General features: G+C 71.8%; 101 protein-coding genes and 2 pseudogenes. 60 read left to right on the top strand and 43 right to left on the bottom strand.

What is annotated here, in order from left to right:
- Positions 1 to 109 precede the first annotated feature (109 nt).
- The 4 genes from N542_RS0114535 (at position 110) to N542_RS0114520 (ending at position 5960) form a co-directional block, all read left to right on the top strand.
- The gene (locus tag N542_RS0114535) at positions 110 to 2809 is read left to right on the top strand and encodes a bifunctional acetate--CoA ligase family protein/GNAT family N-acetyltransferase (RefSeq protein WP_051551796.1); all 2700 of its coding nucleotides are present in this window, start codon (positions 110 to 112) and stop codon (positions 2807 to 2809) included.
- Positions 2810 to 2835: 26 nt separating this feature from the next.
- Positions 2836 to 3426, top strand: coding sequence for a DUF5998 family protein (locus N542_RS0114530; protein WP_028644550.1), 591 nt, complete (start codon positions 2836 to 2838; stop codon positions 3424 to 3426).
- Between the two features lie 11 nt (positions 3427 to 3437).
- Entirely contained in the window at positions 3438 to 4556 is a 1119-nt protein-coding gene (locus N542_RS0114525; protein WP_051551795.1) for an alkaline phosphatase family protein, read from the top strand.
- Between the two features lie 342 nt (positions 4557 to 4898).
- Positions 4899 to 5960, top strand: coding sequence for a transposase (locus N542_RS0114520; RefSeq protein WP_051551793.1), 1062 nt, complete (start codon positions 4899 to 4901; stop codon positions 5958 to 5960).
- Positions 5961 to 6583: 623 nt separating this feature from the next.
- Here N542_RS0114520 and N542_RS0114515 read toward each other — a convergent pair.
- The 4 genes from N542_RS0114515 to N542_RS0114500 form a co-directional block, all read right to left on the bottom strand.
- The gene (locus N542_RS0114515) at positions 6584 to 6943 is read right to left on the bottom strand and encodes a hypothetical protein (protein WP_155993070.1); all 360 of its coding nucleotides are present in this window, start codon (positions 6941 to 6943) and stop codon (positions 6584 to 6586) included.
- 116 nt (positions 6944 to 7059) lie between these two features.
- Positions 7060 to 8295, bottom strand: coding sequence for a lanthionine synthetase LanC family protein (locus tag N542_RS0114510; protein WP_028644546.1), 1236 nt, complete (start codon positions 8293 to 8295; stop codon positions 7060 to 7062).
- On the bottom strand, positions 8286 to 9287 hold the full coding sequence (locus N542_RS0114505) for a T3SS effector HopA1 family protein (RefSeq protein ID WP_028644545.1): 1002 nt from the start codon (positions 9285 to 9287) through the stop codon (positions 8286 to 8288). Before N542_RS0114505 ends, N542_RS0114510 begins: the two co-directional genes overlap by 10 nt.
- Positions 9284 to 10384: a phosphotransferase family protein gene (locus N542_RS0114500; RefSeq protein WP_028644544.1), complete on the bottom strand. Its 1101-nt coding sequence runs from the start codon at positions 10382 to 10384 to the stop codon at positions 9284 to 9286. The genes N542_RS0114505 and N542_RS0114500 overlap by 4 nt, the downstream gene beginning before the upstream one ends.
- A 160-nt stretch (positions 10385 to 10544) precedes the next feature.
- Between N542_RS0114500 and N542_RS0114495 the strand changes: the two genes are divergently transcribed.
- From N542_RS0114495 to N542_RS28435, 4 genes and pseudogenes are all read left to right on the top strand, one after another.
- Positions 10545 to 11315 carry a hypothetical protein gene (locus N542_RS0114495; RefSeq protein WP_028644543.1) on the top strand — a complete coding sequence of 257 codons (771 nt, stop codon included), beginning with the start codon at positions 10545 to 10547 and terminating at the stop codon, positions 11313 to 11315.
- 133 nt (positions 11316 to 11448) lie between these two features.
- On the top strand, positions 11449 to 12378 hold the full coding sequence (locus tag N542_RS0114490) for an alpha/beta fold hydrolase (RefSeq protein WP_197025962.1): 930 nt from the start codon (positions 11449 to 11451) through the stop codon (positions 12376 to 12378).
- 180 nt (positions 12379 to 12558) lie between these two features.
- Positions 12559 to 12825 carry a MafI family immunity protein gene (locus N542_RS0114485; protein WP_028644541.1) on the top strand — a complete coding sequence of 89 codons (267 nt, stop codon included), beginning with the start codon at positions 12559 to 12561 and terminating at the stop codon, positions 12823 to 12825.
- A 1677-nt stretch (positions 12826 to 14502) separates the two neighbouring features.
- Positions 14503 to 14643: pseudogene (locus tag N542_RS28435) on the top strand (GIY-YIG nuclease family protein); the annotation flags it as partial.
- A 51-nt stretch (positions 14644 to 14694) separates the two neighbouring features.
- Here N542_RS28435 and N542_RS28295 read toward each other — a convergent pair.
- Positions 14695 to 14928 carry a DUF3099 domain-containing protein gene (locus tag N542_RS28295; protein ID WP_155993113.1) on the bottom strand — a complete coding sequence of 78 codons (234 nt, stop codon included), beginning with the start codon at positions 14926 to 14928 and terminating at the stop codon, positions 14695 to 14697.
- Positions 14929 to 15208: 280 nt separating this feature from the next.
- Here N542_RS28295 and N542_RS0114475 point away from each other — a divergent pair, with 280 nt between their 5' ends.
- The gene (locus N542_RS0114475) at positions 15209 to 16033 is read left to right on the top strand and encodes a class II glutamine amidotransferase (RefSeq protein WP_028644540.1); all 825 of its coding nucleotides are present in this window, start codon (positions 15209 to 15211) and stop codon (positions 16031 to 16033) included.
- Between the two features lie 98 nt (positions 16034 to 16131).
- Here the strand turns inward: N542_RS0114475 and N542_RS0114470 are convergent, their stop codons facing one another.
- The 3 genes from N542_RS0114470 to N542_RS0114460 form a co-directional block, all read right to left on the bottom strand.
- A complete protein-coding gene (locus N542_RS0114470; RefSeq protein WP_231482669.1) occupies positions 16132 to 17346 on the bottom strand; it encodes a hypothetical protein in 1215 nt (404 codons plus the stop codon).
- A 39-nt stretch (positions 17347 to 17385) separates the two neighbouring features.
- Entirely contained in the window at positions 17386 to 18336 is a 951-nt protein-coding gene (locus tag N542_RS27905; RefSeq protein WP_028644538.1) for a variant leucine-rich repeat-containing protein, read from the bottom strand.
- A 130-nt stretch (positions 18337 to 18466) separates the two neighbouring features.
- Positions 18467 to 19120 carry a thymidine kinase gene (locus N542_RS0114460; protein ID WP_028644537.1) on the bottom strand — a complete coding sequence of 218 codons (654 nt, stop codon included), beginning with the start codon at positions 19118 to 19120 and terminating at the stop codon, positions 18467 to 18469.
- Between the two features lie 48 nt (positions 19121 to 19168).
- Here N542_RS0114460 and N542_RS0114455 point away from each other — a divergent pair, with 48 nt between their 5' ends.
- A complete protein-coding gene (locus N542_RS0114455) occupies positions 19169 to 19984 on the top strand; it encodes a sulfurtransferase (RefSeq protein WP_036507840.1) in 816 nt (271 codons plus the stop codon).
- Positions 19985 to 20006: 22 nt separating this feature from the next.
- On the opposite strand, the gene sepH is transcribed toward N542_RS0114455, so the two are convergent.
- Positions 20007 to 20954, bottom strand: coding sequence for a septation protein SepH (gene sepH / locus N542_RS26720; RefSeq protein ID WP_051551787.1), 948 nt, complete (start codon positions 20952 to 20954; stop codon positions 20007 to 20009).
- 187 nt (positions 20955 to 21141) lie between these two features.
- On the opposite strand from sepH, the gene N542_RS0114445 reads away from it, so the two are divergent.
- A complete protein-coding gene (locus tag N542_RS0114445; RefSeq protein ID WP_028644535.1) occupies positions 21142 to 21777 on the top strand; it encodes a trimeric intracellular cation channel family protein in 636 nt (211 codons plus the stop codon).
- On the opposite strand, the gene N542_RS0114440 is transcribed toward N542_RS0114445, so the two are convergent.
- Positions 21778 to 23082: a D-arabinono-1,4-lactone oxidase gene (locus N542_RS0114440; RefSeq protein WP_028644534.1), complete on the bottom strand. Its 1305-nt coding sequence runs from the start codon at positions 23080 to 23082 to the stop codon at positions 21778 to 21780. It abuts the gene before it with no gap.
- 20 nt (positions 23083 to 23102) lie between these two features.
- Positions 23103 to 24281, bottom strand: coding sequence for an MFS transporter (locus tag N542_RS24960; RefSeq protein WP_036507837.1), 1179 nt, complete (start codon positions 24279 to 24281; stop codon positions 23103 to 23105).
- A 69-nt stretch (positions 24282 to 24350) separates the two neighbouring features.
- Here N542_RS24960 and N542_RS0114430 point away from each other — a divergent pair, with 69 nt between their 5' ends.
- The 3 genes from N542_RS0114430 to N542_RS0114420 all read left to right on the top strand — a co-directional run bounded on the left by N542_RS0114430 (position 24351) and on the right by N542_RS0114420 (position 26710).
- On the top strand, positions 24351 to 25454 hold the full coding sequence (locus N542_RS0114430; protein ID WP_028644533.1) for a ferrochelatase: 1104 nt from the start codon (positions 24351 to 24353) through the stop codon (positions 25452 to 25454).
- A complete protein-coding gene (locus N542_RS0114425) occupies positions 25451 to 26251 on the top strand; it encodes an inositol monophosphatase family protein (protein WP_028644532.1) in 801 nt (266 codons plus the stop codon). Before N542_RS0114430 ends, N542_RS0114425 begins: the two co-directional genes overlap by 4 nt.
- Before the next feature lie 168 nt (positions 26252 to 26419).
- Positions 26420 to 26710: a DUF4193 domain-containing protein gene (locus N542_RS0114420; protein WP_028644531.1), complete on the top strand. Its 291-nt coding sequence runs from the start codon at positions 26420 to 26422 to the stop codon at positions 26708 to 26710.
- Between the two features lie 107 nt (positions 26711 to 26817).
- Here the strand turns inward: N542_RS0114420 and N542_RS0114415 are convergent, their stop codons facing one another.
- Positions 26818 to 27108, bottom strand: coding sequence for a DUF4235 domain-containing protein (locus N542_RS0114415; protein WP_028644530.1), 291 nt, complete (start codon positions 27106 to 27108; stop codon positions 26818 to 26820).
- Between the two features lie 28 nt (positions 27109 to 27136).
- Positions 27137 to 27604: a DUF3093 domain-containing protein gene (locus tag N542_RS0114410; protein ID WP_028644529.1), complete on the bottom strand. Its 468-nt coding sequence runs from the start codon at positions 27602 to 27604 to the stop codon at positions 27137 to 27139.
- Positions 27605 to 27666: 62 nt separating this feature from the next.
- On the opposite strand from N542_RS0114410, the gene dut reads away from it, so the two are divergent.
- The 4 genes from dut to N542_RS24955 are packed head-to-tail and all read left to right on the top strand — an operon-like array spanning position 27667 to position 29915.
- Entirely contained in the window at positions 27667 to 28128 is a 462-nt protein-coding gene (gene dut, locus N542_RS0114405; protein ID WP_051551832.1) for a dUTP diphosphatase, read from the top strand.
- A gap of 44 nt (positions 28129 to 28172) precedes the next feature.
- Positions 28173 to 28832, top strand: a complete 660-nt coding sequence (locus N542_RS0114400) for a DUF3710 domain-containing protein (RefSeq protein WP_028644527.1) — start codon at positions 28173 to 28175, stop codon at positions 28830 to 28832.
- Between the two features lie 4 nt (positions 28833 to 28836).
- Entirely contained in the window at positions 28837 to 29199 is a 363-nt protein-coding gene (locus N542_RS27565; protein WP_028644526.1) for an OB-fold nucleic acid binding domain-containing protein, read from the top strand.
- Positions 29196 to 29915, top strand: a complete 720-nt coding sequence (locus N542_RS24955) for a DUF3159 domain-containing protein (protein WP_036507831.1) — start codon at positions 29196 to 29198, stop codon at positions 29913 to 29915. Before N542_RS27565 ends, N542_RS24955 begins: the two co-directional genes overlap by 4 nt.
- Here N542_RS24955 and N542_RS0114385 read toward each other — a convergent pair.
- Together N542_RS0114385 and N542_RS0114380 are read right to left on the bottom strand one after the other, a co-directional pair.
- On the bottom strand, positions 29912 to 30583 hold the full coding sequence (locus N542_RS0114385) for a potassium channel family protein (RefSeq protein WP_028644525.1): 672 nt from the start codon (positions 30581 to 30583) through the stop codon (positions 29912 to 29914). The two genes, N542_RS24955 and N542_RS0114385, sit on opposite strands and share 4 nt — an antisense overlap.
- A gap of 7 nt (positions 30584 to 30590) precedes the next feature.
- Positions 30591 to 31253 carry a potassium channel family protein gene (locus N542_RS0114380; RefSeq protein WP_028644524.1) on the bottom strand — a complete coding sequence of 221 codons (663 nt, stop codon included), beginning with the start codon at positions 31251 to 31253 and terminating at the stop codon, positions 30591 to 30593.
- A gap of 93 nt (positions 31254 to 31346) precedes the next feature.
- Here N542_RS0114380 and N542_RS27900 point away from each other — a divergent pair, with 93 nt between their 5' ends.
- The 8 genes and pseudogenes from N542_RS27900 to N542_RS24935 all read left to right on the top strand — a co-directional run bounded on the left by N542_RS27900 (position 31347) and on the right by N542_RS24935 (position 41357).
- Positions 31347 to 33395: an APC family permease gene (locus tag N542_RS27900; RefSeq protein WP_231482667.1), complete on the top strand. Its 2049-nt coding sequence runs from the start codon at positions 31347 to 31349 to the stop codon at positions 33393 to 33395.
- Positions 33392 to 34534: a class I SAM-dependent RNA methyltransferase gene (locus N542_RS27895; protein ID WP_028644522.1), complete on the top strand. Its 1143-nt coding sequence runs from the start codon at positions 33392 to 33394 to the stop codon at positions 34532 to 34534. Before N542_RS27900 ends, N542_RS27895 begins: the two co-directional genes overlap by 4 nt.
- A gap of 100 nt (positions 34535 to 34634) precedes the next feature.
- Positions 34635 to 35470, top strand: a pseudogene (locus N542_RS24950) (SDR family oxidoreductase).
- Positions 35471 to 35646: 176 nt separating this feature from the next.
- Positions 35647 to 38466 (top strand): aconitate hydratase, encoded by a 2820-nt coding sequence (locus N542_RS0114360; protein ID WP_036507827.1) that lies wholly within the window; start codon positions 35647 to 35649, stop codon positions 38464 to 38466.
- 147 nt (positions 38467 to 38613) lie between these two features.
- The gene (locus N542_RS24940; RefSeq protein ID WP_028644520.1) at positions 38614 to 39918 is read left to right on the top strand and encodes a hypothetical protein; all 1305 of its coding nucleotides are present in this window, start codon (positions 38614 to 38616) and stop codon (positions 39916 to 39918) included.
- Entirely contained in the window at positions 39905 to 40387 is a 483-nt protein-coding gene (locus N542_RS0114350; protein WP_028644519.1) for a SigE family RNA polymerase sigma factor, read from the top strand. The genes N542_RS24940 and N542_RS0114350 overlap by 14 nt, the downstream gene beginning before the upstream one ends.
- A complete protein-coding gene (locus N542_RS0114345) occupies positions 40384 to 40683 on the top strand; it encodes an MTH1187 family thiamine-binding protein (protein ID WP_028644518.1) in 300 nt (99 codons plus the stop codon). The genes N542_RS0114350 and N542_RS0114345 overlap by 4 nt, the downstream gene beginning before the upstream one ends.
- Positions 40683 to 41357 carry a DUF3105 domain-containing protein gene (locus N542_RS24935; protein ID WP_051551785.1) on the top strand — a complete coding sequence of 225 codons (675 nt, stop codon included), beginning with the start codon at positions 40683 to 40685 and terminating at the stop codon, positions 41355 to 41357. Before N542_RS0114345 ends, N542_RS24935 begins: the two co-directional genes overlap by 1 nt.
- 3 nt (positions 41358 to 41360) lie before the next feature.
- Here the strand turns inward: N542_RS24935 and N542_RS0114335 are convergent, their stop codons facing one another.
- Positions 41361 to 42152: a GNAT family N-acetyltransferase gene (locus N542_RS0114335; protein WP_028644517.1), complete on the bottom strand. Its 792-nt coding sequence runs from the start codon at positions 42150 to 42152 to the stop codon at positions 41361 to 41363.
- Positions 42153 to 42188: 36 nt separating this feature from the next.
- Here N542_RS0114335 and N542_RS0114330 point away from each other — a divergent pair, with 36 nt between their 5' ends.
- From N542_RS0114330 to N542_RS0114305, 6 genes are all read left to right on the top strand, one after another.
- Entirely contained in the window at positions 42189 to 42596 is a 408-nt protein-coding gene (locus N542_RS0114330; protein ID WP_028644516.1) for a YjbQ family protein, read from the top strand.
- A gap of 221 nt (positions 42597 to 42817) precedes the next feature.
- Complete coding sequence (locus tag N542_RS0114325; protein WP_028644515.1) at positions 42818 to 45877, top strand: FtsX-like permease family protein; 3060 nt, start codon at positions 42818 to 42820, stop codon at positions 45875 to 45877.
- A gap of 11 nt (positions 45878 to 45888) precedes the next feature.
- Entirely contained in the window at positions 45889 to 46728 is an 840-nt protein-coding gene (locus N542_RS0114320) for an ABC transporter ATP-binding protein (protein ID WP_231482665.1), read from the top strand.
- Positions 46721 to 47377 (top strand): ATP-binding cassette domain-containing protein, encoded by a 657-nt coding sequence (locus tag N542_RS0114315; RefSeq protein WP_028644513.1) that lies wholly within the window; start codon positions 46721 to 46723, stop codon positions 47375 to 47377. Before N542_RS0114320 ends, N542_RS0114315 begins: the two co-directional genes overlap by 8 nt.
- A gap of 93 nt (positions 47378 to 47470) precedes the next feature.
- The gene (locus N542_RS0114310) at positions 47471 to 49606 is read left to right on the top strand and encodes an MMPL family transporter (protein WP_028644512.1); all 2136 of its coding nucleotides are present in this window, start codon (positions 47471 to 47473) and stop codon (positions 49604 to 49606) included.
- A gap of 1 nt (position 49607) precedes the next feature.
- Positions 49608 to 50321 (top strand): hemerythrin domain-containing protein, encoded by a 714-nt coding sequence (locus N542_RS0114305; RefSeq protein ID WP_028644511.1) that lies wholly within the window; start codon positions 49608 to 49610, stop codon positions 50319 to 50321.
- 450 nt (positions 50322 to 50771) lie between these two features.
- Here N542_RS0114305 and N542_RS0114300 read toward each other — a convergent pair whose 3' ends face one another.
- Genes N542_RS0114300 through N542_RS0114290 form a run of 3 tightly spaced genes read right to left on the bottom strand, consistent with a single transcriptional unit; the run spans position 50772 to position 55523 of the window.
- Positions 50772 to 51062 (bottom strand): DUF1330 domain-containing protein, encoded by a 291-nt coding sequence (locus N542_RS0114300; protein ID WP_028644510.1) that lies wholly within the window; start codon positions 51060 to 51062, stop codon positions 50772 to 50774.
- Positions 51063 to 51112: 50 nt separating this feature from the next.
- A complete protein-coding gene (locus N542_RS0114295) occupies positions 51113 to 54517 on the bottom strand; it encodes a BTAD domain-containing putative transcriptional regulator (RefSeq protein WP_028644509.1) in 3405 nt (1134 codons plus the stop codon).
- 19 nt (positions 54518 to 54536) lie between these two features.
- Entirely contained in the window at positions 54537 to 55523 is a 987-nt protein-coding gene (locus tag N542_RS0114290; RefSeq protein ID WP_036507817.1) for a glycosyl hydrolase family 18 protein, read from the bottom strand.
- Positions 55524 to 55553: 30 nt separating this feature from the next.
- Here N542_RS0114290 and N542_RS0114285 point away from each other — a divergent pair, with 30 nt between their 5' ends.
- Genes N542_RS0114285 through N542_RS0114265 form a run of 5 tightly spaced genes read left to right on the top strand, consistent with a single transcriptional unit; the run spans position 55554 to position 61595 of the window.
- A complete protein-coding gene (locus N542_RS0114285) occupies positions 55554 to 55985 on the top strand; it encodes an NUDIX domain-containing protein (RefSeq protein WP_028644507.1) in 432 nt (143 codons plus the stop codon).
- Entirely contained in the window at positions 55982 to 56911 is a 930-nt protein-coding gene (locus tag N542_RS0114280; RefSeq protein WP_028644506.1) for an SMP-30/gluconolactonase/LRE family protein, read from the top strand. Before N542_RS0114285 ends, N542_RS0114280 begins: the two co-directional genes overlap by 4 nt.
- A 19-nt stretch (positions 56912 to 56930) precedes the next feature.
- Positions 56931 to 58835: a 1-deoxy-D-xylulose-5-phosphate synthase gene (dxs, locus tag N542_RS0114275; RefSeq protein ID WP_028644505.1), complete on the top strand. Its 1905-nt coding sequence runs from the start codon at positions 56931 to 56933 to the stop codon at positions 58833 to 58835.
- A complete protein-coding gene (locus N542_RS0114270) occupies positions 58816 to 60102 on the top strand; it encodes a hypothetical protein (protein ID WP_028644504.1) in 1287 nt (428 codons plus the stop codon). Before dxs ends, N542_RS0114270 begins: the two co-directional genes overlap by 20 nt.
- On the top strand, positions 60099 to 61595 hold the full coding sequence (locus N542_RS0114265; RefSeq protein ID WP_028644503.1) for an amino acid permease: 1497 nt from the start codon (positions 60099 to 60101) through the stop codon (positions 61593 to 61595). The genes N542_RS0114270 and N542_RS0114265 overlap by 4 nt, the downstream gene beginning before the upstream one ends.
- Here N542_RS0114265 and N542_RS0114260 read toward each other — a convergent pair.
- Entirely contained in the window at positions 61592 to 62746 is a 1155-nt protein-coding gene (locus tag N542_RS0114260; protein WP_028644502.1) for a thrombospondin type 3 repeat-containing protein, read from the bottom strand. The genes N542_RS0114265 and N542_RS0114260 overlap by 4 nt on opposite strands.
- A 111-nt stretch (positions 62747 to 62857) precedes the next feature.
- On the bottom strand, positions 62858 to 63316 hold the full coding sequence (locus tag N542_RS0114255) for a hypothetical protein (RefSeq protein WP_028644501.1): 459 nt from the start codon (positions 63314 to 63316) through the stop codon (positions 62858 to 62860).
- Positions 63317 to 63418: 102 nt separating this feature from the next.
- Here N542_RS0114255 and N542_RS0114250 point away from each other — a divergent pair, with 102 nt between their 5' ends.
- Together N542_RS0114250 and N542_RS0114245 are read left to right on the top strand one after the other, a co-directional pair.
- Positions 63419 to 64111 (top strand): response regulator transcription factor, encoded by a 693-nt coding sequence (locus N542_RS0114250; protein ID WP_028644500.1) that lies wholly within the window; start codon positions 63419 to 63421, stop codon positions 64109 to 64111.
- Positions 64112 to 64115: 4 nt separating this feature from the next.
- Positions 64116 to 65438: a sensor histidine kinase gene (locus tag N542_RS0114245; protein WP_028644499.1), complete on the top strand. Its 1323-nt coding sequence runs from the start codon at positions 64116 to 64118 to the stop codon at positions 65436 to 65438.
- A gap of 6 nt (positions 65439 to 65444) precedes the next feature.
- Here the strand turns inward: N542_RS0114245 and N542_RS0114240 are convergent, their stop codons facing one another.
- Positions 65445 to 65846 (bottom strand): hypothetical protein, encoded by a 402-nt coding sequence (locus N542_RS0114240; RefSeq protein WP_028644498.1) that lies wholly within the window; start codon positions 65844 to 65846, stop codon positions 65445 to 65447.
- Between the two features lie 29 nt (positions 65847 to 65875).
- Positions 65876 to 66253 carry a hypothetical protein gene (locus tag N542_RS0114235; RefSeq protein ID WP_028644497.1) on the bottom strand — a complete coding sequence of 126 codons (378 nt, stop codon included), beginning with the start codon at positions 66251 to 66253 and terminating at the stop codon, positions 65876 to 65878.
- A gap of 207 nt (positions 66254 to 66460) precedes the next feature.
- Here N542_RS0114235 and N542_RS0114230 point away from each other — a divergent pair, with 207 nt between their 5' ends.
- Entirely contained in the window at positions 66461 to 67531 is a 1071-nt protein-coding gene (locus N542_RS0114230) for an alkene reductase (protein ID WP_028644496.1), read from the top strand.
- On the opposite strand, the gene N542_RS24930 is transcribed toward N542_RS0114230, so the two are convergent.
- On the bottom strand, positions 67510 to 68091 hold the full coding sequence (locus N542_RS24930) for a YdeI/OmpD-associated family protein (RefSeq protein ID WP_036507814.1): 582 nt from the start codon (positions 68089 to 68091) through the stop codon (positions 67510 to 67512). The two genes, N542_RS0114230 and N542_RS24930, sit on opposite strands and share 22 nt — an antisense overlap.
- Positions 68084 to 68782: a L,D-transpeptidase family protein gene (locus N542_RS0114220; RefSeq protein WP_028644495.1), complete on the bottom strand. Its 699-nt coding sequence runs from the start codon at positions 68780 to 68782 to the stop codon at positions 68084 to 68086. The genes N542_RS24930 and N542_RS0114220 overlap by 8 nt, the downstream gene beginning before the upstream one ends.
- Positions 68783 to 68884: 102 nt before the next feature.
- Between N542_RS0114220 and N542_RS0114215 the strand changes: the two genes are divergently transcribed.
- The gene (locus N542_RS0114215; RefSeq protein ID WP_028644494.1) at positions 68885 to 70195 is read left to right on the top strand and encodes an HNH endonuclease signature motif containing protein; all 1311 of its coding nucleotides are present in this window, start codon (positions 68885 to 68887) and stop codon (positions 70193 to 70195) included.
- A gap of 54 nt (positions 70196 to 70249) precedes the next feature.
- Here the strand turns inward: N542_RS0114215 and N542_RS0114210 are convergent, their stop codons facing one another.
- Positions 70250 to 70477, bottom strand: coding sequence for a hypothetical protein (locus N542_RS0114210; protein WP_028644493.1), 228 nt, complete (start codon positions 70475 to 70477; stop codon positions 70250 to 70252).
- Between the two features lie 12 nt (positions 70478 to 70489).
- Positions 70490 to 71008, bottom strand: a complete 519-nt coding sequence (locus N542_RS0114205) for a hypothetical protein (protein WP_197025959.1) — start codon at positions 71006 to 71008, stop codon at positions 70490 to 70492.
- 146 nt (positions 71009 to 71154) lie between these two features.
- Between N542_RS0114205 and N542_RS24925 the strand changes: the two genes are divergently transcribed.
- On the top strand, positions 71155 to 72612 hold the full coding sequence (locus N542_RS24925; protein WP_051551781.1) for a PAS domain-containing sensor histidine kinase: 1458 nt from the start codon (positions 71155 to 71157) through the stop codon (positions 72610 to 72612).
- Positions 72613 to 72965: 353 nt separating this feature from the next.
- Here N542_RS24925 and N542_RS0114195 read toward each other — a convergent pair whose 3' ends face one another.
- The gene (locus tag N542_RS0114195; RefSeq protein WP_036507810.1) at positions 72966 to 75035 is read right to left on the bottom strand and encodes a 3-hydroxyacyl-CoA dehydrogenase NAD-binding domain-containing protein; all 2070 of its coding nucleotides are present in this window, start codon (positions 75033 to 75035) and stop codon (positions 72966 to 72968) included.
- Positions 75035 to 76261 (bottom strand): thiolase family protein, encoded by a 1227-nt coding sequence (locus N542_RS0114190; RefSeq protein WP_028644490.1) that lies wholly within the window; start codon positions 76259 to 76261, stop codon positions 75035 to 75037. The genes N542_RS0114195 and N542_RS0114190 overlap by 1 nt, the downstream gene beginning before the upstream one ends.
- A 210-nt stretch (positions 76262 to 76471) precedes the next feature.
- Here N542_RS0114190 and N542_RS0114185 point away from each other — a divergent pair, with 210 nt between their 5' ends.
- From N542_RS0114185 to N542_RS0114165, 5 genes are read left to right on the top strand one after another with little or no spacing between them, the layout of a single operon-like run.
- Complete coding sequence (locus N542_RS0114185; protein ID WP_051551779.1) at positions 76472 to 77425, top strand: PAC2 family protein; 954 nt, start codon at positions 76472 to 76474, stop codon at positions 77423 to 77425.
- Positions 77418 to 78281, top strand: coding sequence for an acyl-CoA thioesterase (locus N542_RS0114180; protein WP_331279590.1), 864 nt, complete (start codon positions 77418 to 77420; stop codon positions 78279 to 78281). The genes N542_RS0114185 and N542_RS0114180 overlap by 8 nt, the downstream gene beginning before the upstream one ends.
- The gene (locus N542_RS0114175) at positions 78278 to 79156 is read left to right on the top strand and encodes an acyl-CoA thioesterase (RefSeq protein ID WP_028644487.1); all 879 of its coding nucleotides are present in this window, start codon (positions 78278 to 78280) and stop codon (positions 79154 to 79156) included. Before N542_RS0114180 ends, N542_RS0114175 begins: the two co-directional genes overlap by 4 nt.
- 2 nt (positions 79157 to 79158) lie before the next feature.
- Complete coding sequence (locus N542_RS0114170; protein ID WP_231482662.1) at positions 79159 to 80268, top strand: DNA glycosylase AlkZ-like family protein; 1110 nt, start codon at positions 79159 to 79161, stop codon at positions 80266 to 80268.
- Positions 80269 to 80310: 42 nt separating this feature from the next.
- Positions 80311 to 80967: a sigma-70 family RNA polymerase sigma factor gene (locus N542_RS0114165; RefSeq protein ID WP_028644485.1), complete on the top strand. Its 657-nt coding sequence runs from the start codon at positions 80311 to 80313 to the stop codon at positions 80965 to 80967.
- Between the two features lie 35 nt (positions 80968 to 81002).
- Here the strand turns inward: N542_RS0114165 and N542_RS0114160 are convergent, their stop codons facing one another.
- Positions 81003 to 81386, bottom strand: coding sequence for a winged helix-turn-helix transcriptional regulator (locus tag N542_RS0114160; protein WP_028644484.1), 384 nt, complete (start codon positions 81384 to 81386; stop codon positions 81003 to 81005).
- 42 nt (positions 81387 to 81428) lie between these two features.
- Between N542_RS0114160 and N542_RS24920 the strand changes: the two genes are divergently transcribed.
- From N542_RS24920 to N542_RS0114145, 3 genes are read left to right on the top strand one after another with little or no spacing between them, the layout of a single operon-like run.
- A complete protein-coding gene (locus tag N542_RS24920) occupies positions 81429 to 82763 on the top strand; it encodes an MFS transporter (protein ID WP_051551777.1) in 1335 nt (444 codons plus the stop codon).
- Between the two features lie 7 nt (positions 82764 to 82770).
- Positions 82771 to 83175 carry a nitroreductase family deazaflavin-dependent oxidoreductase gene (locus N542_RS0114150; RefSeq protein ID WP_028644483.1) on the top strand — a complete coding sequence of 135 codons (405 nt, stop codon included), beginning with the start codon at positions 82771 to 82773 and terminating at the stop codon, positions 83173 to 83175.
- 56 nt (positions 83176 to 83231) lie between these two features.
- Positions 83232 to 83621 (top strand): hypothetical protein, encoded by a 390-nt coding sequence (locus N542_RS0114145; RefSeq protein ID WP_028644482.1) that lies wholly within the window; start codon positions 83232 to 83234, stop codon positions 83619 to 83621.
- Here the strand turns inward: N542_RS0114145 and N542_RS0114140 are convergent.
- Entirely contained in the window at positions 83611 to 84465 is an 855-nt protein-coding gene (locus N542_RS0114140) for a MaoC family dehydratase (protein WP_231482660.1), read from the bottom strand. The two genes, N542_RS0114145 and N542_RS0114140, sit on opposite strands and share 11 nt — an antisense overlap.
- A 1-nt stretch (position 84466) precedes the next feature.
- Positions 84467 to 85825: a 3-oxoacyl-ACP reductase gene (locus tag N542_RS0114135; protein ID WP_028644480.1), complete on the bottom strand. Its 1359-nt coding sequence runs from the start codon at positions 85823 to 85825 to the stop codon at positions 84467 to 84469.
- 98 nt (positions 85826 to 85923) lie between these two features.
- On the opposite strand from N542_RS0114135, the gene N542_RS0114130 reads away from it, so the two are divergent.
- Positions 85924 to 87216, top strand: coding sequence for an acetyl-CoA C-acetyltransferase (locus N542_RS0114130; RefSeq protein WP_028644479.1), 1293 nt, complete (start codon positions 85924 to 85926; stop codon positions 87214 to 87216).
- Between the two features lies 1 nt (position 87217).
- Here the strand turns inward: N542_RS0114130 and N542_RS0114125 are convergent, their stop codons facing one another.
- The 3 genes from N542_RS0114125 to N542_RS0114115 form a co-directional block, all read right to left on the bottom strand.
- A complete protein-coding gene (locus tag N542_RS0114125) occupies positions 87218 to 87898 on the bottom strand; it encodes a TetR/AcrR family transcriptional regulator (RefSeq protein WP_036507802.1) in 681 nt (226 codons plus the stop codon).
- A gap of 47 nt (positions 87899 to 87945) precedes the next feature.
- Entirely contained in the window at positions 87946 to 89019 is a 1074-nt protein-coding gene (locus tag N542_RS0114120) for a hypothetical protein (protein WP_028644477.1), read from the bottom strand.
- Between the two features lie 299 nt (positions 89020 to 89318).
- The gene (locus N542_RS0114115; RefSeq protein WP_028644476.1) at positions 89319 to 90839 is read right to left on the bottom strand and encodes an ATP-dependent DNA ligase; all 1521 of its coding nucleotides are present in this window, start codon (positions 90837 to 90839) and stop codon (positions 89319 to 89321) included.
- Between the two features lie 42 nt (positions 90840 to 90881).
- On the opposite strand from N542_RS0114115, the gene N542_RS24915 reads away from it, so the two are divergent.
- On the top strand, positions 90882 to 91898 hold the full coding sequence (locus N542_RS24915; protein WP_051551776.1) for an App1 family protein: 1017 nt from the start codon (positions 90882 to 90884) through the stop codon (positions 91896 to 91898).
- Positions 91895 to 92881: a 5'-3' exonuclease gene (locus tag N542_RS0114105; protein WP_028644475.1), complete on the top strand. Its 987-nt coding sequence runs from the start codon at positions 91895 to 91897 to the stop codon at positions 92879 to 92881. Before N542_RS24915 ends, N542_RS0114105 begins: the two co-directional genes overlap by 4 nt.
- A 13-nt stretch (positions 92882 to 92894) precedes the next feature.
- Here the strand turns inward: N542_RS0114105 and N542_RS0114100 are convergent, their stop codons facing one another.
- Positions 92895 to 93680: an enoyl-CoA hydratase/isomerase family protein gene (locus tag N542_RS0114100; protein WP_028644474.1), complete on the bottom strand. Its 786-nt coding sequence runs from the start codon at positions 93678 to 93680 to the stop codon at positions 92895 to 92897.
- 54 nt (positions 93681 to 93734) lie between these two features.
- Between N542_RS0114100 and N542_RS0114095 the strand changes: the two genes are divergently transcribed.
- Entirely contained in the window at positions 93735 to 94664 is a 930-nt protein-coding gene (locus N542_RS0114095) for a DNA-3-methyladenine glycosylase family protein (RefSeq protein ID WP_028644473.1), read from the top strand.
- A gap of 41 nt (positions 94665 to 94705) precedes the next feature.
- On the opposite strand, the gene N542_RS0114090 is transcribed toward N542_RS0114095, so the two are convergent.
- The 5 genes from N542_RS0114090 to N542_RS24910 are packed head-to-tail and all read right to left on the bottom strand — an operon-like array spanning position 94706 to position 100031.
- The gene (locus N542_RS0114090) at positions 94706 to 95971 is read right to left on the bottom strand and encodes a phospholipase D-like domain-containing protein (protein ID WP_231482659.1); all 1266 of its coding nucleotides are present in this window, start codon (positions 95969 to 95971) and stop codon (positions 94706 to 94708) included.
- A gap of 27 nt (positions 95972 to 95998) precedes the next feature.
- Positions 95999 to 96595, bottom strand: coding sequence for a GTP-binding protein (locus N542_RS0114085; RefSeq protein ID WP_028644471.1), 597 nt, complete (start codon positions 96593 to 96595; stop codon positions 95999 to 96001).
- Positions 96576 to 96953, bottom strand: coding sequence for a DUF742 domain-containing protein (locus tag N542_RS0114080; RefSeq protein WP_028644470.1), 378 nt, complete (start codon positions 96951 to 96953; stop codon positions 96576 to 96578). Before N542_RS0114080 ends, N542_RS0114085 begins: the two co-directional genes overlap by 20 nt.
- A gap of 4 nt (positions 96954 to 96957) precedes the next feature.
- The gene (locus tag N542_RS0114075) at positions 96958 to 97365 is read right to left on the bottom strand and encodes a roadblock/LC7 domain-containing protein (RefSeq protein ID WP_028644469.1); all 408 of its coding nucleotides are present in this window, start codon (positions 97363 to 97365) and stop codon (positions 96958 to 96960) included.
- Positions 97366 to 97388: 23 nt separating this feature from the next.
- Positions 97389 to 100031, bottom strand: coding sequence for a HAMP domain-containing sensor histidine kinase (locus N542_RS24910; RefSeq protein ID WP_155993066.1), 2643 nt, complete (start codon positions 100029 to 100031; stop codon positions 97389 to 97391).
- Positions 100032 to 100187: 156 nt separating this feature from the next.
- Between N542_RS24910 and uvrB the strand changes: the two genes are divergently transcribed.
- The 6 genes from uvrB to N542_RS0114040 all read left to right on the top strand — a co-directional run bounded on the left by uvrB (position 100188) and on the right by N542_RS0114040 (position 106415).
- Entirely contained in the window at positions 100188 to 102314 is a 2127-nt protein-coding gene (uvrB, locus tag N542_RS0114065) for an excinuclease ABC subunit UvrB (protein ID WP_028644468.1), read from the top strand.
- Entirely contained in the window at positions 102311 to 102748 is a 438-nt protein-coding gene (locus N542_RS0114060; RefSeq protein ID WP_028644467.1) for a VOC family protein, read from the top strand. Before uvrB ends, N542_RS0114060 begins: the two co-directional genes overlap by 4 nt.
- A gap of 219 nt (positions 102749 to 102967) precedes the next feature.
- Entirely contained in the window at positions 102968 to 103597 is a 630-nt protein-coding gene (locus N542_RS24905) for a DivIVA domain-containing protein (RefSeq protein WP_155993064.1), read from the top strand.
- 45 nt (positions 103598 to 103642) lie between these two features.
- Positions 103643 to 104929, top strand: coding sequence for an MFS transporter (locus N542_RS0114050; protein WP_231482657.1), 1287 nt, complete (start codon positions 103643 to 103645; stop codon positions 104927 to 104929).
- 91 nt (positions 104930 to 105020) lie between these two features.
- Entirely contained in the window at positions 105021 to 105830 is an 810-nt protein-coding gene (locus tag N542_RS0114045) for a hypothetical protein (protein ID WP_028644465.1), read from the top strand.
- 30 nt (positions 105831 to 105860) lie between these two features.
- Positions 105861 to 106415 (top strand): hemerythrin domain-containing protein, encoded by a 555-nt coding sequence (locus N542_RS0114040; protein WP_028644464.1) that lies wholly within the window; start codon positions 105861 to 105863, stop codon positions 106413 to 106415.
- A gap of 31 nt (positions 106416 to 106446) precedes the next feature.
- Here N542_RS0114040 and N542_RS0114035 read toward each other — a convergent pair whose 3' ends face one another.
- Both N542_RS0114035 and N542_RS0114030 read right to left on the bottom strand, forming a co-directional pair.
- Positions 106447 to 107127 carry an ion channel gene (locus N542_RS0114035; protein WP_028644463.1) on the bottom strand — a complete coding sequence of 227 codons (681 nt, stop codon included), beginning with the start codon at positions 107125 to 107127 and terminating at the stop codon, positions 106447 to 106449.
- Positions 107124 to 107675: a DUF1707 SHOCT-like domain-containing protein gene (locus tag N542_RS0114030; protein ID WP_028644462.1), complete on the bottom strand. Its 552-nt coding sequence runs from the start codon at positions 107673 to 107675 to the stop codon at positions 107124 to 107126. The genes N542_RS0114035 and N542_RS0114030 overlap by 4 nt, the downstream gene beginning before the upstream one ends.
- Positions 107676 to 107798: the final 123 nt, after the last annotated feature.

The raw sequence follows: 107798 nt of genomic DNA, 5'->3' as shown, positions 1-107798 counted from the left end.
GGTGGTGGTTTCGAGGCCCAGGCCTGGCGGCCTTCGCACCTCAACCACCGGAGCCCCACCGGATGTGTCGGGGCGCGCCGTCCTCGCCCGGTCAGGCTAGATTCCTCTCGTGACCGAGGCCTTCGACATTGCCGCGCCGCCGGCCCACTGGGAGGCCGACGTCCTCCTGCGTGACGGGGGGACGGCCCACATCCGTCCGATCCGCAGCGAGGACCGCGAGGTCTTCGTCGAGTTCTACTCCCGGGTGTCGGACCAGTCGAAGTACTACCGGTTCTTCTCGCCGATGCCGAGGCTCTCCGAGCGCGACGTCGACCGCTTCACCAGCGTCGACCACGTCAACCGGGTAGCGCTGGTGCTCACCCTCCAGGGACGCATCATCGCGGTCGGGCGGTACGACGTGATCCGGCCGGGCGAGGCCGAGGTCGCCTTCCTGGTCGAGGACCAGCACCAGGGGCGTGGCATCGGGCAGCTGCTGCTCGAGCACCTCTCCCAGGCGGGGCGCGAGCGCGGGGTCGAGCGGTTCGTCGCCGAGGTGCTCCCCGACAACACCCGGATGATCCAGACCTTCCGCGACGCCGGCTACCGCGTCGCGAGCGAGTACGACGAGGGCGTGCTCCAGCTCGAGTTCTCGATCGACCCCACCGACACCGCCATCGGGCTGATGTCGGCGCGCGAGCACAAGGCCGAGTCGGCCTCGATCGACCGCTTCTTCAACCCGCGCTCGGTCGCGGTCATCGGCGCCAGCCGGCGCCAGGAGACCATCGGCCAGGCGCTGGTGCGCAACCTGATCACCGGCGACTTCGCCGGCCGGGTGTACGCCGTCAACCCCACCTCGCACGCCGTGTCCGGGCTCCCGACGTACACCTCGGTCACCGACATCCCCGACGAGGTCGACGTCGCGATCGTCGCCGTCCCGGCCGAGCACGTGCAGGACGTCGTCCTCGACTGCGCCGCCAAGGGCGTTCACGGCCTGATCGTGGTGTCGGCCGGCTTCGCCGAGACCGGCGAGGAGGGCCGGGTCCGCCAGCGCAAGCTCGTCGGGCTGTCGCGCTCGTACGGGCTCCGGCTGATCGGCCCGAACTGCCTCGGCATCATCAACACCGACGCGAAGGTGTCGCTCAACGCCTCGCTCTCGCCGTTGATGCCGCCCCGCGGCCGGGCCGGCTTCTTCTGCCAGTCCGGTGCGCTCGGCACCGCGATCCTGGAGAAGGTCTACAACCGCGGCCTCGGCCTGTCGACGTTCGTGAGCGCGGGCAACCGCGCCGACGTCTCCGGCAACGACCTGCTCCAGTACTGGGAGGAGGACGACGCCACCGAGGTCGTGCTCCTCTATCTGGAGTCCATCGGCAACCCGCGCAAGTTCTCCCGCATCGCCCGTCGGGTGTCGCTGCGCAAGCCGATCATCGCCGTCCGCTCCGGGCGCACCACCCAGGGCGTCCCGATGGGTCACGCCGTCCGCAAGATCGCCGCCCCGCCGGCCGCCGTGGACGCGATGTTCCGCCAGGCCGGAGTGATCCAGGTCGACACGCTGGAGGAGATGTTCGACGTCGCCCAGCTGCTCGCCCACCAGCCGCTGCCCCGGGGTCGCCGGGTGGCCATCGTCGGCAACTCCGACGCCCTCGGGCTGCTCGCCGCCGACGCGGCGGCGGCCGTCGGCCTGGTCGTCAACAAGTCGATCGCCCTGGGCGCGGAGGCCAGCGCCGAGGACTTCGAGGACGCGCTCGACGCGGCCATCGACGACCCCGAGATCGACTCGGTCGTCGCGGTCTACGTGCCGCCGATCAACGTCTCCGGCGAGGACGTCGCCAACGTGCTCGCCGCCGTCGGCGAGCAGTCCGACAAGCCGCTGGTCTCCTCGTTCCTGGGCGCCGAGGGCGTGCCCGAGCTGCTGCGGGTCCCCGACGTCGCCGGCTCGACGGCCGGCCGCGGGTCGGTGCCGTCGTACCCCGGCGTGGAGGCCGCCGTGCGCGCGCTCGCGCGGGTGGTCGAGTACGCCGTGTGGCTGCGCACCCCCGACGGCGAGCCGGTGGACCCCGCCGACGTCGATGCGGCGGCCGCCAAGCGGCTCGTGATGCGAATCCTCGGCGAGCACCCCGAGGGCACCGACCTCGACCTCGAGACGCTCACCGAGCTGCTGGCGACGTACGACGTCACGCTGTGGCCGACGCGGCAGGTCACCAGCCGCGACGAGGCGGTGGCCGCCGGCGCGGAGCTGGGCTGGGACGTGGTGCTCAAGGCGACGGCCGAGCACCTGCGCGAGCGGCCCGACCAGGCCCACGTGTGGCGCAACGTCGACGACGCCGAGGAGATGGCGCACGCCTGGGACACGCTCAGCGCGCTGATCGCCGACCCCGAGCTGGCCGGCTTCGTGGTGCAGAAGAACGCTCGCCCGGGCGTCCCGGTGGGCATCCGCACCATCGAGGACCCGCTCTTCGGCCCGGTCGTCTCCTTCGGCATCGCCGGACCGCTCACCGAGCTGCTGGCCGACCGCGCCTACCGGATCCCACCGCTCGGTGGCCGCGACGCCGCGTCGATGGTCCGCGAGATCAAGTCGGCGCCGATGCTCTTCGGCTACCGCGGCAGCGAGGCGGTCGACGTGGGGGAGGTGGAGCGGCTGATCCAGCGGGTCGCGCAGCTCCAGAACGACGTCCCGCAGATCAGTGCGCTCGAGCTCTCCCTGGTGCTGGCCGGCGCCGACGGCTCCACCGTGCTCACCGCGTCGGCGCGGGTGGATCCGGTCGTGGACCCGCGCTCGGACTGGTTCGTCCGGCGCCTGTCCCAGCCCGCCGGGGACACGCTGCCGTCGTGACCACGCCTGCGTGACAGACTGCACGCATGCGTAGCACCAGGACCACCGAGGGTCACGACCGCGGCCTCGAGCTCAGGGACGCGATCGACCGCACCGGCTACTACCCGGACGTCGTGGCCGAAGGTGTGGAGAGCGCGGTCGCCGGCGAGGAGATCGTGGCCTTCTTCGTGCACCACGAGCCCACCTTCGAGCGCGACGAGGTCCGGCGGCACCTGTCGGTGGCGGTGCTGACGCCGAGCCGGCTGATCCTGGCCCACACCGACGAGCACGAGGGTGACGACCTGCTGCCCGAGCCCTACACCTCCACCTCGACCGAGGCGGTCCGGCTCAGCTCGGTGCGCTCGGTCGTGGTCACCCGGATGGTCGCCAACCCGACCGCCGGTCCGCGGCCGCCCGCCGAGGCCGTGATGACCATCGGCTGGGGCGGCGTGAGCCGTCTCGACCTCGAGCCCGCCGGGTGCAACGACCCGCAGTGCGACGCCGACCACGGCTACACCGGGGTGCTGGCGTCCGACGACTTCTCCCTCCGGGTCTCCGCCGCGGCCGACGGCACCGACGCCGTCGGCGGCCTGCTCACCTTCGCCGAGGCGCTCTCCGCGCGCACGCACGCTCACTGATCGCCGCCGGCGTGCAGGACTTCCTCCGACCGGCGTACGGCGAGCGCTCGCTCGCCGACGTCGTCCCGGCGGTCGCGTCCGCGCTGGGTCTCCCGATCGGCGAGCCACCGACCGGCCTGACCCTGCCCGAGGCCCCGGCGTACGTCGTCTTCCTCGTCGACGGGCTCGGCGCCAACCTGCTGCAGCGCTACGCGCACGCCGCGCCGTACCTCGCCTCGCTGCTGGAGCTCCAGGCCCCGGCGACCGCGGGGGTCCCCTCGACCACGGCGACCAGCCTCACCTCCCTCGGCACCGGTCTCCCGCCGGGCGCGCACGGCCTGGTCGGCTTCACCTCCCGGGTGCCCGGCACCGACAGGCTGCTCAACGCGCTGATGTGGGACAAGACGGTCGACCCGCTGGAGTGGCAGCCCAACGACACCGCCTTCGCGCGGCTGCGCCGGCAGGGCGGCACCGTCACGGTCGTCAACAAGCGGGAGTTCCGCGGCAGCGGGCTGACGGTCGCGGCGCACCGCGGTGCCGACTACGTCGGTGCCGACCGGGTCGGCGAGCGGATCGCAGCCGCCCTCGCGGCCTCGATCGAGCGCGCATCGTTCACCTACCTGTACGACGGCGACCTCGACTGGACGGGCCACCGGTACGGCGTCGCCTCCAGTCCGTGGCTGCAGCAGCTAGCGATGGTCGACGCCGAGGCCGAGCAGCTGCGTGAGGCCCTGCCCCCGCACGTGCGGCTCCTGGTGGTCGCCGACCACGGCATGATCGACTCGCCGTCGCAGGCGCGGGTCGACGTCGACGAGCGCACCGAGCTGCGTGACGGCGTCGCCCTGCTGGGCGGCGAGGCGCGGTTCCGGCACCTCTACTGCCAGCGCGGTGCGGTCAATGACGTGCTCGCGGCCTGGTCCTCCGTGCTGGGCGAGCGGGCCACGGTGCTCGCGCGGCACGACGCCATCGCGCGCGGCTGGTTCGGCCCCGTCGTGCCCGGGGTGCTGCCCCGGCTCGGTGACGTCGTGGTCGCCTGCCACGGCGACACCGCGATCCTCTCCACGGCCGACTTCCCCTACGAGGCCACCCTGGTCGGCCTGCACGGTTCGCTCACGCCCGACGAGATGCTGATCCCGGTCCTGCTGGACTGAGGGCGTCGCCTGGCTCGGTCACCAGGATGAGTTGGCGCGTTGCAGTGCGGGTCGCCGCTCCGTGACGTCGTTCGCGGTGGAAGGACTGTGAGGATCGCCTTCGCAGCCTGATGGTGATGGGCTGTGGCTTGGCGGCTGCGGGTGTGACCCCCGGAATGACTGGCTTCGTGCCTTAGTGCGACCTGTCCGCTCGTGGCCGCCGGCCCCGGACCGGTTGGAGGAGCTGGCCTGATCAGGAGCTTGACCACCTGGCGTTAGCGGCGCCTGGCGTGTCTCATCACAGTCCTGCCGAGCCTCCGTCCCGGACCGGAACCACGTCCCGTCCGGCGAAGGAGAGAACGCATGAACAGTCTGACCGATCTACGCGAAGTGGTCGACGTCGTCATCGGCGTCGACACCCACGTCCATACCCACTCCGCTGCGGTGGTCGACACCGCGACCGGTGGCGTCCTCGGCGAGATCACCGTCGAGGCAACGGCCGAGGGTTACGCCGAGCTGGTGGAGTTCGCCAACAACCACGCGATGTTGCGGGCCTGGGCGATCGAGGGCACGGGGGGTCACGGCGCTGGCTTGAGCCGTCACCTGCTCGAGTTCTCTGAGATCGTCATCGAGCTGGACCGCCCGAAGCGGGCGGCACGACGCAACGGCGCGAAGTCGGACCCGCTCGATGCGATCCGAGCCGCGCGCGAAGCGATAGCTCGACCCCAGCTGGGGACTCCTCGCAGTGGGGGAGAACGCCAAGCCCTGTCAGTGCTGTTGGCTGCTCGCCGCTCTGCGATCAACGCATCCACGGAGGCTCAGCAGCAGGTCTTTAGCCTGGTGATCGCCGCACCGGAACCCATTCGTGCCCGGTTCCGTGGTCAGAAGCTCGCCGCGATGCTCAACACCGCGGCGAACCTGCGCGTGCACGCGTCGTGGGACGTGGAGACAGCCAGCACGGTGGTGGCACTGCGCTCGTTGGCTCGCCGCGCGCACGCGATGCTGAAAGAAGCGCGTGAGCATCAGAAGGCCATGGTGGTCATCATCCGCGGCTGGCGCCCGGATCTCCTCGAGGAGTTCGGGGTCGGTCCGATCGTGGCCGCGACGGTGTTGTGCGCGTGGTCCCACCCCGGCCGGATCCACTCCGAAGCCGCGTTCGCGATGCTCGCTGGCGTCGCACCGATCCCAGCGAACAGCGGCCAGGTCACCACCAGGTATCGACTCAATCGCTACGGCGATCGGCAACTCAACCGGGCACTGCACACGGTGGTCCAGATCCGGATCCAGTACCAACCAGACACCCGCGACTACGTCGCCCGCCGCACCGCCGAAGGAAAGACCAGCCGCGAGATCAAACGCTGTCTCACCCGCTACGTCGCCCGCGACCTCTACCGACTCCTCGAAAGCGGGGCCGCAGCTGCTTGACGAACCATAGGAGCGTCGCACGTTCTTGAGCGCCTTGAACGCGGCTGCTTGTTCCATTGACCCAGGACCGGGCCGTCGCGGATCGCTACTTCAGGAGCCTGGGGTGGACAGGGATCGTGACTCGTCGGCTCGGGTGGCCGCAATCTGGCGACCATCTCCAAGCCCGTCAGCGAGGCGGGAGAGTGCGTGGCCGTCAGTTTCGAGAGTTGGCCGACGCGGCGGCCTTCTCCGCTGGCTGATCGCGTCGAGACCAATCCCCATACTCGGCGGCCTACGGGGCGCCTGGCGCGAGATCGCGGAGGCTACCTGCGTGTCCGTGCGCGAGGGCTCGCGGGAACTGTGCCGCTTGCAGCCGACGTAAGGCCGCTGCCGGGCGTCGCACCTCATCGATGGACGACTGGCAGCAGACCAGCGATCAGACCTGGCAAGGCTCGTCGGTCCGACAACGACCCGGCGAGTTGGGCGAGGTGGGGTAGCAGTCAGTTGCGTTCGTGGGCTGACCTGCGACCGCATCCAAGACTCGTGCTGGCGTGAGGCCCGCCAAGCCGCGGAAGCTCCCAGGCGCGGTGAAGTCTCCGACCAAGAACTCGTGTTCGATGTTGCTCATCCCAGCTCCTCATCTGTCAGCAGGCATCGCACGTGCGGCAGTCAAAGACGGTCACCGTGGTCGGGTAGCGCTCCGAGCCTGTGGCGACTCCGGGTCGCTGGAAGGCCGTGAGGGCGCGGAAGCTCCCGGGGGCAGTGAAGTCACCGGCCAGGAACTCGTGATCGATGGTGCGCGAGCTTGTGTGCTGCACGGTGATCTGAGTGCCCTGCTTGACGTGCAGCACGGTGGAGGTCACGCCGAACGGCGAGACGGCGGCATCGACTCGGCTCCGATCGAGCACGGCGTCCTTCGGGACGTCGTAGAACGTGCTGAACGCCGTGTCAAGGAAGATCCGCACCGACGAGTCGTCGGGACCCGCACCCAGGATTCCAGCCACCAGGACGACCCCGTCGGCGTGATCCGCTGACGGTGCGACAGCATCAGGCGTCAGATCCAGGTCGTCATTGTCGCTCCGACCAACCATGACAGCTCCTCAGTTCGCTTTAATTGAGGCTAACGGACGAGATGCTGTGGGCGCACCCATAGTGCGCTGGGCACTTGGTCGTCGACCAACCGTGCGTAGGTGAACCCGACGCCCGCGAGTCCCACCATTAAGCCCGGCGCCGGCCGTCCAGTGGTCGGGCAGGGCCAACCCAGGGAGGCGGTGAACAGCTTTGCGTGGTCGGCGGCGATCCCGCGCGCCGCGAGCAGCGCGTCAGCCGGCCCGAGAACGTCGAACCCGGCACATTCGCTCAGGACATCGATGAGTCCACCGACTCCGTGACACAGTGACCAGTCGCCCCCGCCACGCGGGTCGCGAACGGCCCGTTCCTCGAGCCGCCTGAGCGTGGTCGAAGCGGCGATCCGAGCTTCGTCGAGTCGCGCGGCATCGTGGGTCGCGGCAGAGGCAGACAGCCGGGATAGGGCGATGCCTGGTGCTCCGTGGCACCAAGCAACCATGAACCGGCTCGGTGCCGAGGCCCGCCGCCGACGCCCGTGCCGACGCCGGTCGACCCAGTTCCCGCGCGACTCCTCGTGGTGTGCCTGCTCGAAATGACACGCTGCGTCGATCGCCGGGAGCAGGTGGTCCCCTCCCGTGGCTCGGAACAGTTCCGAGAGCGCCAAGATCCCGCTCGCGGCGCCGTGGGCCAAACCGGTCAGGTTCGGGTCTCGCGGGTTGACGCCAGCCCAGCTCATCCCCACGGAGGTGTCTGCGGCGTCGATCAGCCGAGCTGCGACATCACCGGCGACCGACAGCAGGTGCCGCTGGTTCAGTTCCTCGGCCAGCGCCACCAGCGCGAGGATATCGCCCGCAGCGCCGGTGATGAGGTCCGCACCGGGCCAGGTCGCGGACGGCTTGAAGCTCAGTGCCAGAGCGTGGGCATCCTCCAGGAGCTGATCATCGTCGATGGCCACCCCGACCCGGGCAGCGGCAAGCGCCACCCCAAGCGTGCCTTCGTAGAGCCCGGACGTCGATGGAGCCGGCTGGGTCGTCGTCAACGCTCGGCGTACTGCGCCTCGAGCGGCGTGCTTGGTCGGACGACTGCCCGTCAATCTGGCCGCCTGGGACAGGAAGAGCCCGACTCCGGAGTCTCCGGCATAGAGCCAGGGGTCGAGGGTGCTGACTCGATCACCCGGTCCGTCAGCGCCCAACCATGTGCACATGTCGCCGCCCCAGAGCGCCTCCCGGACCAGGTGGTCGGCAATGGCGCCGACAGCGTCGGTCAGGAGATCTTCGTCTAGCTCCATCGGCCTGCGATCCGCGCGAACACGTCGTGGGATGCTGCCGAGCAGTACGGCGCCTCGTACGAGATTCCCTCGTCCGCGAAGACGTCATCGAGGTGAGCCGCGCCGCGTCGGACCGCGGAGGGTGAGTCTCGAGCCCTCAGGATGGCTCTGGCGATGAGTCGGCTTCGGTGCTGGCCGAAGCTCCAGCCGCCACCGGGTTCCTGCGCGACGGCCAAGCCGTCGGTCAGGCTCAGCGTCATGGCAGGCGTCCCGGGCGCCAAGTATGTCGCGAGATCGCTGTGAATAGCCGTGAACACGTCGTGATGCACCGCCAAGTCTTCGAGCGACACGTAGGCGACCCCGCTATCGCAACGGTCGAAACGCGATCTGTCATCGACAACCTTCAGGCTGCCGCCGATGCCCGCCTCGTTGCACCTATCAGTGACGACGCGGATGAACGGCTCGGCACCGTCGGCCACGAGGTGCCAGTAAAGCCTGGCTGTCGTCGTTCCCGCTTCACGAGCGACGTCGAGGCTCGCCGTATGGAAGCCAGGCGACAGAGCAGGCATGTCCTTCGGGCGCCTGACGTAGGTAGCGCCCTCGTCGATACGCAGTTCGGACGACGGCAGGGCGAGCGTCAGGCCGTCTCGACGTGCCCTGACCCAGCCCCGCACGTTGGTGTCCAGAACCTGCCAACCGGGCTGCCACGAGCCCTTACCGCCGTTGGCCGCAGCGAGCCGTTCGCGGGGAAGTGGGTCAGGGGCTGGCTCGCCGCCGCCCGTCGCAGGCGGCAATGGAGAGACCTCGCCGCGCAGGTAGAAGTTCTCGTACAGACAATCGGCGAGCGCGGTCAAGGTGAGCTCACTGCGCTCCGCTGCGCTGAGGCCAGCGAGGAGTCGTGCGGGGTACCAATCGGCGCGCTCGCCACACCACCAGAAACCACCGTCCCGCGTCACCTCGATCGCGTCGAATGCCCGCTCGATGACCTGAGCGTGATTGGTCGCGTCACTCACGATGGCGCCACCGAACCGGCGCCGATACCGAGCAATTGCGAGAGCGCATCGTCAGGACGCGCGAGCATGTTGGCCCCGACCTGCAGCAGGAACAGGTGTACGGCGGTCAGCGGCGTGGACCCCGTTCCTTCGCTGGCTGCCTGGATCAGCCGGACGCCTGCGTACTGCACCGCGCCCCGCAGGAATTCTCGAGATTCGTCGGGCATCAACCGGCGCCGCGCGGCGTACGACTGCCAGAAGGCCTCCACGCTAGGGAGGAGTGCCTCACGCTCGACCTTCGCCAAGGGAAAGAGGTGGGACGGGCTCTCCACCTGGATGGACGGAATAGACGTGAGCCAGGTAGCGAGGTAAGCGCCGAAGACGGCTCCGACGTCCCAGCGGGCATCGCCCGCCCCTGCGTCCTCCCAATCGATGATGCAGGTGCCTCGTCGGCGTCCGTCGGCGCTACGGCGACTGAGAATGTTGTCGAACTTCATGTCAGCGTGGACGAACGCGTCAGCCCGCCAGGACGCCGCGGCCTCGTCCAGGTCCGCAAGTAGTTGGCCGTGCTCCTGAATGCGCCGGACCAGCTCGAGGTTCGCTCCTGACCGCGACGGGAGGTCGGACAGAGTCGGACGGTGGAGGACGAGCCCGTGCGGGAACTGCGCTTCGTAGGGCGGAGGGGGCATCCGATGCAAGTCGGCCAACGTGGAGCCGAGGTTCCGGGCGAGCCGCTGCGACGGGCGTCCGCTGCGGACCTGCTCCGTCATCGGGACATCGCCCTCAGTGACGGCGTAGACGAGGGTTCCCCCGGACTTGCTCTGCCAGAGCAACGTGGGGAGCGCCCGACTCAAGAGAGGGCTGCCGGAGCGCAAGAGCGCAGCGTGCACCAGCGCTTCCCTGCCGACGCCGGTCAAGCCGGCCCTCGGATGCATTTGTTTGATGAAGTACGAGCTGCCCCCGCCAACTTCGACGAGGAAGCTGACGTTGCGGTGACGTCTCCGCTCGACAGCAACTCCTTTGACCGCCCAGGTCGCGCTCTCGACGATCTCGGCATGGGTCAACACGTCCAGCACGTCGCGGAAAGCCGGCGCCTGCCCGTCGAGCTCCACGGTCACGGTGCCACCGTCCCGACCGGCGCGAGCGCTGTCAAGGTCGGTGTCGCGCCTCCGCCGCCGCGCAGCTAGCCGGCAGTTCGCGGCATCGCGCGATCTAGGTATGGCGCGCCGGGCCGACCTGCGTGACGATCGAGTCAGCTCATGACACCAAGGAGGCCGGATGACCGACTCGCTTGCCGACGCGAAGCTGATCGACGCTGTCGTGACACTCACCGACGAGCCGGATGACTTGCGACACGACGGCAGGGCCTTGTCGGCAGAGAAGGCTGTCCGCAAGGAGTACGGCGACGTTCAACAAGTGACGCTGCGCATCCCGCTGTTCGTACTTACTGCACCCAATGTCGAGGGCTGCAAGACCACGTTGACGCGGTCGACCTCGGTGGCGGCGGGGTGGAGCCTGACTTTGAAGTTCTTCGGCAACGGTGCGTCCTTGGGACAGAAGGCGACGGTCTCGTGGACACAGGAGGTGAGCGCCGGGCCGGGCGAGCGCAGTCGGCTCTTCCTCCCTCTTCAGGTCGACGTCGCCGAGGTGACCACCTACTTCGACGACCACGAGGAGCAGGTCAGCTACGAGGTGCAACTCGGCAAGGAGAACCTGACCGTCAACAAGATCGGCGTGGACAGCCCACACGAGTGGGAGCCGACCGGGCTCAAGGTTCCCCTCATTGAATCGCTGTTGAAGGAGTCACCGGAGCCTGTGACGCAGGAGGTCGAGTACAAGTTCCAGACCGACGGAGACTTTTCGCTGGGATTTAAGGCCTTCAGCAATGACCAGACATTCAAGGTAGAAGCCTCGCTGGAGCGCACTCATAAGCTGGCAGCCGAACTGGCAGCGGGTCACGACTATGTGGGAAGTGCTGGCGCCGGGCCGTGGCCTCCCTACCTCGCCTGGAGTGTTGACGGTCGCCCCGACGGCCCGCGGGGGACGTAGCGAAGGTGTGCCGCCCGTGCGGCCATGATTCGGTCTGGTCTTCGCTGACGGGGCACCGCGTAGGTTGCCCGGCATCCGCGGTGGATGGACGCACTTGCCGGAACGCGTGCCCTGCGCCAGATCCGTGTGCTTCGTGCAGAAGTCATTCGCCTTGAATGGAGACGGCTGGGAGGGTGATGCGGTGCATGTGGATACCAGCAACGGCATCGTCATCGAGTACGACACATTCGGAGACCCGGCCGACCCGGCCATCCTCCTGATCATGGGGTTCGGTACCCAGCTTCTTGGCTGGGACGCCGAGTTCTGCCGCCTGCTGGCGGGTCGTGGTCGTTACGTTATCCGCTACGACAACCGCGACTGCGGTCTCTCCGCTAAGTACGACGATGACCCGGTCGACCTGATGGACCTCATCGGTGCCGTGACGTCCGGCGACTTCGACAGCGCACAGGCGATGTCGCCGTACACACTGCGTGACATGGCCAGTGACGGGGTCGCCCTGCTGCAGGAGCTCGGCATCGACCGTGCGCACGTGGTGGGTTCCTCGATGGGCGGCATGATCGCGCAGAAGATGGCGACCGAATTTCCCGACCAGGTCTTGTCATTGACCTCGATGATGTCCACGACCGGAGAGCCGGGGTACGGCCAGTCCACCCCAGAGGCACAACAGGTCCTCTTCTCCCCGAGGCCTGCCGACCGCGCAGGCTACGTCGCCGCCGCCGAACGAGAGCTTGCTTGGGCTTCGCACAAGTACGGTGACCCGGCAACGCTGCGGGCGCTGGCCGCAGCCAGCTATGACCGCTCCTACTACCCGGCCGGCGTCCCGCGGCAACTGGCCGCGATGATCCTCGACGGTTCGCGGGCCGACGCTCTTCGGGCCCTCGAGGTGCCGACGCTCGTCATCCACGGCCTCGACGACACCCTGATCGACCCGAGCGGCGGAGAGCGAACAGCGGAGCTAGTGCCCGGTGCGAGGCTTGTGCTGATCGAGGACATGGGCCACGACCGACCGCGAGCATTGTGGCCACAGCTCGTCAATGCGATTCACGAGCTCACCGAACGTTGAACACGGGTACCCGGCCGCGGCGCATAGCAACTTCAGATCCGAGGGGTGCACGCGAGTCCGCCCGGCTCGACGGCAGGACCCGCAAGCGCATCAGCAGTTCTGCGCACTCTCGGCGGCATGAGGGGGTGCTTCGTGTGACACGATCCCGGCGTGGACCGCGCCTGCTAAGAGGAGGTCGCCGTGCTCCTGCACGGTCTTCTCATCCGCTTAGACAACAGGCTGCCGGGCAAGGACATCACGCTGATCGCCGAGTTCATCGACGCCAACGAACTGGGACTCGACCTCGAACAGATGGCCGACGTCTTGAGCGAGGACGAGCAGCCGCTCGCCAGCGACGAGCGGGTTGACATCCTCGCTCTCGTGGATCGCATGCAGATGGGCGACCGCGTCCCCGACGCTCTTCGGTTCTGCCCGAAAGGTGAGGTCACCCGCCCGCTCATCGGCTGAGCGTGCGTTTCCATGTCACCGATACGCGGCGGTAAGACGCACCTGAGTGCTCGGATCGGCGGATGCGGCTTGATCGTCGAGCTGCCCGTGCCCAGCTTCTACCGTTGTCGGGTTGAAGGGTCGGATTCGTCTGCGGACCTCCCAAAGGAGTGTCGGCGAGATCGTCCCAAACGTGGGAGTCGGTCGCAGACCCAGCCCTTCGGCGGGAACGGTGAAGCCGGCCATGCGATCGATGTCTTCCATCAACGGCTTCACGCTCGTCGTTTCAGTTGGAGTCAGATCGTCCGGTGCCGAAGGCTCCCACTTGATCAACGGATTGCGGAGGGGTCAGAACTCACCGCATCCACGTCGGGCATCGTGCCAAACGACACGCGCCACTGGCGCCGTTCCGTCGGACCAGCGAGCGCGCCTCCGACTCCGGCGGACATCGACGGCTACCCAGGCCGAGACGCATCCGCTCATCAGCGCGATGAGTGCGGTTCAGGTGGCGCGGACCTGCGGCGAAGGGATGCACTTGGGCGCGGACCGCGACAGGGTCGGGCCGGCTAGCGCTGATGACTGCGCTACTCCGGACCCAATTTCGGGGAACTCGCGAAGATGGGCCCCCAGCGCGGGCATCGAGGCCGTGTCATGGTGCAAATCAGTGCGGATGGTCTAAGGGGGCCAGATGGCTGAGTCCTGGATCCCGCGTTGCGCGGTGTGCGAGGTCCTCAACGGCGTTAAGGCGATCGCTCCGGCTACGACATCGCTACATGGGATACCCATTTGTGGCGCCCATGTTCGAGAGGTGCACGGGAGCGAATCGTCCGCTGCGGCAAAGGCGGTGCGACGCCTAGCTCTGTAGCGGCGGAATCACCCCACCTGCGGTTCCGTTGGCGGGGCAGAAGTACTCGCGACGGTACGACTCACAAGCAAGTTTCCTGTTGAGAAGGGCGCATCCTTCGGACGCGGCGAGACAAACTTAAGACTGCCCAACTCTAGGCACGTATGCGTTGTTGCGAGCACAAGCCTTTTGATTGCTCGACGCCGCTTCAAGGTGCGGCCAAGGTCGCCAAAATGCCCGACGCGGCAGTGAGTGGTAATTCATGAAGGCTAGAAGGTTTCTTCGCTTAGCGCTCGCAGGCATCACGGGAGTCATGTTCGGTGCCCGTGGGTTAGCCGACGAGGATCCGCCGCCCGACCCACCGCCCGATTTCGCGACTGTCGCCAGACTGGCGGCCTCGTCGGTGTGGGAGTCGCGATCTACTGCGGAGAAGGACGACCTATGTCTTGGGTACCGCACCGACCCTGAGGGAGCGTTAGCGCTTGTTGAGCATGCGTACACCCAGGGGGCGGCGCTTCGGCCGCGGCAGAGGCGTACGTCGAGGCGTTCGAAGAACTGCTCCAGCGGGATTGCTGACTCGCCGACCAGCGTGGCTGATCCGTCATGCGCGGACCGCGCCGGCTTTCGCACTACAGCCTTGCGGCCGGCGCCGGTCGGTCGCGGCGACCGGGTGCAGCCAGGGCTCCGGATCAACGCGCTTTCGGATCGCATGACCAGCGGCAAGCACGGGATCTCCGGGGATCGCGGTTGGCCTTAGCGTCGGGTGACACTGGCAGGTTCGGGCGAAGCGACCTGTCCGATTGGATGGATAGCCACGCGAAGGTCTGCTGGGTTGAGACCCAGCTCCATGGCTCCTCGAGCACGACCTGATCCAAAGGGTCTTTCTTCCCCTGAACCTCGATCAGAACAGCCAGTCGAAGTTCCGGGATGAGCTGAGCGCGATTCGCGCCGAGCAGCGGTCACTCGCGCGGAGCCTCCCGGTCCTGGCCAAGTAGCTCCCCATCTCGGTGGAATCAGGCAAGTTGGTGCAGACGGCAGCTCCGTAGTCACCGGTCCTCGCCCCAATTGGCGATGACCACGGCTATCGGTGGAAGCACGGCAGCGACGACCGACATGGCCACTGCTGCCGTGGTAGACCACAACCGGACCAGGTTCCAGGCGAGCAGGATCAGCACCAGACAAACGCCCATGAGCGCGAAGTACCACTGCTTACGCCGGCGTAGCCGCTCGCTCTGCGGCCTGTGCACCCGTCCATCTGTGACGCGGTGGGGTCCTCTCATCGCCCCACATTGCCACGCTGGCCGCTGGGCGTGCGGTGCCGCAACCAGCTCGACCATCAGAGAATCGTTGCGTCCGGCTCGCGGCGGAGTGGGCTAGGTCCGCTGACACCGGTAGGTGCCGCAGCCTCCCGTCTGGTCCCGTTCGTGCAGCAGACTCGTTCGCGAACTTCACCCGGCGTGGATGAGCCGCTGTGCGGGTGCGAGGTCCATCCTGAATTGCGACGGCAAGCCGCGGAGGAGCTCCTGCGCGACCGGCCGCCGAAACTAAGGGAGGTTCGTCATGTGCCGCTGGCTCGCCTATTCGGGCTCGCCCGTGATCCTCGAGGAGCTGCTGTACAAGCCGCAGAACTCGCTGATAGTGCAGAGCCTGCACTCCCGGCTAGGCGCCGAGGCGACCAACGGGGATGGTTTCGGCGTGAGCTGGTACGGAGGCGCGGGAGACCCAGGTGTGTTCCGCAGCGCAGAACCGGCCTGGAACGACCGCAACCTGCGCGAGCTCGCGGCACACATCGCCTCACCACTTGTCTTCGCGCACATCCGAGCCTCCATCGGGTCACCGGTGCAGCAGACGAACTGCCATCCGTTCCGCCACGGCCGCTGGTTGTGGATGCACAACGGCTATCTCGACGGCTTCGCTCTGTTGAAGCGTGACCTCATGTTGGCGGTCGATCCCGAGCTCTTCCCATCGATCGAGGGCTCGACCGACTCAGAGCTGTTCTTCTTCCTGGCCCTGACCTTCGGCCTGAGGAAGGATCCCCCGACAGCCGTCGCTCGTGCCGTCGGCCTCATCGAGGAGACAGCGCGACGGCACGGAGTGGCCTTCCCGGTGCAGATGACGGTGGCAACCACCGACGGCACGACTATCTGGGCGTTCCGCTACTCCAGCGAAGGACGCTCGCGTTCCTTGTTCCACAGCGCCGACGTCTCCGCCCTTCGCGACCAGCACCCCGACAACCCTGTGTTGCACGGATTGTCGGATGAGACCCGGATCGTGGTGTCCGAGCCGTTGGGTGACCTACGTGGCGCATGGCTCGAGATCCCGGAGGCCACCTGCGTGACCCTCCACGGAGGCTCTCAGGACCTACGCCCCTTCCAGCCGGCGTAGGACCTGACGCGCGAGCCACATCTCCCTGAAGATGGCCCGCATGGCGGGGGGCCACGATCTCGGTGACGACATCAACCAGATCCAGCACACTGAGCCGCTCAGCTGAGGCTCATCACCGGCTCACCGTTGACCAGGCCCGCGCCGGCGATGCGACAGGCACCGCTTCGCGGGCTGCCGGCGTTCCACGCCTGCCGCACGCAGCTGCGCGTGGCGAGCTGGGCCCAGTAGTTCGGGTGCAGCGACTCCTGGATGTAGTAGGGGCTGGCCGAGCCGCAGCATGTGGAGACCGTGCGGATCTGGTTGACCCACTCCGTGCGGTCCACGGCCCCGGGCGTCTGCCAGCTGGCGATGCCCTTCTCCTCGTAAAGACCGACCGTGCTCTCGCAGAGCCGACGGCCGTTGAAGGCGGCGGACAGGTCGAGGGTGCGCACGTTGGGGAGCCCGGAGTCGGCGGCGGCACCGGTGACCGCAGCGTTGATCGCCGGGAGGGCCGTGTCGTTGGCCCAGTCGGCGTCACGGTTCCAGAAGCCGCAGCCGCCGGTGCTCTGCCGGCTGTAGCCGCTCTCGGAGTAGCGGATGCCGGAGCCGCGCGGGATCGGGCTGGGGTAGGTCTGCACCAGCAGGGTCCACTCCGCGTCGGAGTACCCGGCACTGCGCATCGCGGTCGAGACGTTGCGCAGGGCGGTGGAGATCCGCGCCCGCACGCTCGCCACGTTGGCGGCAGTGAAGTTGGCCTTCACCGAGCTGTCGTCGTAGCAGTAGTCCTTGAACCAGGTCGGCGACGTCAGGAAGTCGACGACGCAGGACTGCACGACGTCGGCGAACTTGAAGTCGTTGCCGCCGATCGAGACCGTCACCATCCCGACCCGATGGCTGCTCGCGAACTGCTGCAGCTGCTTGGCCTGGCCGAGGTGGCCGGCACCGTCGTCGTAGAAGTCCAGGCCGGGCTTGAAGTTGGCGCCGTTGCTGGTGGTGGTGGTCGCGCCCGAGCAGGCCAGGTTGAGCCCGTTGACCCCGCCCCCGACGTAGGCCTCGGCCGACCTGCTGCGGTGGCAGCGGGGGATGGTCTCGCCGGTCCCGGCGGCGTTGTCGAAGTACGCCGTGCTCCCGAGCGCGTCCGCCCGCGACGACGAGGCGTTGCTGCTCCCGGCCCAGCGGCCGGCCTCGCCGCTGATGTAGGAGTCGCCGAGCGTCACCACCCACGGGGTGCCCGCCCCCGGCCCGTCCGCGCTCGCGGGTGGGGCGACCGCGAGGAGCCCCCCGAACCCGACGGCGAGGCACGACATGACCGCGGCGATCCGAGATGTGAGCACGGTCACAGACCCTAGGGCCATCCGATGGTGAGCGGAAGGTCAGCTGCAGTTCTGGTAGTAGTACGCCGTCAACCGCTGGGAGGCCTCGGCGAACGGCTGGATCTGGGAGGAGAAGTCCGACGGGTCACCCGATCCGCCGGAGACCTCCTGGAGGGTCCGGTAGTAGTCCGCGATCGTGCGCAGGTCGGCGCTGATCTCCTCGGGTGCATCGTCGGCCAGCTCGCCGTAGACCCGGGCGCTGTCGGCCAGCTGGCCCTGCAGCTTGTCGAGGTCCGGGTCGGTCCCCGGCGAGGAGAGCAGCTCCAGGCTCGCGTCCTGCTGGTCCTTCAGCGTCGAGCAGAAGGTGGCGGACGCGTCGCCACCACCGTCGCCGTCCTGCGAGGACTCCGGTGCCGACGGGCTGGCGGAGTCGGCGTCACCCGAGGAGTCCGGGGACTCCGAGGAGGTGGTCGCACTGGCCGTCGAGGTGTCGTCGTCGTCGGTGAGCGCGGTGACGCCGAAGTAGCCGCCGACTCCGATGGCCGCGAGCAGCAGGACCGCGACGACCGCGACGATCGCCACCGTCCGCGAGGAGCTGCGTGCCGGCTGCCCGGTCGGTGCACCTGCCGGCGGCTGACCGTACGGCGGGCCGCCGTACGGACCGTGCGACGGCGGACCCGAGGGCGGGCCGGAGGGTGGTCCCGACGGCGGGCCCGCGGGGACGACGGCGAGGGGCTGGGTCTGGGCCGGAGGCGGCGGGGGAGGCGGGGGCGTGGCGACGCTCGGCGGCGGCGGCGGCGGAGGAGGCGGGACGGCCGCGGCCCGCGCCGCGATCGCGGACCGGACCTCGTCGTCACCGTGCTCGTCGAGCCAGGCCAGCAGGCCGTCGTACGCCTGTGGGTGCGCGGCCACGGCGCGCCACGTCGACCGGTCGGTCTGGGCGATCTGCGCCAACCTCGTCGGTCCGGTGGAGGGGTCCTGCGCCTCGCGGAGGAGGTCGTCGCCTGCCATCTGTCGCTCACTCTCTGGGGTAGACCAACGGTCGCTCGAGGATCGGCCGCACCTCGTCGGCGGGCACTACATGCCCCACCCGGTCGAGTCCCAACCCGGTGTGCGGCTCGCGATCGACGGAGCCCGTACGTCAGCCGAAGGGTAGCGGCTCCGGGGCGAGGGAGACGGCCTTGGCGCGGGCCGCGGTCAGGTTGCGGCGGTGGTGCTGGCGGCAGAGCACCTCGTAGGCGACCTCGGCCGGCGGCCCGCCGCGCTCCTCCACGTCGCCGACGACGATCACCTCGCCCTCGGTGACCATGATCCCGTCCTCGGTGCGCGCGTTGTGGGTTGCCCGCTTGCCGCACCAGCACAGCGCCTCGACCTGCAACACGTTGACCCGGTCGGCGAGCTCGATCAGCCGGGAGCTGCCCTCGAAGAGCTGGGTGCGGAAGTCGGTCAGGATGCCGAACGCGAAGACGTCGATCTGGAGCTCGTCGCAGATCTTGGCCAGCTGGTCGATCTGCGAGCGGGTGTAGAACTGGGCCTCGTCGCAGATCAGGTAGTCGACGCGACCGCCCTGGGTGAGCGCGGTGACGACGTACCGCCAGAAGTCGAACTCCGGGTCGACCTCGAGCGCGTCGTGGGTCAGCCCCAGACGACTCGAGAGCTGGGCGGCACCGGCCCGGTCGTGGGTGGTGAAGATCCGGCCCACTCGTCCACGCGCGGCGTGGTTGTGGTTGGTCTGGAGGGCCAGCGTGCTCTTGCCCGAGTCCATGGTGCCGGTGAAGAAATGCAGTTCAGCCACGGGTCGGGATCCTTTCATGGACCGGCCGTCGGCCTGCATCATGGGCGCATGGCGACACCGTTGATCTCTGCCTCCGAGCTCCACGAGCGGATCGGGGAGGTGACGGTCCTCGACGTGCGCTACCGGATGGGTGGCCCCGGCGGTCGGGGCGAGTACGAGCGCGGACACATCCCGCGGGCGTCGTACGTCGACCTCGACACCGACCTCGCCGCGCCAGCGGGCGCCGGTGGCCGGCACCCGCTGCCGGCGGTCGCGGACTTCCAGGCGGCGATGCGCAGGGTCGGCGTGCGCGACGATCGCCCGGTGGTCGTCTACGACGACTGGTCGGGCCTCGCGGCCGGCCGCGCCTGGTGGCTGCTGCGCCACCACGGGCACCCGGACGTGCGCTTGCTCGACGGTGCCTGGGCGGGCTGGCTCGCGGCCGGGGGAGCGGTGCACACCGGGACGGTGCTGCCGGGACGCGGGGACTTCACCGCCCGGCCCGGCCAGATGCCCGTCGTCGAGGCGGAGGACGTGCTCGGCGTGCCGGTGCTGGTGGACGCCCGCGCCCCCGAGCGCTACCGCGGGGAGACCGAGCCGGTCGACCCGGTCGCCGGGCACATCCCCGGAGCGGTCAACGTGCCGACCTCGACCAACCTGGCGGCCGACGGCCGCTTCCGCTCCGCCGGCGAGCTGCGGGCGCTGTACGCCGCCGCGGGGGTCGACGGGTCCGAGGACGTGGCCGTCTACTGCGGCTCAGGAGTGACCGCTGCGCACGACGTGCTCGCGCTCGAGGTCGCCGGGATCCGGGCGGCGCTCTACCCGGGCAGCTGGTCGGGCTGGATCACCGATCCCAGCCGGCCGGTCGACCCGGGCTCGTCCTGACCGACGCCTGCCGGCCACGGTCTCAGGCGCGGTCCGGGCCGTTCGAGCCACCGAACATGATCTCGTCCCAGCTCGGGACCGAGGCGCGTCCGCGCTTCTTGGCCGGGCGGCGCACCTCCGGCTCGGGCTCCTCGGCCGCCGCGTCGGCGGCCTCCTCGCGGAGCTCGGAGGCCTGCTCGGCGACGCGCTCGTCGGTCGGCGCCTCGGTGTCGAGGAAGGCTTCGATCGGCTGCTCCGCGACCAGGTCGATGGCGTCGTCGCCCAGCGACTCGCCGAGGGGCAGCTCCACGTCGGCGTACGCCGGCTCGTCGGCCGGGCTGAGACGGCGCTCGCGCGCCGCCTGGAGGTCGTCGGTCCGGACCGGTGCGTCGACCGCGGGGATCAGCTCGCCCACGAGCCAGCGGGCGTCCTCGTTGTCGAGGGTGACGTAGTTGCCCGGCGCGTCGAAGGTCAGCTCGGCGGTGCCGGAGCGGTCGCCGGTCTCGTAGGCGGCGACCAGCGACCAGCGGCCGTCCTCGCGACGCCACGCGTCCCACTCGACCGACTGCGGGTCGACGTTGTGGGAGCGCAGGTGGGAGGCGACGGCGTCGCCCAGGGTGCGGGCACCGCCGGTCGGCGAGGCGTCGCTGCGGCGGACCGAGGAGCGCTGGGCGCGGTCGGCCACGTGCTCGCGCTCGGCCAGCACGGGTGCCGCGAAGACCATGATCTTGTCGACCGAGGTCTGGGCCGCCTGGGCGACCGCCTCGGGCGACTCGCCGGAGCGGATCCGGGCCTGGATGTCTCGAGGGCGGAGGGTGCTCTCCATCTTCTTCTCCATTCCTCGGCTGACCGGTGCTGGCTGGGGGGCGCTCGGGAGCACGGCCGCCCGCAGACGGTCGTCCACGGCGAGCACGTGCTCGGCACCCTCCTCGTCGACCAGGTGCAGCTGCGTGCCGTCCTCGCTCACACCGACGAGCCTGAGGTACGCCATGGCAGGTCGAACTCCCGTTCCTGGTTCGGACCGGTGCGTCTGCTGCTGGATCGGTGCGGTCATCGGTGGGCCGAGCCTACGCCAGCGGAGGCCGTCGTCCGCGCAGCCCTGCCGCGCGCCTCCCGGTCACTCCAGTCACATCCGCACCAGCCTGCGTCCGCACCGCCCGGCGTACTACCGTCCGGAGGTGGCCACCACCGACCCCTCCACCACCCAGATCGTCCTCGACCTGGCCGGCATCTTCGTCTTCGCGATCTCCGGCGCCCTGGTCGCCGTGCGCAAGGGGCTCGACGTCTTCGGCGTCCTGGTCCTGGCGGGTACGACGGGCCTCGGCGGCGGCTTCCTGCGCGACGTGCTGATCGACGCGACGCCGCCCGCGGCGCTGCAGGACTGGCGCTACCTGCTGGTGCCGCTGCTCGCCGGCACCCTCTGCTTCGTCTACCACCCGGCGCTGGGGCGCATGGAGCGCTCGGTCACCGTGCTCGACGCGTTCGGTCTGGGGCTCTTCTGCGTCACCGGGTCGCTCAAGGCTCTCGACTACGGCCTGGGCCTGGCGCCGGCGGCGCTGATGGGGATGGTGACCGCGATCGGCGGCGGCATGCTGCGCGACCTGCTCGCCGGACGGGTGCCGGCGGTCTTCCGCGGCGAGCTCTACGCGACGCCCGCGCTGGCGGGATCGGCCGTCGTGGTCGCGCTGGCGCACACCGACCTGAGCTACTGGACGATCGCCCTGCTGGGCGGCGGCCTGTGCGTCGTGTGGCGTCTGCTCGCGATCTGGCGGCACTGGCAGGCGCCGGTGCCGACCGGTCCGGCGAGCGTGTAGCTAGTCGCCGAGGACGCGCCGCAGGTAGGGGTTGGCGAAGACCCGGTCGGGGTCGAGCCGGTCGCGCAGGGCGAGGAACTCCTCGAAGCGGGGGTACGCCGGCGCCAGGTCGGCCGCCGTCCGGGTGTGCACCTTGCCCCAGTGCGGGCGGCCGCCGTGGGCCCGCATGATCGGCTCCAGGAGGGCGAAGTACGCGAGGTGGTCGGCGTCGCGGTGCGTGTGGAAGGCGAGGTACATCGACTCCCGACCGTTCGAGGTCGACATCGGGATGTCGTCGGCCGGGGTCACCCTGATCTCCACCGGGAAGGTGATGTTGAGCGACGAGGCCTCGATGGCGGCGCGCGCCTCGCGCAGCGCGGTGAGCCCGGCCTCGCGCGGGACGGCGTACTCCATCTCCCGGAAGACCACGGTCCGCGGTGACACGAAGACCTTGTGGGCGGCATCGCTGTAGGTCCGCGCCGACAGCAGCCGGCTGGAGACCTGGTTGAACCGCCGGATGGTGCCGGGGAACCGGTTGGTCACGTGGTTGAGCGCACCGAAGAGCGTGTTGGAGAGGAACTCGTCCTCCCACCAGCCGCTGAGCGCCGACAGCGGCTCGGCCTCGTCGACGCCGATGTCGAGCCTGTCGTTGGTCTTCGTCATCAGCCGGTCGGTGTGCGGGAACCAGTAGGTGTCGACGTGGTGGTGCTCGGCGACGCGCTGGTCGAACCCGTCCAGCGCCTCGTCCCAGCTCATGGGGGTCTCGGTGGCCTCGAGCACGAAGAGCGGCTCGACCCGGAAGGTGATCGTCGTCAGCACGCCGAGGGCGCCCAGGCCGAGCCGGGCGTGCTCGAGGACGTCGGGGTTCTCGGTGGCCGTCGCGCGGACGACCTCGCCGGTGCCGGTCACCAGCTCGAGGCCGGCGATCTGCGCGGAGAGCGACGCCCAGGTCCCGCCGGTGCCGTGGGTGCCGGTCGAGGTCGCGCCGGCCAGGGTCTGCTCGTCGATGTCGCCCATGTTGTGCAGGCTCAGGCCGAGGGCCGCGAGGCCCGCGTTGAGCACCTTCAGCTGGGTGCCGGCCAGCGCGGTGACCGTCATCGCCTCCCGGTCGACCGAGAGGATGCCGCCGAGGCGGGTGGGTCGGAGCAGGGTGTGCTCGGGGGCGGAGATCGCGGTGAAGCTGTGCCCGGTGCCGACCATCTTCACGGTCGTCCGCTCGGTGCGCGCGCGCTCGACGGCCGCCACGATCGCGGCGGTGTCCGTTGGCTCCTCCACGCGCGTCGGTCGCGACGACTCCAGGCCCGACCAGTTGGTCCACTCGCTCACGCGGGGATCGTAGTGCGGTACTACGACCGGCCGCGCGGCAGGGCCTGCGCGGCCAGGGCGGCCACCAGGCCCGCGGCGACCGAGACCAGGTACGCCGGCGAGGCGCCCTGGTGGTCCACGACCAGGCCGCTGAGCGTCGCGCCGGGCGCCACCCCCGCGACCAGGCCGGTCTGCATGATCGCCATCCCCTCGGTGAGGCGGCCCGCGGGCACGACGGCGTCGGTCAACGACATCGTGGCGATCATCGTCGGGGCGATCGCGAAGCCGGCCACGAAGAGCACGAGACCCATCAGCGGCAGCGAGCCGATGAAGGCGAGCGGCACCATCGCGCCGGCCATCGCGAGGGAGCCCCAGCGGACCCGGAAGGAGGGGCCGCGGCGCCAGTGGATCGCGCCGGTGATCACCCCGGCGGACAGGCTGCCGGCGGCCCAGAGCGCGAGCAGCGCGCCGGACACCGCCTTGTGGCCCTGCTCGTCGGCGAACGCCACCGTGGTGACCTCGGCGGCGCCGAAGAGCACCCCCAGCGCCGCGCAGACCACCGCGAGCGGGATCACCGAGCGCCACGGCATCGGCGGCTGGGCCGCCGAGGCCCGGGTCCGCGGATGCGGGGGCGGAGCGGTCGAGCGCTGCGCGGCGTACGCGAGCGTGCCACCGACGCAGGCGACCGCAGCGGCGACGATCCCGGCCACGGGGTCCCACGCGGTCGCGAGGAAGGCCACCAGGATCGGGCCGATGATGAAGACGGCCTCGTCGAGCACCGCCTCGAGGGCGAAGGCCGTCTGCACGTCGGCCGGCCGGTCGAGCACGTGGGACCAGCGGGCCCGGACCGACGAGCCGACCTGGGGCAGGAACGCGCCGCCGACCGCGGCGAGGAGGTAGGTCCACACGACCGGCCAGTCCTCCTGGACCGACACGACCAGCAGCGAGATCGCCACGCCGAAGCCGACGCTGGCGACGGCGAGCACCCGACCCTGGCCGAGCTGGTCGAGCAGCCGCCCCTGGAGGATCGCGAACCCGGCGTTGGCGACCATGTACGCCGCCGAGATCGCCCCGGCCACGCCGTACGAGCCGGTGGCGGCCGAGACGAGCAGCACGATGCCCAGGCCGATCATCGAGATCGGCAGTCGGGCGACCAGGCCGGTCATCGAGAATCGGAGGGTGCCGGGCCTCGCGAGGATCCGGCGGTACGACGTGAGCATCAGCCAGGACGCTAGCGGTGGCCGTCGGCCGCCGACGAATCATTGCGAGCCCCTTCCTAGGATGGCGCCATGACCCTCGACACCAGCCCGTACGACGCCGTCCTCCTGGTGTCCTTCGGCGGTCCGGAGAAGCCCGAGGACGTCGTCCCCTTCCTGGAGAACGTGACCCGGGGTCGCGGCATCCCGCGCGAGCGGCTCGAGGAGGTCGGGCAGCACTACTACGGGTTCGGCGGCCGCTCGCCGATCAACGACCAGAACCGGGAGTTCATCGCCGCGATGCGGGCCGACCTGGCCGGCGCCGGGATCGACCTGCCCGTCTACTGGGGCAACCGCAACTGGGACCCCTACCTGACCGACACGCTGCGCCAGATGGCGACCGACGGGATCACCCGCGCCGCCTGCTTCGTGACCAGCGCCTACTCGTCGTACTCCTCGTGCCGGCAGTACCGCGAGAACCTCTTCGACGCCATCGACGCCCTCCCGGAGGGGCAGAGCGACGGCGCGCCGGTCCTGGACAAGCTGCGGCTCTACTTCAACCACCCGGGCTTCGTGGAGCCCTCCGTCGACGCGACCCTGGCCGCGCTGGCCGAGCTGCCCGACGCCGTCCGCGCCGACGCGCACCTGGCCTTCGTGACCCACTCGATCCCGGAGAGCATGAACGCCGGCAGCGGCCCCCAGGGCGGGGCGTACGCCGAGCAGCACCGCAGCGTGATGGCCGAGGTCGTCGACCGGATCAGGCAGGAGACGGGGCGCACCCACGCCCACGAGCTGGTCTACTGCTCGCGCTCCGGCGCTCCGCACATCCCGTGGCTCGAGCCCGACATCAACGACCACCTGGAGCAGCTGCACGAGCAGGGCGCGCCCGCGGTGGTGATGGTGCCCATCGGCTTCGTGTCCGACCACATGGAGGTCATCTACGACCTCGACACCGAGGCGCTGGCCACGGCCGAGCGACTCGGCCTGCCCGCCGCGCGCGCGGCCACGGCCGGGATCGACCCGCGGTTCGTCGCCGCGGTGCGCGACCTGCTCCTGGAGCGGGCCGCGGTCGAGCGCGGCGAGGAGGTGGTGCGCGCCGCGGTCGGCAGCTGGCCGGCGTGCTGGGACCGGTGCGCCGCCCACTGCTGCCCCAACCCGCGCGCGGAGCGCCCGGCGCTCTCGCAGCTCGACTCGTGAGCGGGTCGCACCGCGAGCTCGCCGACCTCGCCCTCGCGGCCGCCCGCTCGGCCGCCGAGCTGGTGCGCGAGCGGGCCCGCGGCGAGGTCACCGTGGCCGCGACGAAGTCCAGCGACGTCGACGTGGTCACCGAGGCCGACCGGGCCAGCGAGGCGCTGATCCGCGCCCACCTCCGCGCCGCCCGACCCGAGGACGGCTTCCTGGGCGAGGAGGGCGCCGACGTCGCCAGCACCAGCGGCGTGCGCTGGATCGTCGACCCGATCGACGGGACCGTGAACTTCCTCTACGGCATCCCGCAGTACGCCGTCTCGATCGCCGCCGAGGTCGACGGAGTGGTCGTGGCCGGCGTCGTCGTCGACGTCCAGGGGCGCACGGAGTACGTCGGCCACCTCGCCGACGGCGCCGAGCCCGACACCGCCACCCGCGACGGCGCACCGATCTCGGTGCGCGGCCCGGCGCCGATGGCGCAGCGCCTGATCGGCACCGGCTTTTCCTACGACCGCGAGGTCCGCGTGCTCCAGGCGCAGGCGGTGACCCGGCTGCTGCCGCTGGTGCGCGACGTACGCCGGCTCGGCTCGTGCGCCCTCGACCTGTGCTTCGTGGCCGAGGGCCGGCTCGACGGCTACGTCGAGGAGGGCGTCAACCTCTGGGACCACGCCGCGGCCGGCCTGATCGCGCGGATCGCGGGAGCCCGCACCGAGCTGATCGGCGGGGTCGGGGGACTGGACCTCATGGTCTGCGGGCCGGCCCACGGGTTCGACGAGCTGATGGCGCTCGTCAGGACTGTCGGCTTCTGACCCGTTTCGGAGGAATAGCACCAGGGCACCTGATGTTCACGCTCCGCAACGCCGTACAGGGGTGCCTTCTGCAACGTCGAGGGTGCATGATCTGGCGGCTGAGCAGACGACGAGAGATGAAGATGCACGAGGCGTACCGCCCAGGCGCCTCGCAGAGTGGAGTGACGAATGGCGACTGACTACGACGCACCGCGCAAGACCGAGGAAGACCAGTCCGAGGAGAGCATCGAAGAGCTCAAGGCGCGGCGCCACGACAAGAACTCCGGCAAGGTCGACGAGGACGAGGCCGAGGCGGCCGAGTCCTTCGAGCTGCCCGGCGCGGACCTCTCCCACGAGGAGCTGGCGATCGAGGTGAAGCCCAAGCAGGAGGACGAGTTCACCTGCATGAGCTGCTTCCTGCTGCACCACCGCAGCCAGCTGGCCGATGCCAAGAAGATGATCTGCTTCGACTGCTCCTGAGAGCACCGGGGCTGCTCGAGCCGGCGCCCAGCCGGAGCGAGCAGCACCACCCGGACGACACAGAAGAGGCCGCAACCCCTCGGGTTGCGGCCTTTGCTGTGCCGGGGCTACTGCCCGTCCGCCTGGAGCTGGCCGGGCAGGTGCCCGGTCGAGCGGACGTAGTACGACGTCGCCCGGCGCTGCGCGAGCATCCGCGCGAGCCCCACGGCCATGCCGCTCACGACGGCCCAGGAGACCGCCTCCCAGATCTCGACGTCGGGGTCCGCGGGGTTCTCCGGCGGGTTCTTGCCGGTCGCCACCGTCCAGGTCTTGTCGATCGTCTTCTTCGCGACCGCAGCCGCCACCAGCGCGGACGCGACGGAGAACGCGCCGAATGCCTTCGATCCACCATCAGCCATGGCCGAAGGGTACCCAGCCGGGCCGGTCCTACGTCCCGGTGGCCGTGGTCAGCGCGGCGAGAGCGGTGACCAGCTCGTCCGGGTGCCGGGTCGAGACCAGCCAGTACGGCGCCGGGTCGGCCGGGTCGGCGATCTCCACCCGGACCGCGCGCTTGAGGTAGGGGCGCAGCAGCAGGTAGGCCCGCGCGTCGGCGTCCCGGCCCGCGACCCGGCGGGTCTCGTCCGGATCGAGCGGCGTCGCGGCGCCGACGTGCTCGGCGGCGATGTGCGCCCGGCCGGCGCGGAACGTCTCGGCGTCGACCCCGATCCGCGCGGCGCCGTACGCCCACAGACCGGTGCAGAGCAGCGCCATCGCGATCGCGGTGATGATCCACGCGACCGCCGGGGGCAGTGCCACGACGACCGCCAGCCACAGCGTGGCGACGAGCATGGTCCCCTGCACCCACCAGCGCAGCGGCACGCCGAGGCGCTCGCTGTACGTCGGGCCGGCACTCACAGGCGGAATCCTGTCATTGGGGCCGCGGCGCCCGGCCGGTAGGGTCCGGCGACGTGAACGACATCACCTCCGCCGCGCCGCTCGAGGTGCTCGTCCAGCGCCTCGACCCGGAGCTGCCGCTGCCGTCGTACGCGCATCCCGGCGACGCCGGCGCGGACCTGGTCACGACCGTCGACGTGACGCTGGCCCCGGGGGAGCGGGCGATGGTGCCGACCGGCGTCGCGATCGCGCTGCCCGACGGGTTCGTCGCGCTGGTGCACCCACGCTCCGGTCTGGCGGCGCGGCACGGGCTGTCGATCGTGAACACGCCGGGCACCGTGGACGCGGGCTACCGCGGCGAGATCAAGGTGCTGCTGATCAACCACGACCCGCGCGAGCCGATCGAGCTGCGCCGGGGCGACCGGATCGCCCAGCTGGTGATCCAGCGCTTCGAGCGCGCCGAGTTCGTCGACGTCGGGACACTGCCCGCGTCGGTGCGGGGGGCCGGGGGTTACGGTTCTACCGGAGGCTTCGGACGGCCCTGACCCGGGCGAGTCCCACCCAACATGATCATCGAGAGTGAGTTGCCGTGAAGTTCCGTCGCAAGTCCGCCGAGCCCGCTGACGGGCCCGCCGTCCAGGACGGGCCCGAGGGCGACGAGTCGACCGGGACCGCCGAGGCGGTGCCTGCGGGGCCCTACGACGTGGACGACGTCCCGGGTGGTCTCGACGCCGGCGTCGACCGGATCGACCTCGGGGCGCTGCTGCTGCCCAACATCGAGGGGCTCGACATCGAGCTCCAGGTGGAGGAGGAGACCGACCAGGTGCAGTCCGTCGTGCTGGGCGGCACCGAGGGTGCCGTCGAGCTGCGCGCCTTCGCGGCACCTCGCGGCGGCAACCTCTGGGACGAGATCCGGCCCAAGATCGCCGCCGAGTACGCCCAGCGCGGAGGCACCGCCTCCGAGCGCGAGGGTCGCTACGGGACCGAGCTGGTCTGCCAGCTCACCGTGCGCGGCGAGGACGGGCGCACCCTCAACCAGCCCGCCCGCGTCGTCGGCATCAACGGCGCCCGCTGGCTGCTGCGCGCCACCTTGCTCGGCCGGGCGGCCGTGGAGCCCGACTACGTGGGCCCGTGGGACGAGGCGATCGCCCAGACCGTCGTACGCCGCGGTGCCGGGGCCATGCCCGTGGGCGCCGAGCTGCAGCTGACGCTGCCCCCGAGCGACCAGCTCGTCCGCCGAGAGCGCTAGGCGCATGGGCGAGAAGACCCGGCTGCGGCGCACGATCAGTCGGTGGGCCAGCTCGGGCGACCAGGACGAGCGTGACCTGCGTCGTACCCACCGCGACGGGGGCTTCGAGCAGATCGGCTCGGCTCCCGACCGGGAGCGGGTCCGGCTCCGCGGCACCCTGCGCACCGTGACGCTGCGACCGCGTGGTGGCGTGCCGGCCCTGGAGGCCGAGCTCTCCGACGGCACCGGCTCGATCACGATCGTCTGGCTGGGCCGTCGTCGGATCACCGGGATCGCACCCGGTCGGTCCCTCTCGGTGCAGGGCCGGATCGGCCAGCACGACGGCGAGCGGATCCTCTACAACCCGCGCTACGAGCTGATCCCGTGACGGAGCGGCCGACCGAGACGCACGACGGCGTCGAGACCGTCGAGGCGGTGGTGCGCGCGCAGATGTCGAAGGCGCTCGGTGGCCGCCGCGGCATGTTCGAGGCGGCCGTCCCGACGCTCGTCTTCACCGTCCTGTGGCTGACGACCAAGGACCTCCGCGTGGCGCTCACCGTGAGCATCGCCTCGGCGCTGCTCCTGCTCGTGCTGCGCCTGGTGCAGCGCTCGAGCGTGCAGTTCGTCCTGAACGCGCTCTTCGGCATCGGCATCGGCGCGCTCTTCGTGCAGATCTCGGCGAGCCGTGGCGGCAGCTCCGACGACCAGGCGCTGGCGTACTTCCTGCCCGGCATCATCTACAACGCCGGCTACTCCGTGCTGCTAGCGGCGACCTGCCTGGTCGGCTGGCCACTGGTCGGCTTCATGGTCGGCAGCGTGACCGGCGACGCGACCGCGTGGCACCGGGACAAGCAGATCGTCCGGCTCTGCACGCTGCTGACCTGGCTGCTGACCGTGCCGTGCCTGATCCGGGTCGTGGTGCAGACCCCGATCTGGCTCGCCGGCAAGTCCGGGAGCATCGAGGCCGACTCGGCCGTCGCCGCCCTCGGCATCCTGAAGATCGCCATGGGCTGGCCGCTGCAGCTGGCCGCCCTCGCCGCGATGGTGTGGGTGCTCTCGCGCAACCACACCCCGCTGGAGTCGGCGGAGGCCGAGCCCGCCTAGCCCCCGTGGGCGGAGGGGGCGAGCAGGCGCTCGAGGTTCTCCTCGACGTCGGACGGCACCACGAACAGCAGCTCGTCGCCCGCCTCGACCGGCTGCTCGTCGTTGGGCACGTAGACCTGGCCGTCGCGCAGGATGGTGACCAGGGCGCAGTTCTCCGGGAACGGGATCAGCCCCGCGGGCTTCCCCACGTACGGCGAGTCCGCCGGCAGGGTCATCTCGACCAGGTTGGCGTTGCCCTGGCGGAAGGTGAAGAGCCGCACCAGGTCGCCGACGGTGACGGCCTCCTCGACCAGCGCCGACATGATCCGCGGGGTCGAGACGTTGACGTCGACGCCCCAGGCCTCGGTGAAGAGCCACTCGTTGTTGGGGTGGTTGACCCGCCCCACGGTGCGCGGCACGCCGAACTCCGTCTTGGCGAGCAGCGACGTCACCAGGTTGACCTTGTCGTCACCGGTCGCCGCGATCACCACGTCGCACCGGTCGAGCTCGGCCTCCTCGAGCGAGGACAGCTCGCAGGAGTCGGCCAGCAGCCACTCGGCGTCGGGCACGCGCTCGGGCTTGATGGAGTCCGAGTTCTTGTCGATCAGGAGCACCTGGTGCCCGTTGTGGATCAGCTCGCGGGCGATGGAGCGCCCGACAGCACCGGCTCCGGCGATGGCGACTCGCATGACGTCCTCAGCTCTCGTCCGGGCCGGCTTCGATGACCTGGTAGGCCCCGGCTGCGTGCTCCTCGCGCATGGCGACGTGCAGCACGTCGCCCTCCTGGATCACGCTCTCGCGGCTCGGCAGCATGCCCTCGCCGAGCCGGTCGATCCAGGCGATCCGGCTCCGCGACTGCGCCTGGAAGTCCACGGTGCGGTGACCGATCCACGACTCGGGTGCCGGGATCTGGTCGACCCGGATGGTGCCCGACGGGTCGCGGAAGTCCGGCTCGGCACCGGCCGGGAGGATCCGGCGCAGCACCTGGTCGGCCGTCCACTTGACCGTGGCGACCGTGGTGATGCCGAGTCGCTGGTAGACCTCGGCGCGACCCGGGTCGTAGATCCGGGCGACGACCTGCTGGATCCCGAAGGTCTCCCGGGCCACCCGGGCCGCGATGATGTTGGAGTTGTCACCGCTCGAGACGGCGGCGAAGGCGTCCGCGCGGCGGATGCCGGCCTTCTCCAGGACCTCTTGGTCGAACCCCTGACCGGTCACCTTGTCGCCGTTGAACCCGGGCCCCAGGCGTCGGAACGCGTCCGGCTCGGAGTCGATGATCGACACGGTGTGGTTGCGGTCCTCGAGGCTGCGGGCCAGCGTGGAGCCGACCCGCCCGCAACCCATGATCACGACATGCACGGGGCAGACGCTACTAGGTCTGCTCGGACCCGTCGGCACGACTCGCTCCGCGGATGCGCCCGGGGTCAGCCGGTGGGTCTAGCCTTGCCCGCTGTGAGCATCGGGGACGTGTCGAAGCGCGTGCTGCTCGGCCGCAAGCTGCGCAGCTCGCAGCTGGGGGAGACGCTGCTGTCCAAGCGGATCGCGCTCCCGGTGTTCGCGAGCGACGCGCTGTCGTCGGTGGCCTACGCCCCGGACGAGGTCTTCATCATGCTGTCGCTGGCCGGCGCGTCGGCGTACGTGTGGTCCTGGAAGATCGGCATCGCCGTCGCCATCGTGATGACCGCGGTCGTCGCGTCCTACCGCCAGACCGTGCATGCCTACCCCAGCGGCGGGGGCGACTACGAGGTCGCGACGGTCAACCTGGGGTCGAAGGCCGGCACGGTCGTCGGCAGCGCCCTGCTCGTCGACTACGTCCTGACGGTCGCCGTGTCGATCTCCTCCGGCGCCCAGTACGCCGCGTCCGCGATCTCGCCGCTCAACGGGCACGAGGCGACGTTCGCGACGCTGCTCGTGGTCGTCCTGGCGGCGCTCAACCTGCGCGGGATCCGCGAGTCGGGGACCTTCTTCGCGATCCCGACGTACGCCTTCATGGTCGCGATCCTCGGCATGTGCGCCTACGGGATCTTCGAGCTCGCCGCCGGGACGCTGCCACAGGTGAAGAGCGCCGAGCTCGACCTGATGCCGGCACCCGGGTACGGCGACCAGATGACGACGTTCGCGCTGATCTTCCTGCTGGCCCGGGCCTTCTCGTCCGGCTGTGCGGCGCTGACCGGGGTCGAGGCGATCTCGAACGGCGTGCCCGCCTTCCGTCGCCCGAAGAGCAAGAACGCCGCCACCACGCTGCTGCTGCTCGGCATGATCGCGATCTCGATGATGCTCAGCGTCATCGTGCTGGCGAAGCAGATGGGGCTCAAGCTGGTCGACCCCAACGACCTGGACCGGCTCACCATCGACGGGCAGCCCGTGCCGGCCGACTACGACCAGCACACCGCGATCTCGCAGATCGCCCAGGCGATCTTCGCCGACTTCTCGCCGGGCTTCTACTTCGTCGTCACCGTCACCGGCGTGATCCTGGTGCTCGCCGCCAACACCGCCTTCAACGGCTTCCCGGTGCTCGGCTCGATCCTGGCCCGCGACGGCTACGCGCCACGAGCGCTCAACTCGCGCGGCGACCGGCTCGCCTACAGCAACGGCATCCTCTTCCTCGCGGTCATGGCGATCATCCTGATCCAGGTGTTCAACGCCGAGCCGACCCGCCTGATCCAGCTCTACATCGTCGGCGTCTTCGTCTCCTTCAACCTCAGCCAGCTCGGCATGATCCGGCACTGGACCCGCCACCTGAAGACCGAGCGGGACCTGGGCGAGCGCCGCCGGATGTACCGCTCCCGGGTCATCAACACGGTCGGCCTCAGCTTCACCGCCGTCGTGCTGGTCATCGTGCTGATCACCAAGTTCTTCGCCGGAGCGTGGATCACGATCGTCGCGATGATCGTCTTCTACCTGCTGATGCGCGGCATCCACCGTCACTACAGCAACGTCAACGACGAGCTCGCCGCCGACGAGGACGACAAGGTGCTCCCGACGCGGGTGCACGCCATCGTCCTGGTCTCCAAGCTGCACAAGCCGACCCTGCGGGCGCTGGCCTTCGCGAAGGCGACCCGCCCCAACGTGCTCGAGGGCGTCTACGTCTCGGTCGACGCCGACACCACCAACCGGCTCCTCGAGGAGTGGGACGAGCGCAACATCGACGTGCCGCTCAAGGTGCTGCACTCGCCGTACCGCGAGCTGGTCCGGCCGATCGTCGAGTACGCCATGGAGATCCGCAAGGCCAACCCGCGCGGCGTCGTGTCGGTCTTCATCCCCGAGTACGTCGTCGGGCGCTGGTGGGAGCAGCTGCTGCACAACCAGACGGCGCTCCGCCTCAAGGGTCGCCTGCTCTTCGCCCCCGGCGTGATGGTCACCTCGGTGCCCTACCAGCTGCGGTCCTCCGAGCTCGCCCGCGAGCGCGAGGAGCGCGAGGGCGCCTGGGTGCGGCCCTCCGAGCTGCGGATGGGCAACGTCCAGACCCGCTCCGACAACGATCGCCAGATCCAGCCGTGAGCCGGCCCCAGCGTCGCGGCTCGCACCGTCCGCGGGCCAAGCAGCCCCGAGGCGCCTCCCGCGTCGGCGAGCGGTTCGAGGCGATCGTCGGCCCGGTCGCCCACGGCGGGCACTGCGTCGTACGCCTCGACCCGCCGGAGGCGCGCGTCGTCTTCGTCCGGCACGCCCTGCCCGGCGAGCGGGTCGTCCTGGAGATCACCGAGGGCACCGACGGCGACCGGTTCTGGCGCGGCGACGCGGTGGAGGTGCTCGAGGCGTCTGCGGACCGGGTCACCGCGCCGTGCGTCTTTGCCGGCCCCGACCGCTGCGGCGGCTGCGACTTCCAGCACGTGGCGCTGCCGGCCCAGCGCGCGCTCAAGACCGCCATCGTCCGCGAGCAGCTCTCCCGGCTGGCCGGGCTGACGTGGGCGGGCGAGGTCGAGGCCGTGCCCGGTGACGTCGACGGGCTGCGCTGGCGCACCCGGCACCACTTCGTCCACACGTCGTCGGGTCTGGGGATGCGCAAGCACCGCTCACGCGAGGTCGTGCTGGTCGACGACTGCCTGATCGCGCGGACCGATGCCCGCGAGCCCGCACCCGGCATCGTCGTCGAGACGGTGGAGCCGCACGAGTTCCAGGTGGCCGGCGACGGCTTCTGGCAGGTGCACCCGGGGGCGCCTCGCATCCTCGTCGACACCGTGCTCGGCATGCTCGCGCCGCAGCCGGGCGAGACCGCGCTCGACCTGTACGCCGGGGTCGGGCTCTTCAGCCGGTTCCTGCTCGACGCGGTGGGGGAGCGCGGACGCGTGGTCGCGATCGAGGGCGACCGCACCGCCTCCGACCTCTCCGGGCGCAATTGCCCGGGCATCACCGCGCGGGCGGGCTCCGTCGACGAGGTGCTCGCCACCTCGTTCGACCAGCCCTTCGACCTGGTCGTGCTCGACCCGCCGCGCGAGGGCGCCCGCCGCGCCGTCGTCGAGCAGGTCGTCGACCGCGCTCCCCGGGCAGTCGCCTACGTCGCCTGCGACCCCGCGGCCCTGGCCCGCGACCTCGCGACCTTCGCGACCCTGGGCTACGAGCTGCAGGAGCTGCGCGGCTTCGACCTCTTCCCGATGACGCACCACGTGGAGTGCGTCGCGCTGCTGACCCGACGAGGGTGACCGGCCCTCAGCGGCGCGCGGCCCGGATGCGGCACGACGTACCCCGGTCGAGCTCGACGGCCTTGAGCTGGAGTGCACTCCAGGTCGTACGTTCGAGGGCATGACTGCGACGACCTCCAGCAAGACCTGGTTCATCACCGGCGCGTCCCGCGGCTTCGGCCGTGAGTGGACGATCGCCGCCCTCGAGCGCGGCGACCGGGTCGCCGCCACCGCCCGCGACACCAGCACCCTCGACGACCTGGTCGAGAAGTACGGCGACGCCCTGCTGCCGCTCCGGCTCGACGTCACCGACCGGGCGGCCGACTTCGCCGCCGTGCAGCAGGCGCACGCCCACTTCGGTCGCCTCGACGTCGTGGTCAACAACGCCGGCTACGGCCACTTCGGCTTCGTCGAGGAGCTGACCGAGCAGGAGTTCCGCGACCAGATGGAGACGAACGTCTCGGCGCGATGTGGGTGACGCAGGCCGCCCTGCCGTTCCTGCGCGAGCAGGGCTCGGGCCACATCCTGCAGGTGTCCTCGATCGGCGGCATCTCGGCGTTCCCGCTGGTCGGCGCCTACCACGCGTCGAAGTGGGCGCTCGAGGGCTTCTCGCAGGCCCTGTCGCAGGAGGTCGCCGGCTTCGGCGTCCACGTGACCCTGATCGAGCCCGGTGGCTTCTCGACGGACTGGGGCGGCTCGTCGGCGAGGCGCTCGGAGGAGCTGCCGGCGTACGCCGAGCTGCACGCCCAGACCGCCGAGGCCCGCAAGAAGCGCGTCGGCACGCCGGGCGACCCCACCGCGTCCGCAGCGGCGGTCCTGGCGATCGTCGACGCCGAGGAGCCGCCGCTGCGCGCGTTCCTGGGCTCGGCGCCCCTGGGGATCGCCAAGGCCGACTACGAGTCGCGGCTCGCGAGCTGGGAGCAGTGGCAGCACAACGCCGAGCTCGCGCAAGGCTGAGGCGGGCCCGGTGGGAGGGTCGGTGTCGCCAAGCCGCTCGACATCATGTATCTTGATATCAAGAGATATCGCGCCTTCCACGCCCGCGCCGACTTAGGGGAGCCTTCCTTTTACGGGGGTCCCAGGCGGCGGCAGGATGGGAGCGAGCAGCCGAGACGACGACGAGACATCAGGAGATGACTGCTGTGGCCAGTCAGGACAGCTTCGGTGCCAAGAGCACCTTGGACGTGGACGGCAAGTCCTACGAGATCTTCCGCCTCGACGCGGTCGAGGGTGAGGGCCTGGACGTCAAGAGCCTCCCGTTCAGCCTCAAGGTGCTGCTGGAGAACCTGCTCCGCACCGAGGACGGTGCGGACATCACCGCCGACGACATCAGGGCGATCGCCGGCTGGGACGCGGACGCCGACCCCAGCAAGGAGATCCAGTTCACGCCGGCGCGCGTGATCATGCAGGACTTCACCGGTGTCCCGTGCGTCGTCGACCTCGCCACCATGCGCGAGGCGATGGCCGACCTCGGCGGCGACCCGTCGAAGATCAACCCGCTCGCGCCCGCCGAGATGGTCATCGACCACTCCGTCATCGCCGACGTCTTCGGCACGCCCGAGGCCTTCGAGCGCAACGTCGAGATCGAGTACGAGCGCAACCGGGAGCGCTACCAGTTCCTGCGCTGGGGCCAGGGTGCCTTCGACGACTTCAAGGTCGTCCCGCCGGGCACCGGCATCGTGCACCAGGTCAACATCGAGCACCTCGCCCGCACCGTCTTCACCCGCGAGGTCGACGGCGAGCTGCAGGCCTACCCCGACACCTGCGTCGGCACCGACTCCCACACCACGATGGTCAACGGCATCGGCGTGGTCGGCTGGGGCGTCGGCGGCATCGAGGCCGAGGCCGCGATGCTCGGCCAGCCGGTCTCCATGCTGATCCCGCGCGTCGTCGGCTTCAAGCTGTTCGGCGACCTGCCCGAGGGCGCGACTGCGACCGACCTGGTCCTCACGATCACCGAGATGCTGCGCAAGCACGGCGTCGTCGGCAAGTTCGTGGAGTTCTACGGCCCCGGCGTCTCCGTGCTGCCCCTGGCCAACCGCGCCACCATCGGCAACATGAGCCCGGAGTTCGGCTCCACGATCGCGGTCTTCCCGATCGACGCCGAGACCACCAAGTACCTCGAGCTCACCGGCCGCTCCGAGGAGCAGCTCGCGCTGGTCGAGGCGTACGCCAAGGAGCAGGGCCTCTGGCACGACCCGGACGCGGAGCCGCGCTTCTCCGAGCGGCTCGAGCTGGACATGGCGACCGTCGTACCGTCGCTCGCCGGCCCCAAGCGCCCGCAGGACCGCGTCTCGCTCTCCGAGGCCCGGGAGTCCTTCCGCACGGCCCTCGCCGACTACGTCGATGACTCCGGCGACCAGAACGGGTACGACGAGGCCGTCGCCGAGTCCTTCCCGGCCTCGGACGCGCCGTCCAACGGGCACGGCGAGGCCCCGCCGGCCGGTCACGTCGCCGCCGGCTCCGGCCCGCACGGCCGCCCGAGCAACCCCGCCCGGGTGACGCTGGCGGACGGTACGTCGTTCGAGCTCGACCACGGCGCGGTCACGATCGCGGCCATCACGTCGTGCACCAACACGTCCAACCCCTCGGTCATGATCGGTGCGGCCCTGCTCGCCAAGAAGGCCGTCGAGAAGGGCCTGGAGCGCAAGCCGTGGGTCAAGACGACCCTCGCGCCCGGCTCCAAGGTGGTCTCCGACTACTACGACAAGTCCGGCCTCACGCCGTACCTCGACAAGCTGGGCTTCAACCTCGTCGGCTACGGCTGCACGACCTGCATCGGCAACTCCGGGCCGCTCATCCCCGAGGTGAGCCAGGCCGTCAACGACAACGACCTCGCCGTCGTCTCGGTGCTGTCGGGCAACCGCAACTTCGAGGGCCGGATCAACCCGGACATCAAGATGAACTACCTGGCGTCCCCGCCGCTGGTCGTCGCCTACGCGCTGGCCGGCTCGATGGACGTCGACCTGTTCAACGACCCGCTGGGCAAGGACACCGACGGCAACGACGTCTTCATGAAGGACATCTGGCCGACGCCCTCGGAGATCGAGGAGGTCATCGCCGCGGCGATCAGCTCCGAGATGTTCGACGAGAGCTACCAGGACGTGTTCGCCGGCGATGCCGCGTGGCAGTCGCTGCCGACCCCGGAGGGCAAGACGTTCGCCTGGGACCCGGAGTCGACGTACGTGCGCAAGCCCCCGTACTTCGACGGCATGCCGGACACCCCGGAGCCGGTCACCGACATCGAGGGCGCCCGCGTCCTGCTCAAGCTGGGTGACTCGGTGACCACCGACCACATCAGCCCGGCCGGTGCGATCAAGAAGGACTCGCCCGCGGGCACCTACCTCGCCGCGCACGGCGTCGAGGGTCGCGACTTCAACTCCTACGGCTCGCGCCGTGGCAACCACGAGGTCATGATCCGCGGCACCTTCGCCAACATCCGGCTGCGCAACCAGCTGGCTCCCGGCACCGAGGGCGGCTTCACCCGCGACTTCACCGTCGACGGCGCACCGGTCACCACGGTCTTCGAGGCCTCGGAGAACTACATCAGCGCCGGCACCCCGCTGGTGGTGCTGTCGGGCAAGGAGTACGGCTCCGGCTCGTCGCGCGACTGGGCGGCCAAGGGCACCTCGCTGCTGGGCGTCAAGGCCGTCATCGCCGAGTCGTACGAGCGCATCCACCGCTCGAACCTGATCGGCATGGGCGTCATCCCGCTGCAGTACCCCGAGGGCCAGAGCGCCGAGTCGCTGGGCCTGACCGGCGAGGAGGAGTTCTCGATCTCCGGGATCACCGAGCTCAACGAGGGCCGGACGCCCAAGACGGTGAAGGTGAGTGCCGGCGACGTCGAGTTCGACGCCGTCGTCCGGATCGACACCCCCGGCGAGGCGAACTACTACCGCAACGGCGGCATCATGCAGTACGTGCTGCGCAACCTCCGCGCGCAGACCGCCTGATCCACCGCGAGTCGGCGCCAGATCGCAGTCGAGTCGGCGCCAGTTCTCACCCCGGTGTGAAAACTGGCGCCGACTCGGCGTCTCGGACCCCTCCCTGGGCGTGGGTCGCGGCGTGAGTAGGGATGTGACCCTTCCTGGAGGAGCCCGATGACCACGCTGGACGACCGGCTGCCCGGGCGGCTGAGCGACCTGGCCGACCACGCGCCCGCTGGCGGCCCGGTGGCCGGGCTGTGGGCGGCGGGCGTACGGCGTCGCCGCGCCCGCCGGACCGCGGCACTCGCTGGGGTGGTGGGTGTGCTGGTGCTGGTCGCCGGTCTCACCGCCGTCGTGCATCGACCGCCCGACGCGGCGCCCGCACCGGCGAAGGTCCCCGTCGACCAGCTGCACCTGCCGCGCACGGCGTACCCGCCGAGCCCGTGGGCCCACGGCACCGACGAGGTGGGCGCGCCCGGCCCGCTGGCATTCGTCAGCGGCGCGGAGCGGCGGAGCACCGACGGCCTGACCGGCTCGCAGGAGACCTTCGAGCCGTTCGGGGTCTCGGCGGTCGACGGCTCGGCGGTCTTCCTGGACCTCAGCGGGACGACCCTCGAGGGCGTCGGCGGCCATGCGCTCACCCTGTCGCCGGACGGGACGAAGGTCGGCTACACGCGCTACACGTCGGGTCACCGGGTGCTCGGCTTCGCGGTCTACGACACGATGACCGGCGCGACGCGGATGCTCACCGACCCAGCACGGCCGGTGATCGGCGCCGCGGACCTGGTCGACCTGCGCTTCAGCGGCGACTCCCGCTACCTCGAGACCGCCTACGCGCGGGACGGCTCGGCCGACACCGGTCATGCCTCCCTCGTGATCTGGGACGTGCGGACCGGTGCGCTGACGGTGGCCGAGCCGCCCGGGCACCACTGGCTGCCCAACCTGGGATCCGCGCCCTCCGGCATCGTCTGGTCGCGCGGAAGGAAGACCTCCACCTACGACCCGGCCTCGGGCCGCACCACGTCGGTCGAGGGCGACCCCGGGGTCGTCGAGGCGTCGTACGGCCCCGACGACGAGGCCTTCGCCGCGATCACGAAGGGTGAGACCGCCCAGGACCCGTGGCGTCTCCTCGTGGGCCCCGGCTCCGACGACCTGGCGGGCGTGTCCCTGGACATCGATGCCGACCAGCTGCTCGGGTGGCGCGACGCGACCCACGTGGTCGTGCGGCAGCTGCCGACCGGGGAGGCCGCCGAGGTCGACCTCGTCAGCGGCACCTCCTCGTCGCTGGGGCTCGACGTCGCCGGGCGTCAGATGGAGCTGCCGTCGTACGCCGCCGACCTGTGGGCGAACCCGCTGGTCGACGGGTCTCCCGCGGCGCACGCCGGCGACCCGCGCCTGCCGTGGTGGCTGGCCGGCGGAGCCGCGTGCCTGGCGCTGGTCGGCGCCTGGCTGGTCCGGAGGCGACGTGTCCGGGTCTGACCAGGAGGGCTTCGAGCAATTCGTCGCCGCCCGCCGTACGGCGCTGCTGCGGACGGCGTACCTGCTCACCGGCTCACGCGAGGACGCGGAGGACCTGGTGCAGGTCGCCCTGATCAAGACGGTGCCGCACTGGCGCCGGATCGCGGACCACCCGGAGCCGTACGTCCGCACGGTGCTCGCCCGGGAGAGCGTGAGCCGGTGGCGACGACGGCGTTGGCGCGAGGTGCACACCGCCGAGCTGCCCGAGACCCCCGTCGCCGGCCCCGGCGACGACCGGGTCGCCCTGCAGCGGGCGCTGGCTCGGCTCGCGCCCCGGCAGCGGGCCGTGATCGTGCTGCGCTACTACGAGGACCTCACCGAGCGCGAGACCGCGGCCGCCCTCGGCATCTCCGTCGGCACCGTGAAGTCGCAGGCGCGGGACGCCCTGGCCCGCCTGCGTGCGGACTCACTGGATACGGTCTCCCCATGATCGTCGCCTTCAGCATCTCCCCGACGACCGGTGACGACACCGGCAGCGTCTCCGAGGCGGTCGCGGCCGCCGTCCGCGTGGTGCGCGAGTCCGGGCTCCCCAACGAGACCAACGCGATGTTCACCAACATCGAGGGGGAGTGGGACGAGGTGATGGCCGTGGTCAAGCAGGCCGTCGAGGTCGTCGCCGCGGTCTCGCCGCGGGTCGGCCTGGTGCTCAAGGCCGACATCCGGCCCGGCTTCACCGGCGAGATGACCGCCAAGGTGGAGCGGGTCGAGCGCCTGCTGGGCGACTGATGTCGGAGATCCCGCCGCCGCCGGCCTACCCGCCGCCGGGCTACACCCCGCCCCCCAGCGAGCCCGTGCTGGTGTCGGCGTCGGGCCCCGAGGCGCCCCGGCCTTCGCGGGCGCCGGTCATCGCGCTGGCTGCCGTGGCGGTGGCGCTGGTGGTCGCCCTGGCGGTCGCCGTGCCGATGCTGGTCAACGACGACGCGCCGATCCCGCGCGACCTCGCCGCCGTGAAGTCGTACGACGACCTCGAGACCGACCACACCACCGACCCGGTCGACTACCCGCAGAGCCCGCCCGTGGGTGGACCGCACAACCCGGTCTGGCTGGACTGCGGCGTGTACGACGAGCCGGTGCCGAAGGAGAACGCCGTCCACGACCTCGAGCACGGCACCGTGTGGATCAGCTACGACCCCGACCTCGATGCCGACGACGTCGCCACGCTGACCGACGCCCTGCCGCAGAACGGCATCCTGGCGCCGTACGCCGATCTGGAGGCCCCGGTCGTCATCACCGTCTGGGGGCGCCAGCTGGCGCTCGACGGCGCGGACGACCCGCGACTGGCGCTCTTCGTCAAGACGTACGGCGGCGGGGAGACCGCCCCGGAGCCGATGGCGTCGTGCGCGGGCGGCGAGCGGGACCCGGGCACGAGCGACGACTCGGGGTCCGGCACCGAGGTCTGAGCGCTAGACCCGGGCCCGCTCGGCCATCAGCTGCACCTCGGAGTCCACGAAGCCGACCGAGCGGTAGATCCGGATCGCGTGGTGGTCCGGGTCGGCCACGGTCACCAGGGTGGTCGCACCGAGCCGGCGGAGCGCATCGCTCCCGGCCGCGTGCACCAGGGACCCGGCGACCCCGCGGCCGCGTGCCTCCGGGTGGGTCTGGACCTCCTGGAAGCGAGCCACCCGGTTGCCGGCGCGCACGACGCCCATCGTCGCGACCAGGCGCCCGGAGTCGAACGCGCCGTACCAGGTGCCGTCCCCGCGCTCGGTCAGCCGCCGCTCGGCGGCCGCCTTGCGACGGGTGAAGTCGGCGAAGCCGTCGGCGCCGCCGTCGTGGCAGGCGAGGTCGAGCGACACCCGTTGCGCCCAGTCGTCGTCGTCGCCCGCCAGCGGACGCAGCTCGGCGCTGGCGTTGGGGCGCGGTGGTGGGTGCACGGCGGTCGCGGTGAGGACCACGGACGCCTCGACGTCGAAGCCGGCGTCCGCGAAGGCGTGGAGGTCGGCCCGGCTCCCGTCGGGGTCGTCGAAGCCGTAGGTCCGGTGCGCGATCCCCGGCAGCTCCCGGCTGAAGAGGTCCTCCACCAGGTCCAGGTCGCGGCGCAGCGGGGTGCGCCGGAGCAGCAGGAAGTTGCCCCAGCGGTAGGTGGGGTTGTCGGGCGTGCGGACCACGACGTACGTCGGGTGCTGCTCGACCCGGCTGCCGGACAGCGTGAGGATCGCGAGATCCGTCTGCCAGCCGCGGGAGAGGACTTCCATGAGCGGACCGTAACCGGCCGATGTCACCATGAGCACATGGATTCGATGACGGTGGAGTTTCGTACCGGGCACGACGAGGCCGTGCTCGACCTCACCGACGACTGCCGCGACTTCGTCGCCCGGCGCGGTGACGGACTGCTGCAGGTCTTCGTGCCGCACGCCACGGCCGGGATCGCGATCCTCGAGACCGGTGCCGGCAGCGACGACGACCTGCTGGCCGCCCTCGGTGACCTGCTCCCGGCCGACGACCGCTGGCGGCACCGCCACGGGAGCCGGGGGCACGGGCGCTCCCACGTGATGCCGGCGATCGTGCCGCCGCACGCCACCGTGCCCGTGCTCGACGGCCGAATGGCGCTCGGCACGTGGCAGAGCGTGTGCCTCGTCGACCTGAACGTGGACAACGAGGTCCGCGAGGTGCGGTTCTCGTTCCTGCGCAGCGGCTAGGCCGGTGGGGGTGGTTTCGAGGCTCGGGCCTGGCGGCCCTCGCACCTCAACCACCGCGGGTTGGGCGGTCGGCGTGAGCGAGTCGCACGGTGGTTGAGGTGCGAGCCGCGCTAGCGGCGAGCCTCGAAACCACCGGGCCGACGGCACGACAGCGGGGCCCGATCGCTCGGACAGACCGTGTGAGATCGTGTCCCGGTTGTGCTGCGACGGGGGAGTGACGAGTGAGGCGCTGGCGGTACCGGCCGCTCCAGGCGGCCGCGGTCGCGGCTCTGGCCGCGCTGATCACCGCGTGCGCGGCGTTCGCGCCGCTGTACTACCGCGCGATGCAGCAGTCCCTGGCCGAGATCACCCTCGACAACGCGCCGGTGATCGGCAACAGCCTGCAGCTCACCTCCGTCCCGGCCGCCGGGTCCGCCGAGGTGGCGTCGGTCGAGGACATCGCGAGCAGCGTGCCGAGCGGCGTACGCGACGACTTCCGGCCCCCGATCCTCGGCTACACCGCCGCCTCCGCGATCGCGCCGGGCGGTCCCGACCTCCCCGCCGGCGACCTGATCTGGCGCGGCGGTGCCTGCCGGCACCTGACCTTCGAGGCCGGCGGCTGCCCGAGCGGACCCGGCGAGATCGCGGTCAGCCAGGCAGACGTCGACAACTTCGGGTACGACGTCGGCAGCACCGTCAAGGTCCTCGGCGCGCCGACCGGGGAAGCCGCCGACCCGCCGGCGGTCGCGCTGGAGGTCGTCGGCGTCTACCGGCAGCGGCCCGGCGACTACTGGCTGGGGCAGACGCTCACCGGGCGCTCCGGCACAATCAGCCCGGGGCCGCCGTCCTTCCTCCAGCACGACACCTGGATCACCGACCGCGAGACGGTCGACGGCGCGGAGTCGCAGCTGCTGGTCACGTCCTCGACGGCCGGCTACCTGCTGGACCGCGACGGCGTCGGCGTCGATGAGCTGCTCGACCTCGGTCCGGCGATCACGGCGCTGCACGCCCCCGGCGCCGACAGCGCCGACCTGCGGGTCGTCTCGGGGCTGCCCGAGCTCGCTGACGACGTGCAGCACCAGATCGACCAGTCTCGCGTCACCGTCCCGCTGCTCCTCGCCCAGCTGTGCCTGCTGGTCCTCGTCGTGCTCTGGCTGGTCCTGCTGGCGATGACCGAGCAGCGTCGACCCGAGGTCGCGCTGGCCCGCCTGCACGGCCGCGGCCGCCGCGGTGCCCGGGCGCTGCTCCTGGTCGAGCTGCTGCCGATCACGCTCGTCTCCGTGGTGCCGGGGGCGGTGCTCGCGCTGCTCGCGGCGTGGTTCGCCCGGGCCGTCGTACTGCCGGGGGAGCCGCCCTTCGAGATCGGGTGGCCGTTCCTGGTCGCGGTCGCGCTGTCGGCCGTGGTGCTGGCGGTGCTGACCGTGGTCGCCGTCGGCCGGGTGGTCCGCGAGCCGGTCGAGCGGTTGCTGCGCCGGGTCCCACCGCGTCGTACGGGCTGGAGCCTGGGTGTCGGAGAGGCCCTGGTGATCGCGGGCGCGGGCGGCATCGTCATCGTCTTCGCCACCGGGGGCCTCGACGGCCCGTCCGCGCTGGCCGCGCCCGGCCTGCTGGCGATCGTCGTCGGGCTGGTCCTGGCCCATCTGACCACCCCGACGGCCGCGCTCGTGGGTCGTCGTGAGCTGCGCCGCGGCCGGGTGCGCAGCGGGGTCAGCGTCCTCGACGCCGCACGCAGCCCGGCCACCAGCCGGATCGTCGCGATGGTCACGCTCGCGGCAGCGCTGGCGGTCTTCTCGGCCGACGCGCTGGCCGTCGGCGACCGCAACCGGACCTCGGCCGCCGAGCAGGAGGCGGGCGCCGCTCGGGTGGCCGACGTGAGCGGCGCCGACCTGACCGGATTGCGGGCCGCGCTCGACGAGGTCGATCCGGACGGGCGGCGGGTCACTCCGGTGGTCGAGATCCTGCCCGGCAGCTCGGACGCGGCCGGCACCCTCGCCGTGCTGCCCGAGTCCTTCCAGCGGATCGCCCTCTTCCCCGGCGGCGGCCCCAGCGCGGCTCAGTGGGACCGGCTCCGCGCTCCCCGCACCGCCCCGATCGAGCTCACCGGCACACAGCTCAGCCTCGATCTCGTCGACTCCACGCTGGTGTCCGAGCGCGTGGACGGTACGACGACCTCGGTCACCGTCGGCGTCGACCTGGTCGACGCGTCGGGCCAGCCCCTGCACGACTCGCTCGGGAAGCTCTCCGGGCCGACCCAGCGGCAGCGACTGACCCGTCCCGTGGACTGCGCCGACGGCTGCAAGCTCGTAGGCATCTGGATCGGCACCCTGCCCAGCGCCACCGTCACCGGCAGCGCCACCCTCCAGCACGTCACGACGCAGCCGTCCGGCGACAGCGTGGCCGTGGGGCCTCCCGCACGGTGGCGGGCGTTCGAGGGCGAGGACGGCAACGCGATCGAGGCCACCGGCGGCTCCGCCGACTCGCTCACGGTCCGGGTCGACGGCGAGGGCGCCGCGCTGCTGACCCTGCAGCAGACCTGGATCCCGACCGTCGTGCCCACGCTGGTCGCGGGTGCGCTGCCGCCCGACAGCAGTGGTGGCTCCTACACCTTCGCCGGCCTCGACGGGCAGGCGCAGGACGCCCGACGGGTCGGCACCATCGACCGGGTCCCGGCCTCGCCGGCCAACACCTACGTCGCGAACCTCGAGACGCTGCAGCGCGGCCGGGCCGCCGTCAGCACGGACCGCTTCCAGGTGTGGTTCGCTGACGACGACCCGGCACTGCTCGCCCGCGTCACGAAGTCGCTCGAGAAGCGCGGTCTCGGCGTCATCGGCAGCCGGACCCTGGGCGACGTACGACGGGGCTTCGACGAGTCGGCCGCGGCCTGGAGCCTGCAGCTGGCGGTGCTGGTGGGGGTGGCCGCGCTGCTGATCGGTGCCCTGGTGCTCGTCGTCAGCGCGGTCAGCACCTGGCGGATGCGGGCGCGCGACCTGGCGGCGCTGCGGATGAGCGGCGTCTCGGCGCGAGCGACCCGGTCGATGGCCGTCACGGCGCAGCTCCCCGCCCTGGCGGTCGGGATCGTCGCCGGCAGCCTCGCCGGCCTCGCCGGGGCCCAGCTGGCGCTGCCCATCGTGCCGCTCTTCACCGAGGACCCCGAGGTCTCGACGCTCGACCTGAGCACGGCGTGGCCGGCGGTGGTCGCGGCCACCGTGGCCGTCGTCGTCGTGCTCGGGCTCACCAGCCTGCTGATCGGGCGCGCCCTCGCCGCTCGGGCGGACCTTCGTCGACTCCGGGAGACGTTGTGACAGGCCTGCGCGTGAGCACCCAACGCCTGGTGCACATCTACCGCTCCGAGGGACACGAGGTGGCCGCCCTCTCCGGCGTCGACCTCGACGTCGCCGCGGGGGAGATGGTCGGCCTGCTCGGCCCGTCCGGCGCCGGCAAGTCGACACTGCTCAGCCTGCTGGCCGGGGTCTTCCGGCCGAGCGCCGGCAAGGTCTTCGTCGGCCCGGTGGAGCTGTCCGCGGCCAGCCCCCGCCAGCTCGACGAGCTGCGCGCCCTCGAGGTGTCGCTGATGCTCCAGGGGGCGGGGCGCAACCTGCTGCCGTACTTCACGCCGTACGAGAACGTCCGCTTCGCCCAGGGCGCCGCGCGCGCCGCCGGCAAGCAGCTGCTCGAGCCCGCCGAGGTGCTCGGGTCCGTCGGGCTCGTCGCCGAGGCCCACCGACCGCTGGGCGAGCTGAGCCCCGGCCACCTGCAGCTCGCGGCGCTGGCGGTGGCGATGGCACCGCAGCCCGGCCTGCTGCTCGCCGACGAGCCCACCAGCCAGCTCGAGCACCGCGCCCGCGACCTCGTGCTGGAGCGGATGGCCACCCTCAACCGGGAGCTCGGCACCACGGTCGTCCTGGTCACGCACGACCCCGACGTCGCCGCCTTCCTGCCACGGACCATCACCATCCGCGACGGTCGGGTCGGCGGTGAGGGACGCAGCGGCGAGGAGTACGCCGTGGTGACGCCCGACGGGTTCCTGCCGCTCCCGCTGCACGTGCGCGAGGACCTGCTGCCGGGCACCCTGGTCCGCTTCCACCTCGTCGACGGCAGCTACGTCCTGATCCCCGAAGCGACCGATCCCGAGGAGGGCGCCGCCGATGAGTGACCTGCTCGCCGAGGGACTCGAGGTGCGGTACGGCGACCTCGTCGCCGTCCAGGCTCTCGACCTGACCCTGCGCACCGGTCAGCTCCTCGCGGTCACCGGCCCGTCAGGGGCCGGCAAGTCGTCGCTGCTGTGGGCGCTCGGGGCCGCACTGCGCCCGAGCGCCGGCCGGGTGCTGCTCGCAGGGACCGAGCTGACCGGGCGTGAGCAGGCAGCCGGGCTCGGGGTGGTCGTCGTGCCGCAGGGCAACGGCCTGGCCTCGTCGCTGACGGCGGCCGAGAACGTCATCGTGCCGCTGCTGGCCGGGCGGGTCGCGTCCGACGACGCGGCTCGTCGTACCGCCGCCGCCCTGACGCTCGTGGGCCTCGAGGAGAGCGGCAACCACCTGATCGAGGAGCTCTCCGGAGGACAGCAGCAGCGGGTCGCGCTCGCGCGGGCGTTCGCCGCCCGGGCGCGGGTGCTGCTCGCCGACGAGCCCACCAGCGACCTCGACGCGGCCAACCGGGAGCGGATGATGGGCGCCCTGCGTGCCGAGGCGGCGCGGGGCGCTGTCGTGGTGATGGCGACCCACGATCCCGAGTCGGCCGAGCAGGCCGACGGCGAGCTGCACCTCGACGAGGGCGTCGCCACCTGGCGCCGCCCGCTCGCCTGACTCCAAGCCAGCTCCCAGTCGACCTCAAGGGGTCGTCGTCAGAGTCGTCCCACCAGACCACCTCTGACCACATCTCCGAACGGGAGCACCACCGTGTCTCGCATCCTCTACCGCCTCGGTCACAGCACCGCGGCCCACCCCTGGCGGACGATCTCCGCCTGGCTCGTTGTCGTCGTCGTCGCGTTCGGGCTCGCGAACGCCTTCGGTGGCACCAACCACGACGACTACGACATCCCGGACGCCCGGGCGCAGGCCGGCATCGAGCAGCTGCGCGCCCACGTCCCGGACGGCGGCGGCGCCACCGCGCAGGTCGTCCTCCACGATCGACAGGGCGACCGCCTCGAGGCCGCCGACCTGGCCGGGCTCACCGAGCGCCTCGCCGCGCTGGACCACGTCAGCTCGGTCAGCGAGCCGCGGCTCTCCACCGACCGGGCCACCGCGCTGGTGACGGTGTCGTACGACGCGCCCGTCACGGAGCCCGACCTCGTCGGGGCCCACGGCTACGACCCGCTCGTGAGCGCGATCGAGCCGCTGCGTGACGCCGGCCTCCAGGCCGAGCTGGGCGGCGAGCTGCCGGGCAGCGCCGAGTCGGCCATGAAGGGGACGGGTGAGCTCGCCGGGATCATCGCCGCGCTGGCGCTGCTGATCATCGCCTTCGGCTCGGTGGTCGCCGCCGGTCTGCCGCTCGCGGTCGCGCTGATGGGGCTGGCGGTCGGCTCCGCCGGGATCACCCTGTTGGCCGCCACGATGGACGTCTCCACGGCTGCGCCCACGGTGGCGACCATGGTGGGTCTCGGCGTCGGCATCGACTACGCCCTGCTGCTGGTGACCCGTCACGTCGAGTTCCTCGGCGGGGGTCTGGACCGGCGCGACGCCGCCGGCCGGGCGATGGCGACGGCCGGACGCTCCGTCGTCTTCGCCTCCCTCACGGTGCTGATCTCCCTGATGGGGCTGCGCCTCGGCGGGCTCCCGGTCTACTCGACGTTCGGCTACGCCACCGCGATCGCCGTCGTCTCCGTGCTCGCCGCCGCACTCACCCTCGTGCCGGCGCTGTGCGGGCTGGCCGGTCGTCGGTTGATGCCGCGGCGGGTCCGCAAGGGTCTGCCGGCCCGCTCGCGCAAGGCGCCGCTCACCGCGCGCTGGGCGGCCCAGGTCGTCAAGCGTCCGGTCGCCGCGGCCCTCGCCGCGCTGGTGTTCCTGCTCCTCCTGGCTGCCCCGGTGCTCGGCATGCGCACCTGGCCCCAGGACGGCAGCAGCAACAGCCCCGACACCTCCGTGCGCCAGGCCTACGACCTGATCGCGACGGGGTACGGCGCGGGCGCCAACGGACCGTTCACCATCGTGGTCGACCCGGCGCAGGCCGACCCGCAGGCGGTCGCGACGCAGGTCGCCGACCACCCGGGCGTCGCCGACGTCACCACCCCGGCCACCACGCCCGACGGTGCGATCTCGGTGTTCACCGCTGAGCCGGCGTACGGGCCGTCCGACGAGCGCACCTCCGACCTCGTCACCGAGCTCCGGGCCGACCTCCCGGCCGGCGTCGAGGTCACCGGCACGACGCCGCTGTACGCCGACATCTCCGGGATGCTCTCGAGCCGGCTCTGGCTGGTCGTCGGGTTCGTCGTCGCGGTGTCGGTGCTGCTGCTCGCGATGATGTTCCGCTCGGTCGTCGTACCCGTGAAGGCCGCCGCGATGAACCTGCTGTCGATCGCGGCGTCGTACGGCGTGCTCGTGGCGATCTTCCAGTGGGGCTGGGGCGGGAGCCTCCTCGGCGTCGACCACGCCGTCGCCGTGTCGAGCTGGATCCCGATCCTCAACTTCGCGATCCTCTTCGGGCTGTCGATGGACTACGAGGTCTTCCTGCTGTCGCGGATCCGGGAGGACTGGCTGCGCACCGGCGACGCCACCGGCAGCGTCGAGCGCGGGCTGTCCGCCACCGGCCGGGTGATCTCGTCGGCCGCGGCGATCATGGTGGTCGTCTTCCTGGGCTTCGCCACCGAGGCCGACACGGTCGTCAAGCAGCTCGGCTTCGGCATGGCGGTCGCGATCGCCCTCGACGCGACGGTCGTCCGGATGGTCCTGGTCCCCGCGACCATGACGCTGCTCGGCAAGTGGAACTGGTGGCTGCCGGCCTGGCTGGACCGCCTCCTCCCGACCATCGACGCCGAGCAGGACGACGCGACGCTGTGGGCCGAGCTGGACGCCGACGAGACGAAGGTCGGTGTCTGAGATGTCCACGACCCACCCCTCCTGGCCGCGGCAGCTGCGGCTGCCCGGCCAGGTGGCGGCCCCGGACGGGCCGATCGACATGCGGATGATGTACGTGATGCACCACGCGTTCCGCCGTGACCTCGACCTGTTCTCGGCCGCGGTGCGCACCACCCCCGCGACCGAGCGGGCGACGTGGTCGCTGCTGGGTGAACGCTGGGATCTCTTCGCCGAGGTGCTGCACGAGCACCACACGGTCGAGGACGACGGGGTCTGGCCGGCGCTGGCCGGGGTCGGCTCGGTCGAGGTCGCCGCGACGCTGGCGGCGATGGAGGCCGAGCACGCCGAGATCGACCCGCTGCTCGAGGGGTGCGCGGCCGGCTTCCGTCGACTCGCCGCACACGCCGACGAGGACGCCCGGGCCGCACTCGCCGTGCGCGTGTGCGCGGCACGCGAGTCGCTGCGTCGTCACCTCGCCCACGAGGAGACCGAGGCGATCACGATCATCCAGCGGGTGCTCACCCCCGAGGACTGGGAGCGGATCGAGGCGGAGCACGTGCCGCCGGTGCGCCTCCGCAAGGCGCTGCGGGTCGTCCCCTGGGCGGCGTACGGCGTCCCGCGCGAGGCGCTCGACCGGGTCTTCAGCCAGCCGGGCGGCGGTGGCTTCCGGGCGATCTGGCGGCTGACCCGGCGGCGGTTCGCCCGGCGGCATGCCCGGACCTTCCGGTTCGTCTGACTGCGGCCCGGGTGGGGCGGGGGGCCCGGGGGTGGCGGTGGGCTTTCCACTGATTCGGGCGCGCAGACGGTGGATCTCCCACCGCTCGCGCGGGCGGCCCGGGGTGGCGGTGGGTCCTCCACTCATTCGGGCGCGCAGACGGTGGATCTCCCACCGCCCACCGCGGGCGGCCAGGGGTGGCGGTGGGTGCTCCACCGATCCGGGCGCGCACGCGGGCGACTCAGGGGTGGCGGTGGGCTTTCCACTCATTCGGGCGCGCAGACGGTGGATCTCCCACCGCCCGGGCGGGCGACCCGGGGTGGCGGTGGGTCCTCCACCGACCCAGCCCGCGCAGACGGTGGATCTCCCACCGCCCACGCGGGGGGCCCAGGGGTGGCGGTGGGTCATCCACTGATCCAGCCCGCGCAAACAGTGGATCTCCCACCGCTCACCCGCACCCAAGCCGCGCGCTCAGCCCACGCCGGGCACGATCCGGATGTCGCGGACGGCTCCGTCGCCGAGGGCGGCAAGCGCGTCGGCGTACGCCGGGCTGTCGTGGGCGGTCCGGGCCGCGTCGACCGACGCGAACTCGATCACGACCGTGCGGGTCGGCTCGCCGGCCTCGTAGGTCTGCTCCGGAAAGCCGCGGGCGATGAACCTGCCGCCGGCCGCCTCGAGGGCGGGGCCGGCGAGCTCGGCGTACGCCTGGAGCTTCCCCTCATCGCTGATCTCCCGGTAGATGCTGATCCAGTACGCGCTCATGACCGACATCCTGCCCGAGCCAGCTGCAGATGCGGACGCCGAGCCGCGGCTCAGAAGCCGAAGTGCTCCCGCTCGCGCAGCACCCACTCCTCGGCGCGGGTCGCCTCCCAGTGCCGGCAGCACTCCAGGGCGTCGTCGGCGTGCCGGGCGGCGAGGTCGTCGTCACCGACCGCGTGGGCGGCCATCGCCAGGAACATGTCGACCGGTCCCATGTAGGTCCCCGAGCCGGCCCCGGCAGGACGACCGGTGTACGGAGCCAGCCACTCGTACGCCGTCGCCGCCAGCTCACGGTCGCCGAGGTGGCAGGCCGCCTCGGCCGCCATCGAGACCGCCAAGGTCGTGAACCAGGTGTCGGCGGTGAGGGCCTCGGTGACGTCGTCGCGATGGGTGAGGAGGTGCTCGCGGGCCTCGTCCAGGCGACTGACCCGGCACAGCATCGCCGCCCGTGAGGTCGCGAGCGGGAGGAAGGTGTCCTCGGCGAGCGCCACCAGGCCGTCGAGGACCGCTGCGTCCTGCCCCTGCCAGATGGCCTGCATCATCAGCGCGCCGGCGAGCGACTCCTGGTTGCCGACGATCGACACCATGTCGCCCACGGAGAAGAGATGGGCGACGTGCCGCTCGACCTCGTCGAAGCGTCCGCGCATCGCCGCCCACGCGGTGTCGAGCGAGTCGAGGAGCAGGTAGGCGTAGAGGTGGCGCACCCGGTCGGCCTCGGCGCGGCCGGCCACGAGGCACTCCGCGAGGATCTCCACCTCGCCGAGCTCCCCGGCGGCGACGGCCCGCAGTGCGAGCGCCGAGGCCAGGGCGACGTGGTCGTCCAGCTCGCGGGCCACCTCGGCGGCCGCGGAGGTGAGCTCCAGCCGCAGCGGGGCGGTGGCCGGACGCCAGATCGCGATCGTGGCGCGCAGGCAGGCGTCGACGACGAGGCCCCGGTCGCCGAGCCGGCGCGCCATCGCCACGGCCTCGTCGGCCAGCGCCTCGCGCTCCAGGGAGCTCGCGCTGTAGTAGATCTCGCTGGCCAGGGCGAGCATCACCCGACAGCGGCGGGGGTCGTCACCGTCGGGCAGCCCGTCCAGGGCCCGCCGCAGGGCGGAGACCAGCACGTCGTCGACCACCCCCGCCGCCGGGGTCCACAGCGAGCCGGTGCTCGTCATCTCGCCGGCCCGGGTGAGCAGGTCGACGTCGTCGGCCTCGTCGGCGACGTCGATCGCCTCGTGGGCGACCTCGCGCAGCTCCACCCACCGGCCGGCACGACGCAGCACCTCGGCCAGGTCCGCCAGCACCTCGAACCGCTCGGCGGCGGTCGACGCCTGGTCCTCGTCCTGCGCGCCGAGCGCGTGCTCGAGCATCTCCAGGGCCTCGACGTAGGCGTAGACGGCCATCGCCGACCGGGCGGCGGCCTGGGCGGCCGGCCAGGCCCGCGACAGGTGGCGCGGCCCGGCCGCCAGCCAGTGCCAGGCCACCTCGGTCTCACGCTGGGGCCGGCCGCTCAACGCCTCGGCGGCGCGGGCGTGCACACGCGCGCGCCGGGACTGGGGCAGCCCGCTGCGCACCGTGTCGCGGACCAGGGCGTGGTTGAAGCGGAAGCGGTCCACACCGTCCTCGGCGACCAGGCCGGCCTCGATGGCCGGGTCCAGCCGGTCGAGGACCGCGTCCTCGTCCACGTCGGTGACCGCCGCCAGGGTCGAGAGGTCGAAGATGCGCCCCACCACGCTGGCGGTCTGCAGCAGGTCCTGGGTGGCCGGGGCCAGCTGGGACAGCCGCCGCGAGAGGACCTCGTGGACGGCGGCGGGCGGGCGTCCCTCGGCCACGAGAGCGGCGACGTCGCCGTCACGGGCCAGGCGCGCGTACTCCACCAGGAAGAAGGGATTGCCCTCCGTACGTCGCCGCAGCGTGTCGGCGTCGGCCTCCGACGGCTGCGCCTCGGCGACCTGGGCGAAGAGCTGCGAGGCGGCCTCGGCCGAGATGCCGCGCAGCTGGAGGCGCAGGGCGTGCTTGCGGGCCAGCGCCTCGGCGACCTCAGCCAGGGCGCCGGTCGGGGTCGGGTGCTCGCGCCAGGTGGCCACGACGAGCAGCCGGGCGGGGCCCTCCTCCGCGACCGCCTCGGTGAGCAGCCGCAGCACTCGCAGGCTCGAGGTGTCGGCCCAGTGCAGGTCATCGAGCACGAGCAGCAGCGGCGCCTGCTCGGCGGCCTGGAGCACCGTCTGCACGACCGTCTCCCACGCCCGGAAGGCCGCCGCGCCGTCGTGGCCGTCCTCGGTCGACGGCAGCGCAGACCCGAGCCGCTCCAGCACGGTCGACCACGGCCAGAGGGCGGGCGCCCCGTCGTCCTGCGAGCACCGGCCCCACGCGATGGTCAGCCCGTGATCGGCGGCGTACGACGCCAGCTCGATCGCGAGGCGGCTCTTGCCGATCCCGGGCTCACCGGTCAGCGCGACGAAGGCGGGTGACGCACCGCTGCCGGCCACGACCCGGTCGACCAGGTCGGTCAGTGCGGCCAGCTCGTCGTCGCGCCCGGCCATCGACCACGGCCACAGCGTGGGGAAGGGGAGCGGCGCTCGGGCCTCCGGTCCGCTTCCGGCACGCGGCTCGGTGGCGCCCGTCGAGACGCCCACGGGCGGCGATCCGGCGGGCGCGGCGAGCGGGATCTCGTCCTGGCGGAGCACCGCTGCCTGCACCGCGCGGAGCTCGGCGCCCGGCTCGAGGCCGAGCTCCTCGTCGAGCACGTCGCGCACCTCGCGCAGCACGGCCAGGGCGTCCGCCTGTCGACCGGACCCGACGAGGGCGAGCGCCCGCAGCGCCCACGCACGCTCCCGCAGCGGGTGGGCGCGCGTCAGCGAGTCGAGCTCGGCGGCGACGGGGGCGTACAGCCCGAGCAGGATCCCGAGGGCCGCCCGGTCCTCGGTGGCGAGGACGCGGAGCTCCTCGAGCCGGGCCCGCTCCGCTGCGGCGGCCGGGACGTCACCGAGCTCCGCGAACGGCACCCCGCGCCACAGGCTCAGCGCTTCCACCAGCGAGTCGTGCAGCAGGATCAGCCGGCCGGCATCGGGGGAGCCGGGCGGCAGGCCGCGGGCGTGGCAGAGGGCGTCGGCCACCGGCGCCACGAGCGTGTGCGCCGAGGACACCGCAGTCTCGAAGGCCACCGTGTCGAGGTCATCGTCCGGCAGCCGCAGCGCGTAGCCGGGCTGCTCGGTCACCAGCAGCGTGCCGCCTCCGCGGGTGGTGCGGTCCGGCTCGAGCGCCCGGCGCAGGCCGGCGACGTACCCCTGCATCGTGCCGGAGACGCCTGGCGGCGGGGAGCCGTCCCAGACCAGGTCAGCGAGGGTGTCGACCGCGACCGCTCGTCCGCGGTGCAGCGCCAGGGCGGCGAGCAGGGCGCGCTGCTTCGGGCCGCCGAGGTTGACGGGACCCGCAGGCGCGACGGCAACCGTCGTGCCGAGGACGCCGATCCGCATGAGCGCAGGATAGGGGCGTTCAGCGCAGGGTGTCCGCAGATCCGAGACGCCAGACGGCCAGACCGTGCAGGTGGTGCCTGCGGGCGAGCGCGACACGGTGCCGGTAGGACCGGTGGTCGGACCACCACAGCCGGGTGCCGTCGCCGAGCCGCGCGCTCCACTCACCCTGGCGGGCGTGCCACGTCGCGCGGGCGTGGTCGCGCGCGACCAACCTCCTGGCCTGGGCCACCGTGACGGTGCGACCGACGCCGCGGCGCGGCCAGGTGTAGCCGTAGCCCGCGACCCCGAGGTCGACCTGGCGGGCAGGGACGACGCGCAGGATCGTGCGCAGCGCGGCCCGCTGCCAGGGCAGCCCGCCGACCGGGCCGGCGCCGGACCAGCCCGGACCGTGCTGGTCGTAGGTCATCAGCTTGATCACGTCCACCGCGCCGGCCAGCCCGGCGAGGTCGTAGCCACCCTGGCGGTAGCCCGACAGCGACGTCGACGCGCTGATGTCGATCGTCACCGTGCGAGTGGCCGGCATCGCGCGCTGCAGCGCCCGCGCCAGCCGCACCAGGCCGTCGGCGTCGGAGGCACGGACCAGCTCGAGGTCGATGTTGACGCCGTCCCAGTGGCCCGCGGCGACGTACGACGCCAGCCGCCGCGCCACCGCCGTGATCCGACCGGACCGGGAGAGGAGCCGGTGCGCCGCGCGGGCGTCGAAGTCGCCGAGCCGGTCGCTGTAGTTGCCGACCAGCAACTCGGCGGTGAGCCCCTGGCGGTGGGCCGAGCGGGCCAGGCGGCGCGCCCCGCTGCTGGGCCGGGTCACGCCGGTGCCCGACGCGTTGATCGAGACCCCGGCCACGCTGAGGGTGCTCAGACCCTCGGCGTTGCGGCGCACGAGGGCGGACGAAGCGTCGTCCAACGCCCAGCCCGTCACGGCCAGCCCGGCCGGCTCCCGCGCCGCCGCGGGCAGCGGTGCGACGACCAGAGCGATCCCGACGACGGCCCCGAGCACACGATTCATGCGCCCACCCTGCACCACTACCGTGTCGGCATGCACCGATTCGCCTGCGTGCTCCTGGTCGACCCCCGGGGCTGGCTGCTGCTGCAGGAGCGCGACGAGATGCCGGTGATCGACCCCGAGAAGTGGGGCCTGGTCGGCGGCCACGTGGAGGAGGGCGAGGAGGACGAGCCGGCGGCGTACCGCGAGCTCGAGGAGGAGACCGGCGTCCGCCTCCCACCGGGCTCGCTGCGCCACTGGCGCGCACTGCCGGTCTTCCACGAGGCCTACGGCACGCTCGACACCACGCAGGTGTACGTCGCGCGGGTGGACCTGACCGACGCCGACATCGTCGTCGGGGAGGGTCGCCGGATCGTCTTCGTCGACCCGGCGACCGCCCGGGGGCTGGATCTCACCGCGTCGGCGACGATCGCCGTACCCGAGTTCCTGGACTCCGCGGCGTATCGCGACATACTCGGCCCATGACGAGTCAGCTCGAGGTCATCGCGGTGCCGGGTCCAGGCGCCGAGGACGTGGTCGTCGCAGGGCCCGGTCCCGACGAGGGCGCGGTCTTCACCGGGACCGAGGACGGCAGCATCTTCCGGATCAGCCACGACGGCCAGCACATCGACCGGATCGCGCACACGGGTGGGCGGCCCCTCGGCATCGAGCTCGACCTCGACGGCCGGCTGCTGGTCTGCGACGCCCATCGCGGGGTGCTCCGCGTCGACCCGCGCTCCGGCGCCGTCGAGGGCGTCGTCGACCGGCTAGAGCGGGCGCCGATGATGTTCTGCAACAACGCCGCCATCGCCGCCGACGGCACGGTGTGGTTCAGCGACTCGTCGACCCGCTACGGCATCGAGCAGTGGAAGGACGACTTCGTCCAGGACACCCGGACCGGCCGGCTGGCGAGGCTGTCGCCCGACGGCTCGCTCGAGGTGGTGCTCGACGGCCTGGCCTTCGCCAACGGGGTCGCGCTGAGCGCCGACGAGTCGTTCGTCGCCGTCGCCGAGACCGGTGCTCGCACGGTCGTCCGGTGGTGGCTCACCGGCCCGCGGGCCGGCACCCGCGACCTCCTGGTCGCCGACCTGCCGGGGTATCCCGACAACATCGCGCGGGGGAGCGACGGGCTCATCTGGGTCTCCATCGCGAGCCCGATCGACCCGCTCGTCGAGCGCCTGCAGCGCGGCCCGCTGGCGCTGCGCAAGCTGGTCACTAAGATCCCCGACCGCCTCCAGCCCGCGCCGAAGCACACCGTGCGCGCCCAGGCGTACGACGGCGCGGGCACGCTCGTCCACGACCTCGACGTCCAGGGCTCGGCGTACCACATGGTCACCGGCGTCCGGGAGCACGACGGCCGGGTCTGGCTCGGCAGCCTCCACGAGCCCGCGGTCGCGTACGTCGACCTCTAGACACGTACACTCGGCCGCTATGGGCATCCTGGAATCGATCACGTCGCCGCGCGATCTGCGCGGCTTCTCCGACGCCCAGCTCGAGCAGCTCGGCAGTGAGATCCGCGACTTCCTCGTGGACACCTGCAGCCGCACCGGCGGTCACCTCGGTCCCAACCTGGGCGTCGTCGAGCTGACGATGGCCATCCACCGGGTGTTCGACTCCCCGAGCGACCGAGTCGTCTTCGACACCGGCCACCAGGCCTACGTCCACAAGCTGCTCACCGGGCGGATGGCGGGCTTCGCCAAGCTGCGCCAGGAGGGCGGCGTCAGCGGCTACCCGAGCCAGGACGAGTCCGACCACGACATCGTCGAGAACTCCCACGCCTCGACCGCCCTAAGCTACGCCGACGGCCTCGCCAAGGCCTTCACGATCCGCGGCGAGGACCGGCACGTCGTCGCCGTGATCGGTGACGGCGCCCTGACCGGCGGCATGGCCTGGGAGGCGCTCAACAACATCGCGATCGCGAGCAGCAGCAAGCTCGTCATCGTCGTCAACGACAACGGTCGCTCCTACACGCCGACCATCGGCGGCCTCGCCACGGCGCTGACCGGACTACGCACCAACCCGCGCTACGAGTCCGTGCTCGACCTCGTCAAGCGCCGCCTCAACGCCGTCCCGGGTGTCGGGTCCGCCGTGTACGACGCCCTCCACGCGATGAAGAAGGGGGTCAAGGACGCGCTCGCGCCCCAGGGTCTCTTCGAGGACCTCGGGCTCAAGTACGTCGGCCCCGTCGACGGCCACGACCGCGCCGCGATGGAGCAGATGCTCGCGCAGGCGAAGAAGTTCAACGGCCCCGTCATCGTGCACGCCCTGACCCGCAAGGGCTTCGGGTACGACGCCGCGGAGCGCCACGAGGCCGACCAGTTCCACTCGCCGGGGCCCTTCGACGTCGACACCGGCGAGGAGAACCCGAAGGCCGAGATCTGGACCGACGTCTTCGCGGACGAGATCGTGCGGATCGGCCAGCGGCGCAAGGACGTCGTGGCCATCACGGCCGCGATGGTGCACCCGGTCGGCCTCGACAAGTTCCAGGCCCGCTTCCCCGACCGCACCTTCGACGTCGGCATCGCCGAGCAGCACGCCGCGACCTCGGCCGCCGGGCTCGCGCTCGGTGGCCTGCACCCGGTCTTCGCGGTCTACGCGACCTTCCTCAACCGGGCCTTCGACCAGGTCCTGATGGACGTCGCGCTGCACAAGTGCGGTGTCACCTTCGTCCTGGACCGCTCCGGGGTCACCGGTGACGACGGCGCCAGCCACAACGGCATGTGGGACATGTCGATCCTCCAGGTCGTGCCCGGTCTGCGGCTCGCCGCGCCGCGTGACGCGACGCGGCTGCGCGAGCTGCTCAACGAGGCCGTCGAGGTCGACGACGTCCCGACCGTGGTGCGCTACCCCAAGGGGCCGCCGCCCGCCGACGTCGAGGCCATCGCCCAGGTCGGTGGCTGCGACGTGCTCGTGCGCAACGGCACCAAGGACGTGCTGGTCGTGGCTGTCGGCTCGATGGCGACCCTCGCGATCGGCGTCGCCGAGCGGCTCGTCGCCCAGGGCATCGGCGTCACCGTCGTGGACCCGCGCTGGGTCAAGCCGGTCGACCCGGCGATCATCGAGCTGGCCCGTGAGCACCGGCTCGTGGTCAGCATCGAGGACAACGGCGAGATCGGCGGCTGCGGCGCCGTGCTCCTGCAGACGCTCAACGCGGCAGGCGTGCACACCCCCTTCCGGCTGCACGGCATCCCGCAGGACTTCCTGAGCCACGCCAAGCGGGCCGTGATCCTCGAACGGATCGGTCTCACCCCCCAGGCCATCGCCCTGGGCATCGTGGAAGACATGACCTCGCTGTCCGACGGTCGTTCTCCCCTCGATGTCGAGCACACGCCGTAGCCCACGGACCGTCGCGGTCCTCCTGGCCCTCAGCCTGACGGGCTCCGCGCTCACCGCCTGCGGCGGCGACCGGGCCCCGGCGGCGGCCCCGGCGTCGCCCGCACCGGCCGACGTCGCCGTCGCCGTCGACGAGGCCCTGGCCGCCCGCTCCGACGCCGTCAACGCGGCCGACGTCGACGCGTTCACCCGCACGCTCGGCGGCGGTCGCAGGTTCCGGGAGCAGCAGCAGACCTGGTACGCCAACCTGACCCAGCTGCCCCTCGCCCGCTTCCGCTACCGCTTCGACCCGGCAAGCCTGGTGCGCGACGGCCACGGCTACTGGGCCACGGTCGAGGAGGTCATGCAGCTCGACGGGTACGACGCCGCGCCGGTCGCCACCCGTGACCGGTTCCGCTTCGTCCCGACCGGGGAGTCCGGGCGGATGCGCCTGGCGTCGGTGACCGACCGCCGCTGGGAGGCCAAGCACCGGGTCCAGCAGCAGCCCTGGGACCTCGGACCGATCGAGGTCCGTGCCGGCGCCGGGGTGCTGGGCATCTTCGACCCCGACTCGGCCGACGCGGCGGGGTCGCTCCTGACCTCGGTGGAGGCGGGGATCAGCGACGTCTCCGCGTGGGTGCCCTACGACTGGACGCGCACGGTTGTCGTCTACGCGCTCTCGGACCGCACGTTCCTGGACGGTCTGGAGGACGTGCCCGGAGACGACCCCGGTGATCTCGACGCGGTCTCGTTCCCGGCCGGTGACGGCACCCGGTTCGTGCTCAACCCGCGGGTGATCGACGATCCCGGCCCCGCGCGCGACCGGCTGGTGCGCCACGAGCTGACCCACGTCGCGGTCGGCAGCCACGACGACCAGGCCCCGGTGTGGCTGTCCGAGGGACTCGCCGAGTGGGTCTCGGTGCGGCCCCTCGCGCCGGAGGACCGCCGCCTGCCCGGCGCCGCGCTGCGAGCGGCCGAGGCGGGTGCCGGCGACCTCCCCGACGACGCGTCCTTCAACGACGACGACTCGCAGGCCCACTACGGACTGGCGTGGTGGGCGGTCGAGTACGTCGCCGACTCGTACGGCGACGACGCCCCCTGGCTGCTGCTCGACGCCCTCGCCGAGCCGGGGGTCGACCCCGGCGACGTGCTGCGCGACCAGTTCGCCACCAGCACCAAGGACCTCGCCCAGCAGGCGGACCGGATGATCCTGGCGACGTACGCGGCCGGATCCGGTGATGACGGGGGTCTGGTTTCGACTCCCGGCTCGGAGGAGAGTGTGGGGTCATGAACGTGCTGCGGACCAAGTCGATCGAGCAGTCCCTCGAGGACACCGAGGACGTCGAGTTCAAGCTCAAGAAGGGACTCACGGCGCTCGACCTCACGGTCTTCGGCATCGGGGTCGTCATCGGTGCCGGCATCTTCACGCTGACCGGCAAGGTCGCCAGCCAGTACGCCGGGCCGGGCGTGGTCTTCTCCTTCCTGCTGGCCGCGATCTGCTGCGCCCTCGCGGCGCTGTGCTACGCCGAGTTCGCCTCGACGGTGCCGGTCGCCGGATCGGCGTACACGTTCTCCTACGCGACCCTCGGTGAGCTGGTCGCCTGGATCATCGGGTGGGACCTGATCCTGGAGCTGATGCTCGGTGCGTCGGTCGTCGCGCAGGGCTGGAGCACCTACCTGGTGACCTTCCTCGACGAGATCGGCATCACCTGGCCGTCCTCGGTCGGTCCGGTCGACTCGGCCGAGTTCAGCTGGGGCCACTTCAACCTCGCCGCGGTGCTGCTCGTGCTGGTGCTGACCACGCTGATCGCGATCGGCATCAAGGAGTCGCTGCGGGTCAACCTCTTCCTGGTCGCGATCAAGCTCTTCATCGTGCTGTTCGTGATCATCGCCGGGCTCTTCTACGTCACCGGCGCCAACTACCACCCCTTCATCCCGCCGGCCGCCGACCCGGTCGAGTCCAGCGGCCTGACCCAGCCGCTGCTGCAGTGGGTGCTCGGCGTCCAGCCGCAGACCTTCGGCGTCCTGGGGATCATCTCGGCGGCGTCCGTGGTGTTCTTCGCCTACATCGGCTTCGACGTGGTCGCCACCACGGCCGAGGAGGCCAACAACCCGCAGAAGGACCTGCCCAAGGGCATCCTCGGCTCGCTCGCGATCTGCACGGTGCTCTACATGGCCGTCGCGCTGGTGATCACCGGCATGGTCCCCTACGACAAGATCGACCCCAACGCCGCGCTCGCCACCGCCTTCACCTCCGTCGGCAAGGACGGCTTCGCGACCATGATCGCCGCCGGCGCCGTCGCCGGTCTCACCACGGTCGTGATGACCCTGATGATCGGCGCCGTCCGGGTGCTCTTCGCGATGAGCCGCGACGGTCTGCTGCCGACCGCCTTCGCCCACACCAACCCGAAGACCGGCACCCCGGTCCGGATCACCCTCACGATCGGCGCGATGGTGGCCGTGATCGCCGGCTTCACGCCGATCGAGAAGCTCGAGGAGATGGTCAACATCGGGACGCTGACCGCGTTCCTCCTGGTCTCCCTCGCGGTCCCGATCCTGCGGCGCACGCGACCCGACCTGGAGCGGCCCTTCAAGGTGCCGCTCAGCCCCTACCTGCCGGTCCTGGCGGCGCTGGTCTGCCTCTACCTGATGCTGAACCTGACCGTGGAGACCTGGCTGCGGTTCGTCGTCTGGATGGCGATCGGCTTCATCATCTACTTCGCCTACGGACACCGGCACAGCCGGGTGCGGCTGGCGGAGCAGGCGGAGGCCTCCGCCTCCTAGCGCCCGGCTCGTCGCGGGTCCGTGCCGCGACGCACCTCGCGTCGGTCGGAGACGCCGTCGTGATCGGTGTCGCGCTTGCGCGGGTTCGTGTGCAGGCGGCGTACCTCGCGGCCGTCACCGAGCCCGTCGTGGTCGGTGTCGTGCCGGCGGGGGTTGGTGTGCAATCGACGTTCACGACGGTTGGAGAGCCCGTCATGGTCGGCGTCGGCGTACCTGGGCTTGGGCCGGGGGTGCGGCTTGGTCGGGGGCAGCGGTGCCGTCGAGGGCGAGGAGGAGGCCGTGGGCGTGGCGGCCATCGCGGTGCGCCACACGCCGGCGGCCGCGGCGTACGGCGACAGTCGCCAGTCCTGCTCGATCGTGCCCAGGCCGGACTTGTCGGTCTCGAACCAGGTGACGAAGTCGGCGTCCTGCGCGCGAGCGTAGGCGAGCAGCTCGCGGGCGAAGGTCGCGACGACCTGGGCGCGGTCCCGCCCGGCGGACCGCTCCATCATGACGGAGGTCTCGGCCACGGCGAACCGCAGCCCGAACCGGCTGGACGAGGCCTTGGCTGCGGAGAGGAGTGCGGCGGCGTCGGCGTGCGACTTCGACTCGTAGGCGTCCCACGCGAGGGTCGCCAGCCCCGGTACGACGTACTGGTCGATCGGCCGGGACGCTCGGGTCAGCGACCACTGCATCAGGATGAGGGTCGGGTGCAGGTTGGCGCGCTGGGGCGCGAGGTCGATGAGGTGGCGCCACGCGGCGCGGTACTGCGCCGGGGTGAAGGCACCCCGCTCGATGTCGTCCTCGGGCTCGTGGAAGTAGGACCACCACACGGTGCGGGTCGAGGGGATCGACGCGAACCACGCCCTCAGGCTGCTGTCGTAGCGGCCGGAGGCGACGGCGACGGGATCGCCCTTGAACGACACCACGACCGCCGGGCCGAAGTCCGCGACGGAGCCTGTGAACGACCCGCTGGGCGGCGCCGTCAGGAAGGCGCGGTAGACCTGCGGGGTGCCGAGCTGGCCGGCGACGACGTCGTAGAAGCTGCGCGCCGAGCCGGACTGACCGGACTGCTGCGCGCCGGGGAAGTAGCCCACCAGGGTGCCGGGCGCCGGTGCCGATCGGGCCGGCGCGTCCACCATCAGGACGCACCCGGCACCGAGGGCCAGCATGGAGAGAGCAGCGATGAGCCTTCGACCGAGATTCCGCATGCTCTGCCCATCGGTCCCGGACGGCCGGACCTGAGCGTTGTGTGGCCGGCGAGGCTCCCGGCGGTGGGGAGGTCAGTCGTCGGGGAGCGTCTTGACCTCGCGGTCTCCGATCGTCGGTCGACCCTGGTTGCAGTAGACCTCGAGCTCGACCGAGCGGCCACCGCGGGCGAAGACGGCGTCCACGTCGTCGTCGGGGCCCTGCTCGTAGCTGATGACGCGCCAGCCCGCCGCCGGCACCGCCGCCCGGCCGTACGCGACCGCGCCCCGGCACTCGACCGCGAAGGACCCGAACTCGCCGTCGACGGTGCGCCGGACGACGGCGGCGGAGGGCTCGGGAGTGGCGGCCCCCTCGGTGGCGTCGACGTCGGGTACGTCGTTGCCGAGTGGCCCACGGTCCCGCACGCTGGCGCCGACCGACGAGACCGCGACGACGCCGACGGCGACGGCGACGGCCGCGGCGACCAGCCACGCCAGGACGTAGCCGCCGAGGCGGCGGCGCCGCTGTCGGCGCTCGGTGGGCTCGTCGGTCACGCCGCCATCGTGCCGCCGCCGAGCACAGCGTTCGGCTAGCGGACGGTTAAGGCGCGGCTAAGGAGCACCGGTCGTGGTGGGAGGCCCGGCTAGGTTGCACGCGTGGCCCAGGTGCTGATCATCGAGGACGACCCGCGCATCCGGCCGCTGCTGATGCGCTCGCTCGACGAGCGCGGACACGCGGTCACGTCGGCCGCGACCGGGATGCAGGGCCTGGCGATGGCGGTCGACAACCGGCCCGACCTGGTGATCCTCGACCTCGGCCTGCCCGACGTCGACGGCACCCAGGTCCTGCAGATGCTCCGGGCGGTCAGCGACGTCCCGGTCATCGTCGCGAGCGCCCGCGACGACGACCCGTCCCTGGTCGGCTGCCTCGACGCCGGGGCCGACGACTACGTCGTCAAGCCCTTCACGACCGACCAGCTGGAGGCCCGGATCCGTGCGGTCATGCGCCGGGTCGGCGGCGGCACGGCGACGCGGCGCGCCGTGGTGGTGGGTGGTCTGGAGATCGAGCCGGCGGCCCGGCGCGCGAGCATCGACGGGGCCGTGCTGGACCTGAGCCCGCGCGAGTTCGACCTGCTCCGGCACCTGGCCGAGCGACCGGGCGAGGTGGTCACCAAGCGCGAGCTGCTGACCGAGGTCTGGCACCAGCCGTGGGGCGGCTCGGACAAGACCGTCGACGTCCACCTGTCCTGGCTGCGCCGCAAGCTGGGGGAGTCGGCGGCGGAGCCGCGCTACCTGCACACGGTGCGCGGCGTCGGCGTACGACTGTCCGCGCCCGACCCGACGGAGTGACCCGGTGCGTCGCAGCCTGATCCTGACCGTCGCGGCCGCGGTGACCATGGTGCTGCTCGCGATGCTGGTGCCGATGGCCGTGCTGCTGCGCAGCTACGCCCTCGAGGACCGGCTGTCGCGCGCCGCCCTGGAGGTGCAGGCCACCGAGTCGGTCGTCTCCGGGCAGGACCGCGGCGCCGTGGCGACGTACCTGGAGAAGGTCAACCGCGGCGACGACGTGACGACGACCGTGCTCTACCCGCCCTCGGCGCTGCACCCGGGCGGCGAGGGCATCGGGCCGGCTCCGGGCGAGGATGCCGACGTCGTCCAGGCCCGGCTGACGGGCCAGGCGAGCGTGCGCGACGTCGACGGGGGCTCCGAGATCCTGGTCCCGGTGTCGCTCGGCGGCAGCAGTGTGGCGCCGCAGGACACCCCGGTGATCCGGGTGGAGGTGCGCCCGCCGGGCCTGGAGTCCGACATCGTCCGCAGCTGGCTGGTCCTCCTCCTCCTGGGTGTGGTGCTGCTGGTCGGCGCCCTGGTGCTCGCCGACCGGCTGGGCCGGTCGTTCGTGGTGCCGATCCGCCGGCTCGCGACGTACGCGACGCACCTGGGGGAGCGGCGCCGACCGGAGACCCTCGACCCGTCCGGTCCGCCCGAGGTGCGCGAGCTGACGACGGCCATGAACCGGCTGGTCGGCCGCATCGAGGACCTGCTCGAGCGGGAGCGGGCGAGCGTCGCCGACGTCTCCCACCGGCTCCGGACACCCATGACCGCGCTCCGCCTGCGGGTCGACGCCCTGACCGATCCCGACGACCGGGCCCGCCTGGGCGCCGATCTCGACGAGCTCCAGGCGACCGTCGACCACGTCGTCCGCGAGGCCCGCCGCTCGGAGCGTGAGGGCGTGGCGCCCCAGTCGGACGCGGTGGCCGTCCTGGCCGAGCGGGTGCACTTCTGGGCGCCGCTGGCCGAGGACCAGGGGCGGCCCTTCGAGGTCCGGGTCGAGCCGACCCGCCCGGTGCTGGTGCCGACCTCGGAGGAGGACCTCCGGGCGTTGGTCGACGTGCTGCTCGACAACGTCTTCTCCCACACCCCGGACGACGCCGCCGTGCTGGTCGTCCTCGCGGACCGCGACGCGGGCGGGCTCCGGCTGACGGTCGAAGACGGCGGTGCCGGCTTCCCCGACGGCGTCGACGTCGCGGGCCGCGGTGAGTCCGGCTCCGGCTCGACGGGGCTGGGCCTGGCCATCGTCGACACGACCGCCACCGAGTCCGGTGGCGGTCTGTCGTGGGGCGTCTCGCCGTACGGCGGGGCGCGGGTCGTCGTCGACCTCGGCCCCGCCGCCCGCTGATGACCGTCAGCGGGCGAAGCGCAGGGTGCGCACGACCTTCGGGCCGCCGACGCGCTTGATCGTCACCTTGAAGGTGTCCGCGCCCTTGGTGTTCTTGCTGCGGACCTCGCGGAAGTCGACCTCCCAGCGGCCGTCGTCGCGCACGGCGCGCGCCGTGCGGGTGCCGACGACCTTGCCCTCGTGACGCACCACCATCCGCCAGCTCGAGCCGGCCGCGACGTCGTCGAGGTCGGCGTCGACCTCGAAGCGGCGCTCCTTCTCCACGGCGATCTCGTACGACGCGCCGGCCACCGTGCCGTACGCGTGCCGCTCGGGCCCGTCGGCCTGGGCGGGCGCTGCGACCAGGGCGGCGCCGGTGCCGGCGATCAGGGTGCCGGCGGTGGTCAGGACGATCAGCTGCTTCTTCATGGTGTCTCCTCGTTGGTGTCGATGGACGTTCAGCGGTCGAGCGAGGCCGTGCAGGGCTCGCCGTCCTGCGGGGTGGCGGTCGCGGTGAAGGACGAGCCGTCCTTCGCCGAGACGGTGACGTCGACGTCGAGCTCGGCGTCCTCGTCGGTCTGTCGGGTGCCGGAGTAGACCTCGGTGCCGTCCTGGGTGATGACGACCTGCCACGTCTCCGCGGGGGCCGCGGACCGGACCTCGAAGGTCACCTCGACGCCGCCTTCCTCATCCTCGGCGGACAGCTCGTAGGTGGCGCTCCCGCAGGCTCCGCGCAGTGTGGACTCGTCGTCCCCGCTGAGCGCCCACCAGGCGCCGCCAACGGCGACCACCAGCACCACGACGGCCACGATGCCGGCCAGCACTGCCTTCTTCATCTGGTCTCCTCGTTCGGTCGGACTGACGAGGAAGACGCTCGCAGCGAGTGCTTTAAGGGCACTCCAGCGCGCGGCTAAGGGCAGGCAAAGCCGATCCATGCCTGTGCGGGCGGGTGAGTCTCCTCACCCGGGGTGGTGGAATGCCTCGCGACTGGGCACGGCTGGGACTGATGACCCTGTCTTCCAGCCCGAGGAGCTGTCACCACGATGGCTGATCTGTTCGAACCCCTGACCGCCGGCGCCTGGACCCTGCCCAACCGGATCGTGATGGCGCCGCTGACGCGCAACCGCTCGAAGGGCACCGTCCCCGGCGACCTCGCGGTCGAGTACTACGCGCAGCGCGCCTCCGCGGGTCTGATCATCACCGAGGGCAGCCAGCCCAGTGCTCGTGGCCAGGGCTACCTGGACACGCCCGGCTTCCACTCGCCCGAGCAGCTCGCGGGCTGGCGCCGGGTCGCGGACGCGGTCCACGCCAACGGCGGTCGGATCGTCGCGCAGCTGATGCACGCCGGCCGGGTCGCCCACCCCGACAACACCGGCGGCCAGGAGATCATCGCGCCCAGCGCGATCGCCGCTCCCGGAGAGATCGTCACGCCGAACGGTCAGCAGGCCTACCCGACACCGCGCGCGATCGAGACGGACGAGATCCCCGCGGTCATCGAGGAGTTCGTGAGCGCGGCCCGCAACGCGGTCGAGGCCGGTCTCGACGGCGTCGAGGTGCACGGCGCCAACGGCTACCTGATCCACCAGTTCCTCGCGCCCGGCTCCAACGAGCGCACCGACGAGTACGGCGGGTCGCCCGCCAACCGGGCCCGCTTCGCGATCGAGGTGATCCGGGCGGTCGCCGACGCGATCGGGGCCGACCGGGTCGGCGTACGCCTCTCGCCGGCGCACAACATCCAGGGCGCCACCGAGGAGGACCCGGACGACGTCGAGGCGACGTACGCCGCGGTCATCGACGAGATCGCGCCGCTCGGCCTCGCCTACCTGAGCGTGCTGGCGCAGCCGCGCCTCGACCTGGTGCAGCGGATGCGCAAGGACTTCGGCGGCGTGCTGATCGCCAACGACGGGTTCGGGGTCGTCACCACGGCCGCGATGGCGCAGGCGCTGCTCGACGAGGACGTCGCCGACGCCGTCGCGATCGGTCGGCTCTTCCTCGCCAACCCGGACCTGCCCAAGCGCTGGGAGACCGGTGCCGAGCTCAACGAGCCGAACCCCGACACCTTCTACGGTGGCGGGGCCGAGGGCTACACCGACTATCCGTCCCTGGACGACTGAGTAGGCCCGTCGTACGCCGCCAGCCGCTCGACCTGGCGGCGTACGACGAGCGCCCGCGCCTCGGGCGTCGTCGCCTTCAGCACCGGCAGCATCACGGCGTACCGCTCCGTCCGGCCGAGCGCGTGGAAGGCGGCACCCGCGAGCGGGTCGGCGTCGAGGGCGGCCCGCAGGTCGTCGGGCACGGTCGCCGTGCGCTGCCGTTCGTACGCCGCTGCCCAGCGACCGTCGGCCCTCGCCGCGTCGACCTGGGCCAGCCCGGCGGGACGCATCCGGCCGGCGGCCAGCAGTGCGGCGACCTTGCCGACGTTGACCTGCGACCAGGAGCTGCGCGCCCGGCGCGGGCAGTAGCGCTGCAGGAACGACACGCCGTCGAGCCCCTTGCGCTGCCCGTCGATCCAGCCGAAGCACAGCGCGCCGTCGAGGGCGTCGGAGATCGACAGCAGCTCGAGGCCCGAGCCCTTCTTCGCGATCCGCAGCCACGCCTCGCCCGCCGTGTCGTGGTGCTGCGCCAGCCACGTCTCCCAGGCGTCGCCGTCGCGGAGCTCGAGGACCTCAGACAACCCGCACCGGGGTCGGCCGGGTGGTGAAGTCCCAGATCCGCTTCGACAGGCGCTTGCTCAGCCGGATGCAGCCGTGGGACCGGGCGAGGTCGGTGCCGAGCAGCCAGTCGGCGTGCATCTGCTTGCCGGTGCTCTTGTAGCGCGGGATGCGGTGGAAGCCGACGCCGCACGGCGCGAACCGGACGAAGTCGTCCATCCACACCGCGCCGCTCTGGTTGAGCTTCACCCGGGTCGGACGACCGCAGTACGAGCCGACGCCGTACGCGCCGCGCTTGAGCACGTCGGTGTTGTCGACCATCCCGCCCTGGGCGACGACCTGGCCCTTCGAGCCGACCAGCCACACCCAGTTCTGGTGCTGGGAGATCACGATCCGGCGGCCGTGCCCGGAGCCACGCGGCAGCCGGCGTACGTCGCAGCGGGGGGCGTCGTCGGCGTACACCCGCTTGCGGGTGCGAGCGCCGACCTTGCCGGTCTGCCGCAGCCCGACCCGGGACTGGAAGCGGATCAGCGCCGACCGGGTGTGGTCGCCCCACCTGCCGTCGGCCGGGCCAGCGTCGCAGTGCAGCGCGTTGAGCCGCTTCTGCAGGGTGGCCACGCCGTGCGAGCGGGCGGCGTACGACGGGCCGGGAGCGACGAGGCCGAGCAGGGCCGCGGCGACGACGCCGATCACGAGAGTCCTGAGCACCTGCATGCTCCCATCTTCACCCACGGCCGCCGAAGACGCAGTTGCTTCGGCGCGTCGATCTGTGAATCGCCTCTTGCGAATCGAACATACGTTCGATAAACTGCGGGCATGCCCGCACCGCTCCTCGACGACGTCCCCGCCCTTGCGGCGTCGGCGAGCACGCCCGCGGACGTCGTGGATCTGATCGCCGAGCTCGAGGCTCAGAAGTCTCGCGCCTGCGCGGCGCAGGCCCGGCTGGCGGAGCGACTCGACGAGCTGGTCAGGGCCGAGCATCGCGATCTGCGGCTGCCGGTGGCCGAGCAGGGGCGTGGGGTGGCCTCCCAGGTGGCGTTCGCCCGCCGTGAGTCGCCGGCAGGCGGTCGACGACTGCTCGGGCTCGCCCACGCGTTGGTCGCCGAGCTGCCGCACGCCCTCGCCGCGATGGAGGCCGGGGTGCTCTCGGAGTGGCGGGCGACGCTGATCGCCCGCGAGACCGCCTGCCTGTCCCGGGAGGACCGCGCTCGGGTCGACGAGCGGATCTGCGCACCGGACGGTGCGGGCGGCAGACGGTTCGACGGCTGGGGCGATCGCCGGCTCGTTGCCGAGTGCCAGAGGCTGGTGGCGCGCCTCGATCCTGAGGCCCTGGTCGATCGGCGGGCCAGGGCGGAAGCGGAGCGGCGGGTCTCGGTGCGGCCCGCGCCCGACACCATGTCGCAGCTGTCCGCCCTGCTCCCTGCCGCCCAGGGCATCGCCGTGTGGGCGACCCTGACCCGGGTCGCCGACCTGCTCGTCGGTCGGGGCGATGGCCGCTCGCGCGGCCAGATCATGGCCGACACCCTGGTGCAGCGGATCACCGGCCAGAGCACCGCCGACGCCGTACCGGTCCGGGTCAACCTGGTCGTCTCCGACGAGACGCTCCTGGCTGGCGGCCACGAACCTGCCTGGCTCCAGGACTTCGGCCCGCTCACCCCCGACGCAGCACGCGACCTCGTCCTCGGCGCCCGTGGCGACGCGATCGCCGAGCTCCGCCGGCTGTACGCCGCACCCGACACCGGGGCGCTGGTCGCGATGGACTCGAGGGCCCGCTTCTTCCCTGCAGGGCTCGCCTCGTTCATCGAGCTGCGCGACCGCACCTGCCGCAGCCCTTATTGCGACGCCGTCATCCGGCAGCGCGACCACGTCGTCCCCGACGTCGCCGGCGGCGACACCTCCGCCGTGAACGGTCAGGGCCTCTGCCAGCAGTGCAACCTCGCCAAGCAGGGTGTCGGCTGGCGGTCACGCCCCATCACCGGCCCGCCGGGGGCGCTCCACACGGTCGAGACCACGCTGCCGACCGGCCATGCCTATCGATCCACCGCCCCCGCAGCCCCGACACCCTGCGCGGCGCGAGTCCGGAGCGACCTCGAGTGGAGCCTGCGCCGGCTGATCCTGGTCGCGTAGGCAGTTGCGGTCGGCGGGACCGTCGGCGTCGTTCGTCGCCACCGCGCCGCGTGGTCAGGCGCCCTGGCCGAGAGGCTCGATCTCGCCGCGTTCGACGAGCTCCTCGAGCGCCGCAGCACAGCCCGACTGCCAGGTGCCCTCGCTGTCCTGGAAGGACACCACGGCATCGCCCTGGCATGACTCGACGGTGCGGCTGTCCCCGCCGTGCCAGGAGCAGCGGCCGGTCGACGCGAGCGATCCGGGTTGGTGGTGGTCGGGAGTGAACGGGTAGGACGGTCTCATCGCAGTGACCTCTCAGTTCGTCGGTGCGCTGGTGCGCGGGAGCGGCCCGACCCCCGAGCGGCGACCCGGTGCGGAGGCATGCCGCTGTCCGGGTCCGGATCCGCTGCGGCCGGCGAGCACGTCGGCGACCAGCCCGGTGACGAGGGCGTACGCCGCCTTGTGGAGGACGTCGACGACGATCTCGCTCCGAGGCCAGGTCTGGGGCGGCGCCCCGACGCCCGTGAGGTTCTCCAGGATCTGGTCGTTGGTCAGCCGGACGACGGCAAACTTCGCGGACGCCACCGGCCCACGAAGGCCGGCGTGGGCCATCAACGACCGCAGCGGTCCGAGTGCCAGACCCTGACCGTGGTGCATCACGAGGTTCCAGGCCCGCAGCTCTCCGCCGTCGTGGTCGCGCGCCCCGGTGAGCCGCTCGAGGACCCGAGCGGGGACGTGGGAGTCCGGCCGAGCCGTGAACCGCTGCTCGAGCTTCTCGAGCGCCGTCATGGCGGCCATGCCGACCGCCCCGGACACGACTCCTTCGACGAGCACTTTCGTGAGCATGCGGACCGGTACCCCGACGGCCGTGATGCATGGCGTACGCGGTGATGTGCGGCGTGCAGACTTTTGCAGCCGGACGGCCCCGTCCGGGCGCGGCAGTCCGGCGTAGCGACGCTGTCGTCCCTTACGGTGAGCCCATGGAGGGTGCGGTCGAGCGTGCGGACCCCTGGCTCCTCACGCTCCAGCACTCGCCGATCGGGATGGCGATGGTCGGGCTCGACGGACGGTTGCTGATGGCCAACCTCGCGATGTCCGAGATGCTCGGGTACGGCGTCGAGGAGCTCACCGCGCGCGGCTTCCAGGAGCTCACCCACCCCGACGACCTCGACGCCGACCTCACCCAGTTCGAGCGGGCCCTGGCCGGCGAGATCGACTCGTACCGGCTGCGCAAGCGCTTCCTGCACGCGGAGGGCCACGTCGTCTGGGGAGACCTGTCGGTCGCCCTGGTGCGCGGACCGGACCGCGAGCCGCTGCACTTCATCTCGCAGATCCTCGACATCACGGCCGCGGAGCGGGAGCGCCAGTCGATGGAGGCGGTGTTCGAGACGGTGAGCGTCGGGCTCCTGCTGATCGGCCGGGACGGTCGCTACGAGCGGATGAACCGTCGACACCAGGAGACGATGCACCTGCCCTTCCCGGACGGTCACGAGGGCACCGCCGGCCAGCTCGGTCACGTCTACCACCCCGACGGCCACACGCTGATGGCCCGCGAGGACATGCCCTCCTACCGCGCCACGCAGGGCGAGGAGTTCGACGACTACACCTACTGGGTGGGCGACGACCCGCTCACCCGGCGGGCGTTCTCCACCTCGGCGCGCCAGGTGCGCGGGCCGTCAGGGGAGCGGTTGGGCGCGGCGCTCGCCTACCAGGAGATCACCGAGCTGATGCGTGCGATGAAGGTGAAGGACGAGTTCATCTCCTCGGTGTCGCACGAGCTGCGGACCCCGCTCACCTCGGTGCTCGGCTACCTGGAGCTGCTCCGCGACAACCAGTCGCTCTCGCCCGCCGTACGGACGCAGATCCAGGTCGTGGAGCGCAACGCCGTACGCCTGCTGGCGCTGGTCTCCGACCTCCTCGAGGTGGGGCAGGTCGAGGAGGGCGGACTGCGTCTGCTGTACGCCGAGGCGGACCTGGTCGCCATCGTCGCGGACGCCGCCGAGGCCGCGCGCCGGGTCGCCGCCACGGCCGACATCGAGGTCCGGGTCGACCAGCCGGAGCGACTCGTCGCCCGGGTCGACCAGCAACGGATCCGGCAGGTGGTCGACAACCTGCTCTCCAACGCCGTGAAGTACAGCACCGCCGGTGGCACGGTCACCGTCGCCCTGCGCCGAGCCGGCGACGACACCGTGCTCGAGGTCAGCGACACCGGCATCGGCATCGCCCCCGACGAGGTCGACCAGGTCTTCGGTCGCTTCTTCCGGGGAGGCGGCGCACTCGAGCAGCAGATCCCGGGCACCGGTCTCGGGCTCGACATCGTGAGCTCGATCGTGGCCGCCCACGGCGGCGTCGTCTCGCTGGAGAGCGAGCTCGGAAGAGGCAGCACGTTCCGGGTGACGCTGCCCGCGGGTGGCGGTGGTTTCGAGGCTCGGGCCTAGCGGCCCTCGCACCTCAACCACCGGGGCTGCCGGGTGGTGGTGGTTTCGAGGCTCGGGCCTGGCGGCCCTCGCACCTCAACCACCGAACCGGTGGTCGAGCAGCGAGCGCCAGCGAGCGTCGTCGAGACCCCCGCAGCCGGCGCGGGTGCGTCGGGTGGCGGTGGTTTCGAGGCTCGGGCCTAGCGGCCCTCGCACCTCAACCACCGGACCCGCACCTCAACCACCGGACCCGCACATCAACCACCGAGGTCGGTGGTCGAGCAGCGAGCGCCAGCGAGCGTCGTCGAGACCCCCGCAGCCGGCGCGGGTGCGTCGGGTGCGGGGGTCGCGACGAGCTCGACCGGCGGGGCCGGTCAGTGGAACTTGCCGAGGCCCTCGCGCTCGAGCAGCATCGTCAGGCCACCGTTCCAGAACGAGAAGCCGGCGCCCGTGATCATCGCCAGGTCGAGGTCCTCGGCAGCGACGACGACACCCTCGTCGAGCATCCGGCGGGCCTCGTCGGCCAGCCCGGTGAGCACCCGGGTGCGCACCTCGGCGGGCTCGAGCACGACCGGCGACGAGGGCGTCTCGAGCAGCGTCACGACCTCGGGGTCGAGGGCGCCGTCGGGGCCGTAGTACGACGACTTCCGCGCCGCCACCACCCGCTCGAGCGCGGGGGAGACGTAGAAGCGGTCCGGGAAGGCGCCGTGCAGCGTCTCGTTGTTGTGCAGCGCGATCGCCGGCCCGACCAGCGAGAGCAGCACGAAGGGAGGCATCGGCGCGACGCCGGCGAAGGCGGCGTCCGCGACGGTCACCGGGGTGCCCTCGTCGACGATCCGGCCGACCTCGCCCATGAAGCGGCCGAGCAGCCGGTTGACGATGAACGACGGGCTGTCGTTGACCAGGATGGTGGTCTTCTTCAGCGCCTTGCCGGTGCCGAACGCCGTCGCCAGCGTGGCGTCGTCGGTGCGCTCGCCCTTGACGATCTCCAGCAGCGGCATCACCGCGACCGGGTTGAAGAAGTGGAAGCCGACGACCCGCTCGGGGTGCTCGAGGTCGGCGGCCATCTCGGTGATCGACAGCGACGAGGTGTTGGTGGCCAGGATGCAGGTCGGCGACACGACCTTCTCGACGTCGGCGAAGACGGACTTCTTGACCGACATCTCCTCGAAGACGGCCTCGATGACGAAGTCGGCGTCCGCGAAGACCTCCGCCTTGTCGATCGCGCCGGAGACGAGGGCCTTGTGACGGTTGGCCTTGTCGTGGTTGATCCGGCCCTTGGCGAGCAGCTTGTCGATCTCGCCGTGGACGTACGCGACGCCCTTGTCGACGCGCTCCTGGTCGAGGTCGGTCAGCACCACGGGGACCTCGAGACGGCGTACGAACAGCAGCGCCAACTGAGAGGCCATCAGGCCGGCACCCACGATGCCGACCTTGGTGACCGGGCGGGCCAGCGACCGGTCCGGCGCGCCGGCGGGGCGCTTGGCGCGCTTCTGCACCAGGTCGAACGCGTAGAGCGAGGCGAGCAGCTCCGGCGTGCGCGACATCGCCTCCAGGGCGTCGTCCTCGGCCGCGAAGCCCTCGTCGCGGGTCGCGGTCCGTGCGCCCGCGATCAGCTCGACGACCTTCTTGGCGGCGGGGCTGGCACCACCCGTCCGGGTCTCGGCGAGCTGGGCGGCTCGCGCGACCGCGGCGTCCCACCCCTCGCCCTTGTCGACCTCGGCCCGCTCGACGACGACGTCGCCGGTGAGCACCGAGGCCGCCCACAGCAGCGACTGCTCGAGGTAGTCGACGCCGGAGAAGACGGCGTCGGCGAGGCCCATCTCGAAGGCGGCCTGGCCGCCGAGGGTCTTGCCGTTGTTGAGCGGGTTCTCGAGGATCACCGTCACGGCCTTGTCGGCGCCGATCAGGTGGGGCACCAGGTAGGCGCCGCCCCAGCCGGGGACCAGGCCCAGCATGACCTCGGGCAGACCGAGCGCCGGGGCGCTGTCCATCACCGTGCGGTAGTCGCAGTGCAGCGCGACCTCGAGGCCACCGCCGAGCGCGAGCCCGTTGATGAACCCGAACGAGGTCTTGCCGCCGTCCCTGAGCTTGCGGAAGACCGCGTGCCCGAGCTCGGCGACCACGCGTACGGCGTCGGAGCCGCCGCCGGCGATCGAGGTGAGGTCGGCGCCGGCCGCCAGGATGAACGGCTTGCCGGTGACGCCGATCGCCCGGATCTCGTCGTCGGCCAGGGCCGCGTCGATCGCCGTGTTGAGCGCGATCAGGGACCGGGGTCCGAAGGTGTTGGGCTTGGTGTGGTCCTCGCCGTTGTCGAGGGTGATCAGGCCCAGGACGCCGGCCCCGTGGGGCAGCGTCACCTTGCGCAGGTGGGCCTCGGTCACGCGCTCGGCGTCGGAGGAGATCTCCTGGGCGCGGGTCAGCAGCTTCGTGAGGTCGCTCATCAGGCCTTGTCCTTCCCCTCGGTGGTGGCGGTGTGGTGCGGGTTCTCCCAGATCACGGTGCCGCCCATGCCGATGCCGATGCACATGGTGGTCAGGCCGTAGCGGACCTCGGGGTGCTCCTCGAAGGACCGCGCCAGCTGGGTCATCAGGCGTACGCCGGAGGACGCGAGCGGGTGGCCCATCGCGATGGCGCCGCCGTACGGGTTGACCCGGACGTCGTCGTCGGCGATGCCGAAGTGCTCGAGGAAGGCCAGCACCTGGACGGCGAACGCCTCGTTGACCTCGAACGCGCCGATGTCGTCGATCGTCAGCCCGGCCTGCTTGAGGGCCTTCTCGGTGGCCGGGATCGGGCCCGCGCCCATCACCTCGGGCTCGACACCCACGTAGGAGTACGACACCAGTCGCATCCGGATGGGCAGACCGAGCTCGCGGGCGGTCTCCTCGTCGGCGAGCAGTGAGGCGGTCGCACCGTCGTTGATGCCCGCGGCGTTGCCGGCGGTGACCTTGCCGTGCGCACGGAACGGCGTCTTGAGCGCGGCCAGGGTTCCCATCGTGGTGCCCGGACGCATCGGCTCGTCGGTCGAGGCCAGGCCCCAGCCGAGCTCGGCCGACCTGGTGGCCACGGGGACGAGGTCGGGCTGGATCCGGCCCGCGGCGTACGCCGCCGCCGTCTTGTCCTGGGAGCGGACGGCGTAGGCGTCGACGCGCTCCTTGGTGATCGTGGGGTAGCGGTCGTGCAGGTTCTCGGCGGTCTTGCCCATCACGAGCGCGTCGGGGTTGACGATCCGCTCGGAGAGGATCCGCGGGTTGGGGTCGACGCCCTCGCCCATCGGGTGGCGGCCCATGTGCTCCACGCCGCCCGCGATGGCGACGTCGTACGCACCGAAGGCGATGCCGGAGGCGGTGGTGGTCACGGCGGTCATCGCGCCGGCGCACATCCGGTCGATCGCGAAGCCGGGGACGCTCTGCGGCAGCCCGGCCAGCAGCGCGGCGGTCCGGCCGATCGTCAGGCCCTGGTCGCCGATCTGGGTGGTGGCGGCGACGGCCACCTCGTCGACGCGCTCGGGCGGCAGCGACGGGTTGCGTCGCAGGAGCTCCCGGATGCACTTGATCACGAGGTCGTCGGCGCGGGTCTCGGCGTACTGGCCGCTGGCCTTGCCGACGCCGAACGGGGTGCGGACGCCGTCGACGAAGACGACCTCTCGCAGCTGTCGGGCTGATGCCATCTCTGGGTGTTCTCCTCGGGAGTCGGTCGCGATCGGACGAACGCAGGTTACCCCACGGTAACAACGGTGCCGGACGACCCCCGGGACTGACCCCGCGGACTGCGTGGACGACTGACGGCGCCAGGTCGGCGGAACAACCGGGCGGCCCACTACGGTTAGGCGAGAGCGTCGGCGACCCGTTCGTCGACCGCCGATCGGAGAAGGGGTCCTGTGAGCAAGCGCGAGCAGTTGGTGCACATCGTCGACGAGGTGCCGGAGCTGGACGCGGTGCGTGCGGCCGGCGACGAGCTCGCGATGGTGCTGGTGCTCGACGGCTTCCTGGACGCCGGCAACGCCGCCGCGCGGGCGGCCCAGCACCTCACCGACCTGTCGGACGGTCCCGTGGTGGCGACCTTCGACGTCGACCAGCTCCACGACTACCGGGCCCGACGGCCACCGATGACCTTCGACCGCGACCACTACGCGGCGTACGACGCGCCGCGGCTCGTCGTGCGGCTGCTGCGTGACACCGGCGGTACGCCGTACCTCCTGCTGAGCGGGCCCGAGCCGGACAACCGCTGGGAGGCGTTCTGCCGCGCCGTGCGCGAGGTGGTCGAGCGGCTCGGCGTCTCGCGGGTGATCGGCATCGGCTCGGTGCCGATGGCGGTGCCGCACACGCGCCCGATCGCGCTGACCCCGCACGCCAACGACCCGGACCTGCTGACCTCGGTCAGCCCGTGGCGCGGCGAGCTGCGCATCCCCAGCAGCGCCCAGGCGCTGCTGGAGATCCGGCTGGGCGAGTGGGGCCACGACGCCATGGGCTTCGTCGCGCACGTGCCGCACTACCTGGCCCAGATGGACTTCCCCCTCGCGGCCGCGGTGCTCCTCGAGCAGGTCGAGATCGCCGGCCGGCTCACCATCGACCTCTCCGGTCTGCGGGCCGAGGCCGAGGACAAGGAGGCGGAGATCGCGGGCTACCTGACCGCCAACGAGGAGGTGGCCGAGGTGGTCGCCGCGCTCGAGCGGCAGTACGACGCGTTCGAGCGCGCCGAGGAGGACGGGTCCAACCTGCTCGCCGCCGACCAGCCGCTGCCGACCGGTGACGAGATCGGCCGCCAGTTCGAGCAGTTCCTGGCCGGGCTGGACGGACCCGAGGACACCCCCGGCGAGCAGGAGCGTGGCTGAGGTGCCGCGCGACGCCGAGGAGCTGCTGGAGCTGCTCGACCTCGAGAGGATCGACGACGATCTCTTCCGCGGCTCGCAGATGCCCACGTCGCGACCCATGGTCTTCGGCGGCCAGATCGCCGCCCAGGCCCTCGTCGCCGCGACCCGGACGGTCGAGGACAGGTTCGTCGCCCACTCGCTGCACTCCTACTTCCTGCAGCCCGGCGACCCGAGCACGCCGACGATCTACGACGTGGAGAACCTCCGCGACGGCCGCTCGTTCGTCACCCGCCGGGTGATCGCGCAGCAGCACGGTCGGCCGATCTACGCCCAGACCGTCAACTTCCACGTGGCGGAGCAGGGCTTCGAGCACGAGGAGTCGATGCCCGACGTGCCCGGCCCCGACCACGAGTCGGTGCGCCCGGTCAGTCGGCAGGCCCAGGAGGAGCTGCACGCCGACCAGTGGAACGTCGCCGACATCCGCTTCGTCGGGTCGTCCGCCGGTGGGCTCGACGACGACCCCGCGCACCCGGGGCGGCAACGGGTCTGGCTGCGGGTCTCCTCGCCGCTCCCCGACGAGCAGTCCTTCCACCGCGCCGCGTTCACCTACCTGTCCGACATGACCTTGGTCGGCGCGGCGATGGCGCCGCACGGCATCAGCTTCGGCCGCGGTGACGCGTTCGTCGCGTCGCTCGACCACGCCGTGTGGTTCCACCGGCCCTTCCGCGCGGACGAGTGGTGGCTCTACGACCAGGTCTCGCCGTCGGCGTCGAGCGGGCGCAGCCTGATCCTCGCCCGGGTCTTCACGCAGGACGGGCAGCTGGTGGCCTCGGTCGCCCAGGAGGCCGTGCTCCGTCCCCTCAAGGAGAGCAAGTGAACCCCACCGAGGAGCTCGTCGACCTGCTCGACGTGGAGCAGCTCGACGGCGACCTGTTCCGCGGCAAGCAGCCCGAGTCCGCCCGGGCCCGGGTGTACGGCGGCCAGGTCGCGGCGCAGGCGCTGATCGCCGGCATCCGCACGGTCCCGAGCGAGTTCGCCGTGCACTCGCTGCACTCCTACTTCCTGCGCGGCGGCGACTATGCCGTCCCGATCGTGTACGACGTCGAGCGGATCCGCGACGGCCGCTCGTTCCTGACCCGACGCGTCGTCGCGCGCCAGCACGGGCGGCCGATCTACTACCAGACGCTGAACTTCCAGAAGCCCGAGGAGGGCTACGACCACCAGGACGCGATGCCGGCGGTGGGTGCGCCCGAGACCGGCTTCGACCTGGTCGACGTGATGCGCAAGGGCGGCAACGACGAGGCCGACGCGCTCGGCAAGGAGTGGGGCGCGCTCGACGTGCGCTGGCTCGGCAACACGCGCTGGGGCCTGGAGCCCGACGACGGTCACGTGTCGCAGGCGCGGATGTGGATCCGGTTGCGTGAGGGCCTGCCCGACGACCCCGCCATCCACGCGGCGGCCTTCACCTATGCCAGCGACGTGAGCCTGCTCGGCTCGACGCTGTCGGTGCACGACGTGAACCCGTCGCGGACGCAGATGGCCTCGCTCGACCACACGCTGTGGTTCCACCGGCCGTTCCGGGCCGACCAGTGGTGGCTCTACGACCAGTGGTCGCCCTCGGCGCAGGGTGCGCGCGGCCTGGCGTTCGGTCGGATCTTCACCGCCGACGGCACGCTGGTCGCCACGGCCGCCCAGGAGGGCCTGATCCGGCCCCGTCGCGACGGCAGCGAGGGACCCGGCTCCCGGGAGTGACGGTGGTCCACCAGCTGTCTCGAGCCGATGCCCGGCGGATCGCCGTCGAGGCTCAGCTGCTCGGGCCCGCTCGACCCGACGACCTGCTCGAGGTGGTCCGGCACCTCACCGTGCTGCAGGCCGAGCCGACCAGCGCGATCGCCCCCAGCGCCGACCTGGTCCTGTGGAGCCGCCTGGGGCCGTCGTACGACGTCGCCGCGCTGCGCGACGCGATCGACGAGCAGCGGCTGATCGAGCACCAGGGCTACATCCGGCCGGCCGAGGACCTGGCGCTCTTCCGCGCCGAGATGGCCCAGTGGCCGGGGGTCGGCGACCTCACGGGGTGGCAGGTCGCCCGCGCGGAGTGGGTCGAGGCCAACGACGCCTGCCGGCGCGACCTCCTCGACCGGCTGCGCAGCGATGGTCCGCTGCCGGCCAGCGAGCTGCCCGACAGCTGTGAGGTGCCCTGGCAGTCGTCGGGCTGGAACAACGACCGCAACGTCCGGATGCTGCTGCAGCTCATGGTCGCGCGCGGCGAGGTCGCCACGGCCGGTCGGCAGGGGCGGGAGCAGCTGTGGGACCTGGCAGAGCGGATCTACCCCGACGACCCGGTCCCCGACGTCGAGGAGGCTCGCCGGCTGCTGCACGCGCGACGACTGGCCGCCCTCGGCATCGCCCGGGCCAAGGCGGCGGCCTCGCCGGGGGAGCAGCACAGCGTCGGGGACGCGGGGGAGCCGGCCGTGATCGAGGGCGTCCGGGGCACCTGGCGGGTCGATCCCTCCCTGCTGGGACTGGTGGGCGCCCCGGCGTACGACGGCCGCGCGGCGCTGCTCTCGCCGTTCGACCGGCTCGTCCAGGACCGCAAGCGCGTCACCGAGATCTTCGAGTACGACTACGTCCTGGAGATGTACAAGCCGGTGGCGCAACGGCGGTGGGGCTACTACGCGCTCCCGGTCCTCTACGGCGACCGCCTGGTCGGCAAGCTCGACGCCACCGCCGACCGGGCCGAGGGAGCGCTGGTCGTGCATGCGGTCCACGAGGACGAGCCGTTCCCGCCGGCGGTCGCGGAGGCCGTCCGGGCCGAGATCGAGTCGCTCGCGGCCTGGCTGGGACTCGACCTGGATCTGGTCTAGTCAAAGGGTTGGGTCCGCGCCGGACCTGCCGATGGTCAGGGCATGAGTGGTCACGAGGAGCGCAGCGCGCGAGGACACCTGAGCGCCGACGAGCTGGCCCTGGAGTCGGTCCCGATGGTGAAGCAGATCGTGGACCAGGTCGTGACGCGGGTGCCGCGCTCAGTGCCCCGCGACGACCTGACGTCCGCCGGTCTGGTGGCCCTCACCGACGCCGCGCGTGCCTTCGAGCCCGACCGCGACGGCGCCTTCGAGGTCTACGCCACCGCCCGCATCAAGAGCGTGCTGATCGACGTCGTGCGAGCCCACCAGGCCCGGGCCATCGAGGACCGGATGCCGGCCGAGCCGCAGGCGCCCGCCGCCGAGCCGGCCGAGGTCGACGACCGGCTGGTCCGCCTGCGCGGCGCGATCGGCGAGCTGTCCGAGCGGCACCGCCAGGTCGTCGGGCGCTACTTCCTCGACGAGGTGCCGACCTCCGGCATCGCGGCCGACCTCGGGGTCGCCGAGGCGCAGGTCATCCAGCTCCGCACCGAGGCCCTGATGCTGCTGCGCGACGCCCTCGCCGGGAGCACCGACGAGACCGCCGAGCCGTCGCAGCGCGACGCCGCCCGCCGGGCCATGTACGCCGCGCTCGCGAGCCGCCGCACCCTGGTCCGGGCCAGCTCCATGCCCGAGACCCGCGAGCTCCGGCTCGAGGCCTGAGCCACGGATCGAGGAGCAGCGGCGCCCGCCGTCGGTCAGCTCGTCGCCTCGGTGATCGGGCGGTAGCGGCGGAGCCGGCGGGGGTCGTCCGGAGCGACGGCGTGCTTGTCGCCCCAGACCAGCAGCGCATCGAGCACCACCAGCAGGTCCTGGCCCGAGTCGGTGAGGTGGTAGTCGAAGCGCTCGGGGCGGTCCTGGTACGCCGTGCGCCCGATGACGCCGACGGCCTCGAGGGTCTTGAGGCGGGCCGCGATCCGGTCGCGGGGAGCGCCGGTGCCGCGGACGATGTCGCCGAAGCGCGTGCTACCCATCGCGATCTCCCGGACCACCAGCAGCGCCCAGCGCTCGCCGACGAGCTCGAGCGACGCCGCGATCGGGCACGGTCGTCCGGGGAGCTGGGCTAGAGGAACGGTGCTCACGGGTGTAGCGTGCCGCGAGTGAGTTTGGAAGTCAAACCAACTGTGGCCACCCGGTCCCTTCTGCCGATCGCGCTCGGCACCGCCCTGGTGCTGGTCACCTACGTGACCCCGATGGCGACGGTGCCCGCGACCGCGGCCGACCTCGGTGCCGGCCCGGTCGCGCGGGCGTGGATCCTCAGCTCGATGTCGGTCGGGCTGGCCGCGGCGCTGCTCGCCGCGGGGGTGCTCGGCGATGCCTCCGGCCGGCGCCGGGTGTACGCCGCCGGGCTCGGCGCGATCGGCCTCGGTGCGCTGGCGTGCGCGCTCGCCCAGGAGCCGGTCCTCTTCGTCGCGGCCCGCGTCGTCGAGGGCGTCGGGGGAGCGGCGGTGCTGGCCTGCGGACTCGCGGTGCTCGCCCACGACTACGCACCTGGTCCGGCCCGCGTGCACGCGACGTCGATCTGGGCCGCCAGCGTCGGGCTGGGCATCACCGCCGGCGCGGTCCTGGCGGCGGCCCTCGACATCGGCAGCGGCTGGCGCGAGACGTACGCCGTGGTCGGCGTGCTGGCGCTGCTGCTGCTCTTGCCCAGCCTCCGACGGATCGGGGAGTCCTCCGCGGCCGAGCCGCAGCGGATCGACGTGCCGGGTCTGCTGCTGCTCGTCGCCGCGATGACGCTGCTCGTCTCGGCACTCACGCAGGGCCGCAACGGCATCGACGCGCCGACCGTGGTCCTCGCGGTGCTGGCGGTCGTCGCCGCCGTGGGCTTCGGGCTCGTCGAGCGGCGGGTGCTCCAACCCCTCGTGGACCCGGCGCTGCTGCGGGCGCCGCGGTTCCGCGCCGCGACGCTGGGCTCGCTCACCGTCGGCCTGGGCATCATCGGGATGTCGTCGTTCGTCCCCACCGTGGCCCAGCTCGGCCTGGGGACCGACCTGTGGACCGCCAGCCTCCTCGTCGTCGCGTGGTCGGGCACGAGCGTCGTCACGTCGTACCTGGTCCGGCACCTGCCTCACCCGCTGGAGGGCCCCCGGCCGGTCGCCGCCCTGCTCGTCCTGGTGGCCACCGGCCAGCTGACCGGCTACGGGCTCGATGCTTCGTCCGGCGTGTGGCGGCTGGCGGTGCCGATGTTCGTGGCCGGACTGGCGACCGGCGTGCTCAACGCGGTGCTCGGTCGGGAGGCCGTCGCGAGCGTGCCGCCCGACCGGGCCGCGATGGGCAGCGGCGCCAACAACACGGCGCGCTACCTCGGGGCGGCCTGCGGCATCACGCTCTTCGTGGTGGTCGCGACCCACGCCGGTGCCGACCTGCTCGCGGGATGGAACGTCGCGGTGCTCGTGGCCGCCGGGCTCACCCTGGTGGGCGCGGCAGCCATCGCCTGGTCCGGACGCGGCCGGGCATGATGGCGGCATGACCGACTTCAACGCTGCCGTGATCGCCGAGTTCCGCGCCAACCACGGGAAGGTGGGCGGCAATTTCGAGGGCGCCCCGCTGCTCCTGCTCCACTCCGTGGGTGCCAAGAGCGGCGAGACCCGCGTCAGTCCGATGATGTACCTGCCCGATGGTGACCGGTTCCTGGTGTTCGCCTCCAAGGCCGGAGCGCCCACCAACCCGGACTGGTACCACAACCTCATCGCCCACCCCGACGCCACGATCGAGGTGGGGGACGAGACCGTCGACGTCCGTGCCGAGGAGCTGCCGCGCGCCGAGCGCGACGCCAAGTACGCCGAGCAGGCCGCGCTCTACCCCGGGTTCGCCGACTACGAGAAGAAGACCGACCGGGTGATCCCGGTGCTTGCGCTCACCCGTCGATAAGTGCTCTCTCATCCGCGCCTCATGCCCACCACATCGGGCGACGGCACGGTTGAGACATGAAGAAGACAACAGCAACCACCGCCGTCCTGCTCGTCTCCGCCTCCTTCACCGTGGTCGGAGCGGGCGCCGCGCAGGCCAACGACCGCGGCGTCGTCCGTCAGGGATCGTGCACCGGCAGCACCCACGCGAAGATCAAGGCCAAGCCGGACGACGGCCGGATCGAGGTCGAGTCCGAGATCGACAGCAACCGCAGCGGTCAGGTGTGGAGGTGGACCCTCCGGCACGACGGCAGGGTCGTCTCCCACGGCCGCTCCCGGACCGCCGGCCGCAGCGGCTCGTTCGAGGTCGAGCGACGGCCGCGGGACACGGCCGGCGCCGACGCGTTCAAGTTCCGGGCCGTCAACGCGGCCACCGGCGAGGTGTGCGTGGCGCGCGTCAGGCTGTGACGGTGCGCCCGACCAGGTGCGGTACGCCGGTCCGGGGGGTCGTCAGCGAGAAGTCGTAGCCGTCGTCCGTCGGCCGCGACCCGAAGGCGACCGAGCCCGGCAGCAGGATCGGCCGCTTGAAGGCCACGTCCACCCGCACCAGGTCGGGCAGCCGGTTCTCGAGGGCGCCGACGCACCTCGCCAGCGACCACATGCCGTGCGCGATCTGCCGCGGGAACCCGAACGCCTTCGCCGTCAGGCCGTAGAGGTGGATCGGGTTGTGGTCACCCGAGACGGCGGCGTACCGGCGGCCCAGGTCGCCCGGGAGCTGCCAGGCCAGCCCGCTCGAGGCAGCGACCGGCTCGTCGCTCGCACGGGTCGAGCCGGTCGGGGCCTCGCTCCCCGCGCCGCGGCGCAGGAAGGTCGAGGTCTCCTCCCACACCAGCTCGCCCGCCGAGTGGACCGTCGTGAGCAAGTCGAAGGCCCGGCCCTTGGGGTGCGGGCGCAGGTGCGCCGGGCGCGCGGTGACCTGGAGCCGCTCGGTCGCGGCGATGCGCCGGTGCTGGGTGATGGAGTTCTCGAGGTGCACCGTGCCGATCGCCGGGAACGGGAACGACGCGTCGGTCATGATCTCGAGGTGCAGCCCGAAGGCCAGCAGGTGCGGATAGGTCAGCGGCAGCGTGTCCTGGCGCGGGAAGCCGCAGAGGGCGGCGTACGCCGTCACGTGGTCGACGTCGGTCGGGACGTCGTGGCGCACGAGGGACATCTCGGGCAGGGCGGTGCCGGTCCTGCGGACTCCGGGTAGCAGGTTGACGCCGGGTACGGCGGGCAGCGCCGCCTTGACCATCAGGGGCAGCCCCGGCACGTCAGGCTCCCAGCATCATCTGGCCGCAGACCCGGACGACGTTGCCGTTGACGGCGGTGGAGGCCGGGTTGGCGTACCAGGCGATCGTCTCCGCCACGTCGACCGGCAGGCCGCCCTGGGCGAGGGCATTGAGCCGCTGGCCGACCTCCCGGGTCGCGAACGGCACGGCGGCGGTCATCTGCGTGATGATGAAGCCGGGGGCGACCGCGTTGATGGTGATGCCGTCCGTCAGCTCGGCGGCGAGCGAGTCGACGAGGCCGATGACTCCGGCCTTCGACGCGGCGTAGTTGGTCTGCCCGACGTTGCCGGCGATGCCCGCGATCGAGGCGACGCCGACGATCGAGCCGCCCGGGTTGACCACGCCCTGCGCGAGGAGCTCGCGGGTGATGCGCTCGGGAGCGGTGAGGTTGACGGCGATGACCTGCTCCCACCGGTCGCCCTGCTCGGAGGCGGCCATGTTGGCCAGCCTGCGGTCGCGGGTGATGCCGGCGTTGTGCACGACGACGTCCACGCCGCCGTGCGTGGTCGTGAGGTGGTGCGCGATCCGCTGAGGTGCGTCCTTGGCGGTGATGTCGAGCACCAGGTGGTCGCCCTCGAGCTCCCGCATCACGGCCTGGAGCTCGCTTGCCGCCTGGGGGACGTCGATGCCGACGACCGTGGCGCCGTCGCGGCGCAGCACGCGGGCGATCTGCTCGCCGATGCCCCGGCTCGCTCCCGTGACGACCGCGACCCTGCCCTCGAGCGGACGGATCCAGTCGGTGACCCGGCCGGGCTCGGTGACGCCGTACGCGCCGATCCGGACGACCTGGCCCGAGACGTACGCCGACTTGGGGGAGAGCAGGAACGCCAGGGTGCTGGTCACCGAGCCCTCCGCGCCGTCGGCGACGTACACGAGCTGGACCGTGCCCCCACGGCCGATCTCCTTGCCCAGGCTGCGGGTGAAGCCCTCGAGCGCGCGCTGGGCGACGCGTTCGGCTCCGTCGACCTGCTCGGGCGGGGTGCCGAGCACGACGACCCGGGCGCAGCGCTCGAGGCTGCGCAGCAGCGGGGTGAAGAAGTCGCGGAGCGCGACGAGCTGCTCCGAGGAGGTCAGACCGGTCGCGTCGAAGACCAGGCCCCGGTACGTCGTGCCGTCGTCCGGGGCCGCTGCCGCCGGCTGCACCGCCGCGATGTCCAGCGAGTCGAGAATCCCCACGAGGGACTCGGCCAGCCGGCCGCGTCCGCCGACCGCGACTACGCCGTCGACCAGCGGGGCACCGTCGGCGTACCGCTCGAGCCGGGTGGGCTGGGGGAGACCGAGCAGCCGGGAGACCTGGCGGCCGATCGCCGAAGCGGTGAAATCCTGGTAGAGGTCGCTCATGATCGGTATGTAACTCCTTGTGCAACTGGGAGTCCAGATATCGTGATCTGGCACTCATCGGCTTCTCACCACGCTCGTCGGCGATCAAGGATGGATCCATGGCTGACAACACACTCGGCACCACGCACCGCGTCGCCGTGCTCGGTGGCAACCGCACCCCCTTCGCGCGGTCCAACACGGCGTACGCCGACGCCTCCAACCAGGAGCTGCTGACCGCCGCGATCGACGGGCTGGTGGCGCGCTTCGGGCTGCAGGGCGAGCGGCTCGGCGAGGTGGTCGCAGGAGCGGTGCTCAAGCACGCGCGCGACTTCAACCTCGCCCGCGAGTCGGTCCTCGGCTCACGGCTGGCCCCCGAGACCCCGGCGACCGACATCCAGGAGGCCTGCGGCACGGGTCTGCAGGCCGCGATCCAGGTCGCGAACAAGATCGCTCTCGGCCAGATCGACGCGGGGATCGCCGGCGGCACCGACACCACCTCGGACGCGCCGGTCGCGATCAGCGACCGCCTCCGCAAGAAGCTGATGAAGGTCAACGCCGCCCGCGACACCGTCGGCAAGGTGAAGGCGCTCGGCGCGATCCGGCCCGGCGACATCGGCCTGGAGATCCCGCAGAACGGCGAGCCGCGCACCCGGCTCTCGATGGGCGAGCACGCGGCGCTGACCGCCCTCGAGTGGCAGATCACTCGCGAGGACCAGGACGCGCTCGCCGCCGCCTCGCACCAGCACCTCGCCGCGGCGTACGACGCCGGCTTCCTCGACGACCAGGTCACGCCCTTCCGCGGCCTCGAGCGCGACAACAACCTGCGCCCCGACTCGACCGTCGAGCGGCTCGCCCGGCTCACCCCGGTCTTCGGCCGGGGCGAGGCGGCGACCATGACGGCCGGCAACTCGACGCCGCTCACCGACGGCGCGTCCGTCGTGCTGCTCTCCAGCGATCGATGGGCCGACGAGCACGGGCTCGAGCCGCTGGCCTACTTCGTCGACTCCGAGACCGCGGCTGTTGACTACGTGCACGGTGGGGAGGGGCTGCTGATGGCACCGGCGTACGCCGTCCCGCGGATGCTCGAGCGCCAGGGCCTGACGCTGCAGGACTTCGACTTCTACGAGATCCACGAGGCGTTCGCCTCGCAGGTGCTCTCCACCCTGAAGGCGTGGGAGGACCCGGTCTTCTGCCAGGAGAGGCTGGGTCTCGACGCGCCGCTCGGCTCGATCGACCGGGCCCGGCTCAACGTCCGCGGCTCGTCGCTGGCGGCCGGCCACCCGTTCGCCGCCACCGGTGGGCGGATCATCGCGGTGGCCGCCAAGCTGCTCGCCGAGAAGGGCTCCGGGCGGGCGCTGATCTCGATCTGCGCCGCCGGCGGTCAGGGCGTGGTGGCGATCCTGGAGCGCTGACTCAGCGGGTCGCGAGCGCCAGCGCCGAGGCGACCAGGTAGTCGCGGACCTGCTCGGCCGAGATGCTGCCCACCGTGGGGATGCCGGGCGCGGCCTCCTTGACCAGGATGCCGACCCGCGCGAGCTGCAGGGCGCCGAGACCGCTCGCGTAGAGCGTGTTGGCCAGCAGCACCGGGTCCTCGACGCGGAACGAGCCCGACTCGACGCCGTGCTCGAGCACCTGGGTGAGCACGGCGAGGCACCCGGAGATGCCGCGTCCGAGCCGGAAGAGCGCGCTCTCGGACATCTCGTCGAGCAGGTCGGGACCGCTGCGGCGCATCAGCGTCTGCGCGCAGTCGACGAACGCGGGGTGCGCGACGCCGTACTCGACGAACGCCGTCACCAGCGCCGTCAGCTGCTGCTCCGCGTCGTCGGACGACTCGGCCGCAGCGGAGAGGTCGGCCCGCAGCTCGTCGAGGTAGCCGACCAGGGTGAGCGCGAAGAGCTCCTCCTTGCCGGTGAAGTGGCGGTAGACGATGGCCCGGTTGATGCCGACGGCGTTTGCGATGTCCTCGATCTGCGCGTCGCGGACCCCGCGCTGGTCGAACAGCCCGCGGGTCGCGGCGATGATCTCCTTCTCGCGAGCCCGGCGCCGGGTGGCGGCCGCCGTCCGCCGGCCGTCGGTGGGGGGAGCGGTCGCCATGGCGACATCGTACGGGTGTGCAACTGTCAGTTGCACGGTTGTGACGATCAGGAGTGGAGTCGGTACCCAGCAGCGCTCGCTCCGGTCGGGCCTCCGTGCTCGAAGATCGCAATGTCACCGGCGATGCCTTCGAGGGTGCCGGCCCGCACCCTGCCCAGGGTGCGAGTGACCGCGCCGGTCTGCGGGTCGACGATCCGGAGCACGGCGTCCGGCCAGGGCGGCTCGGCCGAATTGTCGGGCTGGATCTGGGGGTCCTTGCCGCGGTAGCGGTAGTCGACGCGGATCAGGCCGAGGTCGGACGTCGCGAACGTCGAGGTCTCGTAGCCGATCTCGCCGTCCTCGAACGCCGTCGACGTGTCGCCCTGGGTCCAAAGCAGGTCGACGGCCCCCACGCGGCGGGCCTCGGTCACCGGGACGGTGATCTGCTCCCCGCCCGGCAGGTCGACCATGCGCGTGGTGGAGGACACCCTGACCCCGTCGACCTCCGTGGTGGCCGCCCACATCGCCTCTCGGCAGGCCGCGTCGTAGGTGATCGTGCCATCAGCGACCGCGCGGCAGATCGGTCCCCGCGAGCTGCTGTCGCGGCCCATGTAGATCCGGGTCGACGACATCCCGACGACCTCGGTGCCGAACGCTCGGCGCTTCCAGAGGAACGAGGATGTCGCAGGATCGACCACGCCGACGGTGTAGCCGGTGACCTCGGGCTCGCCGGTCTCCGACAGCCGCCAGCCGGAGGCGGCGACCGCGACGAACAGGTCGGTGCCGGGAATCGCCTGGACGGTCCCGGGTATGCCGGTCAACGGCTCCACCGACGCGACCTCGCCGGTGGCGGCGTCGCCGATGCCGTAGGGCAGCGGGACGTTCGGCAGGGGGTTCGTCGTGCCGGGTGAGTTGTCCATCGACCCCGCCCCGATGAAGTGGCCCTGTGACACGGCGTCGACCCCGCCCGTGCCGTTCGGCGGGACCACGAGGTCGATCGACCAGAGCTGATCGAGGTCGGTGACCTCGGCCGGCGCCTTCACCGCGGCCTTCGGGGGGCTGGTGTCGGCCTCGTCGTCGGAGCAGCCGACCAGGGCCACCGTCAGCAGTGCCGCCACCAGCACGCCGAGAATCCGTCGCATGCCCAGCGAGTATGCCGCTCCGCAGGACGGTCCACCGGCTCTTCGAGAGACCTGCGGCCCGGGCGCTGCGAGCGGCGGCGCCGCGCGCGAGTTTCATCGGCCGGCCGATGAAACTCCCGCTGGGACGACGAAGCTTCATCGTCCGAGCGAGAGTTTCGTCGTCCAGGCCCGGGCGACGCGGCGTGACCGGCGTGACCGCGCGCACGTCTGCGACCGGCCTGTCGGCGACCGGCACGGTGGTCGTCCGGGCGCTCCGGGGGCGCGCGGGCGGCGCCCGGCCGCATGGGTACGACGCCTGGTCAGGCCAGGAAGCCGCGCACCGTGTCGATCGTGTCGATCTCGGACACCGGCTTGTCGTCGCGGTAGCGCACGACCCGCGCGAACCGCAGCGCGACGCCGCCCGGGTAGCGCGTCGAGCGCTGCACGCCGTCGAAGGCGATCTCGACGACCTGCTCCGGGCGGACGTCGACGACGTAGTGCGCCTTGGTCTCGGCGGGCGACAGCGCCAGCTCGGTGAAGCGCTCGGTCTGCCAGGCGAGCATCTCGTCGGTCATCCCCTTGAAGGTCTTGCCGAGCATCACCAGCTCACCGGTCGCCGGGTCGCGTGCGCCGAGGTGGATGTTGGAGAGCCAGCCCTCGCGGCGCCCGGAGCCCCACTCGATCGCGAGGACGACGAGGTCGAGGGTGTGGACGGGCTTCACCTTCACCCACCCGGCGCCCCGGCGCCCGGCGTCGTACGGCGCGGTCAGCGACTTCACGACGACGCCCTCGTGGCCCGAGCCGAGCGTGCTCTCCAGGAAGGCTGCGGCCTCCACGGGCGAGGCGGTGACCAGCCGCGGCACCCGGTGAGCCTCGGGCACCAGCCGGTCCAGCGCCGCGGCCCGCTCGGCGGCGGGCGCGTCGAGGAGGTCGACGCCGTCGAGGTGCAGCACGTCGAAGAAGTACGGCGTGACCGCGACGCCGTCGGTCATCGCCGTCCGCGATGCCGTCTCCTGGAAGGGCCTCGGTCGGCCGTCGTCGCCCAGCGCGAGCGCCTCGCCGTCGAGCACGAAGGACGTCGCGGGCAGCGACCGCGCCACCTCGACCACCTCGGGCAGCCGGGAGGTGATGTCCTCCAGCGATCGGGTGGCCACCAGGACCTCGGACCCGGAGCGGTGCACCTGGACCCGGATGCCGTCGAGCTTGACGTCGACGGCGACCTCGGCGCCTCCGCCGGCCCTGGCCACGGCCTCGGCGACCGACGGCGCGCTGGACGCGAGCATCGGCGCCACCGCACGACCGACCTCCAGCCCGATCGCGGCGAGTGCGTCGACGCCATCGAACGCAGCCGGGGCGACGGCCACCGTCGAGCCGGCCAGCATCGCGGCACGTCGTACGGCGGCCAGCGGCACGTCGGCCGCGACGGCGAGCCCCTCCTGCACGAGCGAGTCCAGGGCGCCCTGCCGTACGGCGCCGGTGACCACCCCGCGCAGCCACGCCTGCTCGTCCGCGGTGGCGCGCCCGAAGAGCTCGGCGACGGCCGCGGACCGGGCCGCCTGCGACCCGGAGCCCGACAGCGCCGCCACGGCATCGAATGCGGCGTGCACCTCCGCCACGGTCAACGTCGGCGAGGCGGCCGCCGCCGCCGGGAGCGACGACAGCCCGCGCCACCCCAGGCCGGTGCGTCGCTGCCGCAGGGCTCCCCCGACGTACGCCGTCACCGTCTGCACCTCGTCGGGGGCCGCGACGCCCAGCAGGGTGGCGATCGCGGCGACCTTGGCCTTGCGTGACCGGGTGGCGGCGACCGTCGTGGAGGTGGCGACCACGTCGGCGAGCAGCATGCCTCCATTCAAGACCAACGGACCGACACTAGGTTGGGGACCGTGGGACGCAAGCAGTGGCTGCTGGTCGAGGCGGAGCGCCGGTGGGACGCCGCCCGGCTGAGGCGCCGGTCGGGCGGTGCCCCCGAGAACTTCCGGATCGACGCCTACGTCGGCCACGGTGGCCCGGAGGGCGTCATCGTCCGGGGCCGGGTGCTCGACAACGCGCCCCCCGCGCCGGTCATGGAGGGCGAGGGGCTCGGCGCGAGCCTGCGACGCAGCCTGGGCCAGTTCGTGACCGACGAGCTGCCCGGCGTACCCCTGCTGGTGACCGTCGGCGACGCCAGCGTCGAGGTCGAGACCGACGGGGAGGGCTACTTCCACGCCGAGCTGCGACCGAGCGTGCTCGCCGACCCGTGGCAGGACGGCACGGTCGAGCTGGTGGGCGGCTACCGCGGTCTCGCCGAGCCGTACCGGACACCCGTGCGGGTCCGGGTGCCGGGGCAGTCGGCCCGCTTCGGCATCGTCTCCGACGTCGACGACACCATCCTCGAGACCGGCGTCCAGCGGGTCGGACAGATGCTGCGACAGACGCTCACGGGCTCGGCCCTGACCCGGACGCCGTTCCCGGGCGCCGCCGAGCTCTACCAGGACCTGGCCGCGAGGACGAACCCCGTCTTCTACGTGTCCTCCAGCCCCTGGAACCTCTACGCCTTCCTGGTCGGCTTCCTGCGCCACCGCGACTTCCCCCTCGGACCGGTGCTGCTGCGCGACCTGATCGGCGACAAGGACGGCCGCGCGCGCAAGCACGAGCGGATCTCGGAGATCCTGGAGCTGCACCCGCACCTGCCCTTCGTGCTGATCGGCGACTCGGGTGAGAAGGACCCGGAGGTCTACGCCGACATCGTCCGCGAGCACCCGGGCCGGGTGCTGGCCGTCTACATCCGCGAGGTGCGCCTGGACCCCGGTGACGGTCGCGTGGAGGCGGTGTCGGACAGCTGGGACCACGACGTCCCGTTCGTGCTGGCGGCCGACAGCGACGCCGTACGCCGGCACGCGGCGGGGCTGGGGCTCCTGTGACCGACCGCCGCCTGCTGCTCGCCGTCGACGCGCCGTCGCTGCTGCACCGCAACCACCACGCCCGGACCGAGTCGCAGCTGCACGACCGCGGTGGCCGGCCGGCGTGGGCGCTGCACGGGATGCTGCGCCAGATCCTCGAGGCGATCGACCAGTTCGCGCCCGACGCGGTGCTCTTCGGCCTCGACGACCGCACCTCGTCGCTGCGCGAGCAGGCCTACCCGGCGTACAAGGCCGGCCGTGCCGAGAAGGACCCCGCGCTCGTCGACCAGCTCGACCGCGCCGGTGCCCTGCTGGACGCGCTGGGCATGCGCACGGTCACCCCGGCCGGCCTGGAGGCCGACGACGTCAACGCCTCCGCCGCGGCGTGGGCCGAGCGCTCGGGGTGGAGCTGTGTCCTGATCACCTCCGACCGCGACGTCTTCGCGCACATCAGCGACCACACCCAGGTGCTGAGGCTGATCAGCGGCGGGATCGCCGGCTCGCCGCTGCTCAACCCCGCCCGCCTGCACGCCATGTACGGCGTCGCCGCGGAGCACTACCTGGAGTACGCCGCCCTGCGCGGCGACAGCAGCGACAACCTGCCGGGAGTGCCGGGGATCGGCGAGAAGTCCGCATCGGTGCTGCTCTCGCAGATGGGCTCGATGCGCGCGGTGTGGGCCGACATCGACCATGCCGGCGGGGCGACCCTCGTGGCCACGCTGGACTCCTACTGCGCCGAGCGGGGCACCCGACGCATCGGCGCCTCGGTGCTGAAGCGGTTGTCCACCCCGGAGGCCCGGGAGCGGTTCGAGTTCAACCTGACGATGATGTCGGGGCGCACCGACCTGGATCTCGGGCTGACCCCGGACGTGCCGGGCAGTCCCGGCCTGCTGCCGCTCGAGCCGGACCGGGTCGCCCGGGTGGTCGGCCACTTCGGAGTGCCGTCGACGACGGACCTGGCGCTGCGGGTGCTGACGGAGCCTCCGGCCTCGGCGGCGTACTAGGGCTCTGAGACCGTCACCACCCGGGCGGGAGCGAGGTGAAGTCCGGCTCACGGCCCTCGGCGAAGGCCGTCAGGGCCTCCAGGTTGGCGGGGCCGCCCATCAGCTCGGCGAAGGCGGCGTTCTCCCGCTCGCGCGCGGCGGCGACGCCGGCCCGCAGCGGCTCGGTCATGGTGCTCTTGACGGCGATCAGCGACGAGATCGGACGAGCGGCGAGCACCTCCGCGTGCCGACGGGCCTCGGGGAGCAGGTCGTCGGGCTCGCAGACACGCCACACCAGCCCCATCGTCAGGGCCTCCTGGGCGGAGACCCACTCGGCCGACAGCAGCATCCAGGCGGCGTCCTGGCGGCCGAGCAGCCGGGGGAAGAGGTACGACGACGCGGCCTCGGGTGCGACGCCCAGGCTGGTGAAGGGGCACTTCAGCCGTGCGGCCGTCGACATGAACGCGAGGTCGGCGTACCCCAGGATCGTCGCCCCGATGCCGAGTCCCAGCCCGTTGACCGCGCAGACCAGTGGCTTCGGGAAGTCCACGAGCGCGTCGAGCAGGCCCAGGAACCCGTGCTTGCCCGGCACGAAGTCCGGGTCGGTCGCACGGGCATGCATCTCCAGCAGGTCGGTGCCGGCGCTGAAGGCCCGGCCGTTGCCGGTCAGCAGGACCACCGCCACGCCCGGGTCGTCCGCCGCCTCGAGCAGCGCCTCCGCGGTCGCGTCGTACAACGCCTCGTTGAACGCGTTGAGCGCCTCGGGCCGGTCGAGGGTGAGGGTGCGGACCCGGTGGAGGTCGTCGATCTGCAGCGTCATGGGGTCAGGGTAGAACGTGTTCCAGTGTCCGCGGGTGCGGCTATCGTCGGTGGCGTGGACGGACGGGTGCGGGAGTGGCGACCCGACTGGCCGTGCTCCGTCAGCGGCGCGCTGCGTGCGCACCGGCGCGGCGCGGGCGACCCGACGTACCGGACGGTCGGCGACCAGCACTGGCGCGGCATCCGTACGCCGACCGGCCCGGCCACCCTGGTCCTCGAGCCGCGCTCGGGCGAGGGCGTGGTGCGGGCGCAGGCGTGGGGACCCGGGGGCGACTGGGTGCTCGACGCGGTGCCGGCGCTGCTCGGTGCCGCTGACGACCTGACCGGCTTCGAGCCCCGGATCCACTCCGTCGAGGACGTCTGGCGGCGCCACGGCCAGTGGCGCTTCGGTCGCAGCGGCCTCGTGATGGAGGCGCTGACGCCGGCGATCATCGAGCAGAAGGTGACCGGCCAGGAGGCGTTCGCGGGCTTCCGGATGCTGGTCCACCGGTACGGCGAGCGCGCACCAGGCCCCGGCGCGGAGCACCAGCTCTGGGTCCAGCCGTCGGCCGACACGATCCGGCAGGTGCCGTCGTGGGAGTGGCTGCGGATGCACATCGACCCGGCCCGCTCCCGTGCCCTGGTCACCGCGGCCCGCGTCGCCGACGCCCTGGAGCGCACCGTCGGGCTGCCCGGCGACGAGGTCGAGCGCCGCCTGACGAGCCTGCCCGGCATCGGGGTCTGGACCGCCGCGGAGGTGCGCCAGCGCGCGCACGGCGACGCCGACGCCGTCTCCTTCGGCGACTACCACGTCGCGCACCAGGTCGGCTGGGCCGTGGAGGGCCGCGACTTCGACGACGCCGAGATGGCCGAGTTCCTCGAGCCCTGGCGACCGCACCGCAACCGCGTCGTCACGCTGCTGCTGATGGGCGGGCGCCGGCGTCCCCGCCACGGCGCCCGGATGGCCCCCCGCACCCACCTGCCGGCGACGGTCACCCGTCGGTGACAGTGGTGCGAGGGCCTCCGGGCCCGAGCCTCGAGACCATCTCAGAGCAGTGGACGCAGGGGAGCGAGGATCATCTCGGTGAACCTGCGGTAGAGGTCGCGGGCGGCCCACTCGCTGGCGGTGAGCTCGAGGCAGTTGGTCTCGTCGGCGGCGTAGATCGTCTCCATGGTGGCCGCGAAGGCCGGGTCGATCACCTCGACGTTGATCTCGTAGTTGCCCTGCAGGCTGAGGCGGTCGACGTTCGCCGTGCCGATGGTCGACCAGGTGCTGTCGATCGTGGAGGTCTTCGCGTGCACCATCGCGTCGCGGAAGCGGAAGATGCGCACCCCGGAGTCGAGCAGCTGGGAGAAGTAGCCGCGCGAGATCCAGTCGGCCACGATGTGGTTGGACTTGAGCGGCAGCAGGAGGCGTACGTCGACGCCGCGCCGCGAGGCCGCCTTCATCGCGTCGACGAAGTCCTGGTCGGGGCAGAAGTAGGCGTGCGTCATCCAGACCCGCTGCGAGGACCGGTTGATCGCCTCGATGTACATCGAGCGGATCGGGAACATCCACAGCCGCGGCACGTTGCGGTGGAAGCGGATCCGGGTCTCCCAGGTCGACGCGGTCTCGAGCAGCAGCGGCCGCTCCGACGTACCGATGCGGCGACGGCGGTTGAGGTTCCAGAAGTCCGCGAACGCACGCTTCAGGTCCCAGACGCCCGGCCCGGTGATGCGCACGTGGGTGTCGCGCCACTCCGTGGCGTACGCCGTGCCGATGTTGTAGCCCCCGACGAAGCCCACCGTGTCGTCCACGACCAGGATCTTGCGGTGGTCGCGGCCGTAGCGGGCCAGGTCGTAGAACCTCCAGCCGGCCGGGTAGATCGGGTAGCGCAGCACCTTCATCGTCGGCGGGAAGCGCTTGAACCGCGGCGAGACCACGAGGTTCGCGAATCCGTCGTAGATGCAGTAGACCTCGACCCCGCGGTCGGCGGCGGCGGCGAGCGCGGCCTTGAACTTCTCGCCGATCTCGTCGCCCTTCCAGATGTAGGTCTCGAAGAGGATCTGCTTCTGGGCGCCGTCGATCGCGGCGAGCATCGCGTCGTACAGGTCCTGGCCGTAGGTGTACGGCGTGAGCGCGCCGCCGCCCACCTGGACCTCGACCGGCGGCGTGATCGGGAAGGGCTTGGGCTTCTTGCCCCGGCGCCGGTAGGAGTCGACCAGCGTCATCCCGATGGCCAGCGCCAGCTGGACGCCGACCAGGGTGAGCATCGTCCGACGGACCACCCGGAGCAGCGAGTCGGGCCAGCGGGACGAGGAAGAGCTGCTCACCCGCTCAATCTAGCGACCGGCCGCCGCTCAGCTCGCGGGGACGGGCACGTCCTGACTCAGCTTCTCCAGCGAGAACTCGGTGACGCGCACCAGCGCCTGCTTGACCGAGTCCCGGCGGCGGGCGTCGATGCGGATCACCGGCGTGCCGGGGGAGAGGGCGAGCGCGGTGGCGACGTCACCCAGCGGGTACTGCGGCGCGTCCTCGAACTGGTTGACGGCCACGATGAAGGGCAGGCCGCGCTGCTCGAAGTAGTCGAGCGGCGAGAACGCCTCGTCGAGCCGCTCGGTGTCGACCAGCACGATCGCGCCGATCGCGCCGAGGCACAGGTCGTCCCACATGAACCAGAAGCGGCGCTGGCCCGGGGTGCCGAAGAGGTAGAGCACCAGGTCCTCGCCCAGGGTGATCCGGCCGAAGTCCATCGCCACCGTGGTGGTCCCCTTCTGGGGCACGTTGGCGAGGTCGTCGACGCCCTCGGACTGGTTGGTCACCAGCGCCTCGGTGCGCAGCGGCATGATCTCGGAGACCGTGCCGACCAGGGTCGTCTTGCCGACACCGAACCCACCGGCGACGACGATCTTCGTCGACGCCGCCGTGCGCTGGTCGCTAGAGCGTGCGTAGTCCACGAAGCGTCCTTTCGATCAGCTCTCGTCGCTCGTCGAGCGATGAGTCCTTCTGGATGGTGGTCTGGACGCGGACCTGGCCGAGCTCGACCAGGTCGGCAAGCAGCACTCGTACGACGCCGATGGGCATCGAGACCAGTGCCGAGACTTCGGCGACCGAGCGGCGGTCGCAGACCTCGAGGATCCGGGTGAGGTGAGCCTCGACCGGGCCGCCGCTGGCCGCTCCGAGGCGGCGCAGCGTGGCCTCGAACGGCAGGTCGACGCGCGGCGTGGTCCGCCCCGAGGTGAGGGTGAACGGCCGGACCCGGACGGCGCGGGAGTCGTCTGCGTCTCCGTCGGGCGGCGAGTTCTCTGGCTCCATGCGGTCACCCCGGTGTGTCGCTCAGGACGCGGGCCCGAGCCTGCACCATCTGCCCGACGCGGTCGACCAGGAGTGCCATCTCGTACCCGACCTGGCCGATGTCGGCCGAGTCCTGGGTCAGCACCGCCAAGTGGGAGCCGTCGCCGACGCTCATCAGGAGCAGGAAGCCCTGCTCCATCTCGACGACCGTCTGCAGCACCGCCCCGCCGTCGAAGAGCCTGGAGGCGCCGACGGCCAGGCTGGCCAGACCCGAGGAGACGGCGGCGACCTGCTCCGCGCGGTCCCCGGGGATGCCGGAGCTGGCGGCCATCAGGAGGCCGTCGGCCGAGACCAGGATGGCGTGCGCGGCGGACGGGACCTCCTCGGTGAACCGGGTCACGACCCAGTCCAGCTCTCGGCCCTGCTGTGTCACGGGCGGCGCAAACGGGTTCGCGTTCATGCGTTGTCGGCTTCCTTCTGTGACGGGTCGGTGGACTGCGGCTTGCCTGCGCTGGTGCGTCCACGCGAGACGCCCGCGGCGTGAGCGGCCAGGCGAGCCCTGATCGCCTCGGGGTCCCGGACGACCGGCGGCGCCGCGGCGGTCACGCCACCGGGGACCAGTCGCTGACCGGGACGTCGTACGGGGAGCCCCGTCGCCCCGACCGAGCCGTTCGGGACCTCGGCGATGCGGTGCGCGGCCTCCCAGCCGGCCTCGACCTCGGTGGACGCCCATCCCTGGGCCCGCTCGTTCGACGAGCTGAACCAGTTGGACTGCAGGGTCGCGAAGATGGGCGATTCCTCGGTGCCGACGGCTCCTCCTGCGGGCATCGGTTCGTGCAACGGTTCACGCTCGGGCGGTGGCTCGGGCGCTTGCTGGACCTGCCGCTCCGGGAGGGAGCGCACGGCCAGCGTCGGTACGACGGCGACCGGCGAGAGCACGGGCTCGGGCTCCGGCTCTACGGCGACCGGCTCCACCTCGGGCTCCGGCTCAGGCTCGGGCTCGGGCTCCGGGGCGGGCTCGGGTACGACGGCGACCGGCACCGGCACCGGCACCGGCTCGGGCTCGGGGTCCGAGTCCGGCTCGGAGACCCGGCTCGGCTGACGCTGCGGCAGCCGGGTGAGGGCGTCGATGGCCGCGAGGTAGCGGGTGGTCGACTGCTCCTCGGTCGTGTCGGTGCTGACCACCTCGGGTCGGGGGACCGGGGTGACGGTGGGAGCCGCGGCGACGGCCGGCTCCTCGGCGTACGTCGCTGCGGCGACCGGGGTCGGCTCCTCGACGGGCGTCCACGACTCGACGGCCGAGAGCGGGGTAGCGCCGGGCAGGAGCGCCGGAGGCAGCACGATCCGGGCGGTCACGCCGCCGCGCTCGTTGAGCTCGAGGCGGACGGTGATGCCGCGACGGCGCGCCAGCCGGCTGACCACGAGCAGGCCCATCCGGCGCGCGGTCTCGGCGGTGATCTCGCCACCGGAGGACAGCTCGGCGTTGAGGCGGCTGAGGTCGCTGACCGAGACTCCCAGGCCGGCGTCGGCGATCTCGACCTCGACCCCGATGGCGGTCCGGGTGGCCTCGATCATGACCGGTGCCGTGGGCGGCGAGTAGTTGAGCGCGTTGTCGACCAGCTCGGTGAGCAGGTGCACGACGTCCGGCGCCGCGGCGCCAGCGAGCCGGCCGTCCGGCGTGGAGAGGATCTGCACGCGCTGGTAGTCGCGCACACCGGCGATGGCGGCCTGGAGCAGGTCGCCGAGAGTGAGGTCCACGCCGTCGGCGCCCGGGGTCGGGGCGTCCGCGAGGACCATCAGGCTCTCCGCCGTACGCCGCATGCGCGAGGCGAGGTGGTCGAGCCGGAAGAGGCTCTCGAGGCGACGCGGGTCCTCCTCGTCGCGCTCCAGGTCCTCGATCAGCCCGAGCTGCTGGTTGATCAGGGTCGTGTTGCGACGCGAGAGCGTCGCGAACATGTCGCCCACCTGCGTGCGGAGCTCCGCCTCGCCCGAGGCCAGGCTGATCGCCTGGCGGTGCATCTCGTCGAACGCGCGAGCGAGCTGCCCCATCTCCTCCTCGGTCGTGACGTCGATCGGGACGATCTCGCCCGGGTCCTCGCCGGCGCGGATGCGCGCGACGGTCCCGGGCAGCTCCTCCTGAGCGACGTGCAGCGCGCCGTCGCGCACCCGACGGATCGGGCCCAGCATGGTGCGGGCGATCAGGAGTGCGAGGAGCACGGCGACCAGGAGGCACATGCCGGTGACCGCGGCACTGACGATTGCAGTGAATCGGGCCTTCCCGGCCGCCGTGGTCAGGTCACCGTCGATGTCGGTGAGCAAGTCGGCGGTGAGGTCGTCGTACGGCTGGTAGGCCTCGGGACCGCCCATGTCGGTGCCGCCGGCACGGACCTCGCCGAAGCGCTGGGAGTTGCCCTGGTTGAGCGCCATGACCCGGTCGTCCTCGAGCCCGAGCGAGGTGCCGAGACGGTCGATGGCAGCACCCTCGACGCCGACCTCCGCGGACAGGTCGACGGGGTTGGACGCGGTGCCCTTGGCGTACGCGACCTGGAACTGCTGCATCGACAGCGCGAGGCGACCGTCGAGGGCCTGCACGAGCACGGGCAGCTTGGGCTCCGGCTGTGCCTGCTCGTTGACGATCTGCGTCACGAGCTGGGTGATGCCCTGGTGCAGCTGGCGCACCTGGGAGACGGACTGGCCCACGCTGAGGTAGGCGGTGCCGTCCCGCAGCTGCTCGCTGAGCGCGAGGATCGAGTCCACCTGCTCGCTCTGCTCGGGCGTCAGGTCGGCGGCGTCGGCCGCGGTCTCGAGGTCCTTCGCGGCCTCGTCCACCTGGGCGACGGCCTTGTCGCGGCGGGGGTCGATGGCGGCCGTCTTGCGGCGCGCCACGACGGCAGCGTGCTCGGCGGCGTCCAGGTAGGCGACCGCAGCGGGCAGCACCGTCACCTGGCTGGCGGCGGCGGCGTGGTCGGTGTACTCCTGCCACTCGCTCGTCACACGGGCGATGCCGAAGGAGACGGCGAAGATCAGCGGGAAGGCCAGCACCAGCGCCAGCTTGCGGCGCAGGGTCCAGCCTGAGACGTGCAGGAAATTTCGTGACATCGACATCCACCTTGGTCACGAGGCGATGGTCAGGGCACTCAGGATCGGGTAATACGGACGGTCGCGGCATCGGCCATGTGGCCAGGAGCGACGTCGAGAAGGGCTATGCCTCCTGCGCGCGGGGCGGTGTCGGTGGGCCCGTCTAGGCTCGTCAGCATGCGACCAGTGACCGATCTCGAGCGCCGGGTGGCGCCCTTCAAGGTCGTCTCCGACTACCAGCCGTCCGGCGACCAGCCGGCGGCGATCCAGGAGATCACCAAGCGGATCAACGGCGGGGTCAAGGACGTCGTCCTGCTCGGCGCCACCGGCACCGGCAAGACCGCGACCGTGGCCTGGGTGGCCGAGCAGGTGCAGCGCCCGATGCTCGTGCTCCAGCCCAACAAGACGCTCGCCGCCCAGTTCGCCAACGAGCTGCGCCAGCTCTTCCCCGACAACGCGATCGAGTACTTCGTCTCCTACTACGACTACTACCAGCCCGAGGCCTACGTCCCCCAGACGGACACCTACATCGAGAAGGACTCCTCCATCAACGAGGAGGTCGAGCGGCTGCGGCACTCCGCGACCAACAGCCTGCTCACCCGGCGCGACGTGATCGTGGTCAGCACGGTGTCCTGCATCTACGGCCTCGGCACGCCGCAGGAGTACGTCGACCGGATGCTGCGGCTGCGCGTCGGCGAGGAGCGCGACCGCGACTCGATCCTGCGCCAGCTCGTCGAGATCCAGTACACCCGCAACGACATGTCCTTCACCCGGGGCACCTTCCGGGTCCGTGGCGACACCCTGGAGATCTTCCCGGTGTACGAGGAGCACGCCGTCCGGATCGAGTTCTTCGGCGACGAGATCGAGCGGCTGATGACGCTGCACCCGGTGACCGGCGAAATCGTCACCGAGGACAAGGAGCTCTACGTCTTCCCCGCCACCCACTACGTGGCCGGCCCCGAGCGCATGGAGCGGGCCATCACCGGGATCGAGCTCGAGCTGGAGGACCAGCTCGCGACGTTCGAGAAGCAGGGCAAGCTGCTCGAGGCGCAGCGCCTGCGGATGCGCACGACGTACGACGTCGAGATGATGCGCCAGGTCGGCTCCTGCTCCGGCATCGAGAACTACTCGATGCACATGGACGGCCGCACCCGTGGCTCGGCGCCGAACTGCCTGCTCGACTACTTCCCCGAGGACTACCTGGTCGTCGTCGACGAGTCGCACGTCGCCGTCCCGCAGATCGGGGGCATGTACGAGGGCGACATGTCCCGCAAGCGCAACCTGGTCGACCACGGCTTCCGGCTGCCCAGCGCGATGGACAACCGGCCACTGCGCTGGGAGGAGTTCCTGGAGCGGATCGGGCAGACCATCTACCTCTCGGCCACGCCCGGCAACTACGAGCTCGACAAGGTGGAGGGCGACACCGTCGAGCAGATCATCCGGCCGACCGGGCTGATCGACCCCGAGGTCGTGATCAAGCCGACGAAGGGTCAGATCGACGACCTGATCCACGAGATCCGCACCCGTGCGGAGAAGGACGAGCGGGTCCTCGTCACGACGTTGACGAAGAAGATGTCGGAGGACCTCACCGACTACCTCCTCGACGCGGGCATCCGCACCCGCTACCTGCACTCGGAGGTCGACACGCTGCGGCGCATCGAGCTCCTCCGCGAGCTGCGGATGGGTGAGTACGACGTGCTCGTCGGCATCAACCTGCTCCGCGAGGGTCTCGACCTGCCGGAGGTGTCGCTGGTGTCGATCCTGGACGCCGACAAGGAGGGCTTCCTGCGCTCCGACAAGTCCCTGATCCAGACGATCGGGCGCGCGGCCCGCAACGTGTCGGGTCAGGTGCACATGTACGCCGACAAGATCACGCCCTCGATGGAGAAGGCGATCGAGGAGACCAACCGTCGCCGCGAGAAGCAGGTGGCCTACAACACGGCCGCCGGCGTCGACCCCCAGCCGCTGCGCAAGAAGATCGCCGACATCACCGAGATGCTCGCGCGCGAGGACGAGAACACCCAGGCTCTCCTGGAGACCTGGGCCGGTACGGCGGCGAAGGGCCGCGCAGGAGGGGTCAAGGCCCGCCAGCCCGTGCCCGGCCTGTCCAAGGCCGCGGCCGGGCAGCACGCTCCCGACATCGCCGGGATGCCGAGCTCCGACCTGGCCCAGCTCATCCAGGAGCTCACCGACCAGATGAAGAACGCCGCCGCCGAGCTCCAGTTCGAGGTCGCCGCCCGGATGCGCGACGAGATCTCCGACCTCAAGAAGGAGCTGCGCCAGATGATGGAGGCCACCAAGTGAGCGCCGTACGCCAGGTCCAGGTCACCGTCGACTGCGCCGACCCGCGGGCGCTCTCGCTGTTCTGGAACGAGGTGCTCGGCTACGAGCTCCCACCCCCGCCGCCGGGGTTCGGCTCCTGGGACGCGTTCTCGGAGTCGCTGCCGCCCGAGCAGCGCAACAGCGCCTCGGCCTCGGTCGACCCCGCCGGCAACGGCCCCCGGGTTTTCTTCCAGCGGGTGTCCGAGGGCAAGACCGTGAAGAACCGGGTCCATCTCGACGTCCGTGCCGCTCCCGGGCTGGAGGGCGACGAGCGGATGGCCGCCCTCGAGGCGGAGTGCGAGCGCCTGGTCGCCCTCGGCGCCACCCGCGTCGAGCGCTTCGAGCCGGCGCCGCCGATGAGCGGCGGCCACCTCGTGCTCCAGGATCCCGAGGGCAACGAGTTCTGCCTCGACTGAGGTGGTTTCGAGGCTCGGCGCTGGCGCGCCTCACACCTCAACCACCGTGGCTCGGCGCTGGCGCGCCTCACACCTCAACCACCGTGGCTCGGCGCTGGCGCGCCTCACACCTCAACCACCGAGGAGCCCGGTGGTTGAGGTGCGAAGGCGCCCTGGCGCCTGAGCCTCGAAACCACCACACCTGCGTACGGCGGCCGGGTCGACCCCTAGATTGTGCCGGTGTCCACCGATCCCGAGTCGCTCGTCCGCACGATCGGTGAGGCCCGGTTCACCGCCGTGCGGTGGCAGACGGGCTACCGGAAGCCCGAGGTGCACGCGTTCCTCGACCGGCTGGTCCTCGCCGTGCGAGCCGGGCAGCCATTGGCCGAGCTGGTCAACGCCGTCCGGTTCACCCCGGTCCGGGTGCGCGAGGGCTACCTGATGTCCGAGGTCGACGACTTCCTCGACGACGTCGTGGCCGCCAGTGAAGGGCGCACGCGCACCGCGGCCGGACCCGCCCGGGGGGAGGGCGTCTCCGGACCGGCACGTGCCTCCACACAGCTCATCGACGACATCGGGGCCGTCCGGTTCACGCCGGTCCGGCTGCGCGAGGGCTACGACATGGGCGAGGTCGACCGGTTCCTGGACCACCTCACCGCCGTGCTGAGATCCGAGGGCTCGCTGGACGAGCTCGTCGGTACGGCGAGGTTCACGCCGGTGCGGCTGCGCGAGGGCTACGACATGGACGAGGTTGACGACTTCCTCGCACGCGTCGTCGTCGCAGCCCGCGCCCAGGCTGCCGGCGGCCCGGCGAACAGCGTCATCCAGGAGCAGCGCGGGCTCTGGTCCCGACTGCTCGACCGCGGCTGAGGACCCGACGAGGGCCGCCCCGTCGGCCCACCTAGAATCGGGGGAGTGACTTCCCAGCCGACCACCATCACGGCGCGCGCCTGGTCGGTGTGGGTGGTGGGGCTCCTGGTCTACCTGGTGGCGGTCTTCCACCGCTCCTCGCTCGCCGTCGCAGGTCTCGCCGCGACCGAGCGCTTCGACATCTCGGCGTCCCAGCTGGCGACGTTCACGATGCTGCAACTGCTCGTGTACGCCGGCATGCAGATCCCGGTCGGTCTGCTGGTCGACCGGTTCGGGTCCCGCAGCGTCCTGCTCTGCGGCATGGTCCTGCTGACCCTCGCCCAGGGCGGGTTCGCTCTCGCCGACAGCTATCCCGCGGCGCTCGTCGCGCGGATCTTCGTCGGCATGGGCGATGCGATGACGTTCATCTGCGTGCTGCGCCTGGTCGCCACCTGGTTCCCCCAGCGCCGGATCCCGCTGGTCACCCAGCTCACCGGCACGCTCGGCCAGCTCGGGGCGGTCCTCGCCGCCGTACCCATGACCTGGGCGCTTGGCCACCTCGGCTGGACCAAGGCCTACCTGATCGCCGCCTCCCTGGGGCTGGCGCTGTCCGTGGTGGTGCTGCTGGTGCTCCACGACTCACCGGTCAGCCGCAACCTGCGCGGGCCGGCGATGTCGCTGGGCGCCGTACGCCGCAGCCTGGCCTCGTCGTGGGCACACCCCGGCACCCGGCTGGGCTTCTGGATGCACTTCTCCACGCAGTTCAGCTCGACGGTGCTGAGCCTGCTGTGGGGCTACCCCTTCTTCGTCAAGGGCGAGCAGCAGTCCCCGGCGACGGCCGGGCTGCTGCTCACGCTGATGGTGCTGGCTGTGATGGCGGCCGGGCCGACGCTCGGCTGGCTGGTCGGGGCGCACCCGTGGCACCGCTCGACGATGGTCCTGGCCATCGTGGCGACGATCGTGGTCGTGTGGACCGTCGTGCTCACCTGGCCCGGCCACGCCCCGACCTGGCTCCTCGTGGTGCTGGTGGTCGTCGTCGGGGTCGGGGGACCGGCCTCGATGATCGGCTTCGACGTGGGCCGCACCTCCAACCCCCATGAACGGCTGGCCAGTGCCAGCGGCATCATCAACCAGGGCGGCTTCGCCGCCAGCCTGGTGCTGGTGATCGTGATCGGCCTGGTGCTCGACTGGCGTACGCCGGGCGGCGGGTCCGACTACACCCCGTCCGCCTTCCGGTGGGCCATGAGCACGCAGTACTTCATCTGGGCGCTCGGCATCGTCCAGGTGTACCGATACCGGGTCCGCACCCGGCTCGTCGTCGACCGCGACGAGCTCGAGGGGATCACCCGCTAGCCCGGATGGGTGCGAACGAGCGCGGACGACCCTCTGCAGGGCTAGCCTCGGAGGACGGCCTCGGGCCGTGACACCGGATTGGAGCCAGGACATGCAGGTCGCCCGCACACTCGTCACCGCTGCTCTCGCAGCCACGCTCGCCGTCGGTCTCGCCGCTCCAGCTGCGGTGGCCGGTCCTGCGCAGCCCGATCGCCGCGCCACCTACAAGCCGACCCTGAAGGCCGGCGCCGCCAAGGTCGTGTCCGCTCACCGGGTGCTGCTCTCGGGCACGGTGCGCCCCGCGAGGAAGGGCGGCACGGTCGTCGTGCAGACGCGCCTGAGCGGCTCCCAGAAGTGGATCAAGGTCGCTCGGCTGAAGATGACCAGGAAGGGCGCCTTCAGCTTCCGGGACAAGCCGCACAAGATCGGTCTGCGCTACTACCGCGTGGTCGTCCCGAAGTCGAAGGGGGTCAAGGCCGGCAAGAGCGCCTCGGTCAAGGTCACCGTCTACGCCTGGAAGGACCTGCTGAAGGTGACGCCGCGCTCGCAGGAGTACACCTACCAGGGCTCCGGCTCCATCGACGGCACGACCTACGACGGGATCTACGGCACCTGGGACTACGGCAACGCCGGGATCTACGACTGGAACCTCAGCCGTGACTGCTGGAAGATCCGGGGCCGGTTCGGCAACAGCGACGCCAGCGACGCGCTCGCGGTCGCCCACGTGTCGTTGGAGGCCGACGGCAAGGCCGTCTACGCGAAGTCCTTCGGCCTCACGACGTCGGAGGTCCGGACCATCAGCATCCTCGGCGCCTTCCGCGTGGCGTTCCGCTGGACCTCGACGAACCCCGACGGCACGCCGGAGGACCAGAGCGGCGCGTCGGCGGTGCTCGCGGCGCCCGAGGTGCTCTGCGCCTCCTGACCTTTACCTGCCGCGACCTAAGGTGTCGCCATGACCGTTATCGATCTCGGCAGGCCGGTCCAGGGTGACGTCGTGGAGCTGATCCTCGACGACCACCGACGCTTCGAGGCGCTGCTGCGCGACCTCCGCGACAGCAGCTCGGACCGCGACGCCGTACGCCGCGCCTTCGCCGCGCTGCACGTCGCCCACGCTGAGGCGGAGGAGAAGTACGTCTACCCGAAGCTGCGCAACAAGGGCGCCGTGGGCGCCCACGAGGCGGAGCACGGCGAGGAGGAGCACGCCGAGGGCAACGAGGCGCTGCTGGCCGTCCTCGAGCTCAAGGGCACCGACACCCAGGCGTTCGACGATGCGGTGGAGGAGCTCGCCAAGGTGGTCAACCACCACCTGACCGAGGAGGAGCTCACCATCCTCAACCCGGCTCGCGAGGAGGTCGGCCCGCTCGTGCGCGCCGAGCTGGGGGAGCAGTTCGCCACCGAGCGCAACGCGCAGATCGACGCCGACTGCGGCACCCTGACCAACGTCCGCAGGATCGTGGCCGCCGCCCGCAAGGAAGGTCTGCTCGACGACGAGGAAGACGAGGGCTGACTCGCGCCGACCTGGCGGGAGGCTCGTCGGGTTAGGTCTGGTCGTCGGACTGGTGCCTGACCACGGCGAGGCTCACCAGCCGGGCCACCACGAGGGCGACGTAGAAGACGCCGGCGACCATCTCGACCATCGCCAACGACCGGGCGTGTGCCTGCACCGGCAGGACGTCGGAGAGGCCGACGCTCGTCAGGGTCGTGAACGACAGGAACAGCAGCTCGAACCAGCTCCGGCCGCCGGCACCGTCGGCGCCGATGAACGAGCCGGGCCACAGGACCTGGCAGGCGGCGTACAGGTAGGCGAACCCCCACGCGACGACGGTGAACGCGGCTCCCGTCGCGAACAGCTCGTCGCGGGTCACCCGGTCGTCGTGGAAGAGGTAGCGGAGCATCGCGTAGGAGATGTAGAAGTAGAACGGCGCGTGGAACGCGGCCGACAGGAGCACGACCGCATCGGTGTGCGGCTCGATCGCCTCGATCACGGTCAGCACCATCGCCGGCGCGCCGAAGAGGACCGCGACCCAGGTGAGCGCGGGGCTGGGGCGTACGGCGGCCAGCGCGGCCAGCACGATGGCCAGCTGCACCGTGCCGACGACCGCCCGGCCCCAGGCGGCGTCGTCGAGGAACGGGTACGCGAGCACGGCCAGGAGCTGGGCCCCGAGCAGGACGGCGGAGGGGTGTGTGCGGAGGGACTCGAGGTGCTGGCGGGTCCTCACTCGGATGCCCTGTCGTTGGGGGTCCAGGGCTGGCCGAGCTCCTTGGCGCGCTTCTTCTCGAGCTTGCGCTCGTGGCTGGCCACGATCTCCCGCTTGCGCGAGATGGTCTTGGCGACGTTGATGCCGGTGCCGAGGGCGACGAAGATCGGCCAGAATCGGGCTTCATTTGTGAACAGGTACCAGACGACCGTGCAGATGAGGGTGGCGAAGAGGAACCCGAAGACCGCCTCACGGCGGTCGGAGACGTACGCCTCGACGGCGCGCTCGTGCAGCTCGGCGGAGCTCGCCTGCGCGAGCCCGCGGCTCGTCCGCACCACGGTCGTGGTCGAGACCAGGTCGCCGAGGATCGGCACCAGCTCGCCGAGGGTCCGTGAGTCGGTCGTGCGCTCGCTGCGCTCGTCGAACTCCTTGCGATCGAGCCGCCCGTCGGCGTACGCCTCGGTCAGCGCCTGCTGCACGACGTCCCGGTCCTGGTCCGAGGCGCGGATCGTCCCGAACTGCGCCTCCCGAGGGTCGTGGGTGAACGACGACCAGAACTCACTGTCCACGCGGCCATCGTAGGAGGGTTCGGTGGGTGGTGGTTTCGAGGCTCAGGCCTGGCGGCCTTCGCACCTCAACCACCGACCGGTGGTTGAGGTGTGAGGAGCGCTAGCTCCGAGCCTCGAAACCAC

The organism is Nocardioides sp. URHA0020 (assembly GCF_000620705.1).
GTDB lineage: Bacteria > Actinomycetota > Actinomycetes > Propionibacteriales > Nocardioidaceae > Nocardioides.
This window is presented reverse-complemented; position numbering and strand designations above follow the sequence as displayed.

Excerpts from the sequence above, each read along its gene's own strand:
- N542_RS0114530 (WP_028644550.1), top strand. The coding sequence starts at position 2,836 with ATGCGTAGCACCAGGACCACCGAGGGTCACGACCGCGGCCTCGAGCTC.
- N542_RS0114520 (WP_051551793.1), top strand. The coding sequence starts at position 4,899 with ATGAACAGTCTGACCGATCTACGCGAAGTGGTCGACGTCGTCATCGGC.
- N542_RS0114510 (WP_028644546.1), bottom strand. The coding sequence starts at position 8,295 with ATGGAGCTAGACGAAGATCTCCTGACCGACGCTGTCGGCGCCATTGCC.
- N542_RS0114495 (WP_028644543.1), top strand. The coding sequence starts at position 10,545 with ATGACCGACTCGCTTGCCGACGCGAAGCTGATCGACGCTGTCGTGACA.
- N542_RS28295 (WP_155993113.1), bottom strand. The coding sequence starts at position 14,928 with ATGAGAGGACCCCACCGCGTCACAGATGGACGGGTGCACAGGCCGCAG.
- N542_RS0114475 (WP_028644540.1), top strand. The coding sequence starts at position 15,209 with ATGTGCCGCTGGCTCGCCTATTCGGGCTCGCCCGTGATCCTCGAGGAG.
- N542_RS27905 (WP_028644538.1), bottom strand. The coding sequence starts at position 18,336 with ATGGCAGGCGACGACCTCCTCCGCGAGGCGCAGGACCCCTCCACCGGA.
- N542_RS0114455 (WP_036507840.1), top strand. The coding sequence starts at position 19,169 with ATGGCGACACCGTTGATCTCTGCCTCCGAGCTCCACGAGCGGATCGGG.
- sepH (WP_051551787.1), bottom strand. The coding sequence starts at position 20,954 with ATGGCGTACCTCAGGCTCGTCGGTGTGAGCGAGGACGGCACGCAGCTG.
- N542_RS24960 (WP_036507837.1), bottom strand. The coding sequence starts at position 24,281 with ATGCTCACGTCGTACCGCCGGATCCTCGCGAGGCCCGGCACCCTCCGA.
- N542_RS0114430 (WP_028644533.1), top strand. The coding sequence starts at position 24,351 with ATGACCCTCGACACCAGCCCGTACGACGCCGTCCTCCTGGTGTCCTTC.
- N542_RS0114420 (WP_028644531.1), top strand. The coding sequence starts at position 26,420 with ATGGCGACTGACTACGACGCACCGCGCAAGACCGAGGAAGACCAGTCC.
- N542_RS0114415 (WP_028644530.1), bottom strand. The coding sequence starts at position 27,108 with ATGGCTGATGGTGGATCGAAGGCATTCGGCGCGTTCTCCGTCGCGTCC.
- N542_RS27565 (WP_028644526.1), top strand. The coding sequence starts at position 28,837 with ATGGGCGAGAAGACCCGGCTGCGGCGCACGATCAGTCGGTGGGCCAGC.
- N542_RS0114385 (WP_028644525.1), bottom strand. The coding sequence starts at position 30,583 with ATGCGAGTCGCCATCGCCGGAGCCGGTGCTGTCGGGCGCTCCATCGCC.
- N542_RS0114360 (WP_036507827.1), top strand. The coding sequence starts at position 35,647 with ATGACTGCTGTGGCCAGTCAGGACAGCTTCGGTGCCAAGAGCACCTTG.
- N542_RS24940 (WP_028644520.1), top strand. The coding sequence starts at position 38,614 with ATGACCACGCTGGACGACCGGCTGCCCGGGCGGCTGAGCGACCTGGCC.
- N542_RS0114345 (WP_028644518.1), top strand. The coding sequence starts at position 40,384 with ATGATCGTCGCCTTCAGCATCTCCCCGACGACCGGTGACGACACCGGC.
- N542_RS24935 (WP_051551785.1), top strand. The coding sequence starts at position 40,683 with ATGTCGGAGATCCCGCCGCCGCCGGCCTACCCGCCGCCGGGCTACACC.
- N542_RS0114335 (WP_028644517.1), bottom strand. The coding sequence starts at position 42,152 with ATGGAAGTCCTCTCCCGCGGCTGGCAGACGGATCTCGCGATCCTCACG.
- N542_RS0114330 (WP_028644516.1), top strand. The coding sequence starts at position 42,189 with ATGGATTCGATGACGGTGGAGTTTCGTACCGGGCACGACGAGGCCGTG.
- N542_RS0114315 (WP_028644513.1), top strand. The coding sequence starts at position 46,721 with ATGAGTGACCTGCTCGCCGAGGGACTCGAGGTGCGGTACGGCGACCTC.
- N542_RS0114305 (WP_028644511.1), top strand. The coding sequence starts at position 49,608 with ATGTCCACGACCCACCCCTCCTGGCCGCGGCAGCTGCGGCTGCCCGGC.
- N542_RS0114300 (WP_028644510.1), bottom strand. The coding sequence starts at position 51,062 with ATGAGCGCGTACTGGATCAGCATCTACCGGGAGATCAGCGATGAGGGG.
- N542_RS0114295 (WP_028644509.1), bottom strand. The coding sequence starts at position 54,517 with ATGCGGATCGGCGTCCTCGGCACGACGGTTGCCGTCGCGCCTGCGGGT.
- N542_RS0114290 (WP_036507817.1), bottom strand. The coding sequence starts at position 55,523 with ATGAATCGTGTGCTCGGGGCCGTCGTCGGGATCGCTCTGGTCGTCGCA.
- N542_RS0114285 (WP_028644507.1), top strand. The coding sequence starts at position 55,554 with ATGCACCGATTCGCCTGCGTGCTCCTGGTCGACCCCCGGGGCTGGCTG.
- N542_RS0114280 (WP_028644506.1), top strand. The coding sequence starts at position 55,982 with ATGACGAGTCAGCTCGAGGTCATCGCGGTGCCGGGTCCAGGCGCCGAG.
- dxs (WP_028644505.1), top strand. The coding sequence starts at position 56,931 with ATGGGCATCCTGGAATCGATCACGTCGCCGCGCGATCTGCGCGGCTTC.
- N542_RS0114270 (WP_028644504.1), top strand. The coding sequence starts at position 58,816 with ATGTCGAGCACACGCCGTAGCCCACGGACCGTCGCGGTCCTCCTGGCC.
- N542_RS0114265 (WP_028644503.1), top strand. The coding sequence starts at position 60,099 with ATGAACGTGCTGCGGACCAAGTCGATCGAGCAGTCCCTCGAGGACACC.
- N542_RS0114260 (WP_028644502.1), bottom strand. The coding sequence starts at position 62,746 with ATGCTGGCCCTCGGTGCCGGGTGCGTCCTGATGGTGGACGCGCCGGCC.
- N542_RS0114240 (WP_028644498.1), bottom strand. The coding sequence starts at position 65,846 with ATGAAGAAGCAGCTGATCGTCCTGACCACCGCCGGCACCCTGATCGCC.
- N542_RS0114235 (WP_028644497.1), bottom strand. The coding sequence starts at position 66,253 with ATGAAGAAGGCAGTGCTGGCCGGCATCGTGGCCGTCGTGGTGCTGGTG.
- N542_RS0114230 (WP_028644496.1), top strand. The coding sequence starts at position 66,461 with ATGGCTGATCTGTTCGAACCCCTGACCGCCGGCGCCTGGACCCTGCCC.
- N542_RS0114220 (WP_028644495.1), bottom strand. The coding sequence starts at position 68,782 with ATGCAGGTGCTCAGGACTCTCGTGATCGGCGTCGTCGCCGCGGCCCTG.
- N542_RS0114215 (WP_028644494.1), top strand. The coding sequence starts at position 68,885 with ATGCCCGCACCGCTCCTCGACGACGTCCCCGCCCTTGCGGCGTCGGCG.
- N542_RS0114210 (WP_028644493.1), bottom strand. The coding sequence starts at position 70,477 with ATGAGACCGTCCTACCCGTTCACTCCCGACCACCACCAACCCGGATCG.
- N542_RS24925 (WP_051551781.1), top strand. The coding sequence starts at position 71,155 with ATGGAGGGTGCGGTCGAGCGTGCGGACCCCTGGCTCCTCACGCTCCAG.
- N542_RS0114195 (WP_036507810.1), bottom strand. The coding sequence starts at position 75,035 with ATGAGCGACCTCACGAAGCTGCTGACCCGCGCCCAGGAGATCTCCTCC.
- N542_RS0114190 (WP_028644490.1), bottom strand. The coding sequence starts at position 76,261 with ATGGCATCAGCCCGACAGCTGCGAGAGGTCGTCTTCGTCGACGGCGTC.
- N542_RS0114165 (WP_028644485.1), top strand. The coding sequence starts at position 80,311 with ATGAGTGGTCACGAGGAGCGCAGCGCGCGAGGACACCTGAGCGCCGAC.
- N542_RS0114150 (WP_028644483.1), top strand. The coding sequence starts at position 82,771 with ATGACCGACTTCAACGCTGCCGTGATCGCCGAGTTCCGCGCCAACCAC.
- N542_RS0114145 (WP_028644482.1), top strand. The coding sequence starts at position 83,232 with ATGAAGAAGACAACAGCAACCACCGCCGTCCTGCTCGTCTCCGCCTCC.
- N542_RS0114135 (WP_028644480.1), bottom strand. The coding sequence starts at position 85,825 with ATGAGCGACCTCTACCAGGATTTCACCGCTTCGGCGATCGGCCGCCAG.
- N542_RS0114130 (WP_028644479.1), top strand. The coding sequence starts at position 85,924 with ATGGCTGACAACACACTCGGCACCACGCACCGCGTCGCCGTGCTCGGT.
- N542_RS0114125 (WP_036507802.1), bottom strand. The coding sequence starts at position 87,898 with ATGGCGACCGCTCCCCCCACCGACGGCCGGCGGACGGCGGCCGCCACC.
- N542_RS0114120 (WP_028644477.1), bottom strand. The coding sequence starts at position 89,019 with ATGCGACGGATTCTCGGCGTGCTGGTGGCGGCACTGCTGACGGTGGCC.
- N542_RS0114115 (WP_028644476.1), bottom strand. The coding sequence starts at position 90,839 with ATGCTGCTCGCCGACGTGGTCGCCACCTCCACGACGGTCGCCGCCACC.
- N542_RS0114100 (WP_028644474.1), bottom strand. The coding sequence starts at position 93,680 with ATGACGCTGCAGATCGACGACCTCCACCGGGTCCGCACCCTCACCCTC.
- N542_RS0114080 (WP_028644470.1), bottom strand. The coding sequence starts at position 96,953 with ATGGAGCCAGAGAACTCGCCGCCCGACGGAGACGCAGACGACTCCCGC.
- N542_RS24910 (WP_155993066.1), bottom strand. The coding sequence starts at position 100,031 with ATGTCACGAAATTTCCTGCACGTCTCAGGCTGGACCCTGCGCCGCAAG.
- uvrB (WP_028644468.1), top strand. The coding sequence starts at position 100,188 with ATGCGACCAGTGACCGATCTCGAGCGCCGGGTGGCGCCCTTCAAGGTC.
- N542_RS0114045 (WP_028644465.1), top strand. The coding sequence starts at position 105,021 with ATGCAGGTCGCCCGCACACTCGTCACCGCTGCTCTCGCAGCCACGCTC.
- N542_RS0114040 (WP_028644464.1), top strand. The coding sequence starts at position 105,861 with ATGACCGTTATCGATCTCGGCAGGCCGGTCCAGGGTGACGTCGTGGAG.